This is a genomic window from Pseudomonas capeferrum, from assembly GCF_013523055.1.
GTDB lineage: Bacteria > Pseudomonadota > Gammaproteobacteria > Pseudomonadales > Pseudomonadaceae > Aquipseudomonas > Aquipseudomonas capeferrum_A.
Map to the genome: position 1 here is coordinate 1 of NZ_JAAMQM010000022.1, position 108,601 is coordinate 108,601.

The following is a 108,601-nucleotide window of genomic DNA, read 5'->3' on the forward strand; positions in this document are numbered from 1 at the left end:
CGATCCGGCACAGGCATTGGCCGCGGCGGTCGCCGAGATCCGGGGCTGATCGAGGTATACACTACGTCATCGCCACCCAGGGTTTCGTGACTGGCAGTTCCAGCTGGGAGACGAAGCCTTGGGAGGAAATCGGAGAACGGGGGGGATGAGCTGGGGCTGGGTAGCCACGAACCAGGGGTGAGAGGGCTTGCCCCCTGATCGAGGCCGGAGGCCTCGCCTGGTAGTGAAGGTTGTTCATTCAACTCGGTAGCCATGGATGCACTAGATGCAGGCAATCCGAGCCCCCACAACCATTGGTGTGAAAGAGCCTTGGCATTACCAGGCGAGCCCTGCGGCCTCGAATCGGGGGGCAAGCCCCCTCACCACCTTGGTCTGCTATGGCCAAGGCACCAGTGTCAGGCTAAGAGCAACTAAGTCGATCAGGGGCACCAGTGTTAAACCCAAGGCACCGGGACAGGTCAAGGACACCAGTGTTAGACCCAAGACACCGGGACAGGTCAAGGACACCAGTGTTAGACCCAAGGCCCGGGAAAGATCAAGGACACCAGTGTTAGACCCAAGGCACCGGGACAGATCAAGGACACCAGTGTTAGACCCAAGGCACCGGGATAGATCAGGGGCACCAGTGTTAGACCCAGGGCACCGGGACAGATCAAGGACACCAGTGTTAGACCCAAGGCACCGGGACAGATCAGGGGCACCAGTGTTAGACCCAGGGCACCGGGACAGATCAAGGACCAGTGTTAGACCCAGGGCACCGGTACAGATTAGGGGCACCAGTGTTAGACCTAAGGCACCGGGACAGATCAGAGGCACCAGTGTTAAATCCAGGTACCGGGACAGATCAAGGACACCAGTGTTAGACCCTAGGGCACCGGGACAGATCAAGGACACCAATCTTAGACCCAGGGTACCGGACAGATCAGGGGCTCCAGTGTTAGACCTAAGGCACCGGGACAGATCAGAGGCACCAGTGTTAGACCCAAGGCACCGGGACAGATCAAGGACACCAGTGTTAGGCCCTGGGCACCAGGACAGATTAGGAGCACCAGTGTTAGACCCAAGTCACCGGGACAAATCAAGGACCCCAGTGCTAGACCCAGGGCCACCAAGATTATTTCTAACTCTAATGAATTGCTCAGAACCAGTGGTGAGGGGGCTTGCCCCCCGATTCGAGGCCGAAGGCCTCGCCTGGCAATACTGAGACCCTCTCAACCTAGGTGGCCGCGGATACTCGAATCTATTCGCAACATTGAACCAACGATTTTCCCACCGCTCGAACCTTATATGCCCCTCCACCGCCACCCCAAAGGAGAACATCATGCCCTGGTATGCCTGGTTAATATTATTGGTCGCCCTCGGCTCCATCGTCGGTGGGCTGATGCTGCTGAAGGATTCGGCGAAAGAAATACCGCTGACAGAAGAGCAAAAAAAGAAAATCCACGAAAGAAACGCAGAAATGGACGCCAAGGAAGCAAAAGACCGCTGATCCACATTTTCTGCCTCGCTAGCCGACTCGAACCTGACCGAGCCGGCTAACGATTCGACGCTTACTCCACCTTCAACTTGTCCCGATTACGCTCCAGCAACGCCTTGCCAATTCCCTTGATCTCCAACAACTCATCCACGGTCGCGAATGGCCCATGAGCCTCGCGATAGGCCACGATCGCCTCCGCCTTGGCCTTGCCGATACCGTTCAACCGGCTTTGCAAGGTAGCAGCGTCGGCCTTGTTGAGATCGAGCTGCTCCTCCTGACCCTGGCCCACCATCGGCGTTGCCATCATCGGCGCGGTGGCAGTGTCCTTGTTCATGGCCGACGCAGCGGTTGCCTGCGCATGACCCTGCCCGCCCATCGGCTCCGCCGCATGAGCCGCCGACATCGACAGGGCCAGACTCGTGAACAACGGAAGGACTACATTGGAAAGGAACATATTGCGCATGACCAAACTCCTGTTCATTGACTGAGAGCAGCGTTTCCTTGGCTGCCATGACAACCCTACCCGCTGTACTTGCAGAGTCAATACAACTAGCCACGCACAATAGTTACAAGATTGATCAAGCCAGTTACCAGCAATAAGCTACTTGTTCAAACCACCCAGCATCCGAAAACTTTAAATACATATCCAAATATGTACCAACCAAATGATCAAACAACTTTCCATACAGAGTGACGGCCTCGCCCCATCACTCTTCCACAACCCCTGCAAACCTCAGGAATCCAGGCGCCGCTGCTGATACATCCAGTCAACGATTTCCCCCTGGGGCGTATAGCCACTGACCAGCTCACGCAACACCAGACGCACGACAGGGCAGTCGTTCTCATGCACCGCCGCCAGCAACTGCCCCAGCTTCACCTTCAGTTGCTCCCAAGGCAAAAAATCCTCATTGGCGGACATGATCATCGGATGACGGGTCTCGACCACGTTCTCGCCGATCAACAGCTCCTCGTAGAGCTTCTCTCCCGGTCGCAACCCGGTGAACTCGATCGCGATATCGCCAAGCGGATTACGTTCGGAGCGGACACTCAAGCCAGACAGATGCACCATCTTCTCGGCCAGCTCGACGATCTTGACCGGCTTGCCCATGTCCAGCACGAAGACTTCCCCGCCCTGCCCCATCGACCCCGCCTGGATCACCAGCTGCGCGGCTTCAGGGATGGTCATGAAGTACCGGGTGATCTTCGGATGAGTCACCGAAAGTGGCCCACCGACCTTGATCTGCTTGTGGAACAAGGGGATCACCGACCCCGAGGACCCCAGGACATTACCGAACCGCACCATGGTGAACCGGGTCTTGTTGACGTGCGAAACATTCCCCGCCGCGCCGAACAACACCGGCGCCTGCTCCCGGCTCAGCGCCTGCAAGGTCAACTCCGCCAAACGCTTGGTACTGCCCATGACATTGGTCGGGCGCACCGCCTTGTCCGTGGAGATCAGCACGAAACTCGACACCGCCGCCTGCAACGCCGCCTGCGCGGTATGCAGCGTGCCGATCACGTTGTTCAGCACGCCTTCGGCGACATTGTGCTCGACCATGGGCACATGCTTGTAGGCCGCGGCATGGTAGACCGTGTCCACGTGCCAGGTCCTCATGACATCGAGCATGTGATCCTGATCACGCACCGACCCGAGAATCGGCACCAGGCGCACCAGCAGCGACTCCCGGGCAATCCGCTGCTCGAGCTCGGAGAGAATGCTGTACAGGTTGAATTCGGCGTGATCGAAGAGGATCAGCGTCTTGGGCTCCAGCTCGATGATCTGCCGACACAATTCGGCACCGATCGACCCGCCCGCCCCCGTGACCAACACCGACTGCTCGACGATACAACGCTCAAGCAGGTCATGCTGAGCGGGCACCGGATCGCGGCCCAACAAGTCGGCGATGTCCACGTCCTGGATGTCGTCGACCTTGACGCGTCCACTGGCCAGGTCCATGAACCCAGGGACACTACGCACATGCAACGGGAACCCTTCCAGATACCCCAGGATCTCCCGACGCCGCGCGCGGGTCGCCGAAGGGATCGCCAGCAGGACCTCTTCCGCGCCGGTGTCATCCAGCATCTTCTTGATTCGCTCGGGCTTGTAGACGTGCAAGCCTGAAATCACCCGGTCGGCGATACTGACATCGTCATCGATGAAGGCCACCGGCCGCATGGCCTTGCCCATGCGCAAGGCCGCGACCAGCTGATTGCCCGCGGAGCCCGCGCCGTAGATGGCCACCTTGGGCAGGCCGTTGTCACGGCTGGTGAACGGCACATGCTGCGCCGCCGTGAACCAGTCCCCGAGGAAGTACTGGCGCATCGCCAAGCGCAAGCCGCCGACGATCACCATGCTCAACCACCAGTAGTTGAAGATGATCGATCTTGGCACCACAGGTTGCGGGCTGCTGTACCAGTACACCACCAAGGTCAGCAGCAGTGACGAAAGGCTGACGGCCTTGATGATGGCCACCAGCGCGTCATTGCCGAAATAACGCATGACGGCCCGGTACATGCCGAAGCGGATGAACAGCGGGATCGCCACCACCGGCGCCGCGACGAACAACCAGGTATGAGCCAGGATCGGGTTGTACATCTCGTCGAAGCCCAGCCGCACGATAAAGGCCAGCCACAGCGCTAACCACACCAGCAGCACATCGGTGGTGACCTGTATCAGACGCTTCTGCCTGCGCGGCAGATTCACTAAAAACGTACGTAACTTATCCATAATCGCCGACCTGGACGGTCCGCCCTCATTCGTTTGATAAGCCCAACTTCAGACGGGTGTGTGGGGTGGAACAAAACCGGACGGGACGTGTTTCAAGCGTCCGCCTGCCCGGCCTTGAACTTGATGCACAACAGGATCAAGGGGCAATAAGCGATCACCACGCCCAGCAGGCCATCGAGCCCAAGCACCGTCACGCACAGGGCGACGGGTACCAACCAACCCACCGTGATCGCCGCCACTGCCAATGTGACGGGCAAATGACCTTTGTAACCACGGGCGGCATGCTGGTACGCATGACTGCGATGCGCCTCGTAGACCTTTTCGCCATTGAACAAGCGGCGCAGCAACGTAACTGTAGCGTCCACGATGAATACGCCCAGGACAATCAGCCACGCCCAGAAATAAGCGCTGCCCTGCCAGGCGCTCTGCAAGGACAGCACCCCAAGGGCGATGCCCAGAAACCCACTGCCGGCATCGCCCATGAAAATCTTCGCGGGCGGGAAATTCCAGATCAGAAAGCCCGCCACGGCAGCGGCCAGCAGCAACGGAGCGGTGATCGCCTGAGCATGCCCACCCAAGGTATAGACCAGGCACATGGCCAGGCATACCACAATGGCTTCAACACCCGCTATGCCGTCGATTCCGTCCATGAAATTGTAGAGATTCAATAGCCAGACCAGGTAGAAAAGCGCAAAGGGCAGCAGGATCCAGGGCCCGACCGGCAACCCGCCGACCACCATCGTCGGCAAGCCGCCCAAGCAGCTCAGCGCCCAACCGGCAGCGGCGAAGTGGCCCAGCAGCCGCCAGCGTGCCGGGATATGACGATGATCATCCATGAACCCGACCACGGCGACCAGCAAGCCGGCGCCGGCAAGGGCCAGATAGTCGCTAGCCGCCATCACGCCCTGGCTCCAGAGCAGCGTCAGCGCCAGCAGATAGGCGCAGACAATGGCGACACCGCCCCCGCGAGGCGTAGGCACACTGTGCGAACTCCGCGCGCCGGGGATGTCCACCATGCTACGCCACAGCGCATAGCGCCGGATGACCGCGGTCAATACAAACGAACCCAACCCTACGGCGAGCAACAGCCATCCAGTACTCAGCACTTGTGTGATTCCAGAAAATAGTCAGCGGTGGCTTGCAAGGCTTTGCTCAAGGGCACCTTCGGCTTCCAGCCCAACAGCTGTTCATTCTTGGAGATATCGACGTGCAGCGAGCCCAGCAGCCGCTGCATCGCCGCGCTTTTGCCGATCAGCCTGCCTGCCAACCGAAGCAGCCCGGTGGGCACCGGCAGCAGCACCACGGGCCGCCCCAGGGCGCGGGATACACGTCGCAACAGCTCTGGCGTCGAGACATCCTCGCCGTCGCTCACCAGAAAGACCTCGTTGGCCGCCTTCGGGTGCTCGATACAGACATCCACGAAGTCCACCAGGTTCGGCAGGCCGACCAGGCTGCGCCGATTCTCCACCGCGCCGAGCGGCAGCGGGGCGCAGCGGTTGAGCCAACGCATCAGGCTGGCCATGTTGGCGCCGACGCCGGGCCCGTAGACCAACACGGGCCGGATGATCACAACCTCCATGCCCGTCACCCGCGCCAGTTGCCGCAATCCCTCCTCGGCCTCGAGCTTGGAGACACCGTAGGGATCGACCGGCCTGGGAGCGTCGTCAGCCGTGAAGGGCCGGTCCGGCAGGGTATCCTCGCCATTGACCTTGATCGAACTGATGAACACGAAGCGCCGCACCCCCGCCTTCGCCGCCTGTTCGGCCAGCGCCAGCGTGCCTTGGGTGTTCATGAGCCGGAACTGCTGAAGTGGATCGGCTTCGGCATCGTTCATCACATGCACGCGGGCAGCGGTGTGCACGACGATCTCGACATCGGTCAGGCTGGGTAGCCAGTCCGTGCGCGGGCCCAGGCCGGCCACGATGACCTTCTTCGCGCCAGCCGGCACCTCGGCATCAGAGCGCCGTACCGCGGCCACGACTGGCCGTGACTGCTTCGCCAGCAAGTGCGCCACAAGGGCGCGGCCGACGAAGCCATTGGCACCCGTGACCAGGACAGCACCGTTGCCCATCTGCCCAGCCACCCCGCTCAAGAGTGGCCTGCGAGCAACTCACGGTACAACTGCGCGTAACGGCTGACCATTTCTCGGGCGGTGAACACCGATTCATAGCGCTGCAGCGCGTTACGCCCCATGGCCCGAGCCCGTTCGGGATCGTTCCAGAGCGACAGCATGGCCCGCGCGAGCGCGGCGGGGTCACGAGGCGGCACCACGTACCCGGTCTGGTCGGCCAGGTTGATGAACGACATCCCACTGCCGATCTCGCAGGAGATCAGGGGCTTGCCGAACATCGCGGCCTCCAGCAGAGACATGCCGAAGGACTCCGAACGCAGATGCGACGGGAACACGAACGCCTCGCACAGGTTCAGCAAGGCCACCTTGTCTTCATCCGGCAAGCCGCCGACGAACTGCACCGTATCGGCCCCCAGCGTCTGCGCCTGAGCGCGCAGCTCCTGCTCCAGGTGGCCATGACCGACGATCACCACCGGCAGCCCGGCAATCTTCGCCGCCTCGATCAGGTAATCCAGGCCCTTGTAATAACGCAACGCACCGACGAAGAGGAAAAAGCGCGGTCCCAGGCGATTGCGCCAATAGGCCAGCTTCTGCTCGTCCACCTTGGGATAGGTAGCACCATCGAGCCCATAAGGGATGACCGAGACCTTGTCCTTGAAGCGCTGCAACACCTCACTACTGGCGGCGTAATTCGGGGACGACGCGACGATGCGGTCGACGCTGCCGAGAAAACGGTTCATCAGCGGCTGATACAGCTTCAGCAGGGACTTCTGCTTGACGATATCGGAGTGATAGCTGACCACCGTCGGCTTCTTCAGACGGCTGGCGAAATGCACCAGGTCCATGTACGGCCACGGATAGTGGTAATGAACGATATCGGCCTGACGCGCCAGCTCGGCGAAGTCCTTGAAGGCCGAGAGCGAAAAACCAGTGGACGCCACATGCAGGTCGAGACGCGAACGGTGCCCCACATGGTGCCCGACCGCCTCCCCCCGCGCCGCGCCACGGCTGCTCAGGTACAGCACCTCCGACTGCACGCCAACCGCGGCGCCGCCTTCGGCCAACTGGTAGATGACCTGCTCGATGCCACCCATGGTCTCCGGGTAGTAGGTCTTGAAGAAGTGCAGAACCTTGATCATCGTGAGTCGACCATCCGCCGATAGACCGCCGTGGTTTCGCTGGCGCAGCGCTCCCAGGAGAACCGGGCGGCATGGGCGAGCCCTTGCTCGATAGCGGCCTCGCGCCAGGGCTCATCCTCCAGACCCTTGCGGATCAGCGCGGTCAGCGTCTCCACGTCCTTGGCCTCGCACATCAGGGCAGCATCGCCCGCCACTTCCGGCAAGGACGAGGTGTTGGAACACACCACCGGCACCCCGGAGCCCATGGCCTCCAGCACCGGCAGGCCAAACCCTTCGTACAGCGAAGGGAAGGTGAACAGGCGCGCTCCAGCGAACAGCAAAGGCAGATCCTGACTCGGGACGAACCCTAAATACCGCGCCCATCCCTCGCGCTCGGCCTTTTCCAGACGCTGGTGGATGGTCTCGTTTCGCCAGCCGTGATAGCCGGTCAATACCAGGGGCCAACGCGTGCGCAACGGCAATGGCAGCCGTTCATAGGCGTCGAGCAAGGTTTCGATATTCTTGCGTGGCTCGATGGTGCCCACGAACAGGCTGTAACCACCCGGCTGCACGCCATGTCGAGCGAGCGTGGGCTCTAGCTCCCGCGCCGGACGCGGGTGAAACTCCCCGGAGCTGGCCAGGGGCACCACATCGATCCGCTCCAGAGGCCAATTGAAATAGGCACCCAGCTCCTGCTTGACGAACTCCGAGTCGGTAATCAACCGGTCGGCGCGTCGAAGCGTCTGCTTCAACTCTTTCTGCAGGAAACGCGCAAGCTGCGGCGCATGACACTCGGCCAGGGTAAAAGGCGACAGGTCATGAAAGGTAGCGACCCGCGGCCCCCTGAACGGCGGCAGATAATAGTTGGGACTGTGATACAGAAAGTCCGAATGCCCCGCCAGCGCCATGCCCTTCACCCACGGCATGAGCACGCGATAGGCCTCGATCGCGATGGGGTTCTTCTGAATCGCCCGCTTGAGGCTGTAGCCACCGCTCGATTCGTCACGAGCGCTAGGCAAGGCCGGCAGGAAACGCCGACCGGCCATGTATCGAAGTTCATCGATACCCGGGGTCCGCGCAAGCCGTTGAGCCAGCTCGAAGGTATAGCGACCGATGCCCGTCAGCGGAAAGCGGACGGACTCCACAGAGAGCACGACTTTCATTATTTGCCAACCAGCATCCAGGCCAGTGTTTCACTCAAGGTAGGCGTGGTCCAACCTGGGACCAGGCTACGCAACCTGGCGTTATCGCCGGTCAAGGTCTTCACCTCGTTGGCGCGCACGAAAGCCGGATTCACCGTGACTTCCAGCTCATGGCCAGTGATCTCCTGGCACAAGCGGATGACGTCACGCAGCGAGTGCGCAACGCCGGAACTCACATTGACGGTCTGACCCACCGGCGCCACATCAAGGAGCCCGCGGTAGGCCGAGACCACTGCACGCACGTCGCTGAAGTCGCGCCATACGTCGAGGTTGCCCAACTCGATCACCTCGGCCTTGCGGCGGAAATGCGACACGATCTTGGCCAACAGGAAATTCTCGCCCTGCCCCACACCCGAATAATTGAAGGGCCGTGTAATCACGATCGGCAGGCGCGGTTGCCACAGGCTGGCCATGTACTCCATGGCCAGCTTGCTCACAGCATAATCATTCGCCGGGGCCGGCGGGGTCGACTCGTCGAGCAAGCCGCTGGAGGCATTGCCATAGACATTCGCGCTGCTGGCGAGCAGCACGCAGTCCGGCGTCTTGCCGCACGCGGCGATCGCCTCCAGCAGGTTGCGCGAACCGATCAGGTTGACCTGATAGAACGCGTCGGCCACCCCATGGCCCACAAAAGCGAGGGCAGCCAGATGCACGACGACATCGGGCTGCAGCTCGGCCAGCAGCTTGCGCAGACCGGCCGCATCGGCCAGGTCCACCTGAAAATAACCGTCTTCATCCGATGACTGACTGCCAATGCCCAGCACTTCATAGCCCTGGGCCTGAAGTTCCGCTGCCATGTAGCGACCGGTGAAACCGTGAATACCTGTAATCAGAGCGCGCTTGCTGGCCATAGTCATCAGAACGAGAACCCTTTCTCGTTACGACGCAGGTCGGCTTCGACCATCATGCGGCACAGCTCTTCGAGGCTGGTCTTCGGCTCCCAACCCAGCACTTCCTTGGCCTTGGCCGGGTTGCCGATCAGCAGGTCGACCTCGGTCGGGCGGTAGAACTTGGGATTGACCTTGACCAGCACCTTGCCGGTTTCGGCGCAGATACCCTGCTCGGCTTCCGCCTCGCCTTTCCACTCCAGGGTGATATCGACGGCCTTGAACGCCATGGTGACGAAGTCACGCACGGTTTCGGTACGGTTGGTGGCCAGTACGAAGGTATCCGGCTCGTCGGCTTGCAGCATGCGCCACATGCCTTCGACGTATTCCTTGGCGAAGCCCCAGTCGCGCTTGGCGTCCATGTTGCCCAGCTCGAGGGAGTCCTGCAGGCCCAGCTTGATCTTGGCGACGGTGTCGGTGATCTTGCGGGTCACGAACTCACGGCCGCGCAGTGGCGACTCGTGGTTGAACAGGATGCCGCTGGTGGCGAAGATGCCGTACGACTCGCGGTAGTTGATGGTCATCCAGTGCGCGTACAGCTTGGCGACGCCGTACGGGCTGCGCGGGTAGAAAGGCGTGCTTTCGACCTGAGGGATGGCCTGGACCTTGCCGAACATCTCGGAAGTCGACGCCTGGTAGAAGCGGACCTTCGGGTTGACGATACGGATGGCTTCCAGCAGGTTCACAGCGCCCAGGCCGGTGATTTCGGCGGTGGTCAGCGGCTGCTCGAAGGACACGCCCACGAAGCTCTGCGCGGCGAGGTTGTAGACCTCGGTGGCCTCGGTGGTCTGCAGCAGGCGGATGCTGGCCGACAGGTCGGTCAGGTCATATTCGACCAGGTGCAGGTTAGGATTGTTCTGGATGCCCAGTTCTTCAATACGCCAGAAGTTAACGGAGCTGGTACGGCGATAGGTGCCGTAAACGGTGTAGCCCTTCTCCAGCAGCAGTTCCGCCAGATAGGCGCCATCTTGACCAGTGATCCCAGTGACGATTGCTTTCATGCGAATTAACCAACTCCGTTAGTGCGATATAGGGCATTCATAGACAGAAGCTTGCCGACAGATGGAACGAATCCCCTCTGCGGCTGTTCAACGATTGAGTATACATCCACAAAGCAATCTGCTCGACCGCCAAAGCCAACAGCAGATCCAGGCAAAATCCGACGACCCTACAGGGCCCGAGAATGCGCCGCCCCGCTTGTGGGAGCGGGCTTGCCCGCGAAAGGGCCCTCAGCCTCACCAAAATGTCAGGCTTGAATCACAGGGCCCCAGCCTCAACCCCAGCCAAATCAGCGCTTGGCCTCCAACTTGGCCAAATCCCCACCCGGCAGCCCCTTCTCCGGCTCCGGGCTGAGCCAGACGTTGACACTGTCAACGCTCTCCTGGTTCAACTTCCCACTCCACCGATTCAACAGGAACAGGTTGGTGATGAAGTCGTACTGGGCCTTGAGCAGATCGCGACGCGCCCTGAACTCGTTCTGCACGCTGGTGAGGACGTCAACCGCGTTGACCACGCCATAGGCAAAGGCCTTTTGCGCCGCAATGCTCGATTGCTGAGCGGACGACAGCGCGTTACGGTTGGCGCGGATCTTTTCCACGCTGGCCTGGGCGGTGAGGTAGGCCGTTGTAGTTTCCTTCACGACCTGCCGGCGAATGCCTTCGAGCTGTTGCTCGGCGGCCAGCTGCTCATCGTAGAGCCCACGCACCCGCGCGGAAGTCGAACCACCGCTGTACAACGGGATGGAAACCCCCACGCTGGCAACATAACTGTCGCTGCGCGGCGTCAAAGTATTGTCATAACCAACGTCGCTGCGCCCGGCGCTCAAGTTCAGCGACACCTGAGGATAGTGTCCACCCTTGCCTTCGCGTACCGCCGCGTTGGCCGCTTCGGCGCCATGCTCGTAAGACTTGAGCAAAGGGTTGGCATCCAGGGCCTGGGCAACGAAGTTGGCCAACGGCTGGGGCGGCGCCTGCAAGGCCACATCATTACGTACACGACTAAGGCGCTCATTGATCGGCCGCCCGACCACCTCGGACAAGGCTTCACGACTGACTTGCACCTGGTTGCGCGCCTCTACCTCCTGCGCAGCCAAGGCATCGACACGCGCCTTGAGGTCGAGCAGGTCGGTGATCTTGGCCATCTGCCGCTCGTACATCATGTTGACGCGGTCGAGATTCTTTTGCGTGGCGCGGCGTTCGGCCTGCACCAGTTCGAGCTCGTCATCGGCCGCCAGGGCGACGAAGTAACGCTGGGCCAAGTCGACGGTGGCCTCGGCATGGGAGTCCTCGGCCTGCTCGCCCTTCTGCAGGGTAACGCTCTTGGACTTCTGGTAGCTTTCCCACGCTGACTTGTTGTACAGGTACTGGGTCAGGGTGAGCTGGTTGCTCTTGTTGTCGTAGATTTCCCGCGAGGCGTCGTCCTTTCGCAGGATACGGTTGGCACTACTATTGATGGAAACCTGCGGCAGCAAACCGCCCAAGGCTTCGCGTTGCTGCTCGGAAGCAGCCTTCGCGCGCAAATAGGCGGCCAGGACGCGCGGGTCTTCAAGGCGGGCCTCACGGTAGAGCCCGCCCAGATCCAGCGCATAGGTCGAAGCCGATACAGGCTTGGGCGGGACATCTTTCGGGACCAAGGGCTCGGCAGCCATGGCTTGCCAGGCCGCCAAGCTCAGTACTACACCGGGTAACAAACGCAGCACAATCATACTCCGATCATTCCTCGATCATCGATTGGGCGAACATGTTGCGCGCCGGTTTGAGCAGATATTCCAGCATGGTGCGGTCGCCTGCGTTGATCAGGACTTCAGCAGGCATGCCGGGTTGCAGCTTGCGGTTGGCGAGTTTTTTCATGCCGTCTTCGGTTACGTTTACGCGGACCAGGTAGTACGGGTCGCCGGATCGCTCGTCGGTCAGGCGGTCGGCGGAGATGCGGATTAGCTTGCCTTCGATGACTGGGGTAGTAGCGTTGTTAAAAGCGCTGAAGCGAATATCAGCAGTTTTACCCAACTCTAGACGATCAATATCCTGAGGTGCGACCTTCGCTTCGACCACCAGATCGGATGCAGCCGGTACGATATCCATCAGCGGCGTTCCCGCTTGCACCACCCCGCCGACCGTATGAACTTTCATATCCAAGACCATGCCGGTTTCCGGTGCTCGAATGACGATCCTGGACAGCCGATCATTCAGCGCTGCTTCTTTTTCCTGTAGGTCGAAGACTTGGGCCTGGACTTGAGACAGCTCATCGGCAACGTCCGCACTGAATTTCTTATCCAGCTGGACGATCTGCAGCTCGGTCTCACTGATCTGCAGCTTGGTCTTGGCGATGGTCGACTTGTGGTCGGACACCTCAGTGCGGAGCATGTCGAACTTGCGCTGCGACTCGAGCAGGCGCTGATTGTCGACGAAGCCTTGGGCCAGCAGATCCTTGAGTTGGACGATCTCGCCGCTGTACGACTTCTCCAGTCCTTGTTTGGTACGGATCATGTCTTCCAGGCCGCGGATTTGCTCCTTGAGCTGACTGATGCGCTCGCGTTGCACGGAGATCTCGCCCATACGGGAGTCATGCCGAGATTTGAACACCTGTTGTTCGCCTGCCAGGGCTTCCTGGGCACGATCAGAATCTGTGCCTTTCAGTACCACAGGCGGAACCGCATCAAGCTGATCACGCTCGGCACGAAGACGCGCTTCTTTGTAGCGGGCAACGATCAGTTGGTTACGGGTCGACTCGTACTCAGCGCTAAGCTGAGATTCGTCCAGCACGATCAATGGGTCGCCCTTTTTCACCGAGTCGCCATCACGGGCAAGCAACTCTTTTACGATCCCGCCCTCAAGATGCTGCACAGTCTTGCGGTAGCTCTGCACGGTCACGAAACCGCTACCGTGCACGGCGTTGCTCAAGGGGGCGAGCGCCGCCCATGTGCCGAAGATTCCGAAGGTCACCAGTACGATAGTCATACCGATGCGACGAATGCCGCGATCGGAAGTGGGCATGTCATCGAAGTTATGGTCGAACTTGGCTATGGCTTTGCTAGTCATCGATGAAATCCTTTCACGCGCCGGTAGAGGTTACGTTTGCAGGCGCGGCGGGGCTGGCTGCAGGCGGGGTGGCAGGAGCATTTGGCGGAGGAGGCGCAGCGGGTGCGGCTGGCGTGCCCGGCGTAGCTGCGGCCCCAGCCTGAGCGACCCGCTGCTGGGCCGTAGCCTGCTGCTGCGCTAACTGGGCAATCACCTTATCGCGTTCGCCATACAACGACACAGTGCCAGCTGACATCACCAAGACGCGATCAAGACGAGACAAAATGTTCGGTCGATGCGAGACGATAAACACAGTGGCACCGCTTTCCTTGAGCTTCTGAAGAGCAACGCCCAGAGCGCGCTCACCAACATCGTCAAGATTGGAATTAGGCTCGTCGAGCACAATCAGGCGCGGGTTGCCGTAGATGGCGCGCGCAAGGCCAATGCGCTGGCGTTGGCCACCAGAAAGGTTGACTCCGTCGCTACCAATAGCTGTGTCGTAACCATCGGGAAGCATGAGAATCATCTCATGTACACCTGCAATCTGAGCCGCCTGCACAACCTTTTCCGGGTCGACCTTTTCGAAACGGGCAATGTTCTCGCTGATGGTTCCTTCGAAAAGCTCGATGTCTTGCGGCAGATAGCCTACATAAGGGCCAAGATCATATTTGTCCCAAGTACTGATATCGGCGCCATCGAGTCGTACTACGCCATGCTGGCTTGGCCAGATACCCATCAGGGCGCGCACCAGCGTCGACTTACCTGCGGCGCTAGGGCCGACGATGCCGACAATGGAACCTGCTGGTACGACGAAGCTGATATTACGCAATACTGGGGTCTTGCCGCCTGGAGGAGTGACTACCAGGTTTTCTACCTGGATCTGCCCCTCTGGAACAGGAAGCTTCATGCGCTCAGGTTCAGCACTCAGGTCTTCCATTACCTTGCTCAGGCGATCGTATTGGACCTTGGCTGCCACGAAACCCTTCCAATTGGCGATCATCTGGTCGATAGGCGCCAAGGCCCTACCTAGCAGCAAAGAACCGGCCATCAACAAGCCAGGGTTAATTTCGTGAGTAATCACCAGATAGGCGCCGATGGCCAACATGATCGATTGGGACCAATTGCGGAAGGTCTTGGAGACTGAACTCACCACACCGCCCTGGTCGCTGGCGTCCGACTGCAGCTTCAGCACCTTGCGCTGACGTGCAGCCCAGCGATTCATCAGGGTCTCGAGCATTCCCATCGACTCGATGACCTCGGCATTACGCAAGGTCTTGGTCGTTGCAAGGTTGGAAACGACGCTCTCCTTGTTCGCTTCAGCGAGCGCCTTGCCGGTGACCTTATGGTTGATTACAGCCAGCACTGAGAGGACCACGCCACACGCCACGGTCATCCAACCAAACCAAGGATGGAAAAGGAACATTATCGCGGTGTAGATCGGGAACCAAGGAGCGTCAAAAAAAGCAAAGAGACCTGAGCCAGTGAAGAACTGTCTCAAGGAAGTCAGGTCATTGAGCGATTGCGCAGTCGCGTCGCCCCCTCCACTGTTGAGGGCTAGCTTGAAGCTGGCCCGGTATACGTCCCGGCTAAGCAGCACATCCAGTCGGTTGCTGATCCGGACCATGATGCGTGAGCGCACCCACTCCAGAGAACCCAACGTGGCCATCAGCACTGTCAGGATAAGCGTTAGCATCAGCAAGGTAGAGGTACTACCAGAGGGTACTACCCGCCCGGAGATCTGAATCATGTAGAAGGTAGGGACCAGCATCAGCGCATTGACGAAGAAGCTGAAGAACCCGATCGAGAGAAAGCTGCTCTTGCATGCCTTGAGGGCGGCATGCAACTTATTTTCCTGTATACGACTCATGGCATCCGTACTGACGTAAAGGCGAAAACGGCGCGCAGTGTACCACCCACTCCGCGATGAGGGCGTGTCTGGTGACAGATTGCCAGTCTCTTGCATCGTGGCTCGCTACGACGTTCAATGCCGACAAGTTCACGCTGCTATTAACATCGCATTTCGTAGCTATACGGCAACATAACTCTGAACCGTCCAATTCTAGGCGCGGCGTGTAAGGTAAACACGGTATGCAGCTAATAATCCACGATTGCGTTAGATTTCTGACAATCTGTAAAAATTAGGATCCAGACCCTCTATCTAACTGATTTTCAGGACATTTTTCATGAAGATTAAGTTAAAAAAATCATTATGCGCATCTTTGCCAAGCCTGAGACGGACCACAGCGCAGCGAGCTAAGTTCTATCCCTATAACGAAATTTTTTTTACCTGGAGTCGTTGACAATCTTTCCCTATCGCTTACTCTTCGGCATCGGAGGGAACCCGCCACTGGCCGTTTTTTGTGCAAGTACGGTTCTGCCATCGTTCGATGGTCAGTGTTTTACGTTTATCAGTAGGAGCTTGAAAAGCCATGTCAGTGCCTTCGCATACCCTTGACGGCTTGAAAATCAGCTCCCGGGTCACGCTGCTGGAGCCGGGGATGTACATCTTCCGCTACGCCTCCCAGCCCTCTAAAGAGAAGCCAGTGTGCATTGCATTGCAGCAAGCACCTCTAGGCAAAGGGTCGATAGACTTTTTCCCAGGCGAAGGTATCAGCAAGAACATGCTGACCAAGCTCGGCGACACGATCGTCGCCCGCGTCAAAGGCGGTGTGACCACCGTCCTGATCACTGAATACCATATGTTCGACGCCGCCATCGATCCGATTGATTTGCGCATCGACCGTATAGATACCTCTTCGGCAATCATGCGCAATTTTGCAGTGGTCGCCACCGCTACGCCCCCGCCTGCTATCGAATCGAACCAAGCACCCGTAGCTCTCAAGCTCACCGCTCACCTCCAAGGGACCGGTGATGTGATTTCCAGCAAAGGTTGGGCGGGTGAACACGATAGCGCCAAGCGTCTGGAAGGTTTTGCCATCGAATGGGAAAACAAGCCCGACGGCGTGGATCTGGTTTACACCTCGACGGTTGCAGGGTCAGGTCCCGGTCCAAATGTAGCCACTGGTACCTTCACAGGTACACGAGGGCACTCCCTCCCCTTGGTGGCCGCCGGCTTCAGCCTGGTTGGCCCTAACCGCCACTTTTACGAATTGTTCGGCCATATCGTGTTCTGCGGCACTGCGCCCCAGCTCGTCGTGGCCAACCAGATCATGCATGGCCCCACGGGAAATGAACCTTTGGTGGCGCTGCATATCTGCATAAGACCCGTTACGAAGATGAACGCTGCCCGCTATAAGTCTCCGTGGGAAACCTCTGCGCTCGAGCAGACCCTCAGTAGCACAAGCCAACCGGCTTGAAGTAACAGGAATTACACATGCAATATGACAGCCCAGTCTCAGCGGCAGACTTCCAAGATTTTCTGACCACCGCTAACTTCTCGGATGACACCGCAGCAGCTATCAGCAGCCTGCTGAACCTGGACGCCGGTGACAGCGTCAACGTTGCTAGCTTCGATGGTGTAAATGCCGAGCTGCCAACCAGCGGTAACGTTGACGTCGTAACCGGCGTTATCGAAGGTGCTGAAGGCGATCAGGTTACTCTGAACCTGCCTGAGTCGTTCAACACTGCCAAGGCGTTCATCCTGCAGAGCGATGCCAACCTGGTTGCTACCTTCGACGCGCCAGTCGCCTCCGAAGAAGCTCCAGCTGCCGCTACCTTCGCAGCTGCTGCTCGCATCGCCGTTCCTGCCGATGCATCCGCTGAAGTCGAGTTCGTAGTCACCACCGGTAACGGCGATGACGTGATCACCGTCAATGGCGATCAGAACACCTTCATCGACGCTGGTGACGGCAACGACACCATCGTTACCGGCAACGGCAACAACACCGTTATCGCTGGCGAAGGCAACAACAACGTCAAGACCGGTTCGGGCAACGACACTGTCGTCCTGAGCGGCAGCAACCACGCTGACATCGTCGACACCGGCGCTGGCTACGACGTGGTACAGCTGGACGGTTCGCGTGACGACTACGAGTTCGCCGTTGGCAACAACTTCAACGTGAACCTGACCGGCAACCAGACCGCTTCGATCACCAACGCTGAGTTCCTGACCTTCGTCGAGGGCGACACCGTTGAGACCGTAGCACTGGCACACAGCGAAGCTGAAGCAGCCGCTCTGCGTCTGTACGAAGGCATCCTGGGCCGCGACGCTGACCTGGCAGGCGCCAAGTCCTTCGTCGAGCTGGTCAACAACGGTACTTCGCAGACCGACATCGCCAACCAGTTCCTGAACTCTGCCGAGTTCGCTGGCGCTAACAACGAAGCTTCGATCAACAGCCTGTACTCTGCCCTGCTGGGCCGTACCGGTGACGAAGCCGGTGTTGACGCTTGGGAAGCTGTACTGGCCAACGGTGGCACTCTGACCGACGTAGCAGCTGGTATCGCTCTGTCGCAAGAAGCAGTCACTCTGGACCAATCGAACGGCACCTTCGTAGAAGAGCTGTACGAGAGCGTTCTGGGTCGCGAAGCTGACGAAGACGGCCTGAACGCTTGGGTAACCCAGCTGTTCAGCGGCACCAGCCGTGCCGAAGTTGCTCAAGGCATCATCGAGTCGGCTGAAGCCGGCGCGAAAGCCAACAGCGACTTCATCGACAGCCTGTACCAGTCCGCTCTGGGTCGTGAAGCTGATGACGCTGGCAAAGCCGGCTGGACTCAGGTTCTGGAGAACGGCGGTACTCAAGCTGACGTCGCCATCGGCATCGTTGGTTCGCAGGAAGCTGTTGCAAACATCGACAACGTCGTTGTACTGCACGGTAACGTGTAACTAGCACTGCCGTAACAGGATACGCCCAGCCGCAAGGCTGGGTCGTATGCGAAAAGGGGTGACTTTCGGGTTGCCCCTCTTTTTATTTTTTTCAGAACTCGCCAGCTTATGTCCAGACACCTCGACCATGGGCGAGACACGCTCATGGACCTTTTTCACCGGCATCGCCAGGCCGGAGAGCATGACTGTGCTGCCGTGGCACTCGAGCGTGCGTTGCAAGTTCCCGAATATCGTCCAGAAGCACTTATCTGGAAAGGTATCGAGGCGCTGCCCAAGGACCCACAGCTAGCCTTTCTTTTTCTCGGCAATGCCGCCGATTCATTCCCCAAACGCGCTGATGTTCATGCGCTCATCGGACGTAGCCTGATTGCTCAGGCTCAACCGGCACTTGCCAGCCGATACCTGTCTGCCATCTGGCAGAAGATGCCCAACGATCCTGCCTTGCGCATGATGCTGTGGCAGGCTCGCAGCCAGTCAGAAGACGCAGACACTCTGCAACGCATCATTCTGGCTCATCTGCCCGACATCACCTCTGCACAAGAATTGGCCTTCGTTCTCAAGCTGCTGGCCAGCAAGGTCCAGTTCCAAGGCGCGATCGGCGTGGTCCGATATTTGCCGGATGTACAGGAAATCCACGGCTGGGCGGTCAACCTGGCTAATGTCCAGGCTGTGCCTGCGCTCCAGTTGGAAGCCAATGGCCGCGTGGTCAATATGGCTGCCAGTGCGCCGCATCCTCTGCTCGCCGCTGCCGGTCTTCCTGCAAGTCATGGCGGTATCCGTATCAAGGTGCCCAACGCCACGCCTGCTGTACAGGTTCGCTTTGAATCCGGCCCGGCTTTGCTCGGTAGCCCCATATATGCGATGCCAGCTTTCGTGCCACCACCAGCATCATCCGATGTTGGAGCTCACCAGCCCGTCGACGTCCTGATTCCGGTCTATAACGGACTCGAAGAAACACTCGAGTGCATCAATAGCGCTCTAGATGCCCGCAAGCTCAACCGGACCCCACATCGCCTCGTGGTTATAGAAGATGCCACTCCCGTGCCCGCCTTGCGCAAAGCACTGAAGGTCTTGGCCGGAAAGAGCAAGATCACCTTGGTGCAAAACCCGGTCAATCTGGGCTTCATTCGCAGCATGAACCGGGCCATGGCAATGAGCCCTACTCGGGATGTGGTCTGGCTCAATGCCGATACCCGCGTTCATGGCGATTGGCTTGATCGTCTGCGTGCCGTTGCCTACAGCGACGAGGTCACCGCCTCGGTAACGCCATTTACCAACAATGGCGAGCTGATGAGCTTCCCTCAGAGCCGTATCAGCCAGCCAATGCCGAGCGCACAGGAACAGGCCGAGTTAGACGAACTGGCAAAGCAGACTGATAGCTGTGCCGTCGAAATCGAAACCGGCTGCGGTTTTTGTCTCTATCTCAAGCGTGAGGCTATCAACCAGGTAGGCTACCTGGACGAGGTCGATTTGTTGCGCGGCTATGGCGAAGAGACTGATTGGTGCTTGCGTGCACGCGGTTTCGGTTGGAAGCATATGGGTGCGCCAGGAGTTTTCGTCGCACACCAAGGCGGCGTTTCCTTTGGCGAAGAAAAATTGCTGCGGGTAGCTAGCAACAACGCCATCCTGCGGCGCCGCTATCCAGACGCTGAAGCCCGTTACGAAAATTTCTGTCGTCGAGATCCGATCAAGCCTGCCCGACAAGCATTGCAACGTGCGCGATTGACTCGCTGGCTAGCACAGAATGCCAACCTCAAGGGTCACTTCCCTCAGGTGCTGCATCTGCATGACGGCAGTCTTGAGCAAACTGAGTTCAGTCTCACTTGGCACCATGACGGCCTACGCAGCTGGATAACTTTACACGCGCAGCTGCATCCGCTGGAAATCAGTTTGGACTACACGCCAGCTGACTTCCCTATGCTTATGCAGGATCTGTGCGGCCTGCCATTAGCCGCCTTGGTATTTGATCAACTAGCCAATTGCCCGCCAGAGCTTCTCAAGCTGCCGTCAAAGCTGCAACTTCCTTATCGCATCATCTGCAGCGATGATGAGTTACTAAAGCAGCAAAATAGCGACTGGCTAGATTTTGCCCAAGCGGCGCAAAGCATTGAGCTTCCTTGGCAGGCACTGCGGTCCCGGTATATGAACGCGCTACCGAGCGCACCTATCGCGGCTCCTAACACCGCCAGCAAAGACTGTGCAGGCCAACCTGCTGCAGGGAAAGTCCTGATGATTGGTGATTCGATAAGCAACGGCATTATCGCGGAGGGATGGCTTGGGCTTGCTCGGCAGATAACCAAATTACAGCTGCCTATCAAGTTACTTATGAAAGGCAACCATCCCTGGAACAAGCAATTGCTAGCCACTGGCGCAATCCAGGTCTTGCCTGAACTGCATCGCTTGTCTTTTGCAGAAAATGCCGTCATGGCTGGCTGCCAAGCAGTACTGAGCTTGGACGACAATCCCGGTGCCGGCTGGCAAGCACCACGACTTGCAAAGACACTTGGCTTGCCGCTATACGCCCCACCTGGATTAATAGCCGATGAAGTCGGCGCACTTTCTTTACATCTTCTACCCATTTCACCGAGCCGGTCTGATGTCAAAATACGTGTTGGATAAGTCCGAAATGGGCAATCAGCCCCCTCCTACCACGCGTTTTGCTGGTGCGATTACTGGCCTGTATGGAGATGTATTGCAAGGGTGGGCCGTGGATACCGTAGAGCCAGATCAGCGCTTGGTCATCGAAATCTGTATCGACGGTGGCTGTGTAACACTCATACGAGCCGATCAGTTCGAGCCCAACGCCAAGACTGGCGACCAATTTAATGGCTTCGCCGTACAACTGCGTCAAGGCTGGCTTGACGAAGCCCGGCACATCACCGCACGTATCGCCAACCAGGATTTCGCACTGGAAGGCGAGCTCCGTCTGCCCTCGCCTGGCAGCAAACCCGCATTGATCGCATCCCAAGTCTGGCATACCGGTGGATTGCGCATTGGCGGCTGGGCCTGGGATCCCCAAGCGCCTTTACGGCATGTCCAAGTCACGGTTCGTGAGGGCAACCGCGTACTCACTCAAGTCACCTGCGATGTCCACCACCAAGCGCTGGCGTATCGAGACAGCAGCAAGCATGGTTTCGCAGTGGACCTGCCCTGGGAACTAGCAGACGGTAAACTGCATACGCTCGCAATAGAGGACGATCTGGGCCAGCCGTTAGCGGGTAGTCCAATCACATTGTGTTGCCGACCGGAAGGTATCGAAGGCCTGCTGAAACCGCTCGCCCTTGCACACGACCAAGAGACACTAGCCCTGATCTCGGAAGTTGCTAGGGAACAAAGCTTGCGCCTACCCAAAAGCGCGGGCTGGCATCTCTATCCACAGTGGTTTGAGGCGTTTCAGCACGTTCCTGAGGAACAGATGCCACCTCTGCATGGCAAAGTCGGTTTATTAATGATCAGCGAGGGGGACGACGAGCTGGAAGCTCAGAGTCTGCGGAGTGTGAGCATCAGCCACGGTCAGCCTCACCATATTGCCAAAGCATCGGCTGAAAATATTTCGCAAGCCTTGAACGAATTGCTGGCTCACGGATGCGACAGCGTTGTTCCTGTTACGGCCGGGGACCGCTTAGGAGCCAACGCATTGGCCAGGCTGAGCGCTCTGCTTGTCGAAGGTTGTGCTTGGGGCTATTCAGATTGCGATCGAGACGGCGCAAAAGGTGAGCGCAGTTTTCCTTGGTTCAAGCCGGTCTGGGATATCGATCTGTTTGTTGGCGCGGATATCTTCACACCTGGTGCGATTTTCAGCTCAGGTATTATCGACAAAGCGTTGAGCCTGCTTATTCCGACTGAAAAACAGCATCAGCTGAACTGGGATCAGTTGCTCGCAGGTATTGTACTTGCGACAGAGACAAGCAAAGCCGATGTAGTACATTTGCCCTATGTGTTGTATCACCGGAGCGTCCACAGCGCTGCAAGCCCAGAACTAGCCCAGCCTTCACCTAGCCGTCAGCATGCGATCGCTTGGCTATGTGAAAAACTGGCGACAGGTACAACGGTTGCACCTGTCTCGACCTACCCTGCACTGCTTCGTGCACACTGGCCTTTGCCTATGGCGCTTCCAAAAGTAAGCCTGATCGTGCCAACCCGCGATCAAGTTGGCCTGCTCCGCACCTGTATTGAAGGCCTACTGAACGAAACTGACTATCCAGACATGGAAATCATAGTCGTAGATAACCAGTCCAGCGACGAAGCCACCTTGGCCTACTTCGATGAGCTGGTGAAGCGTGGGGTAAAGGTGCTATCGCACCCATATCCGTTCAATTATTCCGCCATCAACAATCATGCGGCCAGATATGCCCAAGGTGAACTGATCGCACTAGTGAACAACGATATTGAAATCATCGAAAGCAGTTGGTTGAAAGAGATGGTAAGCCAGGTAGAGCGCCCGGGGGTAGGTGCGGTCGGAGCCAAACTCATGTGGCCCAACCGGATGGTACAGCACGCTGGCGTGGTGGTTGGTATCAATGGCCTGGCCGCGCATACTGGGAATACGTTGGAACAGCGTGATCCGGGCTACCTGGGAATGAATCAGGTAACCAGGCGTCAAAGCGCGGTAACCGCTGCTTGCCTCTTGATGCGCAAAACAGTTTTCGACGACGTTGGCGGCTTGGATGAATCGGCTTTTCCGGTCGCATTCAACGATGTAGACCTTTGCTTGCGGATACACCAACAAGGTTGGAACTTGGTTTGGACACCTTTCGCGCAATTGATTCACGCAGAGTCTGCCAGCCGAGGCAAGGATCAAATACCTGAAAAGCGCGCGCGTGCCCTGCGAGAGCAGCAAGGCTTCATGGAACGCTGGTCCTTTGCAGGGCAAGATGATCCTTATTACCATCCAGCCTTGAGCTGTGATTACCTAAGCGGACCATACGGAGGGTTGGCGCTATCGCCAAGGCTGCCAAAGCATCAATGCGGACGTCATCTTTCTCGCACTTCACGTTACTGAACAGACCTAAGAGCCGGGACGGTTATCAGTCCCGGCAGGGCACTCTGGAGCCCTTCAGGCGAAGGCGTTGCTCGAGCGCCTACGGCTACTACCCCAGCCTCTGAATCTGCCCTCTACGATCAGCTCTGACGAAATACCACTGGAAGCACCGACAGCAAGGTCGAGCGGAACCGCTAAACGACCTTGTCCGTGCCTACGTTGCTTGCCGCTCACTGGCTACTAGTGGCTTCCAAAGAGCGCTGGAGTATTACCGCATAGGCCTTGCCGAGTTGCTGGACCAGTCGTTCCAGCGTGTACTGCATGGCCCTTTGCCGGCCAGCCTTGCCCATATTACGGATCTGCTGCGGTTTGCGGCATAGCCGCCGTAGCGTCTTGGCCAAGCCTTGGACATCGCCATGCTCAAAGGTAAAGCCATTCACGCCTTCGTCGATGAGCTCTGGAAGAGCGCCCCAGCGGTAGGCGAGTACCGGGCGGCGAGCAGCCATCCCCTCCAACAGAGTACGGCCGAAAGTTTCCTGACAATGAGACAGGTTGAGCACGATGTTTGTCTGGGCGATTGCCTCCTGCGAGCTCGCGGTGTAGGGCACTAACCGCAAATTGCTAGACAGTTCACCGTCTGCCTGCGCTCTACGCAAAGCCTCGACGTCCTTGTTATCCGGTCCGATTAATAGCAGGTGAAGATTCGGCGTATCCTTCATTTCCTGCGCCAGCTCTTGTAAATCCTGCAATCCCTTCTTTGGCAGATTACTGCTGATCAAGGCTGCTGTAATAAGCTTGTGATTGACGGAGTTAGCTAGATCAAACGCATTTGAATCGATAATATTGCCGATTACATGTGTAGCTCCTGCTTTGGCAAAGTGCTGCGCGGTGAACGCTGAGTTAGCCAGCACATGGTCGGCTCGCTCAAGTGCTTCAGCGATGATTTCGGTCGCAGACATTCCAATGCTCTCGCAGAGCTCGCTATCATGCAGAGGCGATTCGTGCGCATGAATTACGCTTGGTATGCCAGCCTGACGGGCAGCGAGAAGCGGTTCACGCAGCATAATGGTGTTAACCTGAACCAAATCAACGGCGTGAGTCCGAATGACCTCGGCAAAGCGGTCGACCGCGACTGCACAAGGTGGTGTGTCGACCTGCCATGGCATCGTCGGAATACATACAACTGACAGCGCACGAGCCTGCAACTGATCAACGTAGTCTCGATTGACGACGCCTGGCACGCTGACCACAACGTTCAGCTCCAGCTTGCCGCAGGCATCCAGTACATCCAGCAGGCAACGCTCCGCACCAAATATCTGCTCATTGGCGGCATGCGCGCACAGCAGGACGGTCGGCCGATCGGGACGATGAGGCTGATAGCCAGGAAGCGTGGGGTGGCTGGCTTCATAACCTAGCTGATGACCAGTCTCCATGTAGTGCAGCAATGCTGGCTGTCCATTGCTGCAGGCCTGCGGGCACTGCTGCAAGTACCAGGCGGTATTAAAGTCAGGGCCTGGATCACGTCCTTCCGCAGCACCGTTTGCCAAATAATGTTGCCACGCATCAACGCCTGCAGTGCGTATGTCAGGATAGCGTTGCAGGTACCACTGCGCGCTAAACAGCTCAGGTGGTTCGGACTTAGTGCGAGTAGATACGTCTGGAAGCGCCCTAACCTCTCTGGCCGAATCGATTACTTGGCAATCCTGCAAGCCCAGAATATGAGGAACCTGGTCCAGAGGGTTCGCCAGCAAATGACGACCGACGATCACTACATGCCCCACTTCGAGACATTGTTCAGCCAAAACAATGTCCACCTCCCCTCGTACTGCTTGAGATAAATAGGAGCTGTCGATGGATTCTGGTCGGTGATAATCAGGCCAATGGAATAGAGCGACTTTCTCGCCATTGGCAATCAAGCGCTTCAGTATCGCGTGGGCTGCCTTGCGGCGAGAGGCATCGGCACTGAGGTCGCTAATCAGCAACCAGTCATAGCGCGTGGTATGAGGTGCGTCGCTCAACATTGGTGCTGGGGCCGGGAAGGCTCGTCCCAAGGAAGCACCAGGTAAGCCCAAGGTCAACGAGCCAGTCGCTGTGGAATGCCAAGTTTGAGCAAGCTGGCTATATAGCTGGCGCAAACCAAAGAACGTCGAACGAAGATGCGTGCCAAAGGACATGGTAAGCGACTCAGGCCAATACCTTGCAATCACCAGCGGCACCCCTGGGCGCACATGTAAGACGGATTCGGTGCCATGACAAGCCAAAAGACGCTGATGCAACTCATGATCAGCCGCGACCCGCACCTCATCCCAACCGCCAAGCAGTTGTACCGCTTCGCGACGAACCATCATGGTAGAAACGCTCGGCTCAATCAATCGGTCTGCAATGCGCCAGCACTGGAAATGCAACGAGGTGTCGGCTCTAACCCAGTCGGCCATAGTAGCGACAAGATTATGGTTCTCCAGCAGAGGACGGACCATGAGCTCCAGGCGCTGAGGATGTGACCAGTCATCACTGTCATGGTTGATAAGAAAATCGCCGGTTGCTTGGTTCAGCGCTGCATTACGGGCAGCGTAGGCGCCCCAGTTTCGTGTCTGGCGCAAAAGCAGGATACGGGCATCTTGATGCGCCATTGCCGACACCCGCTCTGCAGTGGAATCCGTGCTGCAATCATCCACTACGATGATTTCCAAGTTGCGCCAGCTCTGCTCTAGCAGACTCCGCAAGGCCGTCTCAATGAACGCATCGGCGTTGAATGCCGGCATTACGACACTAATTTTTGGCTGCTTTGTTTGCGAACCCTGCGCTTCAGGCCCGGCCTGCAAATTATCCAAGGTCATGGAAACCTGTGGATGACGCAAAGTGATGGCTTTTAACCCAGCGCTTTCGAAAGCGCGATTGAGCCAAGCCAGTCGTCGAGCCGATTCCGTCTGGTCGTCATTCACTCCAACCGACAGACCCGCGTTAGCTGCCGCCAGGCACATGTCAGCTTGCAACCCATGGCGCTCAATGCCTTCCTGCAAGCAAGTTTGGGCAAGCTCATGTCGGCCATTGCGCAACAGTATTTCCACCGAGAGCAACGTCGGGCCAAGGTGCCTAAGATACGGCGGAAGCTCCCCTATCAAGTGAGGAATGAAGGGCAAAGCATTCGGCCAGTCCGAGGCGCTCGCAAACCACCGTGCCAAAGCCCAAGCAGCGTAGGCCTGCTCGTCGAAATCTTCGCTATCCTGCCACCAGGCATGCAGATCAGGCAATGCCAGCCGTGCAAAGCCGCTCCAAAGAGCATTTTCAAGACGCACAGCCTTAAGTAAGCGAGGAAAACGCCCCTCGGTGCAACCGTGCAACTCATAATGAACATGCGGATCCATGCCGATAGTAGCGACATCCGGATAAGTCGCAAGGTACCACTCGGCATCAACTACATTTTTATCGGACAATAACTCAGACATGGGTGGCCATTTGACTGATCAGGTTACGGGCGCGATGCATTGTGTGCTCGGATTGACCCATGGCCACGAGCATTTCACGGTTGGCTAGATAGTAGTTTTCCAGCTTTTCCTGTACCGAATGAAGCTGGGCAAGCAGTAGCTCATTTTCTTCGACCAAAGATTGCAAGTCTGCGCGCTCATTTGCCGATGCCACTTTCATTTGTACATCTGCTTCGCCTAGCTGCCCTTGCGCCTGCTGGGCTTCCGTCAATGCCGCTTGTACAATCTCGAGTTGTTCAGTTAAATGTTCACGGTGCGTAACCACTGAAGCCAGCTCTTGAGTGAGCGCGTCATGTTGCTGTTTGAACGAAGCATTAGCTAAATATTGTTTCTCCAGCTCCTCTTGCACCTGATGCAATTGCGCAAGCAATACTCCTTGCTCGTTTTTCAGATTTTGCTCGGCAGCTCGTGCTTGTTCGAGGTCGTAACGCAGGCTTTGGGCGATCTGCTCGCTCTCAATTAGATGCCTACCAGCTTCGCGCTGATTGCAATCGGCCTGGGCTTGAGCCACTTTCAACACTTCATCCGTCTGCCGTAACTCCTCACTGAGCTTATCAAACTGCTGCCTGACCGCCGGCATTTGCCTGCCAGCCTGAATCAGTTCCAGCAACTCGCCCAACCCTTCAGTCGTTGGTAACGCACGGTTAGAACGAAACTCTGGCTCGCCCTCAGGCAGCCAGGCTGCTGCTTCCAGAGCCTCATAAAGCGTCCAACACTCTGGGGCCGTCTGCTCGAACAAGCTTGCAAGGGCGGAGGTCAGCGAGGTATACGCTGCCACAGGTGATGAAGGCGCACCACACAAAATGCCGACATGCTCTGCGAAAGCCCGCGCATCCACCCGATCAATGTTGACCAGCAAAAGATGCTCTCTTAGGTTGCGGCGTAGCTGTAGAACCGCACGCTGCTGCGTTTGCCACTGCTGCAACGCAGCTGCGACTTTATAGCTGGCGCCTTCTGCTAGCCAAACCCAAGGCGCACGATAGAACCAGACCCATTTGCGCCCAGGCTCCCCCACCGCCATCTCTGCCTCCGCGATAAACAACGATGCGGGTTGCCATTCCAGCGACGAAGCGCCATCTGCAGGTGCGCCTACCCAAGCGCGACTGGCCTGTTCATTTAGGCCAGAGAATAGGATTTGCATCGAGATCTCCATAGTTAAGTCGGCACCCATTGATTATGGAGGTGCTCAGTCCTTGCCGAACAGGTCGCGAGTGTAAACCTTTTCGCCTATGTCGCGAATCTCCTCAGTGATTCGGTTGGCTACGATAACATCACAACCCCGTTTGAAATTTTCCAAATCGCGGACAACCTGCGAATTGAAGAAGGTATCTTCCTCCAAGGCCGGCTCATATACCACCACTTCGACACCTTTCGACTTAAGGCGTTTCATGACGCCTTGAATAGATGACGTCCGGAAATTGTCAGAGCCCGCCTTCATGGTCAACCGATAAATACCTACTCGTTTCGGCTGACGCTTAAGGATGGATTCGGAAATAAAATCCTTGCGAGTGCTGTTAGACTCTACAATAGCTCGAATGAGCGTCTGCGGTATATCGCTGTAGTTGGCAAGAAGTTGCTTGGTATCTTTGGGCAGACAGTAACCACCATATCCGAACGAGGGATTATTGTAGTGCCCACCAATGCGCGGATCAAGCCCGACACCATCGATAATTTCACGAGTATCCAAACCGTGCGTTTCTGCATAGCTATCAAGTTCATTAAAGTAAGCTACACGCATCGCCAGATATGTATTAGAAAAAAGCTTGATCGCTTCAGCTTCGGTCGGGCCGGTAAACAAGACCGGAACATCCTTCTTGATCGCACCTTGCAACATGAGCTCCGCAAATAACTCGGCACGTTCGGAGCGCTCGCCGATGACAATGCGCGACGGATGAAGATTGTCGTAGAGCGCTCGCCCCTCGCGCAGGAACTCAGGAGAAAAAATGATATTATCACAAGCAAACTCGCGACGCATGCGGTCGGTAAAGCCTACAGGCACAGTAGACTTTATAATCATGGTTGCAGATGGATTAATGGCGAGCACATCTCGAATTACCGACTCAACCGACTCCGTGTTGAAATAATTCGTATACGGATCGTAGTCAGTAGGCGTCGCAATTATGACAAACTGCGCATCCCTGTAAGCCTCCTTCCTGTCAAGTAACGCATGCAGATCAAGCGGCTTATTTTTAAGAAAGTACTCCAACTCGGCATCGGCAAGTATAGATTCACGCTGATTAATAGCACTGACTTTCTCCGGAATGATATCCAACGCTAAGACTTTATTATGCTGGGCAAGCAGCACAGCATTAGACATTCCGACGTATCCAGTACCAGAGATAGTAATGTGCATTTGTTGAGAAACCTTGGATTATGGGCTAGGTCTAGCAAGCGGTGCGTTAGCAGTGGGTGCATCATGCCGCAAAAACGTGGGTTTTTGCACCATCTTATTGGGGGTTTTGCTCAAATATTCGCCTTCGAACACTGATCCTAGACCATGCCAAGTGCCCGAAAGGGATGACTGGTCACGGCACCGACCAATCGCATCATAACGCGCACATGCTGACATAGGGCAAGCTACGCAGGCGGCAGACACTGATCATTAATTCTCCTGCGACACTCAAGCAAGGCAGCGGCATCTCAGGATCTTTGATTAGGCGGGGCTCATGACCAGTGAACCTAGTAGCTCCGCCCTCATCAATGCAGTTGTCACGTTCCTGCAGCCACCCTTACCCATTTAGCGCTTTGACAGAAAGGACATCCCACTGTAGATCTTATAGAACCCATAGCGTACCGCTAAATGTCGATATTGGTCGACTCTTGGGAACTGTCATACGTTTCAACAATCTGATGGTCACTGAGAGGATAAATATGAAAAACTTGCCTTTGTCGCTTTGCCTAGTTTCGATGTCCGCAGCCGCCGGCGGGTTTTCAGAGGAGCCACTGATAGCCGTCGATTTTTCTAAAGGTCAACGACTTGACCCGGCACAATGGTCGAGGACCGTTGGCGTCAATGAAAACACTAAGGTCTTCTACACTGATGGAGATCGAAACATCACCCACCAAGACGGGACTTTAATATTAGAAGCGAGACATGAGCGCTTGAAAAACCCCAAATTCGGACACGAAAACGGCGGCATTCTAAAAAACATTCCGCACAGAGATGTTAGCTCTGCAAGCATTATTAGTGTAAATTACTTTACCTATGGAAAATTTGAAGTCATTGCGGCTGTACCAGAAAGCCCAGGACTTCAACCCGCTATTTGGCTGCAAGGCAAAAACAAAGGCCAGTATGGCGAAATCGACATCATGGAAGCTAAAGGCAATAAGAACCCTGGAGTTCGCTTTTCGACTATTCACTCAGGCCCCTCCTCAAAAGAGCTGAAAAGAAAAAATAGCCACACCAGGCTAAGCGACGGCTTCCATAAGTATGCGGCAGAATGGACACCTGACCTTATAAAGATCTTCCACGACGACATTCTAGTACTGCAAGTACCAACTGACTTGGGGAAAACCGATACGATCTCTCCACTCAACCAGCCAATGCAACTAAAGATAAACATCGGCGGAGGCTCTCGCTGGTCAGGACCAATAGATCTAAACCAGTTACCTCAACAAATGCAAGTTAAGTCAATTAAAGTATGGGGCTATTCGCAGGATTGATGAGACGCGAAAGCTCATCTTTCTCAGCGCAGTACGATAAACTGTGCTGGAACGACCCTAGGCTGAGTTGGCATCAAAACTGCCTTCTCAGCATAACTGAGCTTTACATGCGTCTACCGCAGACCAATAGCTGACAAAACGTCCGCAGCCATTCCGGCGCAAGAAAGAGCAATACGTCAAGAAATTTATTTAGCTTGTGAAATAAACTCCTGCCTCAGCTCTTTCGACCTTTCAAGATTCAGGTAGTCATTATCACTGTATATTGACAACCCAAACGACTCCAGCTTCTCAAGAATTGCCTGCTTATCCATATCATGGAAACAGTTCAGGTTATTAACATGAATCCTCTCAAAGAACGACATATCCAAATACCTAGAATTACTTGGTATATTGGAACAGTAATTACTCAACACCCAATCTCTGCCGAGCTTCCAAACTAAATACAACGCAATGGCATCATCACCGAGACCACGCCCAAACAAATGCTTGGGCATATCGAGCCGAGGTGTCGGAACCGTGCTATTTTGGGCTAACGCTATCAAAACTTCCTTTCGATATCTTTTCAATGATGCGGGTGCTGCTAGAGAATCCAGACTATCACTCAACGATTCGGCGCTCAGCTGTTTAGCTGCAATAAGGGTCGTGGCATATTCACTAATACATGACACCGGATTTATGACCGATACGTCTGGGCCGAAGCCAAAGCTCGAATAGCTTTGGAAGTTCGGCTTGCTTTGCCCTGCGTACCAGAAGGGGCTCGCCTCCAAGATCGTACCAGTTGCCAGCGTGATAGGTTTGTCCGCGTGCTTGAAAAGCAACGCAGGGGCAAGCATGAAGCGCCAGTCAGTAGTCTCATTGAACTTGGGTTGACCGTTCGTCCTCGTCCTTCTCAAGTCCCACTGGATAACATTGGTATCGAAAGTTTTGAAGAATACGGACTCGCGCTCAAAGGCACCGCCAAACTCATTCGATACTAGCTTAGTTGATTCCGGGAGAATAGCTCTTGCAGCAATCGAGTCAAAGCCTCCAGAAAAACAGAGATATACGTCATCTGCAAGTTGCTTGGCTGGTCCTTTAGGAGAAACATCATCAGTCAGGGCATCAATTTTGCAGTTATATGTTTTTTCAAAAAAATCAACGCTACTTGCATTTGGAATCACACCACTAACCGAATAAGTGCTGCTATTTCTTGGGCGTGCTAGTAAAGCCACCCTGAACACGGCATCATCTGTAGGCGACAAATATTCAGGATATAATATTTCATGAGCAAAACATTCCTCAGCCTCCTCATAAAGAAATTTTATTCTTCCGATTTCTTTACTAATAATGATCTGCATTTTCAGCTCCGTTAGGATTAGTTATCTTTCGAGGATTTTATATTTCCTGCAGGAATCATCCAATTGATTTTGCGGAGCGTACTCAAACTTCTTAATAGCCTGTCGCTTTAGAGAGCCATTAACAACAGCAAAGTGATTGATTTTCTGCGCTCCCAACTTCCTAATAGAAGTGTTTTCCCCATGAAGAACCCGATTATATGCAATCTTATTAATATGTTTAAAAGGTCCTACCTCGCTCAACTTGAGGTACATATCATAGTCCACTGCGTTGGTAATTTTCTCATCAAAACCATCCGTAATATTCCAAGCCCGGGCTGTGAACATGCGGAAATGATGGGCAATCATGGCAGTAGTCAATTTTTCACGAGAAAATGTAGGCCAGTTATAACCTTCCGTAATCAGTGAACCATCGGCGTTAACATTACGATTAGTAGTGTAGACACAGGCGAGCGCACGATCCTTGAAGAACTCGTGCAAACATAACTCAACCGCATCTGACTCGAGATAATCGTCAGAATCCAGCTGACCAATGTAAAAGCCGCGTGTCATGCGCACTGCACTATTTGAAGCCGAGCCAATCCCACCATTCACCTTGGAAACAACTCTTACACGAGGATTCTTCCCATAATGCAAATTTATTATCTCGAGTGTATTATCGGTTGAACCGTCGTCACAGATACAGACCTCCAAATCAGTGACAGTCTGATTGAGGGCGCTATCTACACACCTAACAATATGCTCCGCACAGTTGTAGGCAGGAACGTAAATCGAAACAAGAGGCTTGTTATGGAGCTTGGCATCCTGAACTGAAACCAGCTTCCGATAAAAGTATGGAACTTTTTCTTTTACGATTTCGATAGTAATTTTCTTGCCAACGGCACGGTCTGTCTCGTTTTCTTTACCTGGTGGCTCTTGATGATAGGCCATGCCGCCGTCTACGGCTCTGAAAAAACATCCCTCACGATACAGCCTGTATCCGAACTCATTATCCTCACCACCCCAGTGATTGAATTCCTCATCAAACCAGCCTGCCTTTGCTAGCCACTTTCTTGCAAAGGCCACGTTCCCCCCACTGAAGAAACGGAAGGGCGTTTCGCATAACCGCAGATTATCGGTTTTTTCAAAATGTTCCAAGCGCCAATCTACGGAAACCATATTTTGAGTTTTGCCTGCAACACTGTTTTGTGTCAATACTTCAGGAAGACTGCCAATCAAACCTGGATCATTACGGAATTGTTCAGCTGAAATCTCCTCGGTATCAACATATTTACGCGGACCTATCAACGCAACATCATCATCTTCGACAAGAAGACTAACATATGACTCAACCCATTTAGGATTTGGCGCCATATCACAGTCCAAGATCGCTACAAATACATACTTTCCCGTCCTTAGCCCGAGATTCCGCACTGCGCATAACTGGTAGCCGTAATCTTTTTGACGGACATACTTAATATCAAGCAATGCCTCATATTTCCTAACCACATCAACAATCTGCTCGCCGCTTCCATCATCAGCAACAATCACTTCAAATGGATAGCTGGATTGTTGATTAACCAGGCATGCCAGTGTGACATCAAGGATTTTACTGCGATTGAAGGTAGGAACGACGATACTGAGCCCTACCTCCATTCCGTTCACGGGTACTGGCTTTGTTCTGCGCCTCTTGTTCCAATCAAAATCATTCGGACTGTCAGGAAGTGGAGCCAAAACTAGATCTTTGGGCCAGTCTGCAGGAATCGGGTTGACGTTTTTTGCAACGGCATCTTTTGATTTTGTTGATGTGAGCTCTTTCCAAATGGACAATAACTCTTCACGCTGTGCCTTCGTAAGCTTTAGCTCACCCGAATTTGAAAGCATAAGCTGCGTGGCAGGGTCTAAGAGTTTTTTATCGGGGTTCGCTAGAGGCAGCTGCTCCGGATTAATCTGCTTCAAGCACATTGCAATGTTGGCGGCTACGATATCATCCCCATACAACTTACCCGCCTCTCGAAACAGATCAACTGCTTTCGAAAAATTTCGACTTTTAAACTCAGCGATTGCGCTGCTCAGAATTTTCATCTTCTTGACTCTACCTGCATCCAATATAATCGACTAATTTTTTTTAATTGACGCTTGACACTAAGGAACTGCGGAGATCAAACATGCATCTTTTTCCAGTTTTCTAGCACTCAGTGTCACACTTGGATAAATCGATTCAATTTCGTCGACCCACATTCGAGCCACTTCTTTTTCGTCATCGCGAATGTAGTCATCGAGAACAATGTCTAAAGCGGCACCTTTGAAATGCTTCAACACCGCTGGCACAGCAGGATAACGAGCATGTTTCCCCGTAGAGCCTGGTGGACCATCGACAATCATTAGAATCTTCAAGCCCGCTGCTGACATTTGCCCTGCCAACTCCGCTAACTTTACGTTGCAGTCATAATAGGCATAGGTATTGCCATTTGGCGCCAGAAACGGGACAAGAGGTGCCAACGTAAGCTGGACGGCATTAGCCAGGCCCGCTTGCGTCAGATTGCCAAGCGTCTGGACGTGGTATTGCTCCAAGTGCTCGAAAGCGACCTGTACCGTGGCCACTTTTCGGCTGCGCTGTCGATCAATACGTGCCAGCGTCTTCGCCATGAGCACGGTCGAAGTACCAGAGCCAAATTCTAGGATCAAGTCATATTGATGACCATCTATGAGCTCAATTAAATAGAGCGCAAAATCTGGGCTAATCGGCCAACCATGCATTCCGGGCAAACGCTCGCCGTGGTTAAGGAAATTCTGTATACCTAGGAAAGCTTCAAGCTGTTGCGCCGTATTTAGCATTTCCTTCTTGATAGTGCTTTCGAGCGCTTTACGTACACTTGTCAGCTCTGCATTTTGCTTCTTGACATGCTCATCGAACGCACGATTTTGTTTTTGCAATTGTTCAGCAACATCCTGCACTGCACTCATATTACCATCGCGCGATAGAGTCCCTGCCTCGCTGGATACGGATTGTTCAATTTTTGAGGAGGAGAGCCCCAGATGGGCCAGCTCTCCACGTACGCGACTTTCGACCAAAAGGCGCAGGTCGGCACCCGGCGTGCCGATTTTCAGCGAATGCTCGAAATGATGAAGCGCTTGTTCCTCGCGTCCGGCAATCGCTGCTGCGCGTCCTAGGGTATTATGGGTTCCCGCGATCAGAATCTGACTAATCAACCTCTTGCTGCATCCCCAGTCCTGGGCCAGCCGGGTGAATTGACGCGCCGCGGGTATATTACCAAGTTGCTGATGGGCAGCTGCTGCGAGCAAGGCTAGCTTCGCTCTGTCAGGGTGATGTTGCAGTATCTCCCGCTTTAACAGGATCAAAGCTTGCCAGTCACCAAACTGCCATTGCGTACGGCTCCGCTCCAGGAGATTTTCATCGTAAGGGACTACCACCGAATCGGTATGTTCGCTAACCTCTCCCGCCAAGGTCGACTCGGCCTGTCTATGATTGTTGCTAACCTGCGGCGTGCGAAGACGCAGCCATTTGGCGATGACTTTGAACATGGAAAGTCCCTCGGTTTAGAGCCCTGGCTCGCGCAACAACAAGTCCTTGATCAGCTCGATCTGCGCTTCTGCCTTGATCAGCTCTTCTTGTAGCAACTGATGACGCAGTAAGCTCTGACTAGTCTCGCTTTCCAGAGTCTTGATTCGCTGCTGTGCGGTGTCATGAACTTTCTTCTGCTCAGCAAAGGATTTCTGGATCTGATCTCGCTCCGATGTCATCTTGTCTAACTGACTCTTCCGCTCGCCGACTAGGGAGCTCTGCTCGTCGCGACTTTTGCCCAGTTCGTTCTTTTCCTTGGTCAACGCATCTCGAGCAGCGACCAAGTCCGCTTTCTCTTCGGTAAGCGCATCGACTTGCGTTTTGCGGTCCACGGCGAGCCTGGTCTGTTCTTCACGACTTTTGGCCAGCTCGTTCTTTTCCTTGGTCAACGCATCTCGAGCAGCGACCAAGTCCGCTTTCTCTTTGGTAAGCGCATCGACTTGCGTTTTGCGGTCCATGGCGAGCTTGGTCTGTTCTTCACGACTTTTGGCCAGCTCATTCCTTTCCTTGGTCAGCGCGTTGTGAGCACTGGCCAAGTCCGCTTTTTCTTTGGTAAGCGCATCGATTTGCGCTTTGCGGTCCACGACGAGCTTGATCTGTTCTTCAAGACTTTTGGCCAGCTCATTCTTTTCCTTGATCAGCGCGTCGTGAGCACTGGCCAAGTCCACTTTCTCTTTGTTAAGCGCATCGATTTGCGCTTTGCAATCCACGACGAGCTTGATCTGTTCTTCAAGACTTTTGGCCAGCTCATTCCTTTCCTTGGTCAACGCGTCGTGAGCATTGGCCAAGTCCGCTTTTTCTTTGGTAAGCGCATCGATTTGCGCTTTGCGGTCCACGGCGAGCTGGGCCTGCTCCTCGCCACCTTTGGTCAGCTCATTCTTTTCTTTTGTCAGCGCATCACGAGTAACGATAAGGTCTGCCTTCTCCCTCTCAAGCGCCTCGAGTCTCGTTTTACGCTCAACAGCGAGCTTGCTTTGTTCCTCGTGCCCCTTGGTCAGGTCGGCCTTTTCCTTACTCAAAGCATCATGGCTATTGAGGAGCTCGGCCTTTTCTTTTTTAAGCTCAGTGATGTGCGCTCTGTGATCGTTGATCAGCTTTGCTTTTGCATCCTGTTCCGTGAGAAGTTCACTGTTTTGATTAGCCAATTCGTCACGAGCTATGACGAGATCAACTTTCTCTTTATTGAGAAAATCGATTTGATCTTGAAGCTTAATCACGTGCTCCGCTTGTTGAGAGCTACGCTCTTTAAGCTCGATCTTCTCGTTGGCAAGCGTATCGCAGGCTACAGTGAGTTCGGTCACTTGGTTGCTGAGCGTATTGACATGGAGGCGCAACTCATTTGTCAGCGCAGTTTTTTCAAGCAGATCAGCGTCTTGCTTTTCTAACGTTCTTTGAAAATAAATCAATTGCGCTTGGCTGGCCTGGACTTCATGAGCTAGTTTTGATTGCAGCTCCGCGATTTCACCATGAAGTTTCAAGCGTTCTACCGCCGAACCATTTCGCTTGAAAAGCATTCGACTTTGAGGATAGATGGCATCTGGATCCTCTGTGATCCAGTCATAGCCTAGCGCTTGCAGCCAAGTGACCAGATCGTCCGCCCCAGCTTCCCCCTCATACATAGGTTCACTGTTACATTCTATCAACAGCCAGGTGAAAGCCTGTAAGAGGCTAGATGGGGTATCTTGCAGTAACTGTTTGGCCTGCCCGGGCGCGGCGATCAGCAGCAAATGCGTTAGCTGTTCGTCCAACGCTTGTTCCGTCAATAGTTCTTCGAGACTAAGCGCTGCCACTTGCAAGACTTCGCTGTTTCGCAAGTTAGGGTAATGCGTAAACAGGTCGCCCGCAGCATTCAAGCTGCTATAAGCCAGGTTGTTGAATGCCTGCAATGTCGCCCTAGGATGCTCGCCCCCAGTTATCGCCACCGCAAGCAAGCGTTCGCCTTGCTCGTGATACAGGCGCCTACCCAACTCTTCAGCTAGACGCGGATGGGCTTCGGCAAGCACCAGGTTGCTGGAGCCTAGCTGCCGCCAATTCGACAGCTGATTGCCATTGCCAGCACCAATGATGACGCTGCTGTGCACACCATCAAGGCTGTGTTCATGGATATGTCGCAACAAATTGTTCATTAGGCGACAACCTCGTTCAGGCGGGATTCGACACTCTCCAACAATGCTTCAAGAACGCGCTGGGCCTTCCGAAAATCATTCAGTTGTGCCATGCCTGGAAGATCGGTCTCATCCATTTCATAAATCAGATCGCCAAGAAGTGCCGCAGCCTGATTGTTGTCAGGTTGCCTAAGCAGAACCGATTTGAGCAGATCGATTGCCTTGTCACGCTCTTGCTGATCGAGCAGGGCCTGGACACGCTTTGGCAGTGCTTCGTGCTGGATGCGATACAGCCGTTCACGTAGCGAGGTGTCTTCCGGCTGCAATGCGATTGCGACCTGTAATGCCTCTTCAGCCTCCTCGAACTGCCCCAGCGAGTAGTGACTGTTGGCAACCCCAAGGTGAGCCCAATGCAGCCGTAGGTCGATACCAGCGGCTACGCGAAAGGCTTCGAGGGCATCGGCGGGCAAACCTTCGAGCATCAAGCACTCGCCTAGCTTGCAATAGCCGAGCGAGTTTTCACCCAATGCATTATTGATCGTGGCCCAGGCGCTACGGGCTTCCTGCGGCTGACCGGTTTCCTGCAGCCGCGAAGCAAGCCGATAAGCGTTTGAGAAGTTTTCGAGCTTGTTCGAAAAGCGCCTATAACGTGCATCACTAAGCTGCTCCGCAAGCAGTTTCAGACCAAGTGCACGTGGAATCTGGGGATATGCTAACTCGCGCTTCTCAGGACCGAACTCATGATTTCCGCCATTGAGTACAGTACCCGTTTCGGCTATGCGTGCGATCAAGCTGTGGACTTCACCGTCAAATAGCTCATGAGAAAGCTGAAGATCGAACATGCAGAAGCCATCGCCTATCCCGGCATCCTTCAAGTCCTCGCGAAACTGTTCTGCTCGACCGTGAGCAACTACTTCGCCATCAGCGATGATCTCGATCACCAGACGCTTTTGTGGGTTAGCACGTGCCAAGGCCCAACCGTATGCACGGCCGTCCAATACATAGTCGAAGTGGCCGATGACCTCGGTGGTCACTGCCACCGGTGAGGATGTGGAAGTCATGGTGTCCTTTCTGCAAGGGTGTGCTTAGGGGTATTCGCTGGCCACCCGGTTTTTTTCCTGGGCAGTAGCGGGAAAGGGAGCCTGATGCTGGATTTTGGTCTCAATTTTGCTAATGCTAAGCAAGACACCATAGAACTGCTTTGGTTTAGGTATTTGATCGGAAACACCTTGGCTCGTATGCGTTCAATGCTTAGCGTACCTAAAGCCACCACGGCGTTTGCCAAGCAAAAATCTACGGTGCTTTTTTTGGCAGACCACCCAAGAAGGCCAAAACGGCTATTCCTATACATGACGTTGCCAGAGACCGCGCAGCATAGACCAGCTAGCGCTATGCCTGAGAACATAAGAAGGGGTAAGAAATTCAGAGCTGGGCTATCCATGCGGTACACCTACTTCCATTGGCCCCGAGACCCGAGATGGTCTGGGTTAAGGGCTTAGGGAGGGCACAAAGCCTTCCGAGGCTCCATCGAGCTGCCTTATTCGGCCCGTTATTCTACCCTTGAGTCTGAAAAAGTCTATCGGGTGATCACACGAGCAAATGAGCTTCGCTACAGCCGTGCTGAATAAAGACTGGCCCGCTCAGGACCAGTGGCTCACGATTCATGGATCTGATAGATGATCTGCAGATGCTTGCCTGTCCATTGCTTGCCAGCGAGGTACACCGGCCTTGGTAACTGCGTTCACCGAAAGGGATACTCAAGCACGCGGTTCCTGAGATCGTTCTGTGCACTCCAAGGGTTTTGCCATGCACATTTTTTCTCCGAGGACCTCGATGCTCGGTGTTTAACGAAGCCACAAGCGTGAAGCCTGAGGCCGTATCCCCGTCCGCCTCAGAGCGTGTTGTGCTGCCTGCTATCAGCTATCGCCGTATGCGCAAGACAAGCTGATATGCGTGGCCTAAGCCGAGGTATTCGACGTGGCGGTGGAGATCCGGCGCACCTCGCCCACATTTGGTAATCGGGACGGTTCGGTGCCTTCCGCCGGGCCCCATTCAGCTGTGGATTCCCCGAGCTTTGCACACGGCTTCAATATTTTGAGCGAGCGCGGCTACTGGCGGTAAGAGAAGATAACTTGAACACGGCCGCTAGCACACCGAACCATTATGTAATCATCCACTACAATAGCGTTACCGCTGACTCCCCTCCTCCGCCCCCAACATCCGCGCCATGGCTACATCCTCCGTCAAGGCCTTGGCCATACCGCTCAGATAGTACGCAGCCAACACCAATGTATCGTCATGCTCAAGACTGGCCTCGTGAGTGAGTTTGTAGACGCAGCCCATCAGGCGCGATGACTGCTCCAGCACATAGTCCAGATCATGACCAGGCACTACCCGAAACAGGCGGTGGAATATATTGCCCTCTAGACCTTCACCGAAGGTGCCAGTACCTATGGAATGGCTTGCTGTATGGCCTGGTGCAGCCGGTTCTGTACTCATAAAAAATCCTCCCAGGTGCAAGCCCAGCGAGTCGATTTGGTCCGCTACGCATTAGCGTCTTGGAAACGCCCGGTTGCTCGACCCAGACCCGCCAGGCCATCTGATTTTCAGTGCCGCGATTGCACCCGGCTCAAGGCAATTTCGACCAGACTCCGTGCACTTTCGATTTCGTGCATGGTTGCCAGGGTCATGACCTGACCGGTGGGTTTGGTATGCATGAGGACGGATTGCTGGGCGATGGTCAGGGCACAGACCAGATACTCGGCGGTCTGGACAAGAAGGTCTTCAAGAGAATGGTTGGCTGTTTTGCTGTGAAGCGGTGGATCCGGGACGATCTTAAGCATTGCTCACTCCTTGCTTCATGGAGCTACCCTCCCCTCGCTGTCAAACGAGAGGGTGGCAGCTGTATGTGGGTTGACAGACCGAGGAAGCAAGGAAACCCGGCGCACACGAGGTGCCCCACATACAGCCGCCATTAAGCGTGCACGTGCGGTTAAAAAGCTTACCTTCGGTCTGTCAAAACCGTTCGCTGGATTGACAGCGACTGGGCGAGACTAGAACGAGCGAAAAGCTACCGCAACGGCTTGGAGGCGTTAGAAGTATCTTTGGGAAATGTACTACAAGGAATAGGGAAAAGCTGAAGCTGCTCGGGAAGAAACTGACACTGCGGCGATACCAAACACCGTGAGCGAGGGCTCTCCCTCCTTTACTTGCTAACCGGTAGCATCACCCGGCCAATCCTGGTTCTCGGCGCGCTAGACCAATGGCGTTGCTTTCCTCCCCACCTGTACGGAAAATCGTCGTCGCCAGCTTTCTCGCCTCGAAGCGAGTGGATGAATACCCATATTCATTTCAGGCGGACTTCACATGGAACAATCCCTACGTGATGCGATTTCAGAAAACCAGGTCTATCTGGGCGTGCAGCTGGCGGATCTGCAGCTGTTCGAAAAGTATTCGGCACCCGACGCATCGCCCTGTCCAGGCTTCTACACAGACTTTTCCGGGGTAAGAACCAGGCTGTCCTATTTCGGTATAGACAGCCACCCCGCGGAGCGTCATGTCGGCGCCATCCCCTTCCCCGATGACTGTCTGCACGCTGAAGCCATCGAGTATCTCGCCGCGATCGTTGCCCTCGAAAAAGCCCAGGACAGTTTCTCGATCGTCGAACTGGGCGCGGGCTATGGCCCGTGGCTGGTGTTCGGTGCCAAGGCCGCCCTGCGTCGAGGCATCTCGAACATCAGCCTCCTGGCGGTCGAAGCCGATCTGCAGCGACATCAACTCTTCTACACCCATCTGGCCGACAACGGTCTGCCCTTGCCCGAAACGCACAGGTCAGAGGCAGGCGCGCCGGCGCGCAGCGGGATGCAGGTGCGTTGTATCCATGGCGCGATCTCGGACAGCAACGGCAAGGTCTCGTTTGGCTCGCAGAGCGTATTGGACTGGGGCGCCGCGCCTATCACCGACGGCGGTAGCGAGGACTACCGCGGCATCACGGTCCAGACGCAGGAGATAGATACCTACACCATCGAAGCCGCGCTGGCCGACGTGCCTGTCGTGGATTTCATGCACATGGATATCCAGGGGTTCGAGCTGAAGTCTATCCGCGCCTCCCTCGATACGCTGCAACGCAAAGTGCGCGTGCTGCTGGTGGCGACCCATAGCCGAGCACTGGAGGGAGGGATCATCGAGCTGTTGCATGACAACGGCTGGAAGCTGCTCTATGAGAAGCCGTGCAAGTTCAACCCTGGCAGCGATACCGACCTTACGGCGTTGACGTACTTGGACGGGACTCAGGTATGGATCAATACGCGCTTCGGGAGTGCGGTCCTTCCCCCGGTGCCGGTTGCGGAGGTGTCGCGCGAGGAGTGTGAACATCACCGAGCGCTCGAGGCGGTGTATCGGTCTACCAGTTGGCGTATTACTGCGCCGCTGCGGTGGTTGAAGACTCAGGTAGCGAGGTAGAAAACGGCTTGCACTGCTTGTAGACGTAACGGCCGTCCGCTTGCGCATGGGGCGGTCTTGGCGTGCTCGCGTGCTCGGGGGCCGTAATCGCGACTGAACCGCCAGTGAGCGTAGTGCTCAAGACTGCCGCAGCGCCCTCCCTCTCCCGTGCGATCCCGAGCCGAAGCCAACGGCATCGGGAGCGGCAGTGAACCTTCGTGGCTGTCGGGGCTCAGTTGTGCAAACCGCGCTTGCGACCTCTACAAAGGATTTGTCATGGGACATGCTGCATCCACCGCCCTTCCCGCGGTTCGCGTCGAACGTGAACTGAGCCTGCGGGCGGTGCTCACCGGTGCGGTGCTGGGTATCCTGCTCACGCCCTCGAATGTCTACGCGGGGCTCAAGATCGGTTGGTCGTTCAACATGTCGATCATCGCCTTGCTGGTCGGCTTCGCCCTGTGGCAAGGCCTGGCGGGGCGCAGGAAGGACCGGCCCGCGTGGTCGTTGCACGAAAGCAACATCAACCAGACCGTGGCTTCGGCCGCCGCCTCCATCATCTCCGGCGGGCTGGTCGCGCCGATCCCCGCCTATACGCTGCTCACCGGTCACCAACTGGATCCGGTGCCGATGATGGCCTGGGTCTTCTCCGTGAGTTTTTTGGGCATCTGGATCGCCTGGTACCTGCGCCCCGCCTTACTCAACGACCATGGCCTGAAGTTTCCCGAAGGCATGGCGACCCTGGAGACGCTGCAGCAGATCTACTGTCACGGGCAGGAAGCCATGACGCGGATCAAGGTGCTGTGCAGCGCCGCGCTGCTGTCAGGGCTGGTGAAATGGATCGACGGCTTCGTCTGGGCGATACCGCGCTGGGCGCCCACGCCTACGCTCGAGCGCCTGACCTTCACTGCCGATCCTTCGCTGCTGCTCATCGGCTTCGGCGGCATCATCGGCATTCGCGTGGGCCTGACGCTGCTGTTCGGCGCCGTGCTGGCATGGGGCGGGCTGGCGCCGTGGCTGATCGACCACGCCCTGGTGGCGCTCGCGCCGGATGCCGGCGGCCCACAGTTCGCCACGCTGGTGGAATGGCTGTTGTGGCCGGGCGTGAGCCTGATGGTCTGCGCGACCCTGACTTCATTGGCAGTTCGTCTGTTCCAGGTGGCCCGGCGATCGCCTGGCGACCTGCCTGCACATCGGGCCCCGCGCGCCAGGGTGCGGTTTTCGCCAGGGCCTGCGTCGGGTCTGCTGCTGTCCGTCGCTCTGGTGGTGACCCTGCAGGCGCTGCTGTTCGGGATCGACGTGTGGATGGCGCTGTCGAGCGTTCCGTTGGCGATCTGTCTTGCCGTGGTCGCCGCGCGGGTGGTGGGCGCGACCGGCATCGCGCCGATCGGCGCCATCGGCAAGCTGTCGCAGCTGGGCTTCGGCCTGATCGCCCCGGGCCAGGTGGCCATCAACCTGATGAGCGCCAACACGGCGGGTGGCGCGGCCGGGCAATCCACCGACCTGATGAACGATTTCAAGGTCGGCCTGGCGATCGGCGCGACGCCGCACAAGCAGCTGATCGCTCAATGCATCGGTATCTTCATCGGCAGCGTGGTCGGCGTGCTGGTGTACCTGATGCTGATCCCCGATCCGCAGACCATGCTGCTCACCGAGCAGTGGCCCGCCCCGGCGGTCGCGACCTGGAAGGCGGTGGCCCAGACGCTGACGCAGGGGCTGGGGGCGCTGTCGCCGGAGATTCGCTGGGCGATCGTGGTCGGCAGCGGTGTCGGCGTGCTGCTGGGCGCGCTGGACAGCCTGTTGCAGCAACGGGCGGCGCGTTGGCTACCGAGTACGGCCGCGCTGGGGTTGGCGTTCATACTGCCCGCGTCGATCTCCATGATGATGGGCCTGGGCGCGGTACTGACCTGGCTGGTCAGTTGCCGCTGGCCGAGCGTCACGGAGCGGTTCGCGATCACGGCGGCAGCGGGGTTGATTGCCGGTGAGAGCATCACCGGCGTGGGGGCATCGTTCTGGGAGATGCTTCGGACGTGATAGCTGAGTTCTTCATGGATCCACAAATATCTTATGTTCGATAAACGAACGATTTTACGATATGGTTAACTCATTGAAAAACAAGAATTATCTATAGGTACTTTTTGGTTTTTCGTTCGTTTACCTCCTGAATCGCCATTCCGTCTGGCTCTAATCAGTTGCTTGTGGATCCATTGTCTGGTTGATTAGCGCCTGACAACGGCGGGAGCCCTCCTTGCCGTATGCGACAACAATTACAAAAAGGGTCCAGTCATGAACGGCTTGCCAAGGGCGCGGAACCATCACGGTTCCTGCCGCCTTACGTACGTGTGTGCGTCTGTCTTTTCGCCTGAGGCCAACATGGGCCAGCAGGTGACCCCATGAACAATGCGCTCAAACAGCATCTGGACAATGACTCGATGGGTCGATTTCAGTGCCTGGCCATTGGCATTTGCATCGTGCTGAACATGATCGATGGCTTTGACGTGCTGGTCATGGCGTTCACTGCCGCCTCGGTGTCTGCGGAGTGGGGGCTCAGTGGTGCCCAGGTGGGACTGCTTCTGAGCGCCGGCCTGTTCGGCATGGCGGCGGGGTCGCTATTCATCGCACCCTGGGCCGACCGTTTCGGTCGACGTCCATTGATACTCGTGTGCCTGGTGGTATCGGGCGTCGGCATGCTGCTCTGCGCGTTCAGTCAGAGCGCTTTGCAACTGGCGCTGCTGCGTGGTCTGACGGGCCTTGGGATCGGTGGCATCCTGGCCAGCAGCAACGTGATCGCCAGCGAGTATGCCAGCAAGCGTTGGCGCGGCCTGGCGGTCAGCCTGCAGTCTACCGGGTATGCCTTGGGCGCGACGCTTGGCGGCTTGCTGGCGGTATGGTTGCTGGGCCACTGGGGTTGGCGCTCGGTCTTCCTGTTTGGCGGCATCGTCACCGTGCTGGTGATTCCCTTGGTACTGCTGTGGCTGCCTGAATCGCTGGATTTTCTACTGATGCGGCGCCCGCCCAATGCACTGGCGAGAATCAATCGACTGGCAGTGAAACTGGGGCAGCCTGCGCTGCAACAGTTACCCGCGCCGGCACTTCAAGAAGCGGGTGCGGCCACGGGGTTCGGGCAGTTGCTGGCGCCCGCCATGCGCCGGACCACCCTGGTGATCTGGCTGCTGTTCTTCCTGGTGATGTTCGGTTTCTATTTCGTCATGAGTTGGACCCCGAAGCTGCTCGTTGCCGCCGGCTTGTCGGCGCAGCAGGGCATCACTGGCGGGGTCCTGCTGAGCGTCGGAGGCATCCTCGGCGCGGCGTTGATCGGCGGTCTCTCTTCGCGCTGGCCACTGAGCCGGGTGTTGTCGCTGTTCATGCTGATTACCGCCGGCTTGCTGGTGCTGTTCGTGGTCAGTGGCTCATCGGTCAGCGGCGTGCTGGCGCTGGGGCTGTTGATCGGGCTGTTCTCCAACGGCTGCGTGGCCGGGCTCTATGCCTTGTCTCCTGTGGTCTATGACGCTTCAGTGCGCGCTACCGGCGTTGGTTGGGGCATCGGTATCGGCCGAATCGGCGCGATCCTGTCACCGACGGTGGCCGGCGTACTGCTCGATGATGGCTGGCAACCCCTGCACCTGTATGGCGTGTTCGCCAGCGTCTTCGTGATTGCGGCGGGTTGCCTGTTGCTGCTCAAACCTGCGTCCAGCTCGGTACGGCCGGTGTTGGCGAATCCGTAGTTTTCTGCCAATGCGTTAACCGCTGTCTTCCATCCGCCCAAGCCCGGGCACTTGATTGCAGTCTCCCCTCGACGGTCCGCGCTTGGCCCGCGAGGGCGGCTGCCGCCAAAAAAACGGAGAACAATAATAATGATCGACACGTCCTGCACACCCGTCCGTACCGCTGTGGCGGTGTCCTTGATGTCATGCCTGAGCCTGCAGGCCTCTGCCGAGGATGAAGGCTTCTTCGAGGATGCCAAGACGGGACTGATACTGCGCAACTACTATTTCAACCGGGATTTTCGCGACCCGGGTGCAGCCAAGAACAAAGTGGAAGAATGGGCCCAGGGTTTCATCTTGAAGTTCAGTTCAGGCTACACCCCGGGCCTTGTCGGTTTCGGCATGGATGGCATCGCTCTGTTCGGCGTGAAGCTGGACAGCAGCCGGGCTGCCAGTGGCTCTGACCTGCTGCCGATGCACGATGATGGCCGTGCGGCTGACAACTACGGGCGTGCCGGCTTGGCGGCCAAGATGCGCATCTCGGCGACCGAACTCAAAGTCGGCGAGCTGTTGCCGGACCTGCCGCTCTTGCGCTACGACGATGGCCGGTTACTGCCGCAGACGTTTCGCGGGGCGATGCTCGACTCGCGGGAATTCGACGGTCTCAGCCTGCAGGCCGGCCAGTACCGCAAGGTGAGCCTGCGCAACTCGTCCGACATGCAGGACCTTTCCGCCTGGGCCGCGCCGGGGGTCTACGCCGACGGTTTCAACTATGCGGGGGCCGAGTACCGCTTCAATGCGCAGCGCACCCTGATAGGTGTCTGGCATTCGCAGCTCGAGGACATCTATCAGCAGAGCTACTTGGGCCTGCAGCACACCCAGCGCGCAGGTGACTGGACGCTTGCGGCCAACCTCGGTTACTTCATCGACAAGGAAGACGGCCAGGCACGCATCGGCGCTATCAAGAGCCGCACTGGCTACGCCTTGCTGTCGGCGTCTCACAGTGGGCACACGGTGTATCTGGGGTTACAGAAGGTCAGCGGCGACAGTCAGTGGATGTCGGTGTATGGCAGCAGTGGCCGGACCCTAGGCAACGACATGTTCAACGGCAACTTCAGCAACGCCGACGAGCGTTCCTGGCAAGCGCGCTACGACTACAACTTCGTCGCCATGGGCGTCCCAGGGCTGATGGCAATGGTGCGGTACGGCCATGGCGACAATGCCACCACCGGCGCCGGCAGCAACGGCAAGGAGTGGGAGCGCGACGCCGAGATCAACTACACCGTGCAGAGCGGCGCCTTGAAAAATCTCAATCTTCGCCTGAACAATGCGACCAACCGGCGCAGCTTCAACAGCGACTTCGACCAGACCCGGTTGATCGTGAGCTATCCACTGTCGTTGTGAGTGCCTGGGACTGTTTCGCAGTCCCAGGCCCAACCGGCGCCTGGCTTACGCTAAGATGGCGCCTCATGTCTGTGGAAGTTGCCTGGATGAGTAAGCCCGGTCAATTGGTACTGGTCGCGCTGCGCAAGATGATCGCCTCGGGCGAGCTGGCTGCCGGCGCGCGGTTGATGGAAATCCCCACCGCCGAATTGTTTGGCGTTTCGCGCATGCCGGTGCGGATGGCGTTTCGTACGTTGGAACAGGAAGGCCTGCTGGTACGTTCTGGCGGGAGGGGATTCCAGGTACGTTCGGTGAGCGCAGAGGACATCGCCGGTGCGGTCGAGGTCCGTGGCGTACTGGAGGGGTTGGCCGCACGCCAGGCTGCGGAGCGTGGGCTGGCGCCCCAGGCCCAGGAGGCGCTGCAGCGTTGCCTGTACGACGGCGACCAATTGTTTGCCAAGGGCTTCGTGACCGAAGAAGACCTGGAGCTCTACCATGACCTGAACATGCGCTTTCACCAGGTGATCGTCGAAGCCAGCCGCAATCCGGCGATCGCCGATGCCTTGGCGCGCAATGACCACCTGCCGTTCGCTTCGGTCACTGCCCTCGCGGTGGACCGCCATGACCTGTCGCGCGAATACCGACGTTTCAATTACGCGCACATGCAGCACCATTCGGTGTTCGATGCCCTGGTCAACGGCCAGAGTGCCCGCGCAGAAGCCATCATGCGCGAGCATGCCAATGCCACTCTGCGTTACGCCGAGACCTTTGCCGGGACTGCGGCGCAGGAGGGCATGAAGGTCATCATGCCCTCCTCCTGAATCCTCTCAGAGGTCGAGCACCAGCAGTGGCGTCTTCGACCGCGAGCAGCACGGGGTGAACTGATCGTTGAGCGCTTGCTCCTGTTCGGTCATGAACAGGTCGCGATGCTCTGGCACCCCTTCCAGCACACGTGTCAGGCAAGTGCCGCAAATGCCCTGTTCGCAGGACAGGGCGATCTCGATGCCGTGCCGCTCCAGCACCTGCGCCACGCTTTGGTCGGCAGGCACTTCGAAGATCTGGCCGGTGCTGCCCACCTGCACCGAAAAACTACCGTCATCGTCGCTACTGGCCGGCGCTGCGGCGAAATATTCGCGGTGCAGGCATGCTTCCTCCCAGCCCTGTGCCTTGGCGCTTTCGAGCACGTGCTGCATGAAGCCGCCAGGGCCGCACACATACAGGTGGGTATCGCCGTGCGGTTCGGCCAGCACGTTGGCAATGTCGAGCGCGGTTTCCGGCTGCTCGTCAAAGTGTACGAATAGCCGGTCGGCAAACGGCGCACTACGAATACGCTGGACAAAGGCAGCACGCTCGCTGGAGCGGGCGCAATAATGCAGTTCGAAATCGGCGCCACGCTGTGCCAGGTGCTCTGCCATGCACAGGATCGGAGTAATGCCGATACCGCCAGCAAAGAGCAGGCTGCGACGGGCATCCTGGGCCAAGGGGAACAGGTTGCGCGGCGTGCCGATGCGCAGGCGTGCGCCGCTCTGGATCTGTTCGTGCAGGCAGCGCGAGCCGCCCCGTGAGCCAGGGTCGTTGAGGACGCCGATCACATAGCGGTGGCGTTCTTCGGGGTGGTTGCACAGGGAATACTGGCGTACCAGCCCATCGGGCAGGTGCACGTCGATATGTGCGCCGGCGCTGAAGGCCGGCAGCGGGCTGCCATCGACCGCAGCCAGTTCGAAACTGCAAATGCCCTGCGCTTCGTCGTTACGGGATACCACTACGACATCGATCATGTTCGCTCTCCTCAGGCGGGCTGTACGCTGGTCGCGATCAGTGGGTCCTGGGGGGCGCGTTCCTTGGCGATCAGGCGCTCCAGTATCTTGCGCGACTGAACGCCGCCCGCATCGATGTTGAGCTTGAGCAAGTTGCGCTGGGGGTAGGCGAGCAGGTTCTGCTGCTGCCTTTCGAGCATATCCAGGTCTTCACTGAAAATCTTGCCTTGGCCTTCGCGAATGCTCGCGGTGAGGGCCTCGTCCTGCGGGGCGAAATTGCGCGCCATGCCCCAGAAGTACCAGATCGAGGTGTCGGTCTCCGGCGTGATGAAGTCGACCACGATACTCGAAGCCTTGTGCTGCGCTTCGGCGTGGTAACCGCCTTTGCCCGCATGAGCCACGCCGACTTCGATCAGCACATGGCTGGGCGGTGTGAAGCGGCAGATCTGCCAGCGGTCCACCGGTACATCGTCGGCCAGGCCGTTGCCGCGCAAGGCCATGCGCCAGAAGGGCGGAGCCATGATGTTTTCCATATGGCGGGCGGTCACCACCTCCTCGCCACTGACGGTGGTTACCGGCGGCGCTTCGTCGATTTCCTTCTGGCCGATGCTCGAGGCGTGCACATAGGTTTCGTGGGTCAGGTCCATCAGGTTGTCGATCATCAGGCGGTAATCGCAGCCGATGTGGAACAGCCCGCCGCCATAGGCCCACTCCTCGTTCTGCGCCCACTCCAGGTGGGGGATCAGGTCGGGGTCTGCCTGTGACTGGTCGCCAGGCCAGATCCAGACGAAGCCATGGCGCTCGACCACGGCGAACGTCTTGTTGCAAGGAAAGCCTCTGACGCGCTGGCCAGGCATCTCGATCGTCTTGCCGTCGCAGCCCATTACCAGGCCATGGTAGCCACACACAAGGTTGCCGTTCTCGACATAACCCAAGGACAGCGGTGCACCGCGGTGCGGGCAAAAGTCCTCCACCGCTGCGACGCGGCCCCCGGCGCCTCTGTAGAACACGATCTTTTCCCCGCAGATCTGCCGGCCGAAAGGCTTGTCGGTGATTTCGTCAGGGGTGCAGGCGACATACCAGGTGTTTTTGGGGTACATGGAGGCTCTCCGGGGGCGATGATTGTTGTTATTTAATGGATCCATTAAATATTCCGGGGAGCAGTATGGTCAATGGTTTTTGAAAAGAATTGTGGATGCTACGGGCGATTATCGGATTATTTTGAGTAATGTGGTTTTTTAGTGGATCCACTGGCAGAAAGTAGCCCTGGTTGGAGGCAGACGGATTCGCCCTGCCGAGCGGGAAGGAATCACGGCGGCAGCGGGGTTGATTGCCGGTGAAAGCATCACTGGGGTGGGGGCCGTGAAATGAACAGACGCGAATGGTATGACAACTCCGGCAATAGGTTCCGCTCCTTGGCAACGAGCACTGGGGGTTCGCCGAGAGCGGCTTGATGGCACCTCGATTCGCTTGTATCACGCCCCTGGGAGCTGATCTCTCTTGCTCGCTACCTTCTGCGCCGGGATCAACTAGAGTGGAAGTACTCTGCATAAAGCCATAACAAGACGGAGAGGTTCCCCATGCGAGTAAAGACACGCTTCGCAATGCTGGTCGCCGCCACGTTGGCAATCAGCACCGCCGCTCAGGCCGCGCCGGTGTTCATCAACATCCTGACCGGCGGCACCAGCGGGGTTTACTACCCGATCGGTGTCGGCTTGTCGCAGATCTACAGCGATGGCATCGCGGGCTCGAAGACTTCGGTCCAAGCCACCAAGGCCTCGGTGGAGAATCTGAACCTGTTGCAGGCCGGTCGAGGCGAGTTGGCGCTGGCATTGGGCGACTCGGTCGCCGATGCCAAGAACGGCGTGGAAGACGCTGGTTTCAAGACACCGCTGACCAAGTTGCGGGCGATCGGCGGGGCCTATCCCAACTACATCCAGATCGTCGCCAGCCAGGAATCGGGGATCAAGACCCTCGCGGACCTCAAAGGCAAGACCATCTCGGTCGGCGCGCCCAAATCCGGTACCGAACTGAACGCGCGCGCGATCTTCAAGGCCGCGGGGTTGACCTATGAGGACATGGGTAAGGTGCAATACCTGTCCTTCGCCGAATCGGTCGAACTGATCAAGAACAGGCAACTGGATGCGACATTGCAATCCTCCGGGTTGGGCATGGCGGCCATCCGCGACCTGTCCTCCGTCATGCCACTGAACTACATCCCCATCCCGTCCGAGGTGGTCACGAAAATCGGCAACCCGGCCTATCAGAGTGCAATGATTCCGGCCAATACCTATGACGGCCAGGCCGAAGCCGTGCCCACGGTCGCGATCACCAACATTCTGGTGACCCGCGCTGACATGCCCGATGAAGTCGTCCATGAGATGACCAGGCTGTTGTTCGACAACCTGACACGCCTGGGCAACTCACATTCGGCGGCCAAGGACATCAAGCTGGAGACTGCAGCCAAGAACCTGCCGATCGCGCTGCATCCAGGTGCCGAACGCTACTACAAGGAAAAGGGCGCGCTGTAGCCGCGCCAGGCGCAGTGGGCCTGATCGCCACTGCGCCATCGGTTCCATTCAGTGTGGTCATGAGGCAGGCAGGTCATGAATGACGAGCATCACGGCATTCCCGCAAACCCGCGGGACTGGCCGAAAACCTTGTTTTATGTAGCGTTGCTGTTTTCGATCTTTCAGATCGTCACGGCAGCCTTTTCTCCCCTCTCAAGCCAGGTGCTACGCGCGGTACATGTCGGTTTCCTGCTCTGGGTAGTCTTCCTGAGCTATCCGGCTTGCGGCAAAGCCCGCCCCTGGCAACCGCTGGCCTGGCTGCTCAGCCTGGCAGGCATCGTCACTGCCGTGTATCAGTGGGTGTTCGAGGCGGACCTGATCCAGCGCTCCGGCGACCTGACACCGGCAGACATGGTGATCGGTATCCTGCTGATCGCCTTGGTCTTCGAAGCCGCCCGACGGGTGATGGGGATCGCCCTGCCGATCATCTGTGGCCTGTTCCTGGCCTACGGTCTGTTCGGCGAGTACCTGCCCGGCGCACTGGCGCACCGGGGCTATGGGGTCGACCAGATCATCAATCAACTGTCGTTTGGTACCGAAGGGCTCTATGGGACACCGACCTATGTGTCGGCTACCTATATCTTTCTGTTCATCCTGTTCGGCGCCTTCCTGGAACAGGCGGGCATGATCAAGCTGTTTACCGACTTCGCGATGGGATTGTTCGGCCACAAGCTGGGGGGACCGGCCAAGGTGGCCGTCGCCTCGTCAGCCTTGATGGGGACCATTACCGGCTCGGGGATTGCCAACGTCGTGACGACAGGGCAATTCACCATTCCTCTGATGAAGCGCTTTGGCTATCGGCCCGCCTTCGCCGGCGGGGTGGAAGCCACCTCCAGCATGGGCAGCCAGATCATGCCGCCGGTGATGGGTGCGGTAGCCTTCATCATGGCTGAGACCATCAATGTGCCGTACGTGGAAATTGCCAAGGCCGCATTGATACCCGCCATGCTTTATTTCGGCTCGGTGTTCTGGATGGTTCATCTGGAAGCCAAGCGCTCCAACCTCAAGGGATTGCCCAAGGACCAATGCCCCAGCGCATTCGGCGCCGTAAAGCAAAGCTGGTACCTGCTGATTCCCCTGCTGGTGCTGGTCTACCTGCTGTTTTCCGGGCGCACCCCGCTGTTCTCCGGCATGGTCGGATTGGCGTTGACGGCCATCGTGATTCTCGGCTCAGCGATCATTCTCAGGGTGCGGCACCTCGGCCTGCGCTGTGCGTTCTGGATTGCGCTGGGCGTGCTGTGCACAGGCTTCTTTCAACTTGGGATCGCCGTCATCTTCGCGGTCATTGCGGTGCTGGTGTTGGTGTGCTGGTGCCTCAAAGGCGGGCGGGAAACGCTGCTCATCTGCCTGCACGCACTGGTCGAAGGCGCACGCCACGCGGTTCCTGTGGGGATCGCCTGCGCATTGGTGGGCGTGATCATCGGTATCGTTTCGCTCACGGGCGTGGCCTCGACCTTTGCCGGCTACATATTGGCCATTGGCCGAGACAACCTGCTGCTGTCACTGATACTGACGATGGTCACCTGCCTGGTGCTGGGCATGGGCATACCGACCATCCCCAATTACATCATCACCAGCTCGATCGCAGCGCCTGCCCTGCTGGAACTGGGTGTGCCGCTGATCGTGTCGCACATGTTCGTGTTCTATTTCGGCATCCTCGCCGACCTGACACCACCGGTCGCCCTCGCCTGCTTTGCCGCAGCCCCCATCGCGAAAGAAAGCGGATTCAGAATCAGCCTCTGGGCGGTGCGCATCGCGCTGGCAGGTTTCGTCATTCCGTTCATGGCGGTCTACAACCCGGCGCTGATGCTGCAAGGTGACGATTTGTGGATGACTGTCTACATGCTGGTCAAGACCCTTCTGGCGGTCGGCCTCTGGGGAGTGGCGTCCACTGGTTATCTGCAACAGAAAATGGCCATCTGGGAACGCTTGTTGAGTCTTGGCGCGGGGGCCCTGTTGATCGTGTCGCTGCCGCTGACCGATGAAATCGGCTTCGTACTCGGGATTCTGGTACTGCTTCAGCACGTCTGGCGGTCCAGGCACGCAAGGATGGCCAATGCATGATCGACTTGTGCCTGGGTCTGGCCGGCAGTGTTTGGGCGCAGTTGCCGGTGTCGCATTTCACATTGGCGTGGAACCACAGCATCGAAAAGATTCGTTGGGAGGAAGACTATCGCGTCACCCGCGAAGGCTTGGTCCTGGAGGAAGCCAGGATTCGAGGTAGCGGTGCGGGAATGGAGATACCTGACGACGCTCGACTGGAAAACGGCAGTTGGCACTTTCAGCGCCTCTTGCAGCCCCTGCAACCTCTGAGGCTAGGGCGAACCCCGGAGGCTGGCGACTACCAACTGTGCGTCGACGGGACGTGTCGATTCATGAGCCGATGGGTCGGATCACCCACCAACAGCCAGCCTTTCATACAGCTATGGAGTTGCGAGGCAGTCAGGCAACCATCGCAGGACAATCCTCGAGCGAACTGAACACTTCGCCAATCCGCCATAGAGAAGACAAGCGTGGCCGGCAAGACCCGCAGTCGCTAACCGGCAAGCGCGGACATTCTCAGGTAAGCACGCGCCGCAGGAAAGCCCGAGTCCCGCCTGGAGACTCAGGCCAGGTCGCTAGATCAGCTCAAGAATCTCCTCAAGGCTTTCCACCGCACGCAGATCCGGCGCGGCGTCGAGCGTGGAAATCGACGGGTTCACCAGAAAACCCTGCGTCGCCCGCCGCAGCATGTTGATGTCATTGAAGGCATCGCCAACCGCCAGCACTCGCTGACCTTCGGCGAGGGCCTTGTCGACAGGCTCTTCCTTCCCTCGGCGTGGGTAGTAGTCGCAGCCCGAGACAAACCCGTGGCTATCTGCCGTCAAGCGGTGACACCAGGTCGTTGGCTCGCCCAGCGCCTGCAGCAGTGGGTCTGCCAGCTCATGGAAGCAGTCGGAGATGATGTTGACTCGATAACCTCTGGCTTCCAATGCCTGCAGAAACGCCACGGCACCGGCGAACGGTTCGACCGTAGCGAGGATCCGTTGGACATCGCTCAAGGTGATCCCATGCTCGCGCAGCAGGGCGATGCGCTGGCGCATGAGCGCATCATAGTCAGGGATCTCCCTGGTCGTGGCGAACAGCTCCCTGATGCCGGTGCGCACCGCGATCGCCGGCCACAACTCGGGCACCAGCACGCCTTCCAGGTCGATGCAGGCCAGTTTGCTCAAGGCGCCCATCAGCGTGCCAGCCCAGGCAGCACCAGGCTCACGCCTAGCCCGATGAGGACGGTGCCGATCACCTTGTCGACGATATGCTGCTTGGCCAGCATGCGCTGGCGCAGGGCCTCGGCCGAGAAGAACAGGGCAACGAAGCTGAACCACACCCAGTGCGAGAACGACATGAACAGCCCGTAAGCGAAGTTGGTCGCCAAGCTGTTGCTGACCTGCACCACTTGGCTATAGGTAGCCACCACGAACAGCATGGTCTTCGGGTTCAGCGCATTGGTCAAAAACCCCATGGCGAAGGCCTTGCCGGCGGACGGGCGCGGCCCGGTGGCGGTTCCCAGTTGCACAGTGGACTTGCTGGTCAGCGACTTCCAGCCCAGGTAGATCAGATAACCCGCGCCGAGAGCCTTCATGGCCATGAACAGCAACGGAGAGTGGGTAATGACCAGGGCGATGCCCAGCACGGTATAGAACACGTGCACCTGCACCCCGCAGGCGATGCCGAAGGCAGCCATGAGCCCGCTGCTGCGCCCGTAGGCGTAGCTGTTGCGGGTGACCATCGCGAAGTCGGGGCCTGGACTGATCACTGCAAGGATGGTGATTGCGGCTACGGCTATCAATTCGTTCATGCAAGGACTCCGAGGCGGCATGGTCCGGCCATGCCGCCGTATCGTTCAGCGTTTGCTGAAGGTGATGACAAGCACATCCCGGTAGGCGGGTTGCAGCGGATCGAGCTGGATGATGGGCGTGACTCCGTGCAGGGTCTGCTCATCGTTGACGATGGCCGCCTCCATCGCCTCGGAAAGGGTGTACTGACTCAGCGGACGTTTGTTGCGGTCGTAGATGCTGGTCTCGCCGTTGACCACGTTCACCCGATTGACCATCATCATGAACACGAAATTGACGCCGTCGCGGTGCACCCCTTCCGGAGTGGGCGAAGCCGCCAGCTGCGAGGCATTGATGCGGAACTGGTGCACCTCGATGTGCCAGGTGTAATACGGCGCCAGACGGCTGAACGTGGTGCAGCACAGTTCCAGTGCTGCGGTCATGACCTTGTTCTGCGCGGTGCCGGGCTCGATCGGGGCGAAGTGTCGGGCGATGCCACCGTTGAGGGTGTTGTAGTCCAGGCTTTGATAATGCGGCTGATGGGCCTCGAGCCTTGGGCAGATGCTGCCAGGGTTGGCGCTGTAGGTCGCATGACGGCGCAAGCGATAGGTGCCCCTGTCCTTCATGAACATGTCCTGCTCCAGACGGTTCCAGCTTTCCTGAAACTCGGCCCAGTCTTCCAGGGCGTCCGGCTCGATGACGCTGAGCAGGCTGGCGATCTTGCGCGCGGGCAGGAAAGCAAAATCCTTTTGCGCTACGATTTCGCACAGGTTCTGAACGCTGTGCTGGCTGGCGAAATACGCTTCCGTTCGCTGATCCTGTGGGGTGACGCGCTCCCTCGTGTTCATCGGCTCCCTCCTTTTGGCTCCCCACTCATGCTTGAGTGCTAGGTGGCAAGGATCATGGCAATTTGCCTGACAGAAGAAAAACGATTTATATACTCTGAATCTGTGAGAAATCATCGCCTATATGAAGCTCCCTGCATTGACGTCTTTCCATTTCTTCACGGTCGCCGCACAGACCGAGAGCTTCGTGCAGGCGGCACGCCTGCTGCACGTCACCCACGGCGCGGTCAGCCGTCAGGTACGGTTGCTGGAGGAAGCCATCGGCGTCGAGCTGTTCGAGCGCCGCAACCGGGCGATCTTCCTCAATGACGCCGGCAGGCTGCTGTACAACGTCACCCGCCCCTTCTTCGAGCAGCTCGAAGGCACCGTCTACCGACTGCAGCGAGAAGCGCGCGAGGAGGTGCTGGTGGTGTCCTGCGAACCTACCATCGCCATGAAATGGCTGATCCTCCGCCTGCCTGATTTCCAGGCGGCCCACCCGAACCTGCAATTGCAGCTGCTGGCTGCCGGCGGACCTATCGACTTCGCCCGTTCAGGCGCGGACGTGGCGGTACGTCGCGACGACTTCCACTGGGATAAGTCGATACACAGCGAGACGATCTGCGAGGAATGGATCGGGCCAGTCTGCACCCCGACGCTGCGGCCCGAAGGCCAGCGGCTCGATGGCCTGCGCCTGCTGCGCAGCAAGACCCGGCCCTTGGCCTGGGACAACTGGATGCGCCTGGTGGACGTCGCGGCCCCGGAAGCGACGTGGTTGGAATACGAGCACTTCTATCTCTGCATCCAGGCGGCTGCGGCGGGGTTGGGGGTCAGCATGGCGTCCTTGCTGATGGTTCAGGATGAGCTGGAGTCGGGACAGCTGGTTGCGCCGTTCGGCTTCAGGCGGGATGGCTCGAGGTACTGCCTGCTGTCACCTCGCTCGTTCGATGACGGTTCCAAGTGCAGGGTGTTTCTTGACTGGATCACCGAGCAGATGGCGGACAGTGCCCGGAGGGTCGAGGCGCAGTGATAAGCGACGATGGGGCTACGTCTGCCCCCAATCATGGATCGGCCAGACCGATGGCCGCCGGACGACCGTTTTCTACCTGACCTCGGCCCTTCGCGGCAGGCAACCCACAGCCAAATCGGGCTGCTTGGCAGATGCGATCCTTGTGGGAGCGGGTTCACCCGCGAACACCGGCAAAGCCGGTGCCATGCACCGCGTCGCATTCTTCGCGGGTAAACCCGCTCCCACAGGGTACGCGCAGTGCTTGCGGGCGTTGATTACTTCGCATGCTCAGAAGTTTGATGATGCGGTGTCTAGGCCAGCCCGATTCTCGCCCTTACTACCGCATCAAATACACCATCCCCTTAAGACCCCCCACAACTGTTTCCAGACGACCCGCATCGGTTATACTTCTTAACGATTTCCAACCACCTTCACCCTCTGACGCACGAGATCGCATGAAGACATCCCCTGCACTTCAATCCGGCGCCGACAGCAGCGAGACCTCTGCGCCGACAGACCTCAACGATCTGGTTGGCTACGCCTTGCGCCGCGTGCAGATGAAGGTGTTTCAACACCTTGTCGAGTGTCTGACGCCCTACGACCTGCGGCCCGCGCAATTTTCCGCGCTGGCGATCATCGCGCAGAACCCAGGCCCCACGCAGGCCGAACTGGCCAAGGCCTTGAACATCGAGCCGCCGCAGGTGGTGCCACTGCTCAACAAACTCGAAGAAGCGGGCCTGGCACTGCGGGTACGCAGCAAGGCAGACAAGCGCTCTTATGGCCTGTACTTGAGCAAGGCGGGCGAGAAACTGCTGAAAACGCTTTACGGGGTCGCCGAAGAAAGCGACCGGGCCGCGACTGCCAACCTGGACGATGACGAACGCCAGCAATTACTCACCCTGCTGCGCAAGGCCTATTAGCGCGGCATCGGGATCAAGCTGGGCCACCCATGCCAAGCCTGGTGACCGGCTGCGGATGGTGACGCCGATCTCAGAATACAAACGGCAAAGGCTGCTCGGCCGCTTGCAGGCGCTGCAGCCGATACTCAACACGTAGCCACAACTGGTCAAAGAAAAAAGCCGCCGTCTGGCGTTTGCGCCGATAGAACGGCTGATCCTCGTGCATCAGCGCCAATCGCGCCGCCCGGGCCCACGCATGGCCCAACAGCAGCATCGCCAATGCCTGTAGAAAATCACCAGCGGCTCTGTAGGCATATTCCTTGTCCTCATGCTGATGAAGCCCACGCACCCAAGACCGCAACCTGTCGCTGGCGACGCGCAACTGCCGCGCCCAGCGAATGCCTTCGTCATCGCTCGCCAGCGCAGCATCTTCAAGCACGTCGTCCAGCAGCGCTTCAAGCGCCTCGCCACGATCGCCGAGCACCTTGCGCAGGAGTAGATCGTTGGCCTGGATCTCATTGGTACCCTCGTAGATCATGGCCACGCGGCTGTCGCGCAAGGTCTGCTCGATGCCCGATTCGGTGACGTAACCGTAACCGCCGAAGACCTGCAGCGCTTCGCTGGCCAGTTGGAACCCTTGCTCGGTGAAGAAGGCCTTGACCATTGGCGTCAGCAACGCGATGCGCGCTTCCAGCGTTTGCCGGGCCACGCCTTGCGCCTGTTCGGCAAGATCGATCAGGTGAGCGCACCAGTAGCCGATGGCACGCATCCCTTCGGTCAACGCTCGAGACTGCCATAACACCTGGCGCACGGCCGGGTGGAAAGCGACAGGATCCGCAGCCGCGACCTGAGCACCTTCGGGGCGGATCACAGCGCGCATCTGCACGCGCTCCTGCGCATAAGCGAATGCGCGCTGACCCGCGCTTTCCGCATGGGCCAAGCCCTGTAGGCCCACGTAGGTACGGGCGCTGTTCATCATCACGAACAGAGCCGCCAGGCCGCGATGGGGTTCGCCGATCAGCCAGCCCTGGGCCTGGGTGAAGCTCAGACTGCAGGTGGCACTGGCGTGGATGCCCATCTTGTGTTCAATGCCGGTGCAATGCACGCCATTGGGCTGGCCTTGCACCGTCAACTTGGGTACCAGAAACAGAGAAATCCCACGACTACCCGCGGGGGCACCGGGCAGGCGCGCCAACACCAGGTGCACGATATTGTCGGTCAGGTCGTGCTCGCCCCCAGATATGAACACTTTGTTGCCAGTAAGCCGATAAGTGCCTGATTCATCCATCACCGCCTGAGTGCGTAGCAGACCCACATCGCTACCGGCCTGGGGTTCGGTCAGGCACATGGTGGGCAGGCATTCACCGCTGACGATCTTGCCGAGCCAGGTCTGGCGAAGCTCTGGAGAGCCAAACTGAAGCAGGCATTGGTAGGCGCCATGGGCAATGCCGCTGTACATGGCCCAGCCATGATTGCAGGCGTAGATCACTTCATGCAGGGCAGCGCCGAGCAGCAGCGGCAGGCCCTGGCCGCCGTGTTCCACCGCGCAGACCAGGCCTGGCCAGCCGCCTTCCACATAGCGCTGATAGGCCTGGCGAAACCCCATTGGCGTGCTCACGTGGCCGTCCTGAAAATGGCAGCCTTCGCGATCGCCGCTCATGTTCAAGGGCAGCAGCTGGTTTTCTGCGAAGCGCGCGCCCTCCTCCAGCAACTGCTGGGCCAGGGCGCTGTCCACATCGGCGAAGCGCTCGGATTCGGCCCAAGCCGCCGGTGCTTGCAGCCATTGTTCGATCACAAACCGGATGTCTTGCAGCGGAGCGCGATAAGTCGACACGTGAAACTCCTTTCAGGCAACAGCCAAGGGATTTTCCAACAGCAAGGCCATGCCCTGGCCACCACCGACGCAGGCCGACGCCACACCATAACGCTGCCCACTGGCGCGCAGTTGTCGGGCAACGCTGATGACCAGGCGCAAACCGGTAGCGGCCAGTGGATGGCCCAAGGCGATAGCGCCGCCACAGGCGTTCAGGCGTTCAGGCGCGATGCCCAGGGATCGCTGGACCGCCACGATCTGCGCGCCCTGGGCCTCATTGATTTCGAAGCAGGCGATATCGTCCAGCGAGAGCCCTGCCCGCTCCAGCAGCAAGCGGATGGCTGGCACCGGGCCTAGCCCCATCACCTCGGGCGCCACGCCCACCACGCTGCTGGCACGCAACCAGGCCAAGGGTTTGCGCCCGGCCAGCCTTTCGGCCGAGCACATCAGCACAGCGGCCGCGCCATCCACTACCGCGCAACTATTGCCCGCGGTTTGCACGCCTTGCGGGTAGAGCGGTGAAAGCTGCTGCAGACGCTGCGGGGATGTGGCACGCGGATGGCTGTCTTCAGTGACGGCTTCGATGCCGCGCGGCAGACGAATACCGCGCGGCAGCAAGCCGGGCGCTTCGAACATTTCGTTGGAGACGCTGACGCATTCGTCGGTAAACCACCCTTGCGCCCGTGCGGCCATGGCGCGCGCGAAGCTCTGGGCCGCCCATGCGTCTACCGCTGCCCGGGAGATCTGGTATTGCCGGGCGATATTCTCGGCAGTCTGGATCATGCTGATGCCCACTGCGGGGTCGAACAATGCTTCCCAGAGGAAGTCCTTGAAGCCGACTTCGCCGCCCAGCCGAAAGCCGCCACGATGGGTGTAGGCAACGATCGGATTGCGTGACATCGATTCGGCCGCCACACACAGCACCGTGCCTGCTTCCCCCGCCTGGATCTGCTCACCCGCCTGGCGCAGCAATTCGAAACCGGTCGCGCAGATCCGTTGCACCATGAGCGCCGGCACCGCCTGGTCGACCCCGCAGTAGAGTCCGATATGCCTGGGCAGCATGTAGGCATCGAAGTCCGCCTGGGCCATGGACCCAGCCAGCACGCTGTCTACCTCGCTTGCGTCCAGCCTGGCCCGCTGCAACACAGCACGGCCGGCCTTGATGCCCAGATCGGTAGGCGAGACTAGACCGAGCGGGCCATTGAGGTCGACCCACGGCGTCCGTATCCCGTCGAGCAACGCGGTCGCCGGAAAAGCGCGAAACTGACCGCGGGCCTTCATGAAGCTTCTACACGCAACGGCCCCGGCCCTGCATACAGGTTGTCGATCAGGCCGTGTCGCAGTTGCAGCACCATGCGCTGGTTGAGCGAGCCCTTGTCGGTGATCTCGCCACGGTCGATGGACGGTGCTTCGCTGGCCAAGGCCGCGAATTGGATGTAGCTGGCGTTGCCGGTGGCGTCACGGTTGAGCGTGGCCAGCAAGCTGGCCAGCCAGTCACGCACCGCGGGCGACGACAGTACCTCGGTGTCGCTTGCCTGCGCCCCAAGCCCGGACAGCTGCCGGCATTCGGCCAGGCGGGGGAAGATCAGCAACCCCAGGCATTCGCGATCAGGACCCAGCACCACGGCATCCAGCACATAGGGGGCGCCCTGCAAGATCACCTTGGTGCGCATCGGGCCGACGCTGACGAACACCCCGGAGGACAATTTGAAATCCTCGGCAATACGCCCGTCGTACATCAGGCCCAATTGCGGATTGTCGGGGTCGCACAGGCGCACCGCGTCACCGCTGCGGTAGAACCCCTCTTCGTCGAACGCTTCAAGGGTCTGCTGGGAAGAGCGCCAGTACCCCGGCATCACATGGGGCCCGCGAAATCTCGCCTCGAGCTTACCGTCCACCGGCACCAACTTGACCTCGCAACCGGGGGCCGGCAGGCCGATGTAACCGGCTACCGACAGCGGCCCGGTGGTAAAGGTGCAGGAAGGCGAAGTCTCGGTCATGCCCAGCCCCGCCATCATGCGTATGCGTTCGCCGCAATGGGCCACGGCCACGGCGTCAAGGCGATCCCAGATGGCCTGGGACAACCCGGCACCGGCGAAAAAGAACAGCTTCATACGTTGGAAAAAGCGCTCGCACAGGGCGCTATCCTGCTCCAGCGCCTTGACCAGTTCCTCCCAGCCCTTGGGCACGGTCAGGTACGCAGTGGGGGAGATATCCTTGAGGTTGTCCAGCGTCTGGGCAAAGCCCTGCGGTGTCGGCTTGCCATCGTCGATATACAGTGTGCCGCCGTTGTACAGCACAATACCGACGTTGTGGCTGCCGCCGAAGGTGTGGTTCCACGGCAGCCAGTCCACCAGCACCGGCGGCACTTCGGAAAACTCCGGGAAGGTCTGCAAGAGCATCTGCTGGTTGGCACACAGCATGCCTTGGGTGGTGACGACGGCCTTGGGCAGCTTGGTGGAGCCGGAAGTGAACAGGAACTTGGCCAGGCTTTCCGGGCGCAGCTCGGCGAAGGCTTGGTCGGCACGGAATTGCGCGACGGTGGCCAGGACATCGGCGAACGGCGTGCTCGCCCGCCCCGGCAGTTCGCCCTGGCCCATCACCAGCGTGACCGAGGTCTCGAACACCGCATCGATGGCTCTGCCATAGGCAGCATCGGCCGCGAAGACCAGGCCCGGTTGCAGTGTTTCGACGATATGGCGCAGCTTGCCGAAATCCTGGGACAGCAGTGAATAGGCCGGCGACACTGGGCAATAGGGTATGCCGGCATACAGCGCGGCCGTGGCCAATTGCACGTGCTCAAGGTCGTTGCCGGACAGAATCACCAGAGGGCGTTCGGCGCTCAGGCCCTGATCCAATAACCAAGTGGCGATGCGTCGAACACGCTGCAACATATCGGCGTAGCTGATGTGCTGCCACTGCCCATCGACACCACGGCGCGCGACGAACGTCTGCTCGCCTCGATGCTCGGCCCAATGCAGCAAGCGCTCCATCAACCGTGCGGGGTACGCGTTGAGCTGTTCCACGGGGTCGAGATACAGGACGTCGCCATGCTGGCGCACCTGTACCTGAGGCTGCCCGATCTTGACGGCGCGCACTGGCGCGCGCTGGGCAACGGAGAGGGTATCGCAGTCCATGAAGGCTACCTCGGCCTTGACGCGCCCACGGGCCGAGAGGCCCGAGGGTGCATTCGCTATTGTTGTTTTGAGTGCGTGCGTTAAATCGGGTAATGCCGTGCGCCATGCTGCACGGTGACCCAGCGCAGTTGAGTAAAGGCATCGATGGCCGCCGTGCTGCCGAAGCTGCCGTAGCCACTGGCCTTGACCCCGCCGAACGGCATCTGCGCTTCGTCATGCACCGTCGGCCCATTGATATGGCAGATCCCTGATTCCAGGCGCTGGGCCAGGGCCAAGGCACGCTGGGTATCGCGACTGAAAATAGCCGCGCTCAGGCCGAACTCGGAGTCGTTGGCCAACGCCAGAAGCGCATCGTCACCGCTGGCGCGCAGCACCACCGCGACCGGCCCGAAAGACTCTTCGCGATACAACTTCATCTGGGCGTTGACGTGGTCGAGCAGCACCGGTTGCATGACGCTTCCTGAGCGCTCGCCGCCCGCCACCAGGGTCGCGCCCTTGGTGACGGCGTCATCGACCAGGCCCTGAATGCGCTCGCCGGCCCCAGCATCGATCAACGAACCCAGCGCCGCGTCGGCCTGCGAAGGGTCCCCCGCGCGCAAGCGGCGGACTTTCTCGCCGAGCTTGGCGACGAATACGTCGGCCACTGTCTCGTCGACGATCAGACGCTCGGTGGACATGCAGATCTGGCCCTGGTTGAAGTAGGCACCGAAGGCCGCGGCTTCAACCGCCGCATCCAGATCGGCATCGGCCAGCACCAGGAACGGCGCCTTGCCGCCCAGCTCGAGCACCGCCGGCTTGAGGTGCCGCGCAGCCAGTTGCCCGACGATACGTCCGACGTGGGTAGAGCCGGTGAAATTCACCCGACGCACCGCCGGATGAGCGATAAGGCGCTCCACCACCGCGGGCGCATCTTGCGGGGCGTTGCTGATCACGTTGACCACCCCATCGCCCAAGCCGGACTCCTGCAGCACCTTGCCGATCAGGCCATGCACCGCCGGGCTGGCTTCGGATGCCTTGAGCACGACGGTGTTGCCGCAGGCCAGGGGCATGGCGATAGCGCGCGTGGCCAGAATCACCGGGGCATTCCACGGCGCGATGCCCAGCACCACGCCACAGGGCTGGCGCAGGGCCATGGCAAAGCTGCCCGGCACGTCGGAGGGGATGACGCTGCCCTGGATCTGGGTAGTCATGGACGCCGCTTCGCGCAGAATGTTGGCCGCCAACATGACATTGAAACCGTACCAGTCGGCCTTGGCACCCGTTTCCACGGCCATGGCCAGGAATTCGTCGCGCCGGGCGTCCAGGGCATCGGCCGCCTTGAGCAAGCGCCCGCGGCGCTCGCTTGGCCCCAGCGCGGCCCAGGCGGGGAATGCCGCCTGGGCCGCTTCGACCGCGGCGTCGGCGTCGGCCAGCGTCGCCGCGGCGACCACCGACACCACCTCGCCGCTGACCGGATGGCGGCGCTCGAACGTGCCGCTGTCGCTGGCCGCGCGGGTCTTACCGCCAATTAACAATGGCACTTCGAACATCGGGCATTCCTCTTTTCTGTTTATTCGGGAATGAAGGTCGAGAGCGCTCAGCGCTTGTAGGCTTGCAGGCCTGGCTTGATGCTCTTGTCGTCGAGGAACTGCTTCAAGCCCTGCTCGCGCCCGTGCTCCGGGTCACGCAGCTGCGCCTGATCAAGCTTGGCGTACAGGTAGTCCTCGTTCTGCTCCCAGGTCAACTCACGGCAACGCTTGAAGCCATTCTTCGCGGCACGCAGGACAACCGGGTTCTTGTCCAGCAGGTCCTGGGCGAGCAGCACCACTTCATCGCGCAATTGCGCCAGAGGCACGCTTTTATTGACCAAGCCCATCTGCGCGGCTTTTTGCCCCTCGAAGGTCTTGCCGGTCATGATGTAGTACAGCGATTCACGGTGGCCCACGGTGTCGGCCATGGCCTTGCTGACCAGGTTGCCCGGTGGGATACCCCAGTTGATCTCGGACAGGCCGAAGGTGGCTTCATCAGCGCAGATCGCCAGGTCGCATGCGACCAATGGGCTGAAACCGCCACCGAAACACCAGCCGTTGACCATGGCGATCGTAGGCTTGCTGTAGAAACGCAGCAGCTTCCATTGCCATTCCGAGGCATCGCGGCGGATGCGCTCTTGAAGGATTTCCGGCCCGGCGTCCACTTCGCGGAAGTACTCCTTGAGGTCCATGCCAGCGGTCCAGGCGCTGCCTTCACCGGTCAATACCAGCACGCGAGCGTCAGCATCCTGCTCGACGGTTTCCAGCACATCGCGCATTTCACGGTTGAGCGTAGGGCTCATGGCGTTGCGCTTTTCAGGACGGTTGAAGCTGACCCAGGCGATGCCCTGCTCGACAGTGACTTTCACGGTCTGCCAGCGGTTGTCGTATTGCCCCATCACACACCTCTTGTACTGATTGTTCTTCGTGGTTGACTGAACATTAGCTCGGCCATTTAGTTAAGTCAATTAACCATTAATAAAATTATCTATTTTAACTCGAACGCGTCGTAGACAACGGCATTTCCCAGGCGCATGGCGCTGCCCACGCCCACCGTGCGGTTGAGCCATGCGTATTGAGGCGCCGAGGTTTCGAAACGCAGCGTGATGCGAAACTGGTATTGGCTGGGGTCGACAGCCTCGCCGGCGGCGACTTTTTTCATCACCTCCGGGGGGCCGAAGCGGTAACCCTCGGTACGCAGGTAGATCAACGCGCCATCGTCCGTTTGCAGCAAGTAACGGGTGTCGATGATGGCGACCCCCTCCGGGGTCACCACTTGCCAGTCCGCGCCGCTGTTGAGAATGGTGCCCTTGAGCCGATCCCCCTCGAAATGCCCGCCGGTGATGGGGATGATCCGCCGCTTGCCCTGTCCGCTGGTGGCACCCAACTCCCAGATCGGCGCTACCAGGTCGACACTGAAACGCGCCAGCGGCTCGAGCTTGAGCGGCGGCGGGTCATAGCTCGCGGCCTGGGCCAGAGCGGCGCAACCGCTCAACAGCATGACGGCCAGCACGTTGCGCAGGTTCATGGCGCGACCTCTCCCGAAGCAGCTGCTTCGGTTTGCGGCGCGCGCCGCCCCAGCAGCGCCATCGCGGCCACGGCCGCCACTACCAGTCCCGGCGAGGCGGCCAGCAACAAGCCCCCTACTCCCGCCCCCGCGGCGAGGATCTGCCCTGCCGCCAATGGCCCGGCCATCGACCCTAGGCGGCCCACCGCCACCGACGCGCCCACGCCCGTGGCGCGCACCTGCGTTGGATAGAGCGTTGGTGCCAATGCGTAAAGCACCAGCTGGCCGCCGATGGCGCAATAACCGGCGGTAAAGCCCGCCAGCAGGATCAAGCCGAAGCTGGTCGACAGGCCCAGGCCCGCCAACGAGGCGAGCATGCCCGCGTAGGCAATGCACACCGCGCGCGGCGCGTGGCCACGATCCATCATACGCCCGGTCAGGAACGAACCCGCCGCGCCGCCGAAGTTGAACAGAATCTGCACCGCGCCGGCCTGCGGCCGCGTATAGCCCTGGCCAATCAGCAGCGAGGGCAGCCAGTTGAGCAACATGTACAGCACCGTCAGGGTAAAGAAACATGCCAGCCACAGCAGTAACGTACGACTCGCCCGGCCGGGGCCGAACAGTTGCGCTGCCAGCCCGTTTTGCGTTCCAGCGACCGTGGCCTGGGCACGAAACGCCTGGGATTCGGGCAGCCAGACCATCAGCACGAACGCAATTGCAATGGGCGCGAAACCGCCGACGTAGAACACCGCGCGCCAACCCTCGCCCAAGCCCACCATGCCAATCACCGAAGCGATGACGCCACCCAAGGGCACGCCGCAGTAGGTCAGGCTGACCGCCGTACTGCGCAAGCGCTCGTGGGCGGCTTCACTGGTTATGGCGATGAGAATCGGCAACGCCGCGCCCAGGCCCAGCCCCGTCATCAGCCGCGCGACCAGCAGCGATGGATAATCCCAGGCGTGTGCGGTCCCCAATGAGAACGCCCCGAACAGCAACACTGCCATGATCAGGATACGTTTGCGCCCCAGGCGGTCAGCCAGCCACCCCCCGACGAAGGCGCCAGGCAGCAGGCCGAGCAGACCGGCACTGAACACCCAGCCCAGCATCGCGGAGGTCAAGGCGAATTCCTTGGCCATGTGCGGCGCGGCAATACCGGTGGCTTGCAGGTCAAGCCCTTCGAGCAGGGCCACGAGGAAGCACAAGCCGATAGTCAGTACCGGTCGGTGCGGATGTGCGTTTGAACCACTCATGTGCAGCCCTCTTGTTGTTATGCGTAGGGAAATCAGAGCCTGAAGGTCGCGCGCACGGACACGAACGAAGAGTCGTCGCCTCCGGCATCCCGGATGGCGGCGCCTATGTCGTAGTACTTCAGGTCCAGGTCGAGCGTCAGGTTCGGTGTGGCCAGCCAGCGGGTGTTGGCGCGGTAGATGGTGCCCACGTGTCGACCGGTGCCGCGGGTGTTGGCGAGCATGCTCATGCCAGGCATGTATACGCCGTCGTCGGTACTCTGTTTCCACACTTCGAAGATACCGGGCTCGAAGCGCAGGGTGCGCCAAGGTGAAAAGCCGAACGTCGGGCCGACGACGATGACGTTGCTCAAGGTGGTCAGGCTGGCCTCGCCGTACACGCCGTTGCGTGGGTACAGGGAATCGAATGTGCCGACCTTGCCATCGCCTGCTTCGCTGTCGCCGCTGGCCGCGTCAAGGCGCAGACCCAGACGTGGTTGCCACGGGCAGGTGAAGGTGTAACCGGTATCGCTGGATATCGCCCAGGCACGAATGGAGGCGTTGCCCAGATGCCCGGTCTGCCCGGCCAGGTCCCAACTCCAATCGATGGTTTGAGAGCGGCCGAACAACCGGGTGCCGAAGGTGTAGCGTTTCTCATCACCGGTTTCGCCCGCCAGACCGCGGTCTTCGGTTTCGAGACCGAACGCGAACAGGTCGATGTTCCACGCCTGGGTCAGCGGCAGGGTTCCATACAGACCATAGAACTTGACCGCATTGTTGCTACCATCGTCCCAACTGTCTTCGCCGGTCTCGACGGGACGTACCGCGAAGGCATCCAGCTTGCGTCCGTCCTTCAAGTTGAGGCTGGCGCGCAAGCCATCGAAACTCTGGCGAATGTTGGGGACATCGCGGTATGTCACGAACACCTGATTGCCGAACCCCATTTCCTGGCGGCCGACGCGGGTCGTGTAGCGCCCACCGGCAAAGTCATGGTTCAGGTCGATAAAAGCCTGGCGTACTTCGTTGCGGCTTTCGTCATTGGGCGAATACAGATCCTTGCCGAACGCTCGGGTGTTCTCTACCTGCACGAAGGTACGCAACGCGTCGTCGAACAGGTGCAGGTCGGCATGGGCTTGCAGGCGCTGCATCACGTAGGAATCGTCGTCGAGCCCGCGCAAGCCGAAGAATGGTTTATCCAGTGAATCGGCGCGATACCGCGCTTCCGCGCCAAGTTGCAACCATGCGCTTTCGGACAGTCGATGGTAGCGCAGACCGTCGAAGGGATCCGTGGCTTTGCTCGGGTCCTCCAGAAAGCGGTAATCCTCGACCCAGCGCGGCGCGCCGGGCCGCCCCGGCCGATTGTCTTCCAGGGGACTCGCCGCCTGTGAAAGCTGGGCGATTGATAACAGCGCGAGGGACAGGCATGCCCCCGTCAACGGCTTGGTCATCAGAATATCCTTTCTTGTTGTTGTGGAAATGGATAACTCTGTTAACGATTATTTTGCTTAACCATGCTGCCGTCAATAGGAGGCGCATACTATTGCCCCTGGCTGTGTACGATACTCGTTCGGTGATCGAACACTTTTAGACCCCCCAATTCAGGGGTATTGGCGGGGTGAGCTAAGCAAGAAACGTTTCAGTCGAATGCGCTGGCCTTTCCTTTGCTTGACAAGATGATTAAATATAAAAATTATGCGCTTGCCTTTTATCCACAATAATAAGAGCCACCCATGACCCATTCGAAGCCTTTGCTAGCTCTTACCCTGCTGTTGCTTGGCGCGAGCCAAGCGTTCGCCGCGCCAATCGTTAAACAGCCAAACATTCTGCTCGTGGTCGCGGATGACCTGGGTTTTTCCGATCTTTCTGCGCTGGGCAGTGAGATCGCTACCCCTCACCTGGACAAGCTCCTCGCCGAGGGGCGCTTGATGCTGGACTTCCATGCCGCGCCGAGTTGCTCGCCCACCCGCGCCATGCTCATGTCCGGCAACGACCCGCATCTCTCGGGCGTAGGCATGATGGCCGAGTCCCGCGGGCGTCTGCCGGCTGGCAGCGAGGTGCAGCCGGGATATGAAGGCGTGCTGGGCGCCAATGTGGCCACGCTCGCCGAACTCTTGCGCGATGCGGGTTACCGCACGTACATCGCCGGCAAATGGCACTTGGGCATGGAGCCTGCCCAGCAGCCCCAGAACCGCGGCTTTGACCAGGCTTACGTATTGCTGGAGGGAGGCGCCGCGCATTTCAAGCAAGACAACATGGGCCTGCTGCCGCACTACAGCTGGACCTTCCGCCACAACGGCGAGCCTGTCGAGTTGCCCAACGATTTTTACTCGACCCGCTGGTTTACCGACCGCTTGATCGAATCCATCGACCGTGACAAGGCAAGCCACAAGCCGTTCTTCGCCTTTGCCGCGTATACGGCACCGCACTGGCCGCTGCAAGCGCCCGACGAGTACCTGGCGCAGTACCGTGGTCGCTATGACCAGGGCTATGAAAAGATCGCTCAAGAGCGGCTCGAACGGCAGCGCAAGGCAGGGCTTGTGCCCGAGAACTTCCCCATGGACCCGCAACTTGAAGGCGTGCCCACCTGGGCGTCGCTTAGCCCGGAGCAACGGGAACAGTCGGCACGCACCATGGAAGTCTACGCGGCGATGGTCTCGGCGCTGGACGCCGAGGTTGGCCGCCTGGTGGACCACCTGCGCGACACGGGCGAACTCGACAACACATTGGTGCTGTTCATGTCCGACAATGGCCCGGAAAACGCCAACCGCGTGGATCCGGACTGGATCAAGAGCAACTTCGACAACCGCTTGGAAAACTACGGCCGGCCTGATTCGTTCTTGATGATCGGTTCGGCATGGGCGCAGGTCAGCGCCCTGCCCAGCCGTCGCTACAAGATGACCACCTACCAGGGCGGGATTCGCGTACCGGCCTTCGTCTACTACCCCGCGTCGATCAAATCCGGGCGCAGCGAAGAACTGGCCAGCGTGCGCGACATCATGCCCACGTTGCTGCAACTGGCCGGTACTTCATTGCCAGGGATCAAGTACCGCGACCGCGACATCGTGCCACCACAAGGCACTTCGGCCCTGCCGTACCTCGAAGGCAAGGACACGCAGATTCACCCACGCGATGAGGCCATGGGCTGGGAGATCAACGGTAACGCCTCGTTGCGCAAGGGCGACCTCAAACTGTTGTTCGATCGCACCGACGCCGCGCCGGCGTGGCAATTGTTCGATTTGAGCCAGGACCCAGGGGAACACCATGACCTGGGTGCGCAGCAGCCCGAGCGAGTGAACGAACTGCTGCGAGATTGGAAAGGTTATGCCCAACGCAACAACATCGTGATCACGCCTGATGGCCGGCCCGTTTCTCCCGCGTTGGTGAACAAGCCATGACACAACGGATGCTCGGGGGCGCGTTACTCGCCCTCGGCGTGCTGGGCGCAGCTTATGCCGCGTGGCCAGAGAACACTGCACCGGCTCTGCTGTGCACCGGTTACAGCGGCGTGCCCGAGCCCCGCAAGGGGCCGTGGCGAGACGGCATGGTGCGTGTACCCGAGGGTGAGTTCAGCTTTGGCTCAGACCGTTTCTACATGGAAGAAGGCCCGCCGCACCGGGCCAAGGTCTCGACCTTCTGGATCGATGTGCACCCGGTCACCAACGCCCAGTTCGCACGTTTCGTGCAGGCCACCGGTTACGTGACCCAAGCCGAACAGGGCATCGACGTCCAGGCGGCCCCCGCCCTGCCAGACGCCCTGCGGGTGCCAGGTGCGATGGTGTTCAGGCAGGGAGCGGACGTACTGCGGCCCGGCTGGCAATTCGTCGCCGGGGCAAGCTGGCGCCATCCCCAGGGGCCCGGCAGCGACTGGGTCGGGCGGGAAAACCATCCGGTGGTGCAGGTAACCTTGCGTGATGCGCGGGCCTACGCCCGCTGGGCCGGGCGGAAGCTGCCCACCGAGGCGCAGATGGAATATGCGATGCGTGGTGGCCTCCAAGACGCGGACTTCAGTTGGGGCCCTACCGAGCTACCCAATGGCAAACCCATGGCCAACACTTGGCAGGGACAGTTCCCGTACCACAATCAAGCGATCGATGGTTTCACGGGCACCTCCCCGGTGGGCTGCTTCGTGGCCAATGGGTTTGGCTTGTTCGACGCTGGAGGCAATGTCTGGGAGCTGACGCGTAGCGGCTATCGTCCAGGGCATGACCAGGCCAGAGACAACGCCGTCAACCCACCGGGCCCGGCGCTGGACGACAGTTACGATCCCGCGCAACCAGGTACTCGCGTAGCGGTGATCAAAGGTGGGTCACACTTGTGCTCGGCGGATGTATGCATGCGCTACCGACCCTCGGCACGGCAACCACAAACGGTGTATCTGGCTACGTCTCACGTGGGGTTCAGGACGGTGCGGGAGGTAGATGGGCACTGAAGCTGCGAGCTGAACAGCGTTCTGCGACCATTTCCCTTCCTTTATGTAGCTGCTCTCAGATCCGCTCATCCAGGTCCCACCGCCGAGGGGCACAGGCGAACTAGGCAGTCAGCGTGGATCGGAGAAAAACGACCTGAGGCGACTTTACGCAACGGTAACTCTCCGACCTCGACTGGGCGCGATGTGTCGAGTACAGCTCACAAAACCTGCTAGCCGCCATTCATTTATTGGTGGCATGACCCGGAGCAAGCCGAGCGGCAGCCAATTCGAACGCGCGCTTCATCTCCTCCACAACCTCATCGCTGTGCTCAAACGACAAATAGATCCGTCCATATTGCGATGGCATCACCAGCAGCCCCTCCGCACGCAGCGCCAGGTGCAGCGCCTCGCTGAACGCAGCATCGCCGAACGCGACGGCTTCTTCATACGTAGAGGGTGCGCGCTCAGACGGCCAGATGGCGAACACATTGCCGTAACCGCTGGTGCTGATGGTGATGCCCTGGGCCTTGAAGATTGCCTGCACGGCGTGACGCAGCTTCTCGCCACGTTCGATCAACTGTGGGTAGTCGACCTGGTCTATTTGCTCGAGCGTGCCGAGCACCGCCGCGCAGGCCAGCGGGTTGCCGCTGAAGGTGCCGCCGCGCAATACCCGTCCTTCTTCGAAGCCCGCCAGGATGTGCGGCTTGCCGACGATCGCTGATACCGGCACGCCGTTGCCGATAGCCTTGCCAACGCTGGCGATGTCCGGGTCCAGACCTGCCTGCAGGCTGGCCAACCCGGCATGCAAGCGAAAGCCCATCAGCACTTCGTCGCTGATTACCAATGCCCCATGTCGGTGGGCCACGGCCTGCACATGCTGCAGGTAGCCTGGCGCCGGCATGATGCAGCCGGCATTGGCGAGCATGGGTTCGAGAATCACCGCAGCGATGTCCTGGTCTTCTTCGAACAATCGCTCGACGTCGTCGAAGTCGTTGAAGCGCAGCAGCGTGGTGCGCGCGGTGCTGGGGCGCTCGCCGTCGGCGAAAGCGGCTTCGGGCGAGCCGACGTTGCCAAAGCTGACATCGTCGAACCAGCCGTCGAAGCCTGCCGCCATCTTGGCGATGCGCCCGCGGCCGGTATAGGCGCGCGCGGCGCGGCAGGCCAGGTGTACCGCCTCGCTGCCGGAGTTGGTGAAGATCACCCGGCTGAGTGCGCCGGTGTGGGCCGCCAGCGCACTGGCCGCGGCATGCTCGCGTACGTGGGCCCAGGATGGCGAGGCGGAGTCGGCCAGGGCGTCGGCTACCTGCGCGTTGACGCCGGCGTTGGCATGGCCGAGCAGTACGGCGCCGAAGCCCAGCGCGGTGTCGATGTAGCGGCGCCCCTGGTCGTCCCAGAGGCAAGGGCCCTTGCCGTTACGGATGAACAGGGCCTGGCCGTCGAGTGCCGGGAGGATGCGGGCGGCGCTGGAAACATCGCCTACGAGATTGCGCATGAGTACCTCTGTGTCGTTGTGCGGTGCAGGGCTGACGACGCGTCAGGCCCTCTGAGTCGGGTTCGATTCCTCAGCGAGTGTTCCATGGGCTGCTGGCGAGCTTCTGTTCGAGGAAGTCGCGGAACACACGGATTCTCGGGCTGAGGTGTTTGCGGTTGGTGTAGATCATGTAGATCGGTTCGACGCTGTCCTGGGCGTACGCTTGCAGCAGAGGCACCAGGCGTCCTTCCTGGATATCCTGGCCGATATGGAACTCGGCCAGGCGCACGATACCGGCGTCGCCCAGCGCCAGGTCGCGCAGCAGGTCGCCTTGGGCGAAGGTGGCTTTGGGCACCACCGGCACGGTGAGGGCCTGGCCATCGACCAGAAATCCCCAGGTGTTCCACACACTGCTGAAACCGAAGGAAAAACAAGTGTGCTGCAACAGCTGTCCGGGATGCGCAGGCGTACCGTGCCTGGCCAGGTAGGCGGGCGATGCGCAGATGATCCAGCGGCTCTGGCCGATCTTGCGGGCGATGCGCGACGAGTCGGGCAGCACGCCACTGTGGATCGCCACGTCCAGGCCCTGGTCGAACTGGTCACTGAACTGCGCGCCGACCTGAATATCCACGGTCAGCCCCGGGTAAGCGGCAAGGAATTCCGGCAGCCAGGGAATGATCTGGTGCTTGGCGAAGGTGGTCATGGTGTGGACCCGCAAGGTGCCACTGACCCGTGTGGGAAAGGCCTCGGCCAGCGAGTCGGCCTCGGCCATGGCGTGACTGACCGCGTGGGCGCTGACCAGGTAGGCGGCGCCTTCCTCGGTCAGCGTCAGGCTGCGGGTGCCGCGCTGGAACAGGCGCACCTGCAGGCGGTCCTCAAGGCGCGAGATCAGCTTGCTGATGGCCGACGGGGTCATGCCGCAAGCGCGCGCCGCGGCAGAAAAGTTGCCGTGTTCGGCGGCGCCAAGAAACGCCAGCAGCTGTGAGTAGTTGTCCATGATCTGCCTCCGGTGATCACCAGAATGCTGGCAGCGCCGCGTCGGGGTGGCAACCAGTGGCCCGAGAACACGCTGGTCGGGTGGCCTGGCGGCAGGTCAGCGAATGAACTGCTCGATGTAGTCGTCCGGCAAGCCAAGCGACTTGTAGTAGGCACGGGCGGTCTCCAGCTTGGTGAATACGTCCTCGTAGCCCACGGCCACACCTTGCGGGTCGACATAGGTATAGCCACCTTGTACATGGAACCAGGTGATCATCTCTTCGACGTCTTCCGGCACGAACAGGGTGTGCGTTTCCCCTGGCGGTTCGAAGGCGAACGAGCCTTCTTCGGCGATCCAATCGTGCTCCAGGTAGTACCAGCGGCCCTTGAGTACCAGCGCATGCACGCCACCGGTATGGCGATGACGCGACAGCACGCCGCTCTGGCGCACTCGCAGCAGGTTGATGTAGTAGCCGCCGGAGACACTCAGCAACAGCGGCTTGAACGACACCGAAGCGGTTACCGGGACCCATAGCTGGTCGTCTTCGAGCCACTTGCCGAGCACGCCGGGGTGGACCATATCGGGGGACATGAACGGCACCTGCGGCAGTTGATAAGGGATGGCCAGTTCGTCGGGTTTGGGGGCAATGCTCATGGGGGGCTTCCACAGTTGGTTTGTTGGAGTACCCGGCCAGCTCTGGGCCGGGGCTGCAGCCAGATTAGGGCTGCACTGCAGGGTGAAAAAGAGCTCGCTCGGCACACTCGCTGTGACCTGTCGTCATCGAAGGCTGCGTGCGAGGTAGTGCGTTTCAGGTGGCCTGCCGGGCTACAGGCGAGTTTTCGAACTGCAATGCACTGCGCCGGGCCGATAGCGCCGGCTGGCTCTTCTGCAGGTAGACGCCGATGGCTACCAGCACGGCTGTCAGCCCCAGGGTGCTGAGCAGCTCGGCGCGCTGCCCGGGAAACGCCGCCATGACCACGAAGACGCTGACAATCAAGGCAATGGTGAGCAGGGTCAGCCAGGGAAACAGCCACATGCGCACCTCCAGTGGCTTGCCCAGTGCCACCAGCTTGCGACGCATGCACAGCTGGGTAACGGCGATCACCAGGTACATCAGCAGCGCCAGCGCACCGCTGGTGGCCAGCAGGAACTGGAACACCTGGGCCGGCAGCAGGTAGTTGGCCGCCAGTGCCGCCAGCGCGGCCCCCGAGGTGAGGGTGACTGCCAGAAGCGGCACACCCTGGGGAGTAGTGCGTGAAACAGCCTCGGGCGCATCGCCGCGACGTGCCAGCGAGTAAGCCATGCGCGAAGCCGTGTAGATGGCCGAGTTCAGGCAACTGGTGACCGCCACTAGCACCACGATGCTCATGATGCCCGGCGCCCAAGGGATGTTCATCGCCGTCAAAACGGCCTGGTACGAGCCCTGTGCCAGGCCTGGTGCGTTCCACGGGATCAGGCATACCACCACGAACATCGAGCCAAGGTAGAACAGGCCCAGGCGCCACACCACGGCGCGGATGGCTTTCTTGATGTTGGCTTTCGGGTCACGCGATTCGGCGGCGGCGATGGTCACCACCTCGCTCCCCTGGAAGCTGAACATCGCGGTCAGCAGCGCGGCGACGATGGCCACGTTGCCGTTGGGAGCAAAGCCGCCGTTGGCGTAGAGGTTGGCAATGCCACTGGTGGACGAGCCGGGCATCAGGCCGAGGATGGCCAGCACGCCGAGCCCGATGAAGCTGACGATCGACACCACCTTGAACAGCGACAGCCAGTATTCCAGCGTGCCGAACGAGCCGACGCTGAGGCTGTTGCAGAAGATCAGCACCAGGGTGATGGCAAAGGCGGTAAGCCAGTGCGGCAAGCCCAGCCAGTCGCCGAGGATGTTGCCGGCGACGATGGCCTCGATGGCGATCACCAGCACGTAGAACCACCAGTACAGCCAGCCGATGGAAAACCCCGCCCAGCGGCCGATAGCCTGGTCGGCATAGGAGGAGAACGAGCCGGTGTCCGGCCGCGCCGTGGCCATCTCGCCGAGCATCTGCATGACCAGCACCACGATCGCTGCGGCGATCAGGTACGCCACCAGCACTGCCGGCCCGGCGGCGGCGATGGCATTGCTGGAGCCCACGAAGAGCCCGGCGCCAATCACGCCGCCGATCGAGATCATCGTGACCTGCCTGCCTTTCAAGCCAGTCCCCAGCTTGTTGTTTGTCTTGTCTTGATCGCCATGCATTGGCTTGCACCTCGGTTACACGCTTGTTGTTGTCATGGCCCCCGGCGAGACGGCCTTAGGGAGCAACCATAAGCGGCAAACGCCCGTCGGATTAGGCGCCGAAGCGTCATACCCGGTATGACGCCCATTCACATGTGAGGCGAAGCGGTGAGTTCATAAGGTGTTGATGATACGGCCACGGTCGATAGCGGCCATATCGAGGGATAGCTCCCTCGTTATTCCTCACAGTTTTTAGTCCCTAGCGGCAGCTTAATTTCTGAATGGCTCGCCATTGTTCTGACTACTCCTCTAACGCTGCGCGGTTCTGTGGCCATTTGCAATCATTGGTGCGAGAATCCAATCCAACCCTTGCACTAGAGCGCTCGAGCCGGCTGCCATGGGTTCGCGGCCTATCGGCAACGTACGGCAGCGATCCTGACTCCAATCAGTCTTCGCGGCGCCATGGGCATCAACTGCATGCTTCACTTCTGTCGTGTGAGCCTTGATGACTGCTGCCACCCCCTCCCCCGTTCGCCTCTACACGCTGGATGCACTGCGAGGTATCGCCGCTCTATGCGTGGTTTTCTGGCACTGGCAGCACTTTTTCTATGTGGGGAGTGATCCGTCGGGTCTGGTCGTCTCCCAGCAGCCGTTCTACCAGTGGCTCACGCCGCTCTACCACCATGGCGGAATGGCGGTGCAGCTGTTCTTCACCATCTCGGGGTTCGTGTTCTTCTGGTTGTTCTCGCGTGGTATCGCAGATCGCTCGATACGGCCCACTGCCTTTGCGTGGGACAGGTTCAGCCGGCTGTACCCCTTGCATATCGTGACGTTCGCGCTGGTTGCCGGGCTTCAGCTGATGTATGCCGACGACCATGACAGCTACTTTGTGTATGCCTTCAATGATGTCTATCACGCGGTGCTCAACCTGTTCCTGGCACCGGCCTGGGGGCTGGAAAAAGGCTGGTCTTTCAATGCGCCTGTCTGGTCGGTTTCAGTGGAAGTCTTACTGTACGGGTCTTTCTTCCTGGTATGCCTGGCGGGACGGTGGCGATGGGTGCTTGCCGTGGGCGGCTGTGGGCTGGGCGCATGGCTGTACCCGGAGTCCTACAAGATCGGCAGCGGGCTGCTCTGCTTCTATATCGGCGGTATTACCTATGGGCTTGTTGAATGCCTGCGCCGCCAGGTGGGCGACAGGGTCTGCGTGGCCATCACGACGGTAGCGTGCCTGGGGGCATGGGGTTGTCTGGTGTATGGAATGGACGTAGCCATGGATAACCTTCTCATCGGCCTGTGCTTTCCGCTGACCCTGGCGATGCTGGCGGCGGCGGGTCACTGCTGGCCCAACCTGATGCGCTCCTGTGCCTGGTTGGGAGACATCAGCTATTCATCCTATCTGCTGCACTTTCCATTGCAGATCGTCTTTGCCATGGCAGTAGACGGGATGGGGCTGTCACGATCCATTTTCTACCATGGCTGGACGATGCTGCTCTTCTTCGCCGTGCTGGTACCGATCAGCATGCTTGGCCACCGCATGCTGGAGCGGCCGGCGCAACGCTTCTTGCGTCAGCGGATGGGTGAAGATGTGGGTGTATCGAGGAGAAGCGAACGTTCGGCTATCGGCTGAAAATCCATAGCCACATTATTATCGCCTGTCATGTACTTGAAGTAGCGATGGCTCATCACTCGGCTGAGTGATGAGCGAGGCCGCTGTTTTATAAAACTTTACGGCCTCGGCACCAAACACAGATGGCCTGGCTCAGGACTAGTGTGAAATGACGCGCGTGGCGTTTTGCTTGCGTCTGGTTCCCATCCTGGCTAACCGCAGAAGCTGCTTCTCGACGACGAGATAGCAGATCACGCCTCCAAGCACCCCCACCACGACCGAGCCCAATGCATAGGTAATAGCGACTTCCTTGCTCGCTATTTGTCCGAAAAGCATGATGAAGACGACATACCATACCCTCTGTGAAATAGGATGCGAGAGGTAGAGCGAGTATGAAACTTCCCCGAGGAACAGAGGAATTTTCTTCACAGTGCCTTGAATATACTTTTCAAGCACGACAACGCCGCTGACTAACGCCAGCGATGGGATGCCATAAATCCAAAATCTGGACGACTGGTCTGCATGAACGAGCATCAGGGTTGTTAGCGCGGCCATTACCAGCCCAGCCCCGACCTTGGGCCCGAGGTTGAGCAGATGCCGTCGAAAATAGCCGAGCACGACTCCAGCCAGGAACTCGAGGATGAGAGGCCCGGTATAGGTTGCAAGCACGGGATCCTTGAAATTCACGAGCATCCCGCACAAGGCCAGGCCACTGAACAGCATGACGATGAAGGTGAACCTCTTGCGCATGTCATCTATGAGCAGGCCGAACCCGAAGAGGAAGTAGAAGAACATTTCGTAAATGAGCGTCCAGCCTATGGTGTAGACGGGCGTCACATCACCGACATCGGGGTTTTGCGCGGGGATGAAAAGCAATGACTTGAGGATGAAAACGGGATCGATGCCCCTCGAGTTGAAGAACAAGGACGGCAAGATGAGCGCAGCGGAAATGATCAGGAGTGTGAAGAACCAGTAAAGCGGGGCGACACGTAGTACCCGTGCCCACCAGAAATGCAATGTGCCCTTTCTCTTGTTATCCGTCGTTATCCACATTACGAATCCAGATATCACGAAGAAGATATCGACACCGAAATCGCCTACGGGATTCTGGAAATAGGGGGCAACGGCGGCCATGACCAGTGAGTGATAGACAATTACAAAGAGCGCGGCCAGGCCGCGCAGGTACTGAATTCCGTAATACTTTTCCATTGAACGTCCATTTAATTTTTTGCGGTTTGTTCAGTGAGGCTTTCGCTTTGTTCAATCTGCCAAGGAGGCGAAGCGACATTATCCCTCGGGGCACAGGCAGGCTTCAATGGGCTACACGGTGAGTGTGACCGTCAATATGTAACATGTTTGGGACAAGCGCGGCCTTGAAGCTGTAGGACTTGCTTGGCAGTGAACCATCTCGACTCTGCAAGATAGTGGTGAAAAGGCTGTGCCACCATCGCTCTCGCGTGGGCCGGCTAGTTGGTGTTGCAGGCCAGGCCTGCGGCCTCGATCGCAGGCGGTCCGGCGTCCCGGCAAGCCAACTCACCACCGGGGACGTGTGAATCAGGAAGGCCGGTGTTGTATTCAGTTCGCACATTGCATGCACGTGTGAGAGGGCTTTGGGGACACTAGGCGTTCTGTGAGGGGTGGAGGTTCTGTGGGCGCGGGCTGCGCCCACAGGGCTCCAGGGCTTACTTGGGCGGGTGGATGATCAGTTGATGGAGCCCGATGCCAAGCAGGCGAGCATCTGCGCTGACGCCCAGCTGTTTGGGCGACGTTGGGGACGGGACCTTGATGATCAGGCTCTCCACATTGTGCCCCACGTTGCTGATCTGCAATTTGTGCGGCTCGATTTCCTTGCCGATGGTGACCGGGTAGCTTTTGCCATCCACCACGACGTCGAACGCCTGGCCTTCGTTAGGGCCAAAGGCCTTGGCATAGATCTCCAGTTCGAATGCCGATGGCAACGGTTGGGCGAACTCCATCGTTACCTTGTCGCCTGCGGACCATGTGCCCCAGCTTTCAGCGTCCGCCAGGCCGGTGATGTTGGTCACCGAGTCCGGCAAGGCAACACCGCGGAAATCGACCACCAAGGGATAGAGGTGTCCTATTTTCTTGGCGAGCGAATAGCCGCGGAATTTCATGACATGGAAATCGCCTCTGACGAAGTCGACATCGCCAATCGCCAGGATCCATTTCTTGTCGGCCGGGGTTTGCGCCGCCGTATAGGGCACGCCTGGCTTGTAGGTGAGGTCCGGACCCGCGTTCAGGTCTTCCACCCAGTACAGTGCCCTCAGGATCTGGGGCGCGCTTTCCCCCACCACCAGCAGCTTGGACAGTTCGGCAGGCGACAGGTAGCTTTTGGCGAACTGGCCGGCCTTGTCGTAGGCGTCAGGTGTCGTCCGCTCGATGATGCCGATATTGGCGCCCACCGTGCTGACCGCCACGGACAACGGCAGGTAGGCGAAGATGAAGAACTTGGCGCCGGTGGCGACCGACTTCCACCACAGGACGATGGACAACAACGACAGGCAAGCCAGTACCACGAACGCTTTCTTGCTCAGCGTGTAGCCGCGCAACTCGGGGTTGTCGATGAAGCTCAGGGTGAACGGATGCATGCGGTTGGCCGTGGCATAGATGATGGCCAGCAACATGACGGCGCCGATCGCGTACTTCCAGTACTTGTATGTCGCCTCCTGGGTGAGGTTGATCTGCGATCCCACTGCGATGAAGAGCAGCGGCAACATGAAGTCGTAGTACCTCATGTGGAGACGGAATGCCGTCTCCGCGGCATTGCTGCCGGCGACCGAGGCCGAGAACAGTGCCACGACGGCGATCAGGTTGAGCAGCAGGGCCAGGGTGCAGAAGGCGATCTTGTGCTCGGGCAGGACGACCCTGTTGGACAGTGCCTTGATGGTCACCAGGATCACGATGGCGAACGCAAGGCCGAACATCAGGGCATTGGCCAGCAGATGCCCTCCCACGATGGAGGGCGCGGCGAGAAGGATGTCCAGGTAGCGTTGCAAGCTGGAAGCATTGGACTCCAGCGTTGTGGCGTAGAAGTTTCCGAACAGCGTCAAGCCCGCCTTGCCGGCAACCAGGTAGCTGAAGATGAACTTGGTCAGGAGCAGTGTCACGACGAAGATGGCGGCGTTCTTCAGACCTGTCACGAACCATCTGTCGAGGGCCTTGTAGGCGAAGAACATGATGCACAGGCAGAACGCCGGTATCACGAACAATGCGTGGGGCTTGACCAGCGATGAGCAGCCCACGATCAGGCCGAAGATCACCCATTGCCGGGCCGTTGCGCGCGCGTCGAGGCTCAGGAAATACCAGACGCTCACCCAGAAGGTGAAGAAGAACAGCGCTTCGGGCATGAAGTAGGCGGTGTAGATGTTGATGGGGCCAAGCAGGCTGACCGCCACGATGACCAGCGAGACCCGTACGTCGCAGAAGCGTCGAGCCGTCAGGTAGATGAACGGAGCGGCCGCTACGAAGAACAGTGCGTTGAAGAGCTTGGTACAGCCCATGAAGCCACTGCCGCACAGCAGGGTGCCCTTGTAGATCGACAGATACAGGTAGTTGGGGATGGAGGCCGCCGACAGCGGTAGTACCCTCGCCATGGAACTGTAGGTGTACTCGTCGCCCATCACGCTCGGGTAGATCCCGCTCGAACGTAATACGAGCAGGACCAGCGCGAGCACCATCATGCCCAGCACTGCCGCGGACGGCGTCAAGCGTGACCCATTAACTAGTTGCATAGTGCTCTCTTCTCCAACTGAACCCGTGCCTCGTTGCTTGCACTTTCATGGAACAAATTTATCTCGCTGATTTTCAATGATTTCAGGCCTGCTGCCGTATCTGCTGATGGCGGTCGTCGCCGATGCGATTTACCTGCCCTGCCACCCTCTGGGTATGGCAAGGGCTTCGCCCTTTTCGCGGGTAAACCCGCTCCCACAGGGACTCCCAGAGGGACTTCCAATGGGATTTCCACAAGGACTTCCACAGGGACTTCCATAGGGTTTTCCACAAGGACTTCCATAGGGATTTCCATAGGGATTTCCATAGGGTTTTCCACAAGGACTTCCATAGGGATTTCCATAGGGTTTTCCACAAGGACTTCCATTGGGATTTCCATTGGGTTTTCCACAGGGACTTCCATAGGGTTTTCCACAAGGACTTCCACAGGGATTTCCATAGGGTTTTCCACAAGGACTTCCACAGGGACTTCCATAGGGTTTTCCACAAGGACTTCCATTGGGATTTCCATAGCGTTTTCCACAAGGACTTCCATTGGGACTGCCACAGGTAGCGGGGCGGATCCGGAAATGTCTCTGCGCGACAGCGCAGCTCAACGGCTCAACGGCTCAACGGCTCAACGGATTCTTATGACTTCACGGCCAGAACGATGCCGAACATGATGAACGCCACACCCACGAAGTACTGGACCTGGAAGCGCTCACCGAGAATGAAGTGACTGCCGATCGGGACCAGCACGAACGCCAGGGCCATGAGCGGATACGCCTTGCCCAGTTCTATCTTCTGCAGCACCCAGACCCAGGCGATGGTGGTTATCCCGTACAGGGCAAAGGCCGCGCCCAGGATCATCAGGGTCTTGAGATCGAAGATGGTACCGGCCCGCTGCAGCGAGCTGGCGCTGAGCTTGAACATGATCTGCCCGGTGGCGATCCCTACCACGCACAAGAGTGCAATTGCGTACATCATCATCGAGCGGCACCCGGTTTGGTTTTGGATTTCAGGGTCGACAGGTGAAACGGCCTTCTCGGCACGGCTGCGATGTCCTGCCCCAGGAACGCCAGGATGAACTGGATACCCAGGATGATCGGCAGGGCCGACAGCATGACCGTGCCCGCCGCCGTGGGAATGCCGGTGTACATGGAAGAGAGCCAGTGCGAGGCACCGAAGATCAGGCCCCAGACCAGCATCAGCAGGCCGATCGGGAGTTCGATCGAGGCCAGCGACATGTCTCGCAGGTAGTAGTTGTAGAAAATGCGCTTGCCGAAATTGCGCACGTGCTTGACGAAGAACTCGCCTACCACTTCCGAGATCTTCAGGTTGCTCACTTCATCCCCGTACTTGGCGTGCATGGGCACATCGACCACGACCGCACGCAGGGTATTGAGCCTGAACAGGATGTCGGTCTCGAAGAAGTAACGGCGGCTGATCTTGGCGAACGGCAGGTACTGGGCAACGCTGCGGTGGATGGCGGTGTAGCCATTGGTGGGGTCGAACAGGTCCCAGTAGCCCGAGGAGAACTTGGTCATGAAGGAAAGTACCGCGTTTCCGAACAGACGGATCTTCGGCATCGCGCGGATTTCTTCCAGGTCGTAGAAACGATTGCCCTTGGTGTAGTCCGCCTTGCCTTCGAGGATCGGGTTGACGAAGTTCATGAGCAGGCCCGGGTCCATCTGGCCGTCGCCATCGATCTTGACGATGACGTCCATGTTGTCGGCGATGGCCGCCTGGTAGCCGGTCATCACCGCACCGCCCACCCCCTGGTTCTCGGGGTTGCGCAGTACCACCACGCGGTGGTCGGTGCAGTTTTTCTCTACATACGCGCCAGACCCTTCCGGGCAGCAGTCGTCGACAATGTAGATCCGTTCGACTTCAGGGCCGATTTCCGCGATCACACCCAGGATATGGGCGATCACTTTATAAGAGGGGATCACGACAGCGATCTTGGCTTGCCCTTCCCTGTCCATGGCATGGGTCATGCCTGACGTGATCTGGTCTAGATGGCCGGTGGTCATAGTCAATCTACCTGCTGGTCTCAGTCTACTGGTGGAGTCAAACGTGACTCGGCAAAGTCAGTCGCTTAAAAATTTGTTCGCGGACTCATCCGCGGTGAACATCGTCATTGCTGGCCTTAGTTCGCGGGGGCAAAGGCCCAGATCTTCATCACCAGGTAGTTAAGTACCGGCACCACGAAGATCACCATCAAAAGCCCGATGCTGTAATGCAACCCCGCGTATTCCACCGCCGAGGTGATGAGCAGCGTCAGCGCCAGCGACACCAGGGACACCAACAGAAACCGCCGATAACCGGCGAAACTCATGGGCATCCTGAACGTGAAGCGGCTGTTGAGCGTGTAGGACATCAGGTTGGCGAAAACGAATGCCACTCCGTTCGCCACGGCGGCGGGCGGCGACAGAGCCTCCATCAGCGCGACGACGACCAGCGCGTGCGCGAGGGTGTTGGCCACGCCTACCAGGGCGAACCGTATGAACTGGTGATACTTCTCGGGAATGATCATCTTGTCTGCTTGATCACATCGCGCACGATATAGACGGGCCGGTTTTTCGACTCGGCGAAGATCCTGCCGACATACTCCCCAAGCACGCCTATCCCGATCAGCTGCACGCCACTGGCGAACAGGATGGTGATCATGATAGACGCATAGCCAGGGGTATCAGCGCCAAAGAACAGCGTCTTGATCAACAGATAGACCGCATAGAGGAACGACAGCGCCGATACCGCGCAACCCAGGTAAGTCCAGACCCGCAGCGGCGCGGAGCTGTAGTTAGTGATGCCTTCTATCGCAAAGTTCCAGAGCTTCCAGGTATTGAAGCTGGTCGTGCCGTGTTCGCGAGGTGCGACCTTGTACTCGATCACCGTCGAGTTGAAGCCCACCCAGGCAAACAGGCCTTTCATGAAGCGGCGGCTTTCAGGCAGGGTCTTCAAGGCGTCGACCACCTTGCGGTCCATCAATCGGAAATCGCCGACGTCCGCCGGGATATTGATGTCGGAGATGCAGTTGTGCAGTTTGTAGAACCAGTTGGCCGTGATCTTCTGGATCGGCCGGTCGGTTTCCCGGTCGATTCGCTTGGCCAGTACCACCTCGGCGCCCTCCTCCCACTGCTGGATCAGGTCGAGCACCACCTCGGGTGGATGTTGAAGATCCGAGTCGATGGGGACCACGGCGTCGCCGGTAGCGAAATCCAGCCCGGCCGAGAGCGCCGCTTCCTTGCCGAAGTTGCGCGAGAGGTCGACGATGGTCAGGTAGGCGTTGTCTGCCTGGGCCTTGAGCAGTTCCCGATAGGTCTGGTCCCGGCTGCCATCGTTGATCGCGATCACTTCAAGGTCATAGCGCTCGCGCAGAGGCGCGAAGACCTGGTTGATCCTGGCAAAGAATGCCTGCACGCCCTTCTCTTCGTTATAGAAAGGCGATACCAGCGAGATCTTGCGCTTTTCGTTAGTGCTCATCGGGAGGCGGTCTCCGAAGGTCTGATCCGGCAGACATGGGCAAAGTCGATCTCTTCGCACACGGGCTGGCGATCTGCGGGGAACATGGCCTTGGCTTCCTCGACCTCGGCAAAGTCGCCTTTCACGAAGACGTACAACGACTGCTCCTGCGGGGAAGCGGCGATTTCGGCCCGCGTACTCTCAGGCGCACAGTTCGAGTTCGAGCGCGCGACGTATCCTGTGTTGATCTTGATACCGTGCACGACGGCATAGCGCATGGTCGGCATCAAGGTCTTGAAGATCAGGTCGGAACGGCCACATTTGAATTTGGGGAAGAAGTACAAGTACTGCACGTCATCGGCGGTCACTCGGTCCCACGCTGCCTGGTCCAGTACTGGCTCGGACTGGTGGTAGACGGTGTCGTGCATGCGGTGACGCAGCTTCGACAGGTCGGCCACCTGCAACGCGATCAGCACCAGCATGCTGGCCGCGAAGACCCGCGCACCGAGCTTGCGGTAGAGCATGGCGATGGCGAAGATGATGACGCAATATCCCACCGGCCAGAAGAACCGTCCCGAGGCACGGAACTGCGTGGTGATGAAGTCCATGAACGCGGGATAGTGGAAGATCGCTACTTCACGCTGGCCCAGGTAGATGGCGTCGGACAGCGCATAGACGGTGAACAACACCATCAGCAGGGTCAGCGCCCAGTGCTCCTTGAAACGCTTGATGGCAGCGCCGCGACCGATCACGAGGCTCAGCGCGAACGCCAGCAGCACGCCGAGGCCCAGGTAGTTGAACCCTTCGTACTGACCCGGCCTTTCCGCGTTGGCGATGACGAGGTACTTGCCGCCATAGAACGGCGCGAGCAGGTTCATCGAAAAGATGCCGAAACCGTTTTCCCGGGCGATTTCGGCCTTTTCCATGGGCAGGATGGTCAGGAACAGGCTCGCGCCGAGGATCAGGAACGGCAGGAACGCCCGGCCCAGCTCGGCGAACCTGTACCTGCCAGGGTTATGCACGCAGCTCGCCACGTAGATGGCACTGGCCATCACGAACAGGTAGATATTGATGTAGAAGCTACCTACCAGCAGCAGCGTCCATGCCCAACGCTGGGGCTCTTCCGTACGCCTGGCGCGGATATACAGCGCCAAGGCGCCCAGCATGATCCAGTGCGTCATCAGCGAGATATGGGTCACCCGGGTGGTGAACGCCGGGAATGTCAGCAGGCAGACGACGAGGGCTACCAGCGCCAGCCATGACTTGACCTGCAGTTCGCGCAGGATCCACCAGGCGCACACCGCCTGGCCGATGCATGACAAGGCCACCCAGACCCCGAACGGGTTGAAGGGTGCCTGGCTGGTTGGCACGAACACCTTCAGCAGCAAGGCGTACAGCGGGATGACGTCCATGAAGGTCGCGCGCGTGCCTTGCGGATAGTTGATGCTATCGAAGGCCAGCAGCGGATAGTTGAACGGCGCGCTGAAAAACGCATTGAACCCCGAGAAATACTGGGTGACGTCATCGACCTCCGTCATCCAGTAGGACGATGTCCCTGCCACGAACCCGGCGGGAAAATACCGCCATACGAACCACGACCCAATGGCCAGGGCCAGCAGCAAGCCGGCCCTGCCCGTCGAATCAAGCTTGATCCCCATATCAAAACGCCCCGATACTCTTTTTTTTAGGTTGGCTGGCGCGTTAGAACGCGCACTTGTCTATTTCGCCGATCAGTTGCTGCGCACTGCCTTTCCAGGTGAGCCATGGCATGCCTGCGGACTTCGGATGCTCGCTCTGCTCGAACCGCTCGAGCCATTCGGCCAAGCTGTCCGCCACATCCTGCGCGGTCGCCCCTGTGAAATACCACGCGTGCTCCCCAGCCACTTCGCGGAATACAGGCAGGTCCCTGGCAATGATCGGCAGCTTGTATTGCGCGGCCTCGATCAATGGCAAGCCGAAGCCTTCGCCATAGGATGCGGCGATCAGGCAGTCGGACTCGTTGTAGAGGTGCTCCAGGTACTCATCGCTCGCCCCTCCAAGCCAGAGCAGACGCTTGCCAAGCTCCGGATGGTCCTTGAGCCTGGCGACCAGCTCGTCCACCAGCCAGCCATGCTTGCCGACGATGATCAGGTTGGCCTCGACGCCTGCCGCCCAAAGCAGTTCGAAGGCATCGAGCGTCTGGGCATGGCCTTTGCGCGGTTCGAGCGTGCCGACCATGAGGAAGTTGGGGTTGCTCTGCAGCGCTTCGATGCGCATGGCGGGGTCTTCGGGTATGCCGGTGGAAGGCATCGATTGATCGATGTCCGCGCCCAGATGGAACGCGCCGATCCGGAACGGCCGTTCGCGCACGGGCGCATGCTCGATCATCCACTCGCCAAGTTCGTCCGCGACCGCCTGGGAAATGCAGATGGCACCGTCGTACTGGGCAACCGTGTTGATCCACTTCACATAGTGCGCCTGCAGGCTTTCGACGAAGCAATGCGGTAGCTGCAGGATCAGCAGATCGTAGACGACAACGAAAATGCTGACGCCATGAGCTCGCAAGGCGTCGAAGTAAGCCTTCTTGTGAGGCAGCACGTCCATGAGCAGGTCCAGCCCCAGGTAAACGTCCCCGGCACGGTAGCTGATGGCTTCGTCCGGCTCGGCTTCGCTCGGATCCTGGCCAAGGAACTTGGCGCAGAACTGGCTGGCATGGCGATAGAAGCACTCGCCTGCCTGGGTGTAGACCGGCTTGACCTGATACCCGGCAGGCGGGTTTTTCAGCCACTCCAGCAGAATGCTACGCACCACGCGCTGAATGCCGCTCTTGCCGTCATGCTTGCACAGCTCCGAGATGTCCACGAAAAGGCTGGGCACGCTGGCCGGACCTTGCAACGAGTAATCGATGGCCTTGGCCAGCCGCTCGATATCGACGGCCCCGGTCTGCAGGTGTCCGGTCGTGGCAAGTGCCTGGACCAGTGCCGGGACGCCATCGATCTCATCGGATGGAGCTTCTGCGCCGGCGCCTTCGCCGCGCAGGCCGACTGCCTGCTCGAACGCCGCTACCGCGGCCTTTCCGGTGTTATCCCAGGAGAACTGCTCGGCACGTTTCAGACCATGATCGGCCAGCGCCGCGCGGAAGGCATCATCCAGCAGGCCCTTGCGCAGTTTGTCCGCGATGGCCTGCGTGTCGAACGGGTCGAAGGTCGCCTCTTCCCAGCCGATGACTTCGGGCACGCTGGAGGTATTGGCACCGATCACGGGAGCGCCGCACTTCATTGCCTCGAGTGGCGGCAGGCCAAAGCCTTCGTGCCATGACGGGAACACATAGAGCTCGCAGATGTTGTACAGCGCGATGAGCTGCGCGTCCGTCACGAAACCGGTGAAGACCAGGTCGGCCTTGTCCAGGCCTTCTTCGAGCGCCAGGTCCCGATATTTGTTGATGTGGTACTCCGGCATCTTGCCGGCAAACACCAGTTGGGTATCGCCCAGCTGCGACTTGATGCTGGCGAATGCGCTGATCAGCCGTGGCAAGTTCTTGCGGTCATCGGCACCGCCCGAATAGAGCACGAAGGTCTCGCGCAGGCCGAACTGCTCTTTCAGCGCATCACGCTCGGCCAGGCTCAGGGTCATCGGTTGGAATACGTCATCTGCCGCGGTAGAGACATTGACCAGTCTGTCGCTGTCGAGAGGCAGCAGCGACAGTGCTTCCCCCCTGGCGAATTCCGAAATGGACAGCAACAGGTCGTAGTCCTTGAACGCCTCGACCTTCTGCAGGTAGTGCGTCTTGTAGGCGGGGTTGCCATCCAGGTATTGCTGCGGGCTGACCAGCGGAATCAGGTCATAGAGCGTGGCGCTGATCAAAGGCGTGCCATGCAGAAGCGGGCTGCCGATGACCGCGTCGTCTATGTAGCCCTCGACGGCGCTGGTGACGTGCACCACATCGGGCTGGAGATCGTCGATGCAAGCCTGTCGGATGCGTTCCGCCACTTGCCGCCTGGCCAGGTTGTCGGGATCGCTGTCCGCTACCGGGCCTTCTGCATACCAGACGCGGATGTGGCTTTGCGGGAGCAGGCCGATGAACGCGGTACGGATACTGTCGATGCTGTCGCCGAGCATGCCATTGAGCACGAGGTAGACCTCGTGCTCACCGCGATTGCGCACGATGCCCTGGGCCAGGGACAGGCTGTACCGACCGATACCACGGAAGCGGCTTTCGGTTTGCGCGCCTTGCATGTCTATTACGATACGCATTACTTCTGGCCCTTCATCATGGCTTGGCGAAGCGCGTCTTCGATGGCGCGGCCTCGCGGGGTCAATGGTGCGTGATCAATCACGCCGTGCTGTGGATCGCTGGCGTCAGCGGCTTCGCCGACCTCACGGGCTTGATGCAGACTGCGCAGCTTGGCCATCAGCCATGGACTGCGCTGCAAGGCCGCCAGTACCTTGCGCTCGACACCGGGCCGACGGGCCAGCCAGAGGCGCGCGTGCGGTGCGGCGCGTCGCAGCCCCTGCTCGGCTGATCTCTTGATATAGCTCGGATGCAACAGCACGTGGCCAACGGTGCGCAAAGGCGCGGTGATACGCCAGGCGGTGCTGCGACGCAACGCCTCGAGTTGCTGCTCATAGGTCGTGGCGCGCAGATACCAGTTATGCGCATTGCTCAGCGAGAGGTTCATCTCGGCCTGCAGGCGCTCGGCTTGCTCCTTCGCCTGCTCGAGGCTTTGCTGCAGCGTGTCGCGCTCGCGCTCGAAGTCATGCTGCTGCGTATCACGCTCGCGCTCGAAGTCATGCTGCTGCGTATCACGCTCGCGCTCGAAGTTCTGCTGCAGCGTGTCGCGCTCGCGCTGGAACCGCTCCTCGATCAATTGCAGCTTCTCGGTCTGCTCGATCTGCAGCCTGTTCATCATTTCACGGATGTCAGACGCCATTTGGTCCTCGATTTTGCTAAGTCTGCCTTCCAGCAGCTGATCGTAACGTGAGGCCAGCTCATCCAGGGACACGCCATAATGTTTCTCGAACAGGGGGTCGAAGATGTCCAGCACCTCGGGCGCCGCCTGCTTTTGCGCGATCACGGCGTAGTCGGGGCTGGTACCCGCCAAGACATCCATCACGCCGAGCTTGCGGTCCGGATCCTGTATGCCGGGCGCTTCCTGCAGCCTGAGGATCTTTGACCTGGCGAAATCGTTGTACTCGGTCAGGAACGACATCAGCAGGCTGGGGATCGGACGCTCGTGGGTCGGGTCCACGTAGAAATTGTTGGTACCCACCACGACGCTTTCGGCGTTCGGCGTCTCGAGGATCAACAGGCCGGCCGGACGCAGCACACGCATCGCTTCGGCGACGATGTCTTGCAGGATCGGGAAGGGAACATGCTCGGCGATATGAAAACCACTGACGACGACCAGGCTTTCATCGGGCAGCTGGCGCAACGCGTTGAGCGCATCGTCCTTGCGCGCAGGCAGCTCCAGCGCACGGCAAGCCTCGAGCATGCCGTCATCGAGGTCGACGCCTTCCGGGGCGTAGCCTTCGCGCAGCAGCAACTCGATCCACTCACCCCGACCACAGCCGATATCGAGGGTGCGTGCTTGCGGATACAGCTCTTTCAGGGGGGCGAGGAAGGGCAGATACACTTCCAGCCGCTGGGTGATGAGTTCTCTCGAGCCGCGGTGACAGTCTTCGAACGCGCGGTAAAAACGGCTATCCATTACTTGCACTCCACGGTCGGAGGTATCCAGGCCAGACCCACGAACGTACTCTGGGAAACATTCACCACGTTGAACACCAGCGCCAGGTCGCGCCACTCGTAGTTGTCGACGACATGCACATCCGAGGCGTGCAAGGCGACCGCCACGGAATAAGAGCCCACCCCGAGATTGGCCGGGAAGCGGAACTGGTAGGACAACAGCTCGCCTTCGCTCAGGTCTTTTCGCGCACACTGCAGATGATGAGTGTTGGTGCCGAACACGTCCTGGCCCAGGCGATCCTTGATGACGTAGCCCACGACCAGCTCCGGCAGCGGCGCGTTGACCTTGACCTTGATGTTCAGGCAGACGTCTTCACCGACCGAGACATACTCCACCGGCGTACCTTCGGTGTTGTACAGGGCCACACTGTCGATGCTCGCCTTGCCGCTACCGGAACGCGTCTGTACCGTCCCATCGGCCAACGTCTGCACCTCGACGGTGGCGTTCTCCTTCTGAGCGATGATGGCGTTGTAGTAATCCATGATCTCTTCGGGCGCGCCGTCCTTGATCACGGTGCCGCCGTCCAGCAGGATCGCGCGATTGCACAGCGCCTGGATGGCCCCGCGATCGTGGGAGACGATCAGCAAGGTGGTGCCCGCCCTCTGGAATTCCTTGATGCGGCCGAAGCTCTTGTGCTGGAAGTAGCTGTCCCCTACCGACAGCGCTTCGTCGATGATCAGGATCTCCGGGCGGAACGCGGTGGCCACGGAGAACGCGACACGCATCTGCATGCCACTGGAATAGGTGCGCACGGCCTGGTCGAAATACTCGCCAATTTCCGCGAAGGCTTCGATGTCGTCGATCACGCCGTCGATCTGTTGGGTATTGAAGCCCATCAGCCCCGCGGCGTGGTACACGTTCTGGCGCCCGGTCAGTTCGGCGTTGAAACCCATGCCCAGTTCGAGAATCGCCGCGATGCGGCCATTGACCTGGACCTTGCCCTCGGTGGGCTGCAAGGTACCTGTGATCATCTTCAGCAGGGTCGATTTGCCGGCCCCGTTCTGGCCGACGATACCAATGGCCTCCCCCGCCGCGATGTTGAAGCTGACGTGCTTGAGGACCCAGTGTTCCTGGCTGGCCTTCACGGGTATGTAGAACCAGCGCGCCATGCGCTGCCATTCCGATCGATAGGCCCGGTATGCCTTTCCGACGTTGGCGACTGAAAGAAGTGTCATAGCGAGTCCACCATTTCTGCGGATGCCCGGCGGAACAGGAACAGGCCAAGCAGCATGAGGCCCACGGCGATGATGAAGGTGACGCCTACTTGTTGCAGATCCGGCGAGACCTTGTAGACCAGCACGTTATGGTAGGCGCTCACGATCGCGAACATCGGGTTCACGTCCAGTGTGTCTTTCAGGTAATCAGGCACGATGTTCACCGAGTAGACGATCGGGGTGAACCAGAACCAGACCTGCAGGATGATCGGCACCACTTGGCCGATATCGCGCAGGAACACGTTCAGCACCCCGAGTACCAGGCCTATCCCGACCGCCAGGGAGACCACCGCCAGGGTCAGCGGGATCAGCCAGAACATCTGCACGTTGGGCGAATGGCCCAGCACGGCGAAGATGACCAGTACGGCCACGAACAGCAGCAGGTTGTTGAGCAGGCAGGAGCCGACCACGATCACCGGCAAGGCGATCCGCGGGAAGCGCATCTTCTTCATCAGGTTGCCCTGCTCGATGAAGACCGTCAGGCACCGCCCGACGATCTCGGCGAACAGGTTCCAGGCCAGGATGCCGGCGATCAGGTACAGCGCGTAGGCGTACTTGTTCTCGATCCCCGGCAGGCGCGCGCCGAGGACGTTGGACAGGATCAGCGCGTAGATGGCGACCTGGGCCAGGGGATGAATGATCATCCACAGACCACCGAGCTTGCTGCGCGCGAAGCGTGCGATGAACTCGTTCTTGATGGAAGTGAGAATGAAGCCTCTGTAGTCCCAGACGCCTCTGATCATGCCGAACATAGTTATCCTTGAATCAGACGTTCGATTTCAGCGACGCGCTGGGCCACCAGAGCTTCATCACCACGGCTCTCGACGTTCAGGCGCAGCAGAGGCTCGGTATTGGAGCCGCGCAGGCTGAAGCGCCACTCGGGAAACTCCACACTGATGCCGTCGGTACGGTCAACGCTTGGATCCTGTGGCGCGAAGTGAGCGAGGACTTTCTCGACCGAGGCCTTTACGTCGTCGACCTTGTAGTTGATCTCGCCGCTGCACGGGAACGCATCGATGCGTTCGTCCACCAACTGGGCCAGGGTCTTGCCGGTGACGCTCATCAGCTCGGCGACCAGCAGCCACGGGATGTTGCCGCTGTCGCAGTAGGCGAAGTCGCGGAAATAATGGTGCGCGCTCATCTCGCCGCCGTATACGGCGTCTTCCGCGCGCATGCGTTCCTTGATGAAGGCGTGGCCGGTCTTGCTCTGGATGGCCAGGCCGCCGGCGGCCTGGACCTGCTCGATGGTGTTCCAGGTCAGGCGTGGGTCGTGGATGATCTTGCTGCCGGGGTGCTTGATCAGCAGCATTTCGGCCAGCAGGCCGACCAGGTAGTAGCCTTCGATGAAACGGCCCTGGTTGTCGAAGAAGAAGCAGCGGTCGAAGTCGCCGTCCCAAGCGATGCCCATGTCGGCGCCATTGGCCAGCACGGCCTGGCGGGTCAGTTCGCGGTTCTCGGGCAGCAGCGGGTTGGGGACGCCGTTGGGGAACTCGCCGTCCGGCTCGCCGTTGATGATTTCGATCTGCAGCGGCAGGCGCGACTTGAGCAGTTCGATGACCGGGCCCACGGCACCGTTGCCGGGGTCGGCCAGTACCTTGAGCGGCTTGAGGGTCGAGGCGTCGACGTAGGTCAACAGATGGTCGATGTAGGCGGTCTTGTCGAACGCTTCGAGCACGCTGCCTGGGGTCGCGGCCTGCTCGCCGAGATTGCCGGCTTCGACGCGATCACGGATGGCGAACAGCCCCGAGTCGCCACTGATCGGCTTGGACTGCTCGCGCACCAGTTTCATGCCGTTGTAACCCTTGGGGTTATGGCTGGCGGTGATCATGATGCCGCCGTCGGCTTCGAGATGGCTGGTGGCGAAGTAGACTTCCTCGGTACCGCACAGGCCGATGTCGATGACGTCGGCGCCGGCCTCGGTCAGGCCCTTGGTCAGCGCCTGGGCCAGCATGGGGCTCTCCAGACGCATGTCGCGCCCTACCACATAGCGCTTGCCACTCAGTTCGGCAACCAGGGCACGGCCAATCCGGTAGGCGACGTCTTCGTTGAGGTCGGCGGGCACTTGGCCGCGAATGTCATAGGCTTTGAAGCAGCGGGTCTGGATAGGTGGGTGCATGTCTCTCACTTGATACGCCGCGTGGGGCGAAAATCGATGGTAGGCGGCTGCCGGAACGAGCGGCAGATGACCAACGGCCCGCGAGCCTCCGGCGGAGGCGTCACGGGCCGAGCGGGGAGCGCTTGGGTGTCAGCTGCAACGGCCGTAGTTGTCCTCGAAGCGGACGATGTCGTCTTCGCCGAGGTAGTCGCCGCTTTGCACTTCGATCAGGATCAGGTCGATGACGCCCGGATTCTGCAGGCGATGGGTATGGCCGGCACGAATGAAGGTGGATTCATTGGTGTGCAGCATCATCTCCTTGTCGTCGTTGACCACGACGGCCGTGCCGCTGACCACGATCCAGTGCTCGCTGCGGTGATGGTGCATCTGCAGGGAGAGGGACGCCTTGGGCTTGACCACGATGCGCTTGATCTTGAAGCGGTCGCCGTTTTCCAGGGTGGTGTAGGTGCCCCACGGCCGATGCACGGTGCGGTGCAACTGGTGCAGGGTATGACCGCTGCTCTTGAGCTGGCCGACGATGTGCTTGACGTCCTGGGCATGATCCTTGTGGGCGATCATGACGGCGTCGGCGGTGTCGATGACCAGCAGGTCTTCGACACCGACCAGGGCGGTCAGGCGGTCTTCGCTGTTGACGTAGTTGTTGCGCGAGTTGTACGACAGCACTTCGCCTTCGAAGCGGTTGCCGTCCTGGTCGGCCTCGGTCAGTTCGCTGACCGCGTTCCACGAGCCGATGTCGCTCCAGCCGATGTCGCACGGCACGGTGGCGACTTTCTCGGAACGCTCCATCAGGGCGTAGTCGATGGAGATGTCCGGTACCTGGGCGAAACTGTCGGGGTCGACGGACAGGCAGCTGTAGGCCTTGGCTTGGGCCAGGCGCGAGCATTGCTTGGCTTCGGTGACGGCTTGCAGGACATCGGGAGAGTGGCGCTTGAACTCTTCCAGGACGGTGCCGACCTGGAAGCAGAACATGCCCGAGTTCCAGAAGTAGTTGCCGGCGGCGACATAGGCCTGAGCGGTGGCCAGGTCGGGTTTTTCGACGAAGCGGGCGACCTTGAGGCCGTTGGCCAACTCGCCGGCCTTGCCCGCTTCGATGTAGCCGAAACCTGTTTCCGGATATTGTGGCTGAATACCGAAGGTGACCAGCCAGCCGTCTTCGGACAGCTTGACGGCCTTGGCCACGGCGTCGGCGAATGCGGTTTCGTCCTGGATCAGGTGGTCGGCGGCAAGCACCAGCATGTGGGCCTGGTCGCCATGGGCCTCTTGCAGTTGCAGGGCGGCCAGGGCGACGGCGGCGGCGGTGTTGCGGCCGAAAGGTTCGAGAATGTACGACTGGGCATGGCCGGCGCCATTGACTGCGCGGTATTCGTCCTCGGTCTTGAACAGCAGCTCACGATTGGTGACGGTCAGGACTTCCGAGACGCCCTCAAGGGCGGAGGCACGGAGAAAGGTCTTCTGGATAAGGTTTTGGCCATCAGGCAAGGTCATGAAAGGTTTCGGATGGGCCTCGCGAGAAACGGGCCACAGCCGACTACCAACGCCGCCTGATAAAATTACGGGAATCAAGTCCATATCTAAATAATCCTGCCGGCCAGATCATGGCACATAAATGACACGCAAAGTACATCAGCACTAATCGGCCACTTCGCACCTTGTACGTTCAATGCTAGTGAGAAACTGCTGCCTTGGAGGCATCGACAATACGCCTACCCAAGAAATCGAGAGCCACCTAGAATATCAGAGAAAATTCCGGGAGGCTTCCTTCGGGGGGAAACACGTACAGCTACCAGTGACCGCAGCCTTGGACCGTGAAAACGGTCAATCGATCACTAAGGACCTATCACTTTGTCGATAGGCTTGTTCCAGCCTGGCCGCCAGTGCGCGCTTGGCGGGCTGCTCGCCGTGAACCAGCTTGATCCGAGTCGGCCATCGGGACATTCCCGTTACGAATTCTAGCAACCCTTGCTGATCCGCATGCGCCGAATATCCGCCAAGGGTGATCACCTTGGCCCTTATGTCGTACAGGTCCCCGTCCAGATCAATCTTGACGAAGCCTTCGGCGCCTTCACTCGCCTGGATGACCGCGCCGGGAGTGCCTTTGGCCTGATAGCCGACGAAAACCACCTCATGACGCGGATCGCCGAGCATGGCCTTGAGGTAGTTGACGATGCGTCCGCCCGAGCACATGCCGTTGCCTGCGATGACGATCGCCGGGCGACCGGTACTTTTCAGGTAGTTGACCACTTGCTGGTGCCTGGCATGGGTATCGATATTGATGAGCTGGCGAAAACCCAGAGGCTTGCGGCCTTGCCCTCGGCGCTCGCTGGCTTCGGCATTCCAGTATTCGTGCAGGTCGCGGTAGGTCCGGGTAATGCGTTGGGCGAGCGGCGAATCGAGGATGACGGGGAGTTGCGACCAGTCCAGGGGTTGCGCGGGGTCCGCGTCGCGCTCGCTTTCCTGTAGCAGCGCCTTGCGATGGAGAATGTCCTCGATTTCGTACAGCAGCTCCTGGGTACGACCGAGGCTGAAGGCGGGAACGAGGATGGTGCCCTGGTCGGCCAAGGCGCGGTCGATCACCGTTTCGAGGCGTTGTTGACGATCGGCGTGATCATCGTGCAGGCGATCGCCGTAGGTGCTTTCGAGCACCAGTACATCGGCCCGCTCGGGTGACTGGAGACCGCGCAGCAAGGGATTGCCGGCGCTGCCGAGGTCGCCGGAGAAGACCACGCGGGAGCTGTCGGTATCGGTAGACCGGTGCACGTCGCACTCGACGTAGGCCGAGCCGAGCAGGTGACCGGCGCGCTGCAGGCGTATGCGGCAGTGCAGCCCCTCTCGCTCGACCACCGCGTGCCACTCGCCGAACGGCAAGGGCTGGATGAGTTTCCGGACGAATTCGATATAGCGCGCGACGGATGCCGGGTCGCTGGTGACGCTGAGCTTGTAGGCGTCTTCGAGCACCAGGGGCAGAAGCTTGGCCGAAGGTTCGCTGCACAGAATGGGACCGCGGTACCCGGCGGCCAATAATGCGGGGATGCGGCCTACATGATCCAGGTGAACGTGGGTGATGACCAGCGCCTGGATACCGGTGATATCGAATGCCAGGGACGCAGTGCCCGGCTGGGCGTCCGCACCCTGCTCCAGGCCACAGTCAACCAGCAGGCTGGTAGCGGCATCGAGGTGCAGTTGATGGCAGGAGCCGGTGACGCCGTGAGTGCCGCCATGATGTGAAAGGCTTGGATACTGCATTGGGATAACGCACTCCGAGACAGGTGAAGTGCGCTATTACGGCATATTGCTCTATCCCGGAGCATCGGACATTTTTCCGCTTTAAGTCAGAAACTTCCTTACTTGCTGGCGAGTGCCGCTTCGCGAGCCGAGGCACGGATCCTGCGCTTGCTGCGCAGTACTCCATACGCACCGAGAAACGGCCCGATGGCCAGGCCCACGATAAGCGCAACCAACACTGGCACGGCGACGGGCATGGCCGGAGCGGACCATCCGAACAGCACCAGCGAGACCGGCTGTTGGTTCTCGAGCACGAAGAACAGGACAACAGCCGCCAGCAGCAGCACAAAAAGCGCAACCAGTAGGCGCTTGAGATTACGCATCGATGGATTCCTTTTCGCTTCAGGCACGTGCTTGGTCGTGGTCGTCTTCTTCGTTGACGCGGTCTCGCAGTTCCTTGCCGGGCTTGAAGTGCGGCACGAACTTGCCATCCAGGCTTACTGACTGACCAGTCTTGGGGTTGCGTCCGACCCGAGCAGAGCGGTAATGCAAGGAAAAGCTGCCAAAACCTCGGATCTCGATGCGATCGCCGGTGGCCAGGCATTGCGACATCTGCTCAAGCATGGTCTTGATGGCCAACTCGACGTCCTTGGACGAGAGTAGTCCTTGATGGGTGACAATACGTTCGATCAGCTCCGACTTCGTCATATTTTTCCCTTCGTTATCAAGCAGCTAGATCATTGCTCCAGCTGTTTGTAGCACGCTTGGCGGGATTTGAACAGGGCTGATCTTGACTTCGGAAAAATAATCAAGACGTGGGGTTGGAGTTTTCATCCGGCTTTTCAGATGCTGACGCTTGGCCTTCGGCTTCTGAATCTTCTGGGAAGCTGATGGCCTATCGCGGGACAAGCCCGCTTGCCATCTGGAATGTGTCCAGCCTGTGCAACAGTGGTGAGTCCGTCGGCTGCCTGGAATATACCTTCATCACCCGCGCACCAGTGGCGAGCGGGCTTGTCCCGCGATGAGACCATCAGCATCACCGATGCATGTCCAGAGCGACCAACAAGCTCCAGCATCCACAAATCACCACCGGCATGCGGCTCAGTTTAGACACATCCAGACATCCCACTTTTCTCAAGCCAAAAAAAAGGGCGACCGAAGTCGCCCTTTTTTCCAAGACAGAACTTAGTTCTGCTTGGCCATCGCTTCGCGCAGCAGCGCAGCCATGGTGGTGTCGCCAGAAGCTTCCGGAGCGGTTTTCAGGCTCTGGATGGCTTCGCGCTCTTCAGCATCGTCCTTCGACTTGACGGACAGGCTGATGACGCGGCTCTTGCGGTCAACGCTGATGATCTTGGCTTCGATCTCGTCGCCTTCCTTCAGGACGTTACGCGCGTCTTCAACGCGGTCACGGCTGATTTCGGAAGCCTTCAGAGTCGCTTCGATGTCATCGGCCAGGGTGACGATGGCGCCTTTGGCGTCAACTTCCTTCACGATGCCCTTGACGATCGAGCCCTTGTCGTTGACAGCAACGAAGTTGGAGAACGGATCGTCTTCCAGCTGCTTGATGCCCAGGGAGATGCGCTCGCGCTCTGGGTCAACCGACAGGATGACGGTTTCCAGCTCGTCGCCCTTCTTGAAGCGACGCACGGCTTCTTCGCCGGCTTCGTTCCAGGAGATGTCCGACAGGTGAACCAGACCGTCGATGCCGCCGTCCAGACCAATGAAGATACCGAAATCGGTGATCGACTTGATGGTGCCGGAGATCTTGTCGCCCTTGTTGAACTGGCCAGAGAAGTCTTCCCATGGGTTCGACTTGCACTGCTTGATGCCCAGGGAGATACGACGACGCTCTTCGTCGATGTCCAGAACCATGACTTCCACTTCGTCGCCAACCTGAACGACTTTCGACGGGTGGATGTTCTTGTTGGTCCAGTCCATTTCCGAAACGTGTACCAGACCTTCGACGCCTTCTTCCAGCTCAGCGAAGCAGCCGTAGTCAGTCAGGTTGGTGACGCGCGCGGTCACGCGGGTACCTTCTGGGTAACGTGCCTTGATAGCAACCCATGGGTCTTCGCCCAGCTGCTTCAGGCCCAGGGATACGCGGTTACGCTCGCGATCGTACTTCAGGACCTTGACATCGATCTCGTCGCCAACGTTGACGATCTCGGATGGGTGCTTGATGCGCTTCCAGGCCATGTCGGTGATGTGCAGCAGGCCGTCGACGCCGCCCAGGTCCACGAAGGCGCCGTAGTCGGTGAGGTTCTTGACGATACCTTTGACCTGCTGGCCTTCCTGCAGCGATTCCAGCAGAGCTTCACGCTCGGCGCTGTTCTCGGCTTCCAGGACGCTGCGACGGGAAACGACAACGTTGTTGCGCTTCTGGTCGAGCTTGATGACCTTGAATTCCAGCTCTTTGCCTTCGAGGTGGGTGGTGTCGCGCACTGGGCGGACATCAACCAGGGAACCTGGCAGGAACGCACGGATACCGTTAACGTCGACAGTGAAGCCGCCCTTAACCTTACCGTTGATAACGCCCTTGACCACTTCTTCGGCGGCGAAAGCTGCTTCCAGAACGATCCAGCACTCGGCGCGCTTGGCTTTTTCACGGGACAGCTTGGTTTCGCCAAAGCCGTCTTCGACCGCGTCCAGCGCAACGTGAACTTCGTCACCGACCTTGATGGTCAGCTCGCCAGCTTCGTTGTAGAACTGCTCGAGCGGGATGACGCCCTCGGATTTCAGGCCGGCGTGGACGGTAACCCAGTCACCATCGATGTCGACAACGATACCGGTGATGATTGCACCAGGCTGAAGATTGAGGGTCTTCAGGCTTTCTTCAAAGAGTTCTGCAAAGCTTTCGCTCATTTTAATTCCTGTAGATTCGGGCGAAACAGACGCCCATAACCACATTCCAGACAATGTGGGTTTCGTTCATATAAAGGAAAGCGGGCAGGACGTTGACTGGTGCCCCTGCCTGCTATCCTGGTCATCATGCGAGGTCGCGCAAAGCGATCTCGCTCCTGATGCGTTGCAACACCTGCTCGATGGACAACTCCGTGGAATCCAGCTGAATGGCATCGACCGCCGGCTTGAGCGGGGCTACCGCGCGCTGGGTGTCGCGCTCATCGCGCTCACGTATCTCATCTAGCAGACTCGACAGACTAACATCTTCATTCTTGGCCTTCAACTGCAGATAGCGGCGACGCGCGCGCTCCTCCGCACTGGCGGTGAGGAAGATTTTCAACGGCGCGTCCGGGAACACGACCGTTCCCATATCGCGACCGTCCGCGATCAGGCCGGGCGCTTCGCGGAAAGCGCGCTGGCGTTGCAGCAAGGCATCGCGCACCGCCGGCAGCGAGGCAACCATGGAGGCGCCGGCGCCCACGGTCTCGGTACGGATGACATGGCTGACATCCTCGCCTTCGAGCACGATCTGCTGCAGCTTACCTGGCTCGGCCGCGATGAACTGCACATCCAGATGGGCGGCGAGCGCCTTGAGCAGCTCTTCGTTGGTCAGGTCGACGCGATGGTTGCCGGCAGCAAACGCCAGCAGGCGATAGAGCGCGCCCGAGTCCAGCAGCCTCCACTTCAGCTCGCGAGCCAGGATGCCGGCAATCGTGCCCTTGCCCGACCCGCTTGGTCCGTCGATGGTGATGACCGGCGCTGGCGAGTTCATGACTTGCCCTCTTCCGCCACCCGGATACCGACTTCGGCGCACAGCGACAGGAAGTTGGGGAAGGAAGTGGCGACGTTGGCGCAGTCATGGATGCGAATCGGCGCGCTGGCACGCAGCGAGGCGACACTGAAGGCCATGGCGATACGGTGGTCGCCATGCCCGTGCACTTCACCGCCACCGATCTGGCCGCCGTCGATGATGATGCCGTCAGGGGTCGGCTCGCATTTCACGCCGAGCGCCACGAGACCGTCAGCCATGACCTGGATGCGATCGGACTCCTTGACTCGCAGCTCTTCGGCGCCACGCAGCACGGTGCGACCCTCGGCGCAGGCAGCGGCGACGAACAGCACGGGGAATTCGTCGATGGCCAGCGGCACCAGATGCTCGGGAATATCGATACCCTTGAGCGCAGCGCCGCGCACACGCAGGTCGGCAACCGGCTCGCCACCCACCTCGCGCTGGTTTTCCAAGGTGATGTCACCACCCATCAGGCGCAGGATGTCGATCACGCCGGTACGGGTCGGGTTGATGCCGACATGCTCGAGCACCAGTTCCGAGCCTTCGGCAATGGAAGCCGCGACCAGGAAGAACGCCGCCGAAGAGATATCCGCCGGTACTTCGATCCGCGTCGCCGTCAGCGTGCCGCCGGCTTCCAGCGAGGCCACCGGACCATCGGTCCGCACGTCGTAGCCGAAGCCACGCAGCATGCGCTCGGTATGGTCACGGGTCGGCGCCGGCTCGGTGACGGTGGTGCGGCCTTCGGCATACAGGCCCGCCAGCAGCAGGCACGACTTCACCTGGGCGCTGGCCATTGGCAAGGTGTAGGTCAACGCCTTGAGCCTGGCGCCGCCACGGATCGTCAACGGCGGACGTCCTTCGGGACCGGTCTCGATGACCGCGCCCATCTCGCGCAGGGGGTTGGCGACGCGGTTCATCGGACGCTTGGACAGCGAGGCGTCGCCGGTCATGGTCACGTCGAACGGCTGCGCGGCCAGCAGGCCCGAGAGCAGGCGCATGGAGGTACCGGAGTTGCCCAGGTAGATCGGGCCCGGTGGCGGCTTGAGGCCATGCAGGCCGACGCCATGGATGGTCACTCGGCCATGCTGCGGGCCTTCGATGACCACACCCATGTCGCGGAAGGCCTGCAGGGTCGCCAGTGCGTCTTCGCCCTCCAGGAAGCCTTCGACTTCGGTGGTGCCCTCGGCCAGCGAGCCGAGCATGATCGAACGATGGGAAATCGATTTGTCGCCCGGCACACGAATTCGTCCGGACAGGCGGCCACCAGGTTGGGCCAGGAAAATCAGGTCGTTGGCGTTCATAGCGTCCACATAGGCCCGGCGGGCCAGGATTTTACTGAAATGCTCGCGGGCAACCCGGGCGCGCGTGAACACGCCCAGCAACTGATGCCCATCCCCTGCGTCGACCGCTTCGCGCAAGGCGTCGAGGTCGCTGCGAAAAGTATCCAGCGTGCGTAAGACAGCTTCACGGTTGGCGAGAAAGATGTCATGCCACATGATCGGATCGCTGCCGGCGATTCTCGTGAAATCGCGGAATCCTCCCGCAGCGTACCGAAAGATGTCGAGGTTTTCATTGCGCTTGGCCAGTGAGTCGACCAGGCCGAAGGCCAGCAGGTGCGGCAGATGGCTGGTGGCGGCCAGGACCTCGTCATGGCGCTCGACCGTCATGTGCTCGACGTCGGCATCCAGGGCGCGCCAGAGCCGATCGACGATGTCCAGGGCCTGAGGATCGGTCTCCGCCAGGGGCGTCAGGATCACCTTGTGGCGACGGAACAGCGCGGCGTTGGAGGCTTCCACCCCGCTCTGCTCGGAGCCGGCGATCGGATGACCTGGCACGAAGCGCGCAAGACGCCGGTCGAGAACCGCGCGCGCCGCCCGCACCACGTTGCCCTTGGCGCTGCCCACGTCGGTCAGCACGGCATTGCCCAGGTCGAGCGTCGCCAGGCGCGCCAAAAGCTTTTCCATGGCCAGGATAGGCACGGCCAGCTGGATCACGTCCGCGCCGATACAGGCCGCGGCCAGGTCTTCTTCGCAGCGATCGACCACGCCCAGCGCCACCGCTTGCTTGCGCGATGGCGCATCGAGGTCGACGCCGACCACTTCCCGACACAGCCCGCTTTCGCGCACACCCTTGGCGAAGGAGCCGCCGATCAGGCCGAGGCCCACGACCACCAGACGACCGATAATCGGCGCGGATTTGTTTGCTACCACATCAACCACGTGTGCGAACCCTGTTCAGAATGGCAGTCATTGCCGGATGAATCCATGTCGGCCCGCGAGATCGATTCGATTTGCGGGCCTCACAGACCAACTTCAACCTCAGAGTACCGCCTTCGGATACGAGCCCAGTACCTTCAGCCCCACGGCTTCCTGGCTGATCTTCTCCAGCACCGCCTTGATCAGCGGGTCACGGTGATGGCCGACGAAGTCGATGAAGAACACATAGGTCCACTTGCCGCTGCGCGAAGGACGCGTCTCGATGCGCGTCAGGTCGATGCCGTTGTCATGGAACGGCACCAACAGCTCGTGCAAGGCGCCTGGCTTGTTGCTCATGGAGACGATGATGGAGGTCTTGTCGTCTCCGGTCGGCGGTACTTCCTGGTTGCCGATCATGAGGAAGCGCGTGGAGTTGTCCGGACGATCCTCGATCTTCTCGGCCAGACGAGTCAGGCCGTACAGGGACGCCGCCATGTCACCGGCGATCGCCGCCGAATTCCACTCGCCCTTGACCCGCTTGGCGGCCTCGGCGTTGCTGGAGACCGCCACGCGCTCGACGTTCGGGTAATGGGCATCGAGCCACTTGCGGCACTGGGCCAGGGACTGAGCATGGGAGTAGATGCGGGTGATGCTGTCGGTCTTGGTGTTCTCGCCCACCAGCAGGTGGTGGTGGATGCGCAGCTCGACTTCGCCGCAGATCACCATGTCGTGCTCGAGGAAGCTGTCGAGGGTGTGACTGACCGCGCCCTCGGTGGAGTTCTCCACCGGCACCACGCCGAAGTTGACGGCACCGGCCGCCACTTCGCGGAAGACCTCGTCGATGGCCGCCATCGGACGGCTGACCACGGCATGGCCGAAGTGCTTCATCGCCGCCGCCTGGGTGAAGGTGCCCTCAGGGCCGAGGTAGGCGACCTTGAGAGGCTCTTCCAGGGCCAGGCACGAGGACATGATCTCCCGGAACAGGCGCGCCATCTCCTCGTTGCCCAGCGGGCCAGGGTTGCGCTCCATGACGCGCTTGAGCACCTGGGCCTCGCGCTCGGGGCGGTAGAAGACCGGCTTCTCGCCCTCGGCCAGCGTGGCCATCTTGACCCTGGCGACTTCCTGGGCGCAGCGGGCGCGATCGCTGATCAGCTCGAGAATCTTTTCGTCGAGGCTGTCGATGCGCACGCGCAGCGCCTTGAGCTCTTGCTCGACCATCAGGCGTGCTCCTTCTCGAATTCGGCCATGTAGGCCACCAGCGCCTCGACGGCATCGAGACCCAGAGCGTTGTAGATCGAGGCGCGCATGCCGCCGACCGAGCGATGACCCTTGAGGTTGAGCAGGCCACGCGCATCGGCGCCCGCCAGGAAGGCCTTGTCCAGGCGCTCGTCGGCGAGACGGAACGGCACGTTCATCCACGAACGGGCGTTGATGCTGATCGGGTTGCTGTAGAAGTCGCTGCCGTCGATGAACCCATAGAGGCGGTCTTTCTTGGCGCGGTTGCGCTGCTCCATGGCATCGACGCCGCCCTGCTCCTTCAACCACTCGAAGACCAGGCCCGACAGGTACCAGGAATAGGTGGCCGGCGTGTTGTACATCGAGCCGTTGTCGGCCGCGACCTTGTAGTCGAGCATGGTCGGGCAGCTGCTGCGGGCACGGCCGAGCAGGTCTTCGCGCACGATGACCACGACCAGGCCGCTCGGGCCGATGTTCTTTTGCGCGCCGGCGTAGATCAGGCCGTACTGCGACACATCGATCGGGCGCGAGAGGATGTCCGAGGACATGTCGACCACCAGCGGCACGTCACCGGTGGCCGGCACCCAGTCGAATTCCAGGCCGCCGATGGTTTCGTTGGAAGCGTAGTGGACGTAGGCGGCGTCCTTGGTCAGGTTCCACTCGTTCTGGCCGGGGATGGCCAGGTAGTCGTAGGGCTTGGCGCTGGCCGCGATGTTGACGTTGCCGAAGCGACGGGCCTCATCGATGGCCTTCTTCGACCAGATGCCGGTCTCGATGTAGTCGGCGGTGCCGTTCTCGGGCAGCAGGTTCAGCGGAATCTCGGCGAACTGCTGGCTGGCGCCGCCCTGGAGGAACAGGACTTTGTAGTTGGAGGGAATGGACAGCAGGTCGCGCAGGTCCTGCTCGGCCTTGTGGGCGATGGCCATGTAGTCGTCGCTGCGGTGGCTCATTTCCATCACCGACAGGCCCTTGCCGTGCCAGTCCAGCATCTCGGCCTGGGCACGCTGCAGGACAGCGTCGGGAAGCGCAGCAGGGCCTGCGCAGAAGTTAAAGGCTCGTTTGCTCACATCCACTCTCGCTCTGCTCTGTAAGTCAACGGGGCGACCTTGGTCGCCCCGCTCGGGTTGTTGCGCTGGGTTATTCCTGAGGTGCCTCGTCGCTGGCACCGGCTTCGTCGGCTGCCGTGTCCAGCGGATCGAGCGCCTCGACTTCGGCACCCTCCCCGCCTTCCTCGAGGATGTCGTCGAGGGCTTCCTCGGACGGCTCCTGGACTCGCTCCACGCCTACCAGGGTCTCGTCGGTGGCCAGCTTGATCAGCGTCACGCCCTGGGTGTTACGGCCCAGGCTGGATACTTCGCCAACCCGCGTGCGCACCAGAGTGCCCTGGTCGGAGATCAGCATGATCTCTTCGCCTTCCTGGACCTGGATGGCACCGATCAGCTTGCCGTTGCGGCCCTTGGTGCCCATGGCGATGACGCCCTGGCCACCACGACCGCGACGCGGGAACTTCGACAGCGGCGTGCGCTTGCCGAAACCACGCTCGGAGGCCGTGAGGATCTGCGCGCCCGACTCGGGGATCAGCATGGAGATCACCTGCTGGCCCTTGCCCAGCTTCATGCCGCGTACGCCACGGGCGTTACGGCCCATCTGGCGAACCACGCCCTCGGCGAAGCGAATCACCTTGCCCGCGTCGGAGAACATCATCACTTCCTTGGCGCCGTCGGTGATGGCCGCAGCGATCAGGGTATCGCCTTCCTTGAGCTTCAAGGCGATCAGGCCGCTGGTACGAGGACGGGCGAACTGCGCGAGCGGGGTCTTCTTCACGGTACCGGAAGCGGTAGCCATGAAGATGTAGGCGCCGGTCGGCTCGGCGACGAGCTCGGGGGTATCGCCCTCTTCCTCGTCGATTTCCTCGGCCTCGACCACTTCGCCTTCGATCACGTCCTCGGCGTCATCGAGCTCTTCTTCGGAGCCGATGCTCTGCTGCAGGGCCTCGAGGTCGATCTGCAGCATGGTGGTGATGTATTCGCCTTCTTCCAGCGGCAGCAGATTGACCAGCGGGCGACCGCGGGCGGCGCGGGAGGCCTCCGGGATCTCGTAGGTCTTGAGCCAGTACACCTTGCCCTTGCTGGAGAACAGCAACAGCGTGGCGTGGCTGTTGGCCACCAGCAGGTGGGCGATGTAGTCCTCGTCCTTGATACCCGTCGCCGACTTGCCCTTGCCACCGCGGCGCTGCGCCTGATAGGAGGACAGCGGCTGGGTCTTGGCGTAGCCGCCGTGGGAGATGGTCACCACGCGCTCTTCTTCCGGAATCATGTCGCCCAGGGTCAGGTCGAGGCGCGCGTCGAGGATCTGGGTACGGCGCACGTCGCCGTATTCGACACGGATGGCCTCGAGCTCCTCGCGGATGACCTCCATCAGGCGCTCGGCGCTGTTGAGGATGCGGATCAGCTCGCCGATCTGGTCGAGGATCTCCTGGTACTCGGCCAACAGCTTCTCGTGCTCCAGGCCGGTCAGGCGGTGCAGGCGCAGGTCGAGGATCGCCTGGGCCTGTTCCGGCGACAGGAAATACTTACCATCGCGCATGCCGTACTGTGCATCGAGGCTTTCCGGACGGCTGGATTCGGCACCGGCGCGTTCGACCATGAGCTGCACGGCGCTGGATTCCCAGGCGGTGCTGACCAGTGCTTCCTTGGCTTCCGACGAGGTCGGCGAGGCCTTGATCAGGGCGATGACCGGATCGATGTTGGACAGTGCGACTGCCTGGCCTTCGAGGATATGACCGCGCTCGCGCGCCTTGCGCAACTCGAACACGGTGCGACGGGTCACCACTTCGCGGCGGTGACGCACGAAGGCTTCGAGCAGGTCCTTGAGGTTGAGCAGGCGCGGGCGTCCGTCGATCAAGGCGACGATGTTGATGCCGAAGACGCTCTGCAGCTGGGTCTGGGCATAGAGGTTGTTGAGCACGACCTCCGGCACTTCGCCACGGCGCAGCTCGATGACGATACGCATGCCGTCCTTGTCGGACTCGTCGCGCAGCTCGGTGATGCCTTCGATCTTCTTCTCTTTCACCAGCTCGGCGATCTTCTCGATCAGCCGTGCCTTGTTCAGCTGGTAAGGCAGCTCGGTGATGATGATCTGCTGGCGACCGCCGACCTTGTCGATGTCCTCGATCTCGGAGCGGGCGCGCATGTAGATGCGGCCACGGCCGGTACGATAGGCCTCGATGATACCCTGGCGGCCGTTGATCAGGCCCGCGGTGGGGAAGTCCGGGCCCGGGATGAACTGCATCAGCTCATCGACCGTGATCTCGGCGTTGTCGATCAGCGCCAGGCAGCCGTCGATGACTTCACCGAGGTTGTGCGGCGGGATGTTGGTCGCCATGCCCACGGCGATACCGCTGGAGCCGTTGACCAACAGGTTGGGAATGCGGGTCGGCATGACGGCCGGGATCTGCTCGGTGCCGTCGTAGTTGGGCACCCAGTCGACGGTTTCCTTGTGCAGGTCGGCTAGCAGCTCGTGGGCCAGCTTGGACATGCGCACTTCGGTGTATCGCATGGCTGCGGCGTTGTCGCCGTCCACCGAACCGAAGTTGCCCTGGCCATCGACGAGCAGGTAGCGCAGCGAGAAGGGCTGGGCCATGCGCACGATGGTGTCGTAGACGGCCGTATCGCCGTGCGGGTGGTACTTACCGATGACGTCACCGACCACACGAGCGGATTTCTTGTACGGTTTGTTCCAGTCGTTGCCCAGTTCGCTCATCGCATAGAGAACGCGGCGATGCACGGGCTTCAAGCCATCACGCGCATCGGGCAGTGCACGCCCGACAATGACGCTCATCGCGTAGTCGAGGTAAGACTGTCTCAGTTCATCTTCGATATTGACCGGGAGGATTTCTTTGGCCAGTTCGCCCATGAGAAGCCTGATTCCTTTTTCTGGTGAAACCTCGCCGCGTCCGGGAGCGGACGGACGAAGCTCGCCGTCGCAGCGCGCAGCCGAGCGACGACATACGACAAATCAATGAGTTGAGCCATGGATCTGCGCAATGACGACCGCCTGAATGGGCGGCCTTGGAAACTGCCGGATATTACCACAAAGCCTGGTGGCATGGGAGTGCGGCAAGCGGTCCCGAATTTCCCCGTGGAGCGGCGTCACGGAGGCAGTGGCGCGGTGAATCATCGCGCAAGGAACAGATGCGGGGCGCTGCCACTGCCGCATCGCGGGACAAGCCCGCTCACCACAGGTACGCGGTGCGACAAAGATACGTTCCCAAGCCACCGGTGCGCGGTGCGGCAAAGATACGTTCCCAAGCCACCGGTGCGCGGTGCGG

The 108,601-nt window shown here is 59.4% G+C and carries 81 protein-coding genes; 20 read left to right on the forward strand and 61 right to left on the reverse strand.

Features of this window, described 5'->3' with window-relative positions:
* The first annotated feature begins 1,321 nt into the window (after nt 1–1,321).
* Complete coding sequence (locus G7009_RS22080; protein ID WP_181132223.1) at nt 1,322–1,489, forward strand: DUF2897 family protein; 168 nt, start codon at nt 1,322–1,324, stop codon at nt 1,487–1,489.
* Between the two features lie 61 nt (nt 1,490–1,550).
* Here G7009_RS22080 and G7009_RS22085 read toward each other — a convergent pair whose 3' ends face one another.
* The 11 genes from G7009_RS22085 to G7009_RS22135 form a co-directional block, all read right to left on the reverse strand.
* Nucleotides 1,551–1,940 (reverse strand): ComEA family DNA-binding protein, encoded by a 390-nt coding sequence (locus G7009_RS22085; RefSeq protein WP_181132224.1) that lies wholly within the window; start codon nt 1,938–1,940, stop codon nt 1,551–1,553.
* A 270-nt stretch (nt 1,941–2,210) separates the two neighbouring features.
* A complete protein-coding gene (locus G7009_RS22090; RefSeq protein ID WP_181132225.1) occupies nt 2,211–4,205 on the reverse strand; it encodes a polysaccharide biosynthesis protein in 1,995 nt (664 codons plus the stop codon).
* A 92-nt stretch (nt 4,206–4,297) separates the two neighbouring features.
* Nucleotides 4,298–5,308: an MraY family glycosyltransferase gene (locus tag G7009_RS22095; RefSeq protein ID WP_181132297.1), complete on the reverse strand. Its 1,011-nt coding sequence runs from the start codon at nt 5,306–5,308 to the stop codon at nt 4,298–4,300.
* Entirely contained in the window at nt 5,305–6,276 is a 972-nt protein-coding gene (locus G7009_RS22100) for a UDP-glucose 4-epimerase family protein (RefSeq protein ID WP_181132226.1), read from the reverse strand. The genes G7009_RS22095 and G7009_RS22100 overlap by 4 nt, the downstream gene beginning before the upstream one ends.
* A gap of 17 nt (nt 6,277–6,293) precedes the next feature.
* The gene (locus G7009_RS22105) at nt 6,294–7,415 is read right to left on the reverse strand and encodes a glycosyltransferase family 4 protein (protein ID WP_181132227.1); all 1,122 of its coding nucleotides are present in this window, start codon (nt 7,413–7,415) and stop codon (nt 6,294–6,296) included.
* Nucleotides 7,412–8,557 carry a glycosyltransferase family 4 protein gene (locus G7009_RS22110; protein ID WP_181132228.1) on the reverse strand — a complete coding sequence of 382 codons (1,146 nt, stop codon included), beginning with the start codon at nt 8,555–8,557 and terminating at the stop codon, nt 7,412–7,414. Before G7009_RS22110 ends, G7009_RS22105 begins: the two co-directional genes overlap by 4 nt.
* Nucleotides 8,557–9,453: a GDP-mannose 4,6-dehydratase gene (locus G7009_RS22115; protein ID WP_181132229.1), complete on the reverse strand. Its 897-nt coding sequence runs from the start codon at nt 9,451–9,453 to the stop codon at nt 8,557–8,559. The genes G7009_RS22110 and G7009_RS22115 overlap by 1 nt, the downstream gene beginning before the upstream one ends.
* Nucleotides 9,453–10,484, reverse strand: coding sequence for a GDP-mannose 4,6-dehydratase (gmd, locus tag G7009_RS22120; RefSeq protein ID WP_181132230.1), 1,032 nt, complete (start codon nt 10,482–10,484; stop codon nt 9,453–9,455). The genes G7009_RS22115 and gmd overlap by 1 nt, the downstream gene beginning before the upstream one ends.
* 287 nt (nt 10,485–10,771) lie before the next feature.
* Nucleotides 10,772–12,187, reverse strand: coding sequence for a TolC family outer membrane protein (locus G7009_RS22125; RefSeq protein ID WP_181132231.1), 1,416 nt, complete (start codon nt 12,185–12,187; stop codon nt 10,772–10,774).
* Between the two features lie 7 nt (nt 12,188–12,194).
* Nucleotides 12,195–13,520, reverse strand: a complete 1,326-nt coding sequence (locus tag G7009_RS22130) for an HlyD family type I secretion periplasmic adaptor subunit (protein ID WP_181132232.1) — start codon at nt 13,518–13,520, stop codon at nt 12,195–12,197.
* 13 nt (nt 13,521–13,533) lie between these two features.
* Nucleotides 13,534–15,366: a type I secretion system permease/ATPase gene (locus G7009_RS22135; protein WP_181132233.1), complete on the reverse strand. Its 1,833-nt coding sequence runs from the start codon at nt 15,364–15,366 to the stop codon at nt 13,534–13,536.
* A 631-nt stretch (nt 15,367–15,997) separates the two neighbouring features.
* Between G7009_RS22135 and G7009_RS22140 the strand changes: the two genes are divergently transcribed.
* The 4 genes from G7009_RS22140 (at nt 15,998) to G7009_RS22155 (ending at nt 23,284) form a co-directional block, all read left to right on the forward strand.
* Nucleotides 15,998–16,816: a hypothetical protein gene (locus G7009_RS22140; protein ID WP_181132298.1), complete on the forward strand. Its 819-nt coding sequence runs from the start codon at nt 15,998–16,000 to the stop codon at nt 16,814–16,816.
* A 17-nt stretch (nt 16,817–16,833) separates the two neighbouring features.
* Nucleotides 16,834–18,282, forward strand: a complete 1,449-nt coding sequence (locus tag G7009_RS22145; RefSeq protein ID WP_181132234.1) for a DUF4214 domain-containing protein — start codon at nt 16,834–16,836, stop codon at nt 18,280–18,282.
* A gap of 144 nt (nt 18,283–18,426) precedes the next feature.
* On the forward strand, nt 18,427–20,901 hold the full coding sequence (locus G7009_RS22150) for a glycosyltransferase family 2 protein (RefSeq protein WP_181132235.1): 2,475 nt from the start codon (nt 18,427–18,429) through the stop codon (nt 20,899–20,901).
* Nucleotides 20,879–23,284 carry a glycosyltransferase family 2 protein gene (locus G7009_RS22155; RefSeq protein ID WP_181132299.1) on the forward strand — a complete coding sequence of 802 codons (2,406 nt, stop codon included), beginning with the start codon at nt 20,879–20,881 and terminating at the stop codon, nt 23,282–23,284. The genes G7009_RS22150 and G7009_RS22155 overlap by 23 nt, the downstream gene beginning before the upstream one ends.
* Before the next feature lie 209 nt (nt 23,285–23,493).
* Here the strand turns inward: G7009_RS22155 and G7009_RS22160 are convergent, their stop codons facing one another.
* Genes G7009_RS22160 through G7009_RS22170 form a run of 3 tightly spaced genes read right to left on the reverse strand, consistent with a single transcriptional unit; the run spans nt 23,494 to nt 29,101 of the window.
* Nucleotides 23,494–26,709, reverse strand: a complete 3,216-nt coding sequence (locus G7009_RS22160) for a glycosyltransferase (protein WP_181132236.1) — start codon at nt 26,707–26,709, stop codon at nt 23,494–23,496.
* Nucleotides 26,702–27,889 carry a hypothetical protein gene (locus tag G7009_RS22165; RefSeq protein WP_181132237.1) on the reverse strand — a complete coding sequence of 396 codons (1,188 nt, stop codon included), beginning with the start codon at nt 27,887–27,889 and terminating at the stop codon, nt 26,702–26,704. Before G7009_RS22165 ends, G7009_RS22160 begins: the two co-directional genes overlap by 8 nt.
* A gap of 45 nt (nt 27,890–27,934) precedes the next feature.
* Nucleotides 27,935–29,101, reverse strand: a complete 1,167-nt coding sequence (locus tag G7009_RS22170; RefSeq protein WP_181132238.1) for a nucleotide sugar dehydrogenase — start codon at nt 29,099–29,101, stop codon at nt 27,935–27,937.
* A gap of 518 nt (nt 29,102–29,619) precedes the next feature.
* On the opposite strand from G7009_RS22170, the gene G7009_RS22175 reads away from it, so the two are divergent.
* Nucleotides 29,620–30,411, forward strand: a complete 792-nt coding sequence (locus G7009_RS22175; RefSeq protein WP_181132239.1) for a glycoside hydrolase family 16 protein — start codon at nt 29,620–29,622, stop codon at nt 30,409–30,411.
* Between the two features lie 185 nt (nt 30,412–30,596).
* Here G7009_RS22175 and G7009_RS22180 read toward each other — a convergent pair whose 3' ends face one another.
* The 5 genes from G7009_RS22180 to G7009_RS22200 are packed head-to-tail and all read right to left on the reverse strand — an operon-like array spanning nt 30,597 to nt 38,476.
* Complete coding sequence (locus G7009_RS22180) at nt 30,597–31,748, reverse strand: hypothetical protein (protein WP_181132240.1); 1,152 nt, start codon at nt 31,746–31,748, stop codon at nt 30,597–30,599.
* Between the two features lie 21 nt (nt 31,749–31,769).
* Entirely contained in the window at nt 31,770–33,809 is a 2,040-nt protein-coding gene (locus tag G7009_RS22185; protein ID WP_181132241.1) for a glycosyltransferase family 2 protein, read from the reverse strand.
* Between the two features lie 60 nt (nt 33,810–33,869).
* The gene (locus tag G7009_RS22190) at nt 33,870–35,270 is read right to left on the reverse strand and encodes a methyltransferase FkbM (protein WP_258198029.1); all 1,401 of its coding nucleotides are present in this window, start codon (nt 35,268–35,270) and stop codon (nt 33,870–33,872) included.
* A gap of 15 nt (nt 35,271–35,285) precedes the next feature.
* The gene (locus G7009_RS22195; RefSeq protein ID WP_181132242.1) at nt 35,286–37,436 is read right to left on the reverse strand and encodes a hypothetical protein; all 2,151 of its coding nucleotides are present in this window, start codon (nt 37,434–37,436) and stop codon (nt 35,286–35,288) included.
* Complete coding sequence (locus G7009_RS22200; protein WP_181132243.1) at nt 37,436–38,476, reverse strand: tetratricopeptide repeat protein; 1,041 nt, start codon at nt 38,474–38,476, stop codon at nt 37,436–37,438. Before G7009_RS22200 ends, G7009_RS22195 begins: the two co-directional genes overlap by 1 nt.
* 916 nt (nt 38,477–39,392) lie before the next feature.
* Between G7009_RS22200 and G7009_RS22205 the strand changes: the two genes are divergently transcribed.
* Nucleotides 39,393–39,536 (forward strand): hypothetical protein, encoded by a 144-nt coding sequence (locus G7009_RS22205; protein WP_308813349.1) that lies wholly within the window; start codon nt 39,393–39,395, stop codon nt 39,534–39,536.
* Between the two features lie 66 nt (nt 39,537–39,602).
* On the opposite strand, the gene G7009_RS22210 is transcribed toward G7009_RS22205, so the two are convergent.
* Entirely contained in the window at nt 39,603–39,914 is a 312-nt protein-coding gene (locus G7009_RS22210; RefSeq protein WP_181132244.1) for a DUF3077 domain-containing protein, read from the reverse strand.
* A gap of 107 nt (nt 39,915–40,021) precedes the next feature.
* Nucleotides 40,022–40,258: a hypothetical protein gene (locus G7009_RS22215; RefSeq protein ID WP_181132245.1), complete on the reverse strand. Its 237-nt coding sequence runs from the start codon at nt 40,256–40,258 to the stop codon at nt 40,022–40,024.
* 523 nt (nt 40,259–40,781) lie between these two features.
* On the opposite strand from G7009_RS22215, the gene G7009_RS22220 reads away from it, so the two are divergent.
* From G7009_RS22220 to G7009_RS22240, 5 genes are all read left to right on the forward strand, one after another.
* On the forward strand, nt 40,782–41,876 hold the full coding sequence (locus tag G7009_RS22220; protein WP_181132246.1) for an FkbM family methyltransferase: 1,095 nt from the start codon (nt 40,782–40,784) through the stop codon (nt 41,874–41,876).
* A 255-nt stretch (nt 41,877–42,131) separates the two neighbouring features.
* Nucleotides 42,132–43,886: an OPT family oligopeptide transporter gene (locus G7009_RS22225; RefSeq protein ID WP_181132247.1), complete on the forward strand. Its 1,755-nt coding sequence runs from the start codon at nt 42,132–42,134 to the stop codon at nt 43,884–43,886.
* A 359-nt stretch (nt 43,887–44,245) separates the two neighbouring features.
* Nucleotides 44,246–45,577 carry an MFS transporter gene (locus G7009_RS22230; RefSeq protein WP_181132248.1) on the forward strand — a complete coding sequence of 444 codons (1,332 nt, stop codon included), beginning with the start codon at nt 44,246–44,248 and terminating at the stop codon, nt 45,575–45,577.
* A gap of 129 nt (nt 45,578–45,706) precedes the next feature.
* Complete coding sequence (locus G7009_RS22235) at nt 45,707–46,960, forward strand: OprD family porin (RefSeq protein WP_181132249.1); 1,254 nt, start codon at nt 45,707–45,709, stop codon at nt 46,958–46,960.
* A gap of 86 nt (nt 46,961–47,046) precedes the next feature.
* On the forward strand, nt 47,047–47,760 hold the full coding sequence (locus G7009_RS22240) for a GntR family transcriptional regulator (protein WP_181132250.1): 714 nt from the start codon (nt 47,047–47,049) through the stop codon (nt 47,758–47,760).
* Nucleotides 47,761–47,766: 6 nt separating this feature from the next.
* Here G7009_RS22240 and G7009_RS22245 read toward each other — a convergent pair whose 3' ends face one another.
* Nucleotides 47,767–48,717 (reverse strand): PDR/VanB family oxidoreductase, encoded by a 951-nt coding sequence (locus G7009_RS22245; protein WP_181132251.1) that lies wholly within the window; start codon nt 48,715–48,717, stop codon nt 47,767–47,769.
* Nucleotides 48,718–48,728: 11 nt separating this feature from the next.
* Nucleotides 48,729–49,796 (reverse strand): aromatic ring-hydroxylating dioxygenase subunit alpha, encoded by a 1,068-nt coding sequence (locus G7009_RS22250; protein ID WP_181132252.1) that lies wholly within the window; start codon nt 49,794–49,796, stop codon nt 48,729–48,731.
* A 480-nt stretch (nt 49,797–50,276) separates the two neighbouring features.
* Here G7009_RS22250 and G7009_RS22260 point away from each other — a divergent pair, with 480 nt between their 5' ends.
* The 3 genes from G7009_RS22260 to G7009_RS22270 all read left to right on the forward strand — a co-directional run bounded on the left by G7009_RS22260 (nt 50,277) and on the right by G7009_RS22270 (nt 53,746).
* A complete protein-coding gene (locus G7009_RS22260; RefSeq protein WP_181132253.1) occupies nt 50,277–51,227 on the forward strand; it encodes a TAXI family TRAP transporter solute-binding subunit in 951 nt (316 codons plus the stop codon).
* A 75-nt stretch (nt 51,228–51,302) separates the two neighbouring features.
* Entirely contained in the window at nt 51,303–53,330 is a 2,028-nt protein-coding gene (locus G7009_RS22265) for a TRAP transporter permease (protein WP_181132254.1), read from the forward strand.
* The gene (locus G7009_RS22270; RefSeq protein WP_181132255.1) at nt 53,327–53,746 is read left to right on the forward strand and encodes a DUF1850 domain-containing protein; all 420 of its coding nucleotides are present in this window, start codon (nt 53,327–53,329) and stop codon (nt 53,744–53,746) included. Before G7009_RS22265 ends, G7009_RS22270 begins: the two co-directional genes overlap by 4 nt.
* Before the next feature lie 138 nt (nt 53,747–53,884).
* Here G7009_RS22270 and thrH read toward each other — a convergent pair whose 3' ends face one another.
* Genes thrH through G7009_RS22285 form a run of 3 tightly spaced genes read right to left on the reverse strand, consistent with a single transcriptional unit; the run spans nt 53,885 to nt 55,929 of the window.
* The gene (gene thrH / locus G7009_RS22275) at nt 53,885–54,487 is read right to left on the reverse strand and encodes a bifunctional phosphoserine phosphatase/homoserine phosphotransferase ThrH (protein WP_181132256.1); all 603 of its coding nucleotides are present in this window, start codon (nt 54,485–54,487) and stop codon (nt 53,885–53,887) included.
* Entirely contained in the window at nt 54,487–55,104 is a 618-nt protein-coding gene (locus G7009_RS22280; protein ID WP_181132257.1) for a LysE family translocator, read from the reverse strand. Before G7009_RS22280 ends, thrH begins: the two co-directional genes overlap by 1 nt.
* Nucleotides 55,105–55,149: 45 nt before the next feature.
* On the reverse strand, nt 55,150–55,929 hold the full coding sequence (locus G7009_RS22285) for a 2OG-Fe dioxygenase family protein (protein ID WP_181132258.1): 780 nt from the start codon (nt 55,927–55,929) through the stop codon (nt 55,150–55,152).
* Between the two features lie 121 nt (nt 55,930–56,050).
* On the opposite strand from G7009_RS22285, the gene G7009_RS22290 reads away from it, so the two are divergent.
* Both G7009_RS22290 and G7009_RS22295 read left to right on the forward strand, forming a co-directional pair.
* On the forward strand, nt 56,051–56,935 hold the full coding sequence (locus G7009_RS22290) for a LysR substrate-binding domain-containing protein (RefSeq protein ID WP_181132259.1): 885 nt from the start codon (nt 56,051–56,053) through the stop codon (nt 56,933–56,935).
* A 434-nt stretch (nt 56,936–57,369) separates the two neighbouring features.
* Nucleotides 57,370–57,834 carry a MarR family winged helix-turn-helix transcriptional regulator gene (locus G7009_RS22295; protein WP_181132260.1) on the forward strand — a complete coding sequence of 155 codons (465 nt, stop codon included), beginning with the start codon at nt 57,370–57,372 and terminating at the stop codon, nt 57,832–57,834.
* A 70-nt stretch (nt 57,835–57,904) separates the two neighbouring features.
* On the opposite strand, the gene G7009_RS22300 is transcribed toward G7009_RS22295, so the two are convergent.
* The 8 genes from G7009_RS22300 to G7009_RS22335 form a co-directional block, all read right to left on the reverse strand.
* The gene (locus tag G7009_RS22300) at nt 57,905–59,647 is read right to left on the reverse strand and encodes an acyl-CoA dehydrogenase (protein ID WP_181132261.1); all 1,743 of its coding nucleotides are present in this window, start codon (nt 59,645–59,647) and stop codon (nt 57,905–57,907) included.
* Nucleotides 59,648–59,659: 12 nt separating this feature from the next.
* Nucleotides 59,660–60,907 (reverse strand): thiolase family protein, encoded by a 1,248-nt coding sequence (locus G7009_RS22305; protein ID WP_181132262.1) that lies wholly within the window; start codon nt 60,905–60,907, stop codon nt 59,660–59,662.
* On the reverse strand, nt 60,904–62,763 hold the full coding sequence (locus tag G7009_RS22310; RefSeq protein ID WP_181132263.1) for a feruloyl-CoA synthase: 1,860 nt from the start codon (nt 62,761–62,763) through the stop codon (nt 60,904–60,906). Before G7009_RS22310 ends, G7009_RS22305 begins: the two co-directional genes overlap by 4 nt.
* Nucleotides 62,764–62,843: 80 nt before the next feature.
* Entirely contained in the window at nt 62,844–64,292 is a 1,449-nt protein-coding gene (locus G7009_RS22315; protein WP_181132264.1) for an aldehyde dehydrogenase, read from the reverse strand.
* A 47-nt stretch (nt 64,293–64,339) separates the two neighbouring features.
* Nucleotides 64,340–65,170 (reverse strand): p-hydroxycinnamoyl CoA hydratase/lyase, encoded by an 831-nt coding sequence (locus tag G7009_RS22320; RefSeq protein ID WP_181132265.1) that lies wholly within the window; start codon nt 65,168–65,170, stop codon nt 64,340–64,342.
* Nucleotides 65,171–65,259: 89 nt separating this feature from the next.
* Nucleotides 65,260–65,799: a DUF3237 domain-containing protein gene (locus tag G7009_RS22325; protein ID WP_181132266.1), complete on the reverse strand. Its 540-nt coding sequence runs from the start codon at nt 65,797–65,799 to the stop codon at nt 65,260–65,262.
* Nucleotides 65,796–67,028 carry a 3-(3-hydroxy-phenyl)propionate transporter MhpT gene (gene mhpT, locus G7009_RS22330; protein WP_181132267.1) on the reverse strand — a complete coding sequence of 411 codons (1,233 nt, stop codon included), beginning with the start codon at nt 67,026–67,028 and terminating at the stop codon, nt 65,796–65,798. Before mhpT ends, G7009_RS22325 begins: the two co-directional genes overlap by 4 nt.
* A gap of 32 nt (nt 67,029–67,060) precedes the next feature.
* Nucleotides 67,061–68,452: an alginate export family protein gene (locus G7009_RS22335; protein ID WP_181132268.1), complete on the reverse strand. Its 1,392-nt coding sequence runs from the start codon at nt 68,450–68,452 to the stop codon at nt 67,061–67,063.
* 282 nt (nt 68,453–68,734) lie between these two features.
* Between G7009_RS22335 and G7009_RS22340 the strand changes: the two genes are divergently transcribed.
* On the forward strand, nt 68,735–70,399 hold the full coding sequence (locus tag G7009_RS22340) for an arylsulfatase (protein WP_181132269.1): 1,665 nt from the start codon (nt 68,735–68,737) through the stop codon (nt 70,397–70,399).
* On the forward strand, nt 70,396–71,433 hold the full coding sequence (locus G7009_RS22345; RefSeq protein WP_181132270.1) for a formylglycine-generating enzyme family protein: 1,038 nt from the start codon (nt 70,396–70,398) through the stop codon (nt 71,431–71,433). The genes G7009_RS22340 and G7009_RS22345 overlap by 4 nt, the downstream gene beginning before the upstream one ends.
* Before the next feature lie 220 nt (nt 71,434–71,653).
* On the opposite strand, the gene G7009_RS22350 is transcribed toward G7009_RS22345, so the two are convergent.
* The 4 genes from G7009_RS22350 to G7009_RS22365 form a co-directional block, all read right to left on the reverse strand.
* Nucleotides 71,654–72,904, reverse strand: coding sequence for an aspartate aminotransferase family protein (locus G7009_RS22350; RefSeq protein ID WP_181132271.1), 1,251 nt, complete (start codon nt 72,902–72,904; stop codon nt 71,654–71,656).
* 70 nt (nt 72,905–72,974) lie between these two features.
* Complete coding sequence (locus tag G7009_RS22355) at nt 72,975–73,880, reverse strand: LysR family transcriptional regulator (protein ID WP_181132272.1); 906 nt, start codon at nt 73,878–73,880, stop codon at nt 72,975–72,977.
* Between the two features lie 96 nt (nt 73,881–73,976).
* Nucleotides 73,977–74,513 (reverse strand): 2,4'-dihydroxyacetophenone dioxygenase family protein, encoded by a 537-nt coding sequence (locus G7009_RS22360; protein WP_181132273.1) that lies wholly within the window; start codon nt 74,511–74,513, stop codon nt 73,977–73,979.
* A gap of 154 nt (nt 74,514–74,667) precedes the next feature.
* Entirely contained in the window at nt 74,668–76,092 is a 1,425-nt protein-coding gene (locus G7009_RS22365) for an amino acid permease (RefSeq protein WP_181132274.1), read from the reverse strand.
* Nucleotides 76,093–76,576: 484 nt separating this feature from the next.
* On the opposite strand from G7009_RS22365, the gene G7009_RS22370 reads away from it, so the two are divergent.
* Complete coding sequence (locus tag G7009_RS22370) at nt 76,577–77,698, forward strand: acyltransferase family protein (RefSeq protein ID WP_181132275.1); 1,122 nt, start codon at nt 76,577–76,579, stop codon at nt 77,696–77,698.
* Between the two features lie 138 nt (nt 77,699–77,836).
* On the opposite strand, the gene G7009_RS22375 is transcribed toward G7009_RS22370, so the two are convergent.
* From G7009_RS22375 to gyrA, 23 genes are all read right to left on the reverse strand, one after another.
* Nucleotides 77,837–78,886: an acyltransferase family protein gene (locus tag G7009_RS22375; RefSeq protein ID WP_181132276.1), complete on the reverse strand. Its 1,050-nt coding sequence runs from the start codon at nt 78,884–78,886 to the stop codon at nt 77,837–77,839.
* A 473-nt stretch (nt 78,887–79,359) separates the two neighbouring features.
* Nucleotides 79,360–81,429, reverse strand: coding sequence for an ArnT family glycosyltransferase (locus tag G7009_RS22380; RefSeq protein WP_181132277.1), 2,070 nt, complete (start codon nt 81,427–81,429; stop codon nt 79,360–79,362).
* The gene (locus tag G7009_RS22385) at nt 81,420–81,962 is read right to left on the reverse strand and encodes a hypothetical protein (protein WP_181132278.1); all 543 of its coding nucleotides are present in this window, start codon (nt 81,960–81,962) and stop codon (nt 81,420–81,422) included. Before G7009_RS22385 ends, G7009_RS22380 begins: the two co-directional genes overlap by 10 nt.
* Before the next feature lie 92 nt (nt 81,963–82,054).
* Complete coding sequence (locus G7009_RS22390; RefSeq protein WP_181132301.1) at nt 82,055–82,393, reverse strand: 4-amino-4-deoxy-L-arabinose-phospho-UDP flippase; 339 nt, start codon at nt 82,391–82,393, stop codon at nt 82,055–82,057.
* Nucleotides 82,393–83,391 (reverse strand): glycosyltransferase, encoded by a 999-nt coding sequence (locus G7009_RS22395; RefSeq protein WP_219856729.1) that lies wholly within the window; start codon nt 83,389–83,391, stop codon nt 82,393–82,395. The genes G7009_RS22390 and G7009_RS22395 overlap by 1 nt, the downstream gene beginning before the upstream one ends.
* Before the next feature lie 164 nt (nt 83,392–83,555).
* The gene (locus G7009_RS22400) at nt 83,556–83,942 is read right to left on the reverse strand and encodes a GtrA family protein (RefSeq protein WP_181132279.1); all 387 of its coding nucleotides are present in this window, start codon (nt 83,940–83,942) and stop codon (nt 83,556–83,558) included.
* Entirely contained in the window at nt 83,939–84,892 is a 954-nt protein-coding gene (locus tag G7009_RS22405; protein WP_181132280.1) for a glycosyltransferase family 2 protein, read from the reverse strand. The genes G7009_RS22400 and G7009_RS22405 overlap by 4 nt, the downstream gene beginning before the upstream one ends.
* Nucleotides 84,889–86,529, reverse strand: coding sequence for a DUF6311 domain-containing protein (locus G7009_RS22410; RefSeq protein ID WP_181132281.1), 1,641 nt, complete (start codon nt 86,527–86,529; stop codon nt 84,889–84,891). Before G7009_RS22410 ends, G7009_RS22405 begins: the two co-directional genes overlap by 4 nt.
* A gap of 43 nt (nt 86,530–86,572) precedes the next feature.
* A complete protein-coding gene (locus G7009_RS22415) occupies nt 86,573–89,104 on the reverse strand; it encodes a glycosyltransferase family 4 protein (RefSeq protein WP_181132282.1) in 2,532 nt (843 codons plus the stop codon).
* Nucleotides 89,104–90,558, reverse strand: coding sequence for a class I SAM-dependent methyltransferase (locus G7009_RS22420; RefSeq protein ID WP_181132283.1), 1,455 nt, complete (start codon nt 90,556–90,558; stop codon nt 89,104–89,106). The genes G7009_RS22415 and G7009_RS22420 overlap by 1 nt, the downstream gene beginning before the upstream one ends.
* Complete coding sequence (locus G7009_RS22425; protein WP_181132284.1) at nt 90,558–91,772, reverse strand: ABC transporter ATP-binding protein; 1,215 nt, start codon at nt 91,770–91,772, stop codon at nt 90,558–90,560. The genes G7009_RS22420 and G7009_RS22425 overlap by 1 nt, the downstream gene beginning before the upstream one ends.
* Nucleotides 91,769–92,563: an ABC transporter permease gene (locus tag G7009_RS22430; RefSeq protein WP_181132285.1), complete on the reverse strand. Its 795-nt coding sequence runs from the start codon at nt 92,561–92,563 to the stop codon at nt 91,769–91,771. The genes G7009_RS22425 and G7009_RS22430 overlap by 4 nt, the downstream gene beginning before the upstream one ends.
* Nucleotides 92,564–92,565: 2 nt before the next feature.
* Nucleotides 92,566–93,927: a phosphomannomutase gene (locus G7009_RS22435; protein ID WP_181132286.1), complete on the reverse strand. Its 1,362-nt coding sequence runs from the start codon at nt 93,925–93,927 to the stop codon at nt 92,566–92,568.
* Nucleotides 93,928–94,056: 129 nt separating this feature from the next.
* Nucleotides 94,057–95,496, reverse strand: a complete 1,440-nt coding sequence (locus G7009_RS22440) for a mannose-1-phosphate guanylyltransferase/mannose-6-phosphate isomerase (RefSeq protein ID WP_181132287.1) — start codon at nt 95,494–95,496, stop codon at nt 94,057–94,059.
* 246 nt (nt 95,497–95,742) lie between these two features.
* Nucleotides 95,743–97,170 carry an MBL fold metallo-hydrolase RNA specificity domain-containing protein gene (locus G7009_RS22445; protein ID WP_181132288.1) on the reverse strand — a complete coding sequence of 476 codons (1,428 nt, stop codon included), beginning with the start codon at nt 97,168–97,170 and terminating at the stop codon, nt 95,743–95,745.
* Nucleotides 97,171–97,268: 98 nt separating this feature from the next.
* A complete protein-coding gene (locus G7009_RS22450) occupies nt 97,269–97,532 on the reverse strand; it encodes a LapA family protein (RefSeq protein WP_181132289.1) in 264 nt (87 codons plus the stop codon).
* A 19-nt stretch (nt 97,533–97,551) separates the two neighbouring features.
* Nucleotides 97,552–97,857, reverse strand: a complete 306-nt coding sequence (gene ihfB, locus G7009_RS22455) for an integration host factor subunit beta (protein ID WP_181132290.1) — start codon at nt 97,855–97,857, stop codon at nt 97,552–97,554.
* Nucleotides 97,858–98,334: 477 nt separating this feature from the next.
* A complete protein-coding gene (rpsA, locus tag G7009_RS22460; protein ID WP_181132291.1) occupies nt 98,335–100,011 on the reverse strand; it encodes a 30S ribosomal protein S1 in 1,677 nt (558 codons plus the stop codon).
* Nucleotides 100,012–100,135: 124 nt separating this feature from the next.
* A complete protein-coding gene (cmk, locus tag G7009_RS22465; protein ID WP_181132292.1) occupies nt 100,136–100,822 on the reverse strand; it encodes a (d)CMP kinase in 687 nt (228 codons plus the stop codon).
* Nucleotides 100,819–103,026: a bifunctional prephenate dehydrogenase/3-phosphoshikimate 1-carboxyvinyltransferase gene (locus G7009_RS22470; RefSeq protein ID WP_308813350.1), complete on the reverse strand. Its 2,208-nt coding sequence runs from the start codon at nt 103,024–103,026 to the stop codon at nt 100,819–100,821. Before G7009_RS22470 ends, cmk begins: the two co-directional genes overlap by 4 nt.
* 132 nt (nt 103,027–103,158) lie before the next feature.
* A complete protein-coding gene (gene pheA / locus G7009_RS22475) occupies nt 103,159–104,253 on the reverse strand; it encodes a prephenate dehydratase (RefSeq protein WP_181132294.1) in 1,095 nt (364 codons plus the stop codon).
* Nucleotides 104,253–105,338 (reverse strand): 3-phosphoserine/phosphohydroxythreonine transaminase, encoded by a 1,086-nt coding sequence (serC, locus tag G7009_RS22480; protein ID WP_181132295.1) that lies wholly within the window; start codon nt 105,336–105,338, stop codon nt 104,253–104,255. Before serC ends, pheA begins: the two co-directional genes overlap by 1 nt.
* 70 nt (nt 105,339–105,408) lie before the next feature.
* The gene (gene gyrA, locus G7009_RS22485; RefSeq protein WP_181132296.1) at nt 105,409–108,186 is read right to left on the reverse strand and encodes a DNA gyrase subunit A; all 2,778 of its coding nucleotides are present in this window, start codon (nt 108,184–108,186) and stop codon (nt 105,409–105,411) included.
* Nucleotides 108,187–108,601 lie beyond the last annotated feature (415 nt).

Coding starts and splice junctions, on each gene's coding strand:
- G7009_RS22080 (WP_181132223.1), top strand. CDS start 1,322: ATGCCCTGGTATGCCTGGTTAATATTATTGGTCGCCCTCGGCTCCATC.
- G7009_RS22085 (WP_181132224.1), bottom strand. CDS start 1,940: ATGCGCAATATGTTCCTTTCCAATGTAGTCCTTCCGTTGTTCACGAGT.
- G7009_RS22090 (WP_181132225.1), bottom strand. CDS start 4,205: ATGGATAAGTTACGTACGTTTTTAGTGAATCTGCCGCGCAGGCAGAAG.
- G7009_RS22100 (WP_181132226.1), bottom strand. CDS start 6,276: ATGGGCAACGGTGCTGTCCTGGTCACGGGTGCCAATGGCTTCGTCGGC.
- G7009_RS22105 (WP_181132227.1), bottom strand. CDS start 7,415: ATGATCAAGGTTCTGCACTTCTTCAAGACCTACTACCCGGAGACCATG.
- G7009_RS22110 (WP_181132228.1), bottom strand. CDS start 8,557: ATGAAAGTCGTGCTCTCTGTGGAGTCCGTCCGCTTTCCGCTGACGGGC.
- G7009_RS22115 (WP_181132229.1), bottom strand. CDS start 9,453: ATGACTATGGCCAGCAAGCGCGCTCTGATTACAGGTATTCACGGTTTC.
- gmd (WP_181132230.1), bottom strand. CDS start 10,484: ATGAAAGCAATCGTCACTGGGATCACTGGTCAAGATGGCGCCTATCTG.
- G7009_RS22125 (WP_181132231.1), bottom strand. CDS start 12,187: ATGATTGTGCTGCGTTTGTTACCCGGTGTAGTACTGAGCTTGGCGGCC.
- G7009_RS22130 (WP_181132232.1), bottom strand. CDS start 13,520: ATGACTAGCAAAGCCATAGCCAAGTTCGACCATAACTTCGATGACATG.
- G7009_RS22135 (WP_181132233.1), bottom strand. CDS start 15,366: ATGAGTCGTATACAGGAAAATAAGTTGCATGCCGCCCTCAAGGCATGC.
- G7009_RS22140 (WP_181132298.1), top strand. CDS start 15,998: ATGTACATCTTCCGCTACGCCTCCCAGCCCTCTAAAGAGAAGCCAGTG.
- G7009_RS22145 (WP_181132234.1), top strand. CDS start 16,834: ATGCAATATGACAGCCCAGTCTCAGCGGCAGACTTCCAAGATTTTCTG.
- G7009_RS22150 (WP_181132235.1), top strand. CDS start 18,427: ATGGACCTTTTTCACCGGCATCGCCAGGCCGGAGAGCATGACTGTGCT.
- G7009_RS22155 (WP_181132299.1), top strand. CDS start 20,879: ATGTCAAAATACGTGTTGGATAAGTCCGAAATGGGCAATCAGCCCCCT.
- G7009_RS22160 (WP_181132236.1), bottom strand. CDS start 26,709: ATGTCTGAGTTATTGTCCGATAAAAATGTAGTTGATGCCGAGTGGTAC.
- G7009_RS22165 (WP_181132237.1), bottom strand. CDS start 27,889: ATGCAAATCCTATTCTCTGGCCTAAATGAACAGGCCAGTCGCGCTTGG.
- G7009_RS22170 (WP_181132238.1), bottom strand. CDS start 29,101: ATGCACATTACTATCTCTGGTACTGGATACGTCGGAATGTCTAATGCT.
- G7009_RS22175 (WP_181132239.1), top strand. CDS start 29,620: ATGAAAAACTTGCCTTTGTCGCTTTGCCTAGTTTCGATGTCCGCAGCC.
- G7009_RS22180 (WP_181132240.1), bottom strand. CDS start 31,748: ATGCAGATCATTATTAGTAAAGAAATCGGAAGAATAAAATTTCTTTAT.
- G7009_RS22185 (WP_181132241.1), bottom strand. CDS start 33,809: ATGAAAATTCTGAGCAGCGCAATCGCTGAGTTTAAAAGTCGAAATTTT.
- G7009_RS22190 (WP_258198029.1), bottom strand. CDS start 35,270: ATGTTCAAAGTCATCGCCAAATGGCTGCGTCTTCGCACGCCGCAGGTT.
- G7009_RS22195 (WP_181132242.1), bottom strand. CDS start 37,436: ATGAACAATTTGTTGCGACATATCCATGAACACAGCCTTGATGGTGTG.
- G7009_RS22200 (WP_181132243.1), bottom strand. CDS start 38,476: ATGACTTCCACATCCTCACCGGTGGCAGTGACCACCGAGGTCATCGGC.
- G7009_RS22210 (WP_181132244.1), bottom strand. CDS start 39,914: ATGAGTACAGAACCGGCTGCACCAGGCCATACAGCAAGCCATTCCATA.
- G7009_RS22215 (WP_181132245.1), bottom strand. CDS start 40,258: ATGCTTAAGATCGTCCCGGATCCACCGCTTCACAGCAAAACAGCCAAC.
- G7009_RS22220 (WP_181132246.1), top strand. CDS start 40,782: ATGGAACAATCCCTACGTGATGCGATTTCAGAAAACCAGGTCTATCTG.
- G7009_RS22225 (WP_181132247.1), top strand. CDS start 42,132: ATGGGACATGCTGCATCCACCGCCCTTCCCGCGGTTCGCGTCGAACGT.
- G7009_RS22230 (WP_181132248.1), top strand. CDS start 44,246: ATGAACAATGCGCTCAAACAGCATCTGGACAATGACTCGATGGGTCGA.
- G7009_RS22235 (WP_181132249.1), top strand. CDS start 45,707: ATGATCGACACGTCCTGCACACCCGTCCGTACCGCTGTGGCGGTGTCC.
- G7009_RS22240 (WP_181132250.1), top strand. CDS start 47,047: ATGAGTAAGCCCGGTCAATTGGTACTGGTCGCGCTGCGCAAGATGATC.
- G7009_RS22245 (WP_181132251.1), bottom strand. CDS start 48,717: ATGATCGATGTCGTAGTGGTATCCCGTAACGACGAAGCGCAGGGCATT.
- G7009_RS22250 (WP_181132252.1), bottom strand. CDS start 49,796: ATGTACCCCAAAAACACCTGGTATGTCGCCTGCACCCCTGACGAAATC.
- G7009_RS22260 (WP_181132253.1), top strand. CDS start 50,277: ATGCGAGTAAAGACACGCTTCGCAATGCTGGTCGCCGCCACGTTGGCA.
- G7009_RS22265 (WP_181132254.1), top strand. CDS start 51,303: ATGAATGACGAGCATCACGGCATTCCCGCAAACCCGCGGGACTGGCCG.
- G7009_RS22270 (WP_181132255.1), top strand. CDS start 53,327: ATGATCGACTTGTGCCTGGGTCTGGCCGGCAGTGTTTGGGCGCAGTTG.
- thrH (WP_181132256.1), bottom strand. CDS start 54,487: ATGGGCGCCTTGAGCAAACTGGCCTGCATCGACCTGGAAGGCGTGCTG.
- G7009_RS22280 (WP_181132257.1), bottom strand. CDS start 55,104: ATGAACGAATTGATAGCCGTAGCCGCAATCACCATCCTTGCAGTGATC.
- G7009_RS22285 (WP_181132258.1), bottom strand. CDS start 55,929: ATGAACACGAGGGAGCGCGTCACCCCACAGGATCAGCGAACGGAAGCG.
- G7009_RS22290 (WP_181132259.1), top strand. CDS start 56,051: ATGAAGCTCCCTGCATTGACGTCTTTCCATTTCTTCACGGTCGCCGCA.
- G7009_RS22295 (WP_181132260.1), top strand. CDS start 57,370: ATGAAGACATCCCCTGCACTTCAATCCGGCGCCGACAGCAGCGAGACC.
- G7009_RS22305 (WP_181132262.1), bottom strand. CDS start 60,907: ATGAAGGCCCGCGGTCAGTTTCGCGCTTTTCCGGCGACCGCGTTGCTC.
- G7009_RS22310 (WP_181132263.1), bottom strand. CDS start 62,763: ATGGACTGCGATACCCTCTCCGTTGCCCAGCGCGCGCCAGTGCGCGCC.
- G7009_RS22315 (WP_181132264.1), bottom strand. CDS start 64,292: ATGTTCGAAGTGCCATTGTTAATTGGCGGTAAGACCCGCGCGGCCAGC.
- G7009_RS22320 (WP_181132265.1), bottom strand. CDS start 65,170: ATGGGGCAATACGACAACCGCTGGCAGACCGTGAAAGTCACTGTCGAG.
- G7009_RS22325 (WP_181132266.1), bottom strand. CDS start 65,799: ATGAACCTGCGCAACGTGCTGGCCGTCATGCTGTTGAGCGGTTGCGCC.
- mhpT (WP_181132267.1), bottom strand. CDS start 67,028: ATGAGTGGTTCAAACGCACATCCGCACCGACCGGTACTGACTATCGGC.
- G7009_RS22335 (WP_181132268.1), bottom strand. CDS start 68,452: ATGACCAAGCCGTTGACGGGGGCATGCCTGTCCCTCGCGCTGTTATCA.
- G7009_RS22340 (WP_181132269.1), top strand. CDS start 68,735: ATGACCCATTCGAAGCCTTTGCTAGCTCTTACCCTGCTGTTGCTTGGC.
- G7009_RS22345 (WP_181132270.1), top strand. CDS start 70,396: ATGACACAACGGATGCTCGGGGGCGCGTTACTCGCCCTCGGCGTGCTG.
- G7009_RS22350 (WP_181132271.1), bottom strand. CDS start 72,904: ATGCGCAATCTCGTAGGCGATGTTTCCAGCGCCGCCCGCATCCTCCCG.
- G7009_RS22355 (WP_181132272.1), bottom strand. CDS start 73,880: ATGGACAACTACTCACAGCTGCTGGCGTTTCTTGGCGCCGCCGAACAC.
- G7009_RS22360 (WP_181132273.1), bottom strand. CDS start 74,513: ATGAGCATTGCCCCCAAACCCGACGAACTGGCCATCCCTTATCAACTG.
- G7009_RS22365 (WP_181132274.1), bottom strand. CDS start 76,092: ATGCATGGCGATCAAGACAAGACAAACAACAAGCTGGGGACTGGCTTG.
- G7009_RS22370 (WP_181132275.1), top strand. CDS start 76,577: ATGACTGCTGCCACCCCCTCCCCCGTTCGCCTCTACACGCTGGATGCA.
- G7009_RS22375 (WP_181132276.1), bottom strand. CDS start 78,886: ATGGAAAAGTATTACGGAATTCAGTACCTGCGCGGCCTGGCCGCGCTC.
- G7009_RS22380 (WP_181132277.1), bottom strand. CDS start 81,429: ATGCAACTAGTTAATGGGTCACGCTTGACGCCGTCCGCGGCAGTGCTG.
- G7009_RS22385 (WP_181132278.1), bottom strand. CDS start 81,962: ATGGAAGTCCTTGTGGAAAACGCTATGGAAATCCCAATGGAAGTCCTT.
- G7009_RS22390 (WP_181132301.1), bottom strand. CDS start 82,393: ATGATGTACGCAATTGCACTCTTGTGCGTGGTAGGGATCGCCACCGGG.
- G7009_RS22395 (WP_219856729.1), bottom strand. CDS start 83,391: ATGGACAGGGAAGGGCAAGCCAAGATCGCTGTCGTGATCCCCTCTTAT.
- G7009_RS22400 (WP_181132279.1), bottom strand. CDS start 83,942: ATGATCATTCCCGAGAAGTATCACCAGTTCATACGGTTCGCCCTGGTA.
- G7009_RS22405 (WP_181132280.1), bottom strand. CDS start 84,892: ATGAGCACTAACGAAAAGCGCAAGATCTCGCTGGTATCGCCTTTCTAT.
- G7009_RS22410 (WP_181132281.1), bottom strand. CDS start 86,529: ATGGGGATCAAGCTTGATTCGACGGGCAGGGCCGGCTTGCTGCTGGCC.
- G7009_RS22415 (WP_181132282.1), bottom strand. CDS start 89,104: ATGCGTATCGTAATAGACATGCAAGGCGCGCAAACCGAAAGCCGCTTC.
- G7009_RS22420 (WP_181132283.1), bottom strand. CDS start 90,558: ATGGATAGCCGTTTTTACCGCGCGTTCGAAGACTGTCACCGCGGCTCG.
- G7009_RS22425 (WP_181132284.1), bottom strand. CDS start 91,772: ATGACACTTCTTTCAGTCGCCAACGTCGGAAAGGCATACCGGGCCTAT.
- G7009_RS22430 (WP_181132285.1), bottom strand. CDS start 92,563: ATGTTCGGCATGATCAGAGGCGTCTGGGACTACAGAGGCTTCATTCTC.
- G7009_RS22435 (WP_181132286.1), bottom strand. CDS start 93,927: ATGCACCCACCTATCCAGACCCGCTGCTTCAAAGCCTATGACATTCGC.
- G7009_RS22440 (WP_181132287.1), bottom strand. CDS start 95,496: ATGGACTTGATTCCCGTAATTTTATCAGGCGGCGTTGGTAGTCGGCTG.
- G7009_RS22445 (WP_181132288.1), bottom strand. CDS start 97,170: ATGCAGTATCCAAGCCTTTCACATCATGGCGGCACTCACGGCGTCACC.
- G7009_RS22450 (WP_181132289.1), bottom strand. CDS start 97,532: ATGCGTAATCTCAAGCGCCTACTGGTTGCGCTTTTTGTGCTGCTGCTG.
- ihfB (WP_181132290.1), bottom strand. CDS start 97,857: ATGACGAAGTCGGAGCTGATCGAACGTATTGTCACCCATCAAGGACTA.
- rpsA (WP_181132291.1), bottom strand. CDS start 100,011: ATGAGCGAAAGCTTTGCAGAACTCTTTGAAGAAAGCCTGAAGACCCTC.
- cmk (WP_181132292.1), bottom strand. CDS start 100,822: ATGAACTCGCCAGCGCCGGTCATCACCATCGACGGACCAAGCGGGTCG.
- pheA (WP_181132294.1), bottom strand. CDS start 104,253: ATGGTCGAGCAAGAGCTCAAGGCGCTGCGCGTGCGCATCGACAGCCTC.
- gyrA (WP_181132296.1), bottom strand. CDS start 108,186: ATGGGCGAACTGGCCAAAGAAATCCTCCCGGTCAATATCGAAGATGAA.